Genomic DNA, 115,343 nt, shown 5'->3' with positions numbered 1-115,343 from the left:
AAAGCTACCCCGATGAACATAAGTGTTCTTAGTTCTCTACCAGCTTCTGGCTGACGAGCGATTCCTTCAACTGTTTTAGATACGATTAGACCGTTACCAATACCTGCTCCTAGTGCTCCTAAACCGATTGCAATTGCTGCTGCTATTAAATTCATTAAAAAGCTCCTCCTTTAAAATAACGTCCATTTTGGACTCTCAATTTTTTAGTGTTCGTCGCTGACTTTATGGGAGATATACACCATTGTCAGCATGGTGAAGATAAATGCCTGGATGGTTCCGACAAACAAACTGAATGCCTGCCATACAATCATCGGCACGATGGCACCTAATGTACCAACAATACCTAGTGCAATGTTTTGCGTGTAGAAATTGGTCGCAAGTCCTGCGAGCAAACCAAGAAGAATCTCTCCAGCGAAAATATTTCCGTAAAGACGCAAACCAAGTGTTAACGTGTTTGCAAATTCTTCAATGATTTTCAGCGGCACTAAATATGGGATCGGCTTGAAAAAGTCTTTTGTATATTCCTTGACTCCTTTTGCCTTGACACCATAGTAATGTGTCAATCCCATGACCATAATCGCTAGTGTCATTGTGATTGCAGGATCAGCAGTTGGTGATTTCCACCATAAGTTGTGATCGACCGTAATCGAGAATGGCAGTCCCAGCATGTTTGAAACGAATATGTACATGAGTAATGTAACGCCAAGCGCTAGAAATGGGGCTCCTGTTTTCATGTCCATCGAACTACCTATGATATTTCGAACAAAATCAACGATCCATTCCATGAAGTTCTGCGCCTTTGTCGGACGAATAGACAGAACACGAGTAGTCAGCACCGCTATGAGAAGAACGATGATACTAGCAATCGTAATCATGAGAACATTGGATAAGTTGAACGTTAACCCTAAAAATTCTGTCGTTTTTGAACTGTGACCCAAAGAGTATTCACCTCTCTTCCATAGTAGAACGTTTAAGTTGAATGAAGGAATCTATCATAATGACAGGATATATTGTCATTAATCCTATAACAACACCTGCCAGATGAACTTCATTAGGATAACGCCAAGCAATCGCTACTGCGAGAATCGCGTTGGCCCACCTGGCTGTACTTCCCATTGAACGAATGGATTTTCCTTTTTTAACTGCTCGATCAAAAGCATGCATTCTCCGTATAAGTAGAAATAAATTAAAGAAAGCAAAAATTGTGCCGATAATGAAACCAAGAAAGAGTGGTTTATAACCAGGCATGGCATAGCCAAACACAAAAATTGCCAATAGATACAACATGTATTTACTCTGTCTGCGGAAAATCGCGTTTGGATCGTTCATTCATCTGACTCCCGATGAAAAATATTGTAAAAAAGGTGATAAATGGTGATGAAAACTGCGTAGAAGACGCTTATGATCAGCCGTCCTATTCGAAAAAAATCAATCACCCATCGGTCTAATTGGACAATCAGACTTGAAATCTTTAGATCTATGGGATGTTGCTTCATTCGCTGATACAAACCCTGATTATAAAAGGGTTCACAATGAGGATTAGTAGAGTGCTATAGGCTATGAAAACCTTACCATAATACCCTCGTTTAGCATACAATAGCGTCTATGATGTGTCAATCCGTTGAAAGTTAAAAAACTTTTCTATCATGATAGAGCACACAAAATGTTCACAATTTCATCAAACTTTAGGAGAACTGTGACATTCATTCAAAAAAACTGCTAATGTTCAGTATACATTGATTTTTCTAAGAACGATATCAAACGTTTGTCATATTTTTCAAAAAAACCCACATGCACGTTGGCATGTGGGCTTTTCATGAATCATTTTATTTTGTTCCATACATACGGTCACCAGCATCACCAAGACCTGGGATGATATAACCTTTTTCATTCAACTTCTCATCTAATGCTGCAATGTAGATATCAACATCTGGATGATGTTTTTGCATTTCTTCTACACCTTCTGGAGCTGCAATCAGACACATGAAGCGGATGTTTTTCGCACCGCGTTTTTTCAGACTATTTAATGCTTCGACTGCTGATCCGCCAGTTGCAAGCATTGGGTCTACAACGATAAATTCACGCTCTTCCACATCAGATGGAAGCTTTACATAATATTCAACAGGCTTCAATGTCTTCGGATCACGGTACAAACCGACATGTCCCACTTTAGCAGCTGGAATGAGTTTCAAAATCCCGTCTACCATTCCAAGACCTGCTCTTAAGATCGGCACAACTCCGAGTTTTTTCCCTGAGATCACGTTTGATTTCGCTTTTTGTACAGGTGTTTCTACATCTACCTCTTCAAGCGGTAAGTCTCTTGTGATTTCGAATGCCATTAACGTTGCGACTTCATCCACTAGCTCTCTAAATTCTTTTGTTCCTGTATGAACGTCACGAATATATGTAAGTTTGTGCTGAATAAGCGGGTGATCAAATACATAAACCTTTGCCATTGCTTGCTACAACTCCTTTTCTTTCATCTTCCGGTGAACTTTGCACACTTCCTACAATTCTACATAAAAAGACATCATCTTTCAATATGATTCGCAAATCCTACAAAAAAAACCCACATGCCAAAAATAGGCAAATGGGTCTGCTTTTTAATAATCTAATTCTTTATATAGAGGGAAACGAGCCGTTAGATCAGATACGCGCTTTTTCGCCTCTTCTAATTTCGCTTCATCTTCATGATGTTTCAGAGCAAGCGCAATAATGGAACCGACTTCTTTCATCGCTTCTTGATCGAACCCGCGGCTTGTCACTGCTGCTGTACCTACACGTACACCACTTGTAACAAACGGCTTCTCTGGATCATAAGGAATCGCATTTTTGTTCACTGTGATACCAACTTCATCAAGAACGTTTTCTGCAATTTTCCCTGTAATCCCGAGAGAACGCAAGTCGATGAGAACAAGATGGTTATCTGTTCCACCAGATACAAGCTGAATGTCTTCAGATAAAAGTGTTTCAGCTAATTGTTTTGCGTTATCAATGACGTTTTGTGCATATGTTTTGAAATCTCCGTTCAATACTTCACCGAAAGAAACAGCTTTTGCAGAGATGACATGCATGAGTGGTCCGCCTTGAATACCAGGGAAGATCGATTTGTCGATCTTTTTGCCAAACTCTTCACGGCATAGGATCATTCCACCGCGAGGTCCACGCAGTGTTTTGTGAGTCGTTGTTGTCACAAAATCTGCATAAGGAACTGGGTTTGGATGAAGACCTGCTGCTACAAGACCCGCAATGTGAGCCATATCGACCATAAAGTACGCGCCGACTTCATCAGCAATCTCACGGAACTTTTTGAAGTCAATTTGACGTGGGTATGCACTTGCACCCGCTACGATAAGCTTTGGCTTATGCTCACGTGCTTTTTCAAGTACATCTTGATAGTCGATATGCTGCGTTTCTTTATCTACACCATATTCTACAAAGTTGTACTGCACGCCACTAAAGTTAACAGGGCTTCCATGTGTTAAATGTCCGCCATGTGATAAGTTCATGCCTAGCACCGTATCGCCATGCTCAAGAATTGTAAAGTAAACGGCCATATTCGCTTGAGCACCTGAGTGAGGCTGTACGTTCACATACTCAGCGCCAAAAATTTCTTTTGCGCGGTCACGTGCGATATCTTCTACAACGTCTACATGTTCACAGCCGCCATAGTAGCGTTTACCAGGGTAGCCTTCAGCATATTTGTTTGTTAAAACAGAGCCCTGCGCTTCCATGACTGCTTCGCTTACGAAGTTTTCTGATGCAATTAATTCGATTTTGTCCTGCTGGCGTTTCCGCTCTAGTTGAATTGCTTTGAATACTTGTGCGTCTTGCTCAGGTAAATGTTTCATCAGCGAAATCCTCTCCAATCTATTTCCATTCGATGTTTTTCACCATCTCATTGTACATGGTTTTTGAGTAAAATGTAAAAGTTTTTTTTGAAAAATCGACTTCTTTTTTATGAAAATCCGAATATTCAAGTGCTAAAGCGTCTTCATCATTCAACATTATATTAGAAATATATCTGAGCTATGATCTTGTATAAACCGCTCGTTCTCCGCCAATCAGCTTTGGACGAGTCTTCGCAAACGTCACATGCGCTTGTCCTAATTGATGACGGCTGAGACGGACAGGAACAGCTACCCGTTTTAGGTGCATGCCGATCAATGTATCGCCAATATCAATTCCCGCATGCGCTGCAATGGATTCAACCAGCACAGGGTGCTCCATTTGCTGATACGCATGCGCCGCCATAGAACCACCCGCCTTACGGACAGGTATTGCAGTGACAATCTCTAGGTTAAGCCGGTAAGCCATCTCTTCTTCAACGACGAGGGCACGATTTAGATGCTCGCAGCATTGAAAGGCCAATTCAATTCCAGTCTCGCGTCTCAGCTGATCCAGCTCGTGATAGATGGCTTCAGCGATGTGCTCACTTCCCGCTGTACCAATGTGCTCGCCAGCCACTTCCGATGTACTGCAGCCAATCACTAAGATTTGGCCGGCTCGCAGTTCAACTGTTTGATGAAATTCTTTTAACATTTCAAGCCAATCTTGACCAATGTTCATGTTAAGCGCTCCTTATCGGTGCTTTTCTTCGTAATCAGCGATTTTACCAATCCGTACAGCATGGCGTCCTGCAGTAAATTCAGTCGTCAGCCAAATGCGGGCGATTTCTCTTGCCAATCCTGGGCCAATGACACGTTCTCCCATCGCAAGAACATTTGTATCATTATGTTCTCTAGTCGCCTTTGCGCTAAATGTATCATGTGCCAGCGCACAGCGGATGCCTTTCACTTTGTTTGCTGAAATGCTCATGCCAATGCCTGTCCCGCAAATTAAAATGCCGCGATCGACTTCTCCGTTCGCCACCATATTGGCTACGGGAAAAGCATAATCTGGGTAGTCTACAGAACCTGATCCACATTCACAACCCATATCAATGTATTCAATCTTTAATTCATCCATTAGTTGTTTGATTTCTTCACGAATATTCGTTCCGCCGTGATCGGATGCAATAGCTACTTTCATCGGGCAGTTCCTCCTAAGGGTGAGTTGATCTGTCATGTCTTACATTCATTCTTTATTTACAGTTATATTTTAACCTCTGCCTAGTCATTTGCAAACAAAAGCAGAAAAACCGTTTACACAACGGTTTTACAGGTTTGTCCATTTATGAGGATGTTTGATCCTTTTTAAGCTTTTCAGCCAACTGATACAACAGCCCTTCTAGTTCATCGCGTGTTTCTTGGTAAACGGAAAGACTTCCACCAAACGGGTCGGATATGTCACCTTCTGACCCTGTCGCAAATTCCTTTAAAGTAAAGACTTTGTCTTTCGTATGCGCATATTGCTCAACAATCAACTGTTTATGCTGAATCGTCATAGTAAAGACGTAATCGGCTTCGTTCAGAAGATCCTCAGTCAACTTAGACGATGAGTGATTAAGCGGAATGCTTTTCTCAAATAATGCTTCAATGGCTTGAGGAGAAGCCTTTCCTGCATCAGAGGCGAAGATGCCTGCTGATTTTACCGTCACATGCAATCCTTTTTCATCAGCGATTGAAGCAAAAAGGGCTTGTGCCATCGGACTTCTGCATGTATTTCCCGTACAAACAAATAAGATATTCATCTTTCGCCCTCCTTTTCTTCTATTATATAGCATTTCATTCTATATGTTATGTAAAGAGACTGGCTATAGCGGAAGTAATAATTTGATACCAAAGGCTAGTAAAATAAGACCGCCAAGTGCCCCGCTGTATGAACCAACCCATGACCGAACCTGTTTACCGAGCAATAATCCGAGCCATGTGAGCAGCATACTAAAAAAGCCGAATAAAAAAATGGTCATCCATACGCGTGAACCGTAAATCCCGAGGCTTAGACCGACAGAGAAACTATCTACACTCACACTTGTGGCAAAAAGAACGAGACCAGCCCCAACAGGTGCAATAAATGGTTTATCTTCTTTTCGGATAGAGGCAATGATCATTTGCAGCCCCAGCACCAAAAGCAGCGCCCCGCCAATATAAGTTGCAAGGAGGCCAAGCCAGCCAGATAAGAGCTGACCTGTCAGCATACCAAAAAGCGGCATAAACATATGAAATAAACCAATGACTAGTCCAATATAGATGATCTGGCGGATCCTCAGCTGAATCATCCCCATGCCGAGCCCTACCGAAAAGGCATCCATCCCAAGTGCAAAAGCCATGATACTGAGTGTCAGCAATTCGCCAGCTAGTTCGTTCATGTAAATCCCCCTTGGACACGCATTCTCCTTTAACCTATGTTTGTCCAAGAGAGGTTAGAACTATTTGAGCGAAGAGAGGGTACGCCCTCCTGCCGCTTTTTGAAGACGGTTCATGATCGCAGAACCAACGCCCTGTTCTGAAAAAGTTTCTGAAATGATTAAGTCTACATCCGTTTCATCAAACTGTCTTAGCACACGATATAAGTTGGCAGCAACGGTTTCAGGCTTTTCTCTCCGTCCACAGCTAAAAACAACATCTGCCGCAAACCATTCTTTCTTTTCTTCTGTCGTCAGCACACCAACTTTTAGCCCTTCAGCCTGGTACTTCTGAATGTGACGCTGCATTTCTTCATCACTTCCATGAAACATATACATTTGTGCTTCAGGTGCATAATGTGTGTATTTCATCCCTGGCGATACAGGCGCCTCATCCTTTTTCGTCAGCCCCGGATCGACGTTGACTGTTCCTACTACCTCTTCTAACGCTTCTTTTGTAATGCCACCCGGTCTTAAGATCACGGGAATCTCGTCTATACAGGATACAACCGTTGACTCAACACCAATACCCGTTGAACCGCCATCGACAATGCCAGCAATTCTCCCATCAAGATCACTCGCTACATGATCAGCTAGTGTCGGCGACGGTTTCCCTGAGCGATTGGCACTTGGAGCAGCAATTGGCAGGCCAGCTGCCCGGATGAGTTCGAGTGCAACGGGATGATCTGGCATTCTTACACCCACTGTGGATAAACCTGCTGTCACCTGCTTTGATAAAATGCCAGGCTTACATGGAAGCACAAGCGTTAAAGCACCGGGCCAAAAGGCACCCATCAGTGTTTTTATTTTTTCGTTTTCTATTTGTGCAAATTCATGGAGCTGCTGAACCTCCGCAATGTGTACAATCAAAGGATTATCACTTGGGCGCCCTTTCGCTTCATAAATTTTCTTAACTGCCTCGGTCTCTTTCGCATTTGCCCCTAGTCCATAAACCGTTTCTGTCGGAAAAGCGACCACTTCATTTTGCTGCAACAACAGGGCTGCTTGTTTAATTTGTGGATAGTATGTGGATAAATCCTTTTTTAAATCCACAGACCACCTTTTTGTATTTAACATCATACAAACTCCTTTTAAAAAAGATAAAACTGTTGATATATCTCGATTATCCTTTTGAAAGTATAAAAGATGATGCTAAATAAAACAAGCGTTGTCCACAATTTGTGGATAACGCTTGTTTAACAGTGGATAAGTATGTGTATAAGTCCGATTTTTTGTGATTAACCTCTCGATTTTTGCAGCACGACAGCCTGTTCTTTCCCCAATGACTCTTTTGCATGCGCAGATACCCACACACATTGCGGGATTTCCTCTAAAGGTGTAAAGCCCATAAGTGCTAAAAAATCATGCGAGGACGAATGGTTTGCTATGACATAAAAGGTATCCACACCCTGTTTTTCTCCCAGCGTTTGAACACTTTGGAACAAAGAAACAATGTGCCCCTGACCGAGCTTATCCGATATAACAAGCGAACGCAGCAATCCCTCTTGTTCACTAAGCTGTTCAAGCCCTAAGCAGCCTGCAAGCTGACCGTCCGCATCTTCCATCACAACAAATGTTGTGCGTTCTGCAATCGTCACCCCGCCTTTTGCTTGTCCTTTTTCAAGAAAAGCATTGATAGCCGGAACATCTTCTTCTGTTGCTATTCTTAATTGATAAAACATGCTTTCACCTCTTTTTGATCTCTTACTTCAACTCTATGAGGCAAAAACAGATTTAGACCTTTTTTAAGAGAAAAGACTAGAGACCCATTCGAACAAAAAGAACTTCACTTCACCAGTCTCCTCTTCCTCTTCTTTCACCACTTCATTGACAGACTCATTTGATTGCTGCGCTGAAACTTGGCCTTTATCTTCTCCTTCTGGTGATGCAATGGCTTCTCCGTTTGAAAAGTCGATAAAGCAGAGAGGCGGGAATAACACACACCACCAATTGGCTCCGTCCCCTTCTCCAAGCGTAATCAAAATGGCTTCATATTTTCCAGCAGGATAGACGAAGTTTCCATAAAGCTTTGTTGGAAATGAGGCTTTTTGAAAACTGACGGATACCGATTGGTCAATGTGCTGTTCCTTTAATTTTGCTTTGGCGATCCGATTGATGTCTGGAAGCTTTGAACGAATGACACGTCTGGCTTCTTCAATGGATGTGAGGTCTTTGACCCACTCCGTTATATTGGCATTGACCTCATCTCGAATGCTTCTTTTCACATCCTGGTCCGCCGACCGGTCACTATTGGCTAAAATGCGTAAACGAATCGCTTCATCTGGGATCACAACAGGCTGATTTGCAGAAGCAGCCGCTGTCTCCTCTTTTCCAAGGTTTGCAAAAGCACCACATAATAATAGAAACATATAAAGACAAATCATCATTTTACTTTTGAACATGATGTGTTCCCCCCACTTTTTCTCTTCGCTACAAACATTGTGTCCAGGAAACGCATCTCGTAAACAGCAAAAATGATTTTTTTAATAGATTATGAGCGAGAGCCATTAAATTTGATTCGTGAGATGAGCACGTTGAAAAGCCGTTCAACCTATGAACGGCTTTGGTGTGAGGATTGGTAATCAGAGGGATACAGTCTCCCATCCCAATCTCGGCTGATTTTTAAACCTGATTCTGTTTTGATGACAGTCATTTGCCCTTTCTTCTCGATTTCCTTTTTGACATTTCCTTTTTGATCAATAAATTGAATGGTCATTTCATAGTCAAATTCAATCCTGTCGTCGCTTTCATCTGAAGGTGTAAACGTAATGTTTTTCAGCTTAATTTGACAATCTTGATCCTTTGCTGCTTCTAATACACTCGGGAACATGCTGTCTTGTGTATATTCTTGATATTCATGATCAGTTAAATAAGACTTCAACTTCTCCTTCATGTCAGATAGGTCATCTGTTCGATTCACTGTGTATTGTGCTTTTTTATAACTTTCTCCAAATGCTGCTGCTTCTTTTTTAAAGCCCGTTTTGCCACAAGCACTCACAATCAATAGTACACTGACGATGACCAACACCATCGCATACCTTCTGTTCACACCATTCGCTCCTTCAAAACAAATTTATGTAAAAAATCATGATCAGAATGTTCATTCTTCTATATATACGTTCCTCTTTTACCATAAGTTTCATCTTTACATAATAAAATAGTCCGACTTTATTCAGCCGGACTTTCGTTTTGAATATGTGCGCAAACAGCTCGATCCTTTCCGTTAATGTCCTTGACGATGCGGACAACAGCTGAAGGGAATGCCTGCACGAGAAGTGCTTTGACATCTTGTGCTTGCGTGTGTCCAATTTCAAAGACAACTACTGCTTGCTTGTTGAGTACGTTGTGGAGATCACAAGCGAGACGCTTATAAAACCACAGACCGTCACGACCATCAGTCAGCGCATTGACAGGTTCATGCTTCGTGACAACCTCTGATAAACTGTCCATTTCCTCTGCCGCAATATAAGGAGGGTTGGAAATAAATAAATCGACTTTGATGCCTTGAGCCATGACAGGTTCAAGTAAATCTCCCTGTAAAAAATGGACGTCTGCACCAAGCGCTTCTTGATTCCGCTTTGCTACCGCAAGTGCTTCATGCGAAATATCAGTCGCTGTGACAGATAATGATTTTTTTTCAAGAGCTAACGTTATAGCGATTGCTCCGCTGCCTGTGCCAACATCAAGTGCTTTAAGCGGCTGATCATCTGGAAAAACGCGATTCACCATATTCAATGCCGCCAGCACAACTTCCTCCGTTTCAGGACGAGGAATGAGAACATGTTTGTTCACCTCAAATGGACGGCCATAAAAAAATTCAACACCCGTTAAATGCTGAACAGGCACTCCAAGCTTGTGCTGCGCTACGAACTCGCTGAATTGTTGATCTTGCACCTCTGGCAGTGGATCATGAAGGCGTGCAAGAAGTTCACTTCTGTTCCATCCAAGCACATGCATCAACAATAGCTCTGCTGCGTTTTGGTCTCTGCCCGCTTCCGTTAACAAAGAAGAAGCCCATTTAAGGGCTTCAAAGATCGTTCGCTCTTTATTTTGCATTTTGAAGTTTTCTTGCTTGGTCTTCCATAATTAATGCATCAATGACCTCGTCAAGTTTTCCTTCTAAAATTTGATCAAGCTTTTGAATCGTCAATCCAATGCGGTGGTCCGTTACACGGTTTTGCGGGAAATTGTACGTACGGATACGCTCTGAACGATCCCCTGTTCCAACAGCAGATTTACGTGTTTGATCATATTCAGCCTGTGCTTCACGCTGGAATTTATCATAAATTCTCGCACGCAAAACTTTCATCGCTTTTTCTTTGTTTTTGATTTGTGATTTCTCATCCTGACAGGAAACCACTACACCGGTTGGAAGGTGAGTCAAACGAACAGCAGACATTGTGGTATTAACACTTTGTCCCCCTGGTCCGCTTGATGCAAATGTATCCACACGAATATCTTTTTCGTGGATATCAATTTCAACTTCCTCCGCCTCAGGCAATACAGCAACTGTAGCTGTTGATGTATGAATCCGGCCGCCTGATTCTGTTTCAGGAACACGCTGCACGCGGTGTGCGCCATTTTCAAACTTTAGCTTGGAGTATGCGCCTTTTCCGCTAATCATAAAGATGATCTCTTTATAACCGCCAGTGCCAGTAACACTTGCTTCCATGACTTCCGTTTTCCAGCCTTGCATTTCGGCATAACGGCTGTACATACGGTAAAGATTCCCTGCAAAAAGAGCAGCCTCTTCTCCACCCGCTGCACCACGAACCTCCACAATTACGTTCTTATCGTCATTTGGATCTTTCGGGATGAGCAAGATTTTCAGTTCGTCTTCTAAACGTTCCGTTTCCTCTGTGAGCTCTGAAATTTCTTCTTTGACCATGTCGCGCATGTCGGCATCCAGCTTATCTTCAAGCATGGCTTTCGCTTCATTCAGCTGATCGTATGCCGCACGATATTGTCTATATACCTCAACAGTTTCTTGAATATCGGATTGTTCCTTCGAATATTCACGAAGCTTCTTAGGGTCGTTCACCACTTCAGGATCACTTAAATATTCATTTAGCTTTTCATAGCGTTCTTCGATTGATTTTAAACGGTCTAACATGGTCTTCACCTCTGTTTTGTGCGTAACAGTCTAATTATAGTATAGCAGGGTATGACAGTCAAAAAAATTTCCAAAACAATTGTTTTTTGCAATTTTCCACTAGAAAACACGATCTTTGGCGATTGGTTACTTGTTTTGTCTAACGTGAAGGAACGGCTACTCCTGAAAGAGAATGGTACTTGTAACTGAAAAAGGGAGGGCATTTGATTTGAATACAAATGAGGTTGCAAAGGAAATTGGTGTATCTTCAAAAACAATTCAGCGTTGGGTGAAACAACTCAACATCCCTGTCGCTCGAAATGAACTTGGACATTACGAATTTCACGATGACATTGTGCAGCTGCTCAAAGAGGTCAAACGCCAAATGAATGAAGGTGTGATTCTTCATGACATTAGGCTGCCGATCCATGAAGAAACTGTTCAGCAGTTATCACCTGCTGTAGAAACTTCTGCCTCTGCACAGCGGATAGAAGCCTTAGAAGAACAAGTGAAGAAGCTCCTTCAGCAGCAATCACACACCAGTCATATTGAAACACGTTTTCAAGAAATTGAACGGAAACTCGCTAAAAAAGCGGATGAAGGTGTCTCCTACCAGCTCCTCCAGCACCGAAAAGAAATTGAAGAATTAACGGCTACATTAGAGCGCCTCACAGCCACATTGACACAACCATCAAAAGGAGAAGCAGAAAAGGAAAAGGGACACCCTGAGATCAAAAAGAAGCGTGTGCTCTTCCCACTGTTTCATTCATTTCGTTAAGAAAGGCTGCCTCGATAGGCAGCCTTAGATTGTTGACAAAGGGCTAAAATGATCTTTATTTTAGCCCTTTGTCTTCTTTATTATACGGTAAGTGCAATAATGATCGGTAATGTAATAAGTGACATGATCGCACTGATCACAAATGCGGATGCAGTTTCCGCTTCTTGTTTCTCAAATCGTGTTGCGATCATCGCTGCAACTGCTGAACCTGGGAAGGCAACCAGCAATACAGCTTTTGTAATTTCATCAGCTGAAAGTCCCATAAGAATGGCAATCAAGTACATAAGCAATGGTTGTACAGCTACTTTTAATAGGGCAATACTGAATGCTGGTAAGCTGAGTTTAATTTTTCGAATACCAACCGTTACACCGACTGCGAATAGCGCAACCCCTGAAGTTACACTACCAATTTCCTCTAACATTTCATGTCCGATTTCAGGAAGTTTAAATCCTAAAAGAACAAGGATGATACTTGCTAGCGGTGCAAGTGCAAGTGGTTCTGACAAACCATGCAAAATAGCTTTTGTTGTCATTTTCAAGAAGCTTTCGCCGTCTTTTGTTTTTCCTTTTGTTTTTTCACCGACGGTTGACACAATAATGGCAATTGGATCAAGCAATGCATTTACAACTATTCCGGTAATCGCAATCGGAATTGCGACTTCTTGAGCCCCAAATAAACTGCCTAAGACCGGAATCCCCATAAATGCAAAGGTCGGTTGAGCTGAGTTTAATGAGAAAACAGATGAATCTGTTAAATCGTATTTAAACGCAAATTTCGTCACAAGAAGGATAATAATATAAAAACCAACGATTCCTAAAATCAATGCAACGAAAAACGGAATTTGACTATAGAATTTATCTTTTGGTGTTGACAGAATGCTGGCGATAAAGTGCGCTGGTAAAGCATACTTTGTGACAAGTGTACTTACACCTTTTGCAGATTTAGCGTCATAGCTGCCGAAGTTCCCTGCGAACCAACCCAGCGCGATAACGAAAAAAATCGGTGCTAGGAGGATCAAAATATGTAAAAAGTCCATCTTACTATTCCTCCTTAAATCCTTAACATGTTTCTTTTTCATGCGGCATTGCTTAAATTACCCTAAACAACGCCGCATGACACATTTTATTATGCTCTTACAATTTTTTTATATTCAGGAATCCACATTGCGTCTTTCACAGCTTGTTCGATGTTGTCAGGCGTTTTTCTTGCCACTCCATCTTCAATCGCTGCTTTCGCTACTTCAATTGCCACTTGAATAGAAACTTCTTGCAATTTATCAATGCTTGGAAGTAGACCAGCGCCTGGTTTTTCATGATCAACCATTTCAGCAATCGCATTCGCTGAAGCGACGAACATGCCTTTTGTGATGATTTTTGATTCCGTTACGATAGAACCAAGACCAAGTCCTGGGAAAACGAACGCATTGTTTGATTGTCCGATTTCATGTTCGATGCCATTATACTCAACGTTATCAAATGGGCTGCCTGTTGCAACAAGTGCACGACCGTCTGTCCATTTGAATAGATCCTCTGGCACTGCCTCAGCAAGTGGCGTTGGGTTAGACATTGGCATGATCACAGGACGCTCTGTATGAGCTGCCATTTCTTTAATGATTTCTTCAGTGAATGCGCCGCCTTGACCAGATGTACCGATTAGGATCGTCGGCTTCACCCTGCGAACGGTTTCTGCAAATGAAATTTGTCCTTTTTCATCACGTGCCCATCCGCTCACTTCATCAGAAGAACGAAGGTACGGCTTTTGGAAATCAAGCACTTCATCTTCAAATTGATCTGTTAACAATCCTCTGTAGTCTAATGTCCAAAATGCATTGTTTGCTTCTTCTTCAGAAAGACCTTCAAGTACCATTGTGTCACGCATTTGATCTGCGATTCCGATACCAGCTGATCCAGCTCCGAAAATCACAACACGGTGATCTTTCAATTTAGTGCCAGTTTTCTTGACAGCTGCAAGAACTCCAGCTAAAGTAATGGCACCCGTACCTTGAATATCATCATTGAACGTTAAGATCTTGTCGTTGTATTTTTTCATGATGTTACGCGCATTTTTGTTTCCAAGGTCTTCCCAGTGAAGCAATGCTTTCGGGAAGAATTTAAGTGCTGTTTTTACATACGCATCAATGAACTCTTCGTATTTTTCACCTTGCACACGTTTGTGATGGTTACCGATGTATAATGGATCATTCAATAATTTTTCATTGTTTGTTCCTACATCTAATACCACTGGAATGACGCGGCTTGGGTCAATACCTGCTGCTGCAGTGTAAACAGCTAATTTACCGATCGCAATATTGATACCGCCAACGCCCCAGTCACCAATTCCAAGAATGCTCTCAGAGTCAGTCGCAACGATGAGGTCAATGTCGCCTGCTGTTGCATGTAAGTTTTCAAATGCTTTCTCAATGCCGTCAATGTTGTCGATTGAAAGATAAACACCATGAGGTCTTCTGTATTCATGGCTGTATTCTTGAATCGCTTCACCAACAGTTGGTGTGTAAACAACAGGAAGCATTTCACGAAGCTTGTCTGTAAGAAGCTTATAGAACAATACTTCGTTACGGTTTTGCAAATCACTTAAATATACGTTTTGACGAAGACGATCTGGCTGAGCTAGAAATTGCTTGTACGCTCTCTCCGCTTGCTGTTCTAAAGTAAGAACAGTTGGGGGAAGTAAGCCTTCTAATCCAAGCTCTTGTCTTTCCTCTTCAGAAAAAGCAACGCCTTTGTTCAACGTTGGAATCGATAATACATCTTTACCTGTCAAAGTGGTTTCGAGGTACCCTTCTTTTGTTTTCTTCACGTTGTTCATCAAAAACTACCCTCTTTCTAAAATATAAATAAAGTTAAATATTAATAAGAAGAATGATTAAGGAGAAACACCCTTAATCATAAAAATTATGACAAGAAATCGAACTTTTCGTTTAAATGCTTTACACTACAGTTAGTCATTTTATTCCTGCTTATGCCAAAACGCAAGCGTTGAAAATTAGATAATTTTTTCATAGTATTATTTAATTTATTTAAGTACAAATGATGGGTGTTCAGCCAAAATATCGAAAAACAAAACACAGCGGCATTTGCTATTTTTTTAATTGTCAAGTGTTGTACCAACGTCCAGTCTTGGTACTTCATGGTGATGTCTGCATCGTGCTTCGTATGATTCCTGCGCACCTACTAAAATAATAGGATCATCATAGGATGCGGGTTTACCGTCGATCAAGCGTTGTGTTCTACTCGCTGGGGAGCCGCATACCGAACAAACCGCTTGAAGTTTTGTTACAAGCTCTGCACATGCCATTAAATGCGGAACAACACCAAATGGCTCTCCTCTGAAGTCTTGATCAAGACCTGCAACAATGACTCGGTAGCCTTTATCAGCCAGTTGAGTGACAATATCAATGATTGTCTCATCAAAAAATTGCACCTCATCAATGCCAATGACATCGGTTCTTTCTGATATGTGCGTTATTATGTCTTTTGGTGAGGATACTGCAATCCCATCTACTGATGAACCGTTATGTGACACAACTGAGTTTGAGCTATATCGGTTATCAATTGCTGGTTTGAATATTTTTACTTCTTGTTTGGCAAAGGTGGCTCTTTTGACTCTCCGAATCAATTCTTCCGACTTTCCAGAAAACATACTACCGCAGATGACTTCAAGCCAACCGCTTTGTTTCATCACATACATAAGGTCTTCTCCCCCGTTTTAAAGTTCCATCAATCCACGTAAAAAAACAGGCAAGAACGGATTCCTGCCTGTTTATTGTATCTATTATTACTTAAGACCGTATTTTTTGTTAAAGCGGTCAACACGTCCATCAGCAGAAGCGAATTTTTGACGGCCTGTATAGAAAGGATGGCACTCAGAGCAAATCTCGATGCGTACCTCTTCTTTTACTGATCCAGTTTCAAACTCATTTCCACAAGCGCATTTGACTGTAGCTTTTTTGTAGTTAGGATGAATTCCTGTTTTCATCTACTGTCATCTCCTTCCGCCCTGAATCCAATTCGGAAACAGAGTTAATATCTCAGAATAAATTCTGAAACGCACATGATAAAATTATAACAGCGTGAGTCTATGATTGCAAATGTATTTTTTCAGGAACCTATCTTCTTGATGCAGACATATTGGCTTGTTTCCATTCTTGCGTTAAAATATCGAAAAATTCTTGGTTCGTCTTTGTTTTTCTCATTTTACGCATGAACTTCTCAGCGAAATCAGGTGTATCTGACATCGATTTTCTCATCGCCCATAGACGATCAAGATGCTCTTTTGGCACAAGCAGTTCTTCTTTTCTCGTACCAGAACGACGAATGTCGATCGCCGGGAAAATCCTTCTCTCTGCAAGAGAGCGATCCAAATGGAGCTCCATGTTTCCAGTACCTTTGAACTCCTCATAAATGACATCATCCATACGAGAACCTGTATCAACAAGCGCAGTGGCTAAAATCGTTAGGCTTCCGCCTTCTTCGATGTTACGCGCAGCACCAAAGAAACGTTTTGGACGATGGAAAGCAGCTGGATCAATCCCCCCAGAAAGCGTTCGCCCGCTTGGCGGGATGACTAGGTTGTATGCACGAGCAAGCCTTGTGATGCTGTCCATTAAGATGATGACATCTTTTTTATGTTCAACAAGACGCATGGCACGCTCTAATACAAGCTCTGCTACTTTAATGTGGTTTTCCGGTACTTCGTCAAAGGTTGAACTAACAACATCCCCTGCAACAGAACGTTCGATGTCTGTCACTTCCTCTGGACGTTCGTCAATGAGAAGGACAATCAGTTCTGCCTCTGGATGATTTTCAGAAATGCTATTGGCTATTTCTTTAAGTAAAATGGTTTTCCCTGCTTTAGGCGGTGCAACGATTAATCCACGTTGTCCAAATCCAACTGGTGCCATCATATCCATAATTCTAGTAGACAGGTGATTAGGCTGTGTTTCAAGAATCATTTGGCGATCAGGGAATAGCGGTGTGAGTGCAGGAAAGTGAACACGTTCCTTTGCTGATTCTGGGTCGTCCCCATTTACCGCTTCTACATGAAGGAGGCCATAGTAGCGTTCATTCTCTTTTGGAGGTCTTACCTTTCCAGACACCTTATCTCCATTTCGTAAATCAAAGCGTCTGATTTGTGAAGCAGAAATATAAATATCTTCAGAGCTTGGGGAGTAGTTAATGGGTCTTAAGAAACCAAATCCCTCTGACTGAATAATTTCTAGAACCCCTTCCATAAATAAGAGATCCTCTTGCTCAGCGTTTGCCTTTAAGATGGCAAAAATTAATTCTTTTTTTGTTAGTTTGCTGTAATAAGAGATTTTGTACCGTTTTGCTAACTCATACAGCTCTTTTAATTTCATATTTTCCAAAGATGAAATCGAAACATCTTTCAATATGGACACCACACTTTTCTAGTCAATGTATTTCATTACAAATGCATGACCATTGTATTTGATTAGCTTTTAATTCCGTTTTTTTGTTGGATTGACCTCGCTCTCATGGTAACGCTCCCACTCGTTTTATCGTAAAAGATAGGAACAATGTGAAATAGAGCTTTGTCAACATAGAGAAGGATAATGAATATATCGTCATGATGCGGCAGTATTTAAACTTATTGAAGCTTAAAAGAAGTAAATTCGCAGAAAATTTCGCAGCACTCTTTAGTTTTACCTCATTTGCAGAGAATATTCAACTTTAAAAAGAAAATGATATACATTTGACACCTATATGAAAAGCGGGTAATGAATACCCGCTTTCAGATTACGGACGAATGACAAGATTCGGTTTTTTCTTTAAGCTGTGTCTGCCATCGACGAATCGGACAGTACCCGATTTTGCACGCATGACAACACTATGTGTTGTTCCAACAGAGCCTTTGAATTGAACACCTTTTAATAACTCGCCGTCTGTTACACCTGTCGCTGCAAAAATGGCGTCGTCACCTTTCACGAGGTCTTCCATTCTGAGGACTTTCCCAACATCCAGCCCCATTTTCTCGCAGCGTCTCAGCTCTTCTTCACTTTGAGGAAGAAGCTTACCGTGGATTTCACCACCAAGTGCCTTTAACGCAACAGCAGAAAGAACACCTTCAGGCGCACCGCCTGAACCAAATAGAATATCAACACCTGTGTGATCAAATGCTGTATTAATGGCTCCTGCAACGTCACCATCATCAATCAGTTTAATTCTTGCGCCTGCTTCTCTCAGCTCAGCAATAATTTGTTCATGTCGATCTCTGTTTAAAATCGTCGCAACCACATCTTCAATATCTTTGTTTTTCGCTTTTGCAACAGCACGAAGATTATCAATGACAGGCGCTTCAATGTCGATGCAGCCTACCGCTTCTGGACCTACTGCGATCTTATCCATGTACATATCAGGTGCATTCAGCAAGTTGCCATGATCCGCAACAGCAATGACAGCTAAGGCATTCCAGCCGCCGCTCGCCACAATATTTGTTCCTTCCAATGGATCAACAGCGACATCCACGCGAGGTCCATATCCGTTCCCAAGCTTTTCCCCAATATAGAGCATTGGTGCTTCGTCCATTTCTCCCTCGCCGATGACCACAGTTCCCTTCATCGGAATGGTATCAAATACATCACGCATGGCACTTGTTGCAGCATCATCCGCTTCGTCTTTTAATCCTCTTCCCATCCAACGGGCAGATTTTAATGCGGCTGCTTCTGTCACCCGTACTAGTTCCATCGATAAACTTCTTTCCATTTTTGCCCAAATCTCCTCTCACAGTCAAAGCCTTATGAATTTTGAAGTTCTTCTATTTCTTGATCATTCAGCTTTTCACGCCAGATGGTTGCACCCAAGCCTTCAAGCTTCTCCTCAAGCATACTATATCCTCTGTCTATATGTTCAAGCCCTGTGATTTCGGTCACACCGTCTGCCATTAACCCTGCGACAACAAGACAAGCACCTGCACGCAGATCACTTGCTTTTACTTTTGCTCCTTGAAGCTGAGTTTGCCCCGTAATAATGGCAGACCTTCCTTCCACCTTCATGTTTGCCCCCATGCGGCGCAATTCGTCAATGTGCTTAAAGCGGGCAGAGTAAATCGTATCTGTGACAACACTCGTGCCTTTTGCTTTTGTTAACAAAGCGGTCATCGGCTGCTGAAGATCGGTCGGAAAGCCCGGATACACAAGGGTTTTGATATCGACAGGCTTGAGTCCTTCATTTCTGCCAACAATCAGCATCTGATCGTTGCTCGTTTCAATTGTGAACCCCATCTCTCTCAGTTTCGCCGTAATTGATTCTAAATGAGTTGGGATCACATTATCAAGTACAACTTCATCCCCCATCGCTGCACCTGCAATTAAAAACGTACCTGCTTCTATGCGATCAGGAATGATCGAATGCTTGCAGCCATGAAGAGATTCTACACCATCGATTCGAATCACGTCAGTACCCGCACCTTTGATGTTGGCTCCCATGCTTGCAAGCAGTGTCGCTACATCAATAATTTCGGGCTCTTTGGCGGCATTTTCAATCACCGTTTTCCCTTCGGCCAGTACAGCGGCCAGCATGATATTAATGGTTGCACCTACACTGACAACATCGAGATAAATACGGGCTCCTACTAGCTTTTCAGCACGTAAATAGATCGCTCCTTGCTCGTTTGTCACCTCGGCTCCAAGTGCCTCAAAGCCTTTGATATGCTGATCGATCGGTCTAGGTCCTAAGTGACATCCTCCTGGCAAACCGATGACAGCCTGCTTGAATCTGCCTAGCATGGCCCCCATTAAATAATAGGACGCCCGCAGTTTCTTCACTTTCCCGTTAGGAAGCGGCATGCTGATCATTGATTCAGGATGGACAACCATTTCACCTTTTTCAAAAGTGACCTTTCCGCCAATTTCTTCTAACAGATCTCGTAATGTGTCAATATCTGAAATATGCGGAAGGCCTTCAATCGTTACTGGAGAATTAGCGAGAATCGTGGCAGGAATCAGTGCTACAGCACTATTTTTCGCACCACTAATATGTACGGTCCCGCGCAATGGGTCACCGCCGGCAATGTTTAATTTTTCCATATTTATCTCCCTTCTTAAAGAAGATCACTGTTGGAGTTATACTGTTGTGGATGTCGCGCTTTAAAAGGTCTTGTCCAAAATTTAGCCAATATCAAGAGAAAGAATACAGGTTAAACGAAATTTGTCGGAAGAAAAATAATCGAAGCTTTGCGAGGCTGTGATGTTCTCTTCTTTGCACAAAACATTTCTTAGCGTTTTTAAAGGAAAACTGCGGCAAACGGAACCACATATCCCGTCTGCCACAATCACTTATTTATTCCAGTCTGCTAAAAATTGCTCAATGCCTGCATCCGTTAATGGGTGTTTTGTCAACTGCTTGATGACTTTCAGCGGCATTGTACCGATATGAGCGCCTCTAAGTGCAGCTTCTGTCACATGCTGCGGGTGACGAATGGATGCAGCAATGATTTGTGTATCTAATCCATGAACATCAAAAATGGTTTTCACTTCACTGATGAGATCAAGACCGTTGTGGCCAATGTCATCTAAACGACCAAGGAATGGAGAAACATATGTCGCACCAGCTCTAGCTGCAAGAAGTGCCTGATTTGAATTAAAAATCAGCGTGACATTTGTTTTGATACCAAGGTCTGTTAATGCTTTGACAGCTTTAAGACCATCTGTAGTCATTGGAATTTTGACAGTGATATTTGGTGCGATAGCAGCAAGCTCTTTTCCTTCTTCAATCATTTCTTCTGCTTTTAGGGAAATGACTTCCGCACTGACAGAACCTGACACTACGTCAGTGATTTCGCGAAGGCGATCGTGGAATGATACGTCCTTTTCTTTCGCTACTAAACTAGGGTTTGTTGTAACACCTGCTAAAATGCCAAGCTCGTGTGCCTCTTTAATGTCTGCGATATTCGCTGTATCTACGAAAAATAACATAACTGTGCCACTCTCCTATCAATAAATTGTCTGAAATGTAAATTTGATTGCGCTTTCTCAAGATATGGAGAAAACCGCCTGTGAGTCAGGCGGCTTTCGGTTCTCATCAAATTATGCTTGGTTAGAAGAACCAAATTCGCGCATTTTGCCGATAACAGTTGCTTTAATTGCGTCACGAGCTGGTCCAAGATATTTACGTGGATCATACTCTTCTGTTTTCGCAGCAAGTGTTTCGCGAACTGCTTTTGCAGAAGCAATTTGGTTTTCAGTGTTTACATTGATTTTTGCTGTACCAAGTGAAATCGCACGCTTGATGTCAGCAGTTGGGATACCTGTTCCGCCGTGAAGAACAAGTGGAAGACCTGTCGCTTTTCCGATCTCTTCCATTTCAGCAAAACCAAGGTTTGGTTCACCTTTGTATGGACCATGAACAGAACCTAGTGCAGGTGCAAGGCAGTCAATACCCGTACGTTCTACAAGCTCTAGGCACTCTTTTGGATCAGCATAAATAACGCCCTCAGCGATGACGTCGTCTTCTTGTCCACCAACAGTTCCAAGTTCAGCTTCTACAGATACACCGTGGAAATGTGCAAGCTCAACTACTTTTGCAGTTGTTGCTACATTCTCCTCAAATGGATGGTGAGAAGCATCAATCATAACAGAAGTAAATCCTGCATGAATCGCTTTTGCACAAGATTCAAAGCTTGAACCGTGATCTAAGTGAATCGCAACAGGAACTGTCACATTATATTCTTCGATTAACGCTTTTACCATTGCGACAACTGTTTTGAAGCCGCCCATGTAGCGTCCTGCTCCTTCAGATACTCCTAAGATAACTGGAGATTTCTCTTCTTCAGCAGCTTGTAAAATCGCTTGCGTGAATTCTAAGTTATTTAAGTTAAACTGTCCAACAGCGTAACCTTTTTCCTTTGCGTCTTTCAACATTTCTGTCATTGAAACTAAAGGCATGATGAAAAATCCTCCCTATGTAGCTAATTTGCTTACTAAAAAAAGCTCTCCACCCTAGCATGACCAGAATTTCTCGCCATATGTAAACTTTCAAAGTCAGATCGCTTTCTTCTTATCTAGAATACCAATTATTCGACAAATCGGCAACAGAATGACTCGATTCAATCATTTCCATCTAGCCGTTTGTTTCAAGCGGCAAGTATTCTTTGACTGCATCACGGATTTCATCAATATCAAATGGTTTAGCGAAGTGCGTCAAGGCACCGAGTTCTTTAGATTCTTGAATCATATCTAGCTCGCCATAGGCTGTCATAATGATGACGCGGATGTCTTCATCAATTAATTTCATCCGTTTTAAAATCTCAATTCCATCCATTCCGGGAATCTTCATATCCAGCAGGACAAGGTTGGGTCTATGATTCTTCACAATATCTAATGCCTGTAGCCCGTTGGCGGCTTGGAAGGTTTGATAGCCTTCTTTATGAAACACTTCATTCAATAAGATTCTAATACCGTACTGATCATCGACAATTAAAATTTTCTCATTCATCTGTTACACCCCATTGCTTTCATTTTTCGCCATAAAAAGAGCTGTTGTTAAATAATTCTGTTTGATTTTCACATTTCCTTTATTTATAATAGTTTACTTTACGACATTTTCTGAGCATTTTTCCTAATATTCTCTTTATATTCTATTATAAAATGATCTGACCGAAGGAGGAAATGAGTCTTGTTAAAAATTTTTACTACCCAATTATCAGGTATTTTTTCACGTATTGGAGATAAACAGGCAGAAGCGATTGAAGATGGGGCACGCCTTCTTGCTCAGGCTGTCGTTAGTGGCCATGCTGTCTATTTTCATGGAAAGAATGAATTGGCCGCTGTCGCCCTTGAGGCATCCGAAAGCAACGAGCCTTTTCCATGTGCAAAAGTGTTGCCTCTCGATCAAAAGGAACGCAGCTTACTTCACCCAAGTGACAGGGTGCTGCTTTTTTATTCAAATCCAGAAGATCAGGAGATTCAATCTCTTGTCAAAGAGCTGCATGCGCAAGGTACACCTATTGTCGGTGTCGGTCCAGCACAAAAGGAACCGTCATTGATTGAAGAACATTGTGATGTCCACATTGATTTCCAGCTCAAAAAACCACTAGTGCCTGCTGAGGATGGAACAAGATTCGGCTATCCTGCATTGATGACCTGCTTATATGTCTATCATGCTCTATCGTTTACTGTGAAAGAAATCGTAGAAGAATATGAATAAAAAAACTGCCGAGAATATCATCTTCTCGGCAGTTTTTTGTTTTATTTTGATTCAGATGCTTGCAGTGAAGCACCAACGAAATCTCTAAATAATGGCTGTGGTCTTGTCGGTCTTGAAATGAATTCTGGGTGGAACTGAGAAGCAAGGAACCAAGGGTGATCCTTCAGCTCAATGATCTCAACAAGGCGTCCGTCTGGGCTCGTACCAGAGAAGACAAAGCCTGCAGCTTCCATTTGCTGTCTGAATTCATTATTAAATTCATAGCGATGACGGTGACGTTCATAAACCACTTCGTCATTGTATGCAGCATACGCTTTCGAATCTTCATTTAATTTACATGGGTACAGGCCAAGGCGAAGTGTTCCGCCTAAGTCATCTATATCCTTTTGTTCTGGAAGAAGGTCGATGATTGGGAATGCTGTTTCCGGGTCAATTTCAGCGGAATGTGCTCCCTCAAGGCCTAGTACGTTTCGCGCATATTCGATAGATGCGACTTGCATGCCTAAGCAAATGCCGAAGAATGGCACTTTGTTTTCACGGGCATATTGTGTTGCAATGATTTTCCCTTCCACTCCGCGGTCTCCGAAGCCTCCAGGGACGATAATGCCGTCTACATCTTGAGCGAAATCAGCTATATTCTCTGCTGTGACTTCTTCTGCGTTAATCCATTTGATTTGCACATCCGCATCAAATGCATAGCCAGCATGACGAAGTGATTCGACGACAGAAATGTATGCATCTTGCAGCTCAACATATTTCCCTACAAGTCCAATTGTGACTTGCTTTGAAAGGTTTTGCACTTTGTCAACAAGCGCCTTCCATTCCGTCATGTCCGCATCTTGGCAGTCAAGCTTCATGTGTTCACATACAAGCTTGTCTAAACCTTGTTTTTGTAAATCAAGCGGAATGGAGTAAAGTGTGTCTGCATCTTGGCATTCGATCACAGCTTTTGTATCAATATCACAGAATAAAGCAATTTTGTCCTTCATATCTTGTGTCATTGGCATTTCTGTTCTGACCACAATGACGTTCGGCTGAATACCGAGGCTGCGAAGTTCTTTGACACTATGCTGTGTTGGTTTTGTTTTCAGTTCGCCTGCTGCACGGATGTAAGGAACAAGGGTACAATGAATGTACATCACGTTTTCACGGCCAATGTCACTCTTCATTTGACGAATGGCTTCAAGGAATGGAAGAGATTCTATATCTCCAACTGTTCCACCGATTTCTGTAATGACAACATCTGCACCCGTTTCTTTCCCTGCACGGTACACACGGTCTTTGATTTCATTTGTAATGTGGGGAATGACCTGTACTGTTCCGCCTAAATAGTCGCCGCGGCGCTCTTTTTTCAGGACGGTAGAGTAGATTTTACCCGTCGTTACGTTGCTGTATTTATTCAAGTTAATATCAATGAAACGCTCGTAGTGACCTAAGTCAAGGTCTGTTTCAGCACCGTCATCTGTGACAAATACCTCACCGTGCTGATATGGACTCATCGTCCCTGGGTCTACGTTGATATATGGATCAAATTTTTGAATGGTGACATCCATCCCTCTGTTTTTCAGAAGGCGGCCTAACGATGCAGCCGTGATCCCTTTTCCAAGTGAGGAAACAACTCCTCCTGTTACAAAAATATACTTTGTCATTTCGTATGCTCCTCTCTTTTTTACCCTTGCATGACTAGACATGCACAGCTTCATCCTTTTAGAGTGTATCCCTAAATCTCTTGAAAAATAAGAAAGCTCCCTTTCAAATAAATGAAAGGGAGCGTAAATGAACGTATCTTTACGTACTCTTTTTTAGAGAGCCCAAAATACATACTACATAGTTCGCTCTGGAAAGTCAAGACGGTTTTGTCCTGTTTTGAGAACCGGTTTGTGAGGGTTATTTTTCTTCCTCATCATCGGCTAAATCGCCTTCGTCAATTTCCGTTAAGCCGTCGTCATCTTCATCATCATCTTCGTCGAAGTCTTCTAGATCTTCATCAATTTCCTCATCATCTAAGTCAAGAACATCGTCGTCTTCAACAAGTTCAAGATCTTCTTCAAGATCTTCGATTTCTTCTTCTTCAATATCATCGAAGTCTTCTTCAACGACAGCTGCTTTTGTTTTTTTCTTTTTCGCTTTTGTTTTCACAACTGGCTGAACTTCTTCTTCGATTTGATCAACTGGATACCAGCTGCGAAGTCCCCATCTCTGATCACCTAACGAAATAAAGCGGCCATCTATATTTAAATCTGTATAAAATTGGGCAAGTCGATCATCCAGATCAGATTTTTGTATCCCTTGCAAACGGACAATTTCATCTATTAACTCGGAAAACGTAACCGGCTTTTTGCTGTCTCTGAAAATTTCATAAGCAAGTTCAACTAAAGACATTTGTTTGAGCTGTTCCTGTGAGTATTCTTTCAAACTCAAGGTCAGACACTCCCTTTCTATTACATGTATGTATCCATTTATCAGTGAAATAATAAGTATTTATACCTTATTTTTACGACAAACCATACCTCTCATTATAAACAAATTAGGGGAGTTTATGCCACCTTTATTGATGTTAATTTTTGATTTTTTCATATGATGAGCGTTAAAATCCAGTCATTTGCGTTAAATTGGCCTGATTCCTGATTTATGTAGTTTGAATAATATCCAGCATTTTAGAAATAAGCTAATTCCTGATATTTTCTGCAAAATTCAAAACACTCTCATTAAGTTACATATTTACTAATTGAATTAATTTGTTATATATTTCTCAAACATTGAGCTTTGCTTTCATTATGTAATGTCTGTGAGACGATTGCCTCACTTATAATTATGGTTAAAAATGAAATGATGAAAACTTTATAGCTATACACTTTTATTTATCTTAATCTAAAGTTTCTGAAATAATGAAATGACTACAGCTATGGTCAATACAATTCCTGCAAACATGAATACAATTAATTTTCTACGACTGTTTTCTTTTTGATCATTGTCCTTTTTTGAATTCTTAGAAAGTTCTGCGGAAACCAGAATCCATATAACCATGGTTACGATTCCTAAGGTGGTAGTAGTGGTCATAAGAACCTCCAAATATTTATATTTCTTCAATTTTAACACAATCCCACGATAAGATGGATCGATACTGGAAATTATCTTAAATTCAGGAAAAAACGATTATTACCTTTTGTGCAGATTTAGTTAATCCTTTATTTAGTGTCTAATGCTTCAGTAGGTTTGTTGCCAGTTCATATGAATCAATACTCTCTACATCATCGGTGACAGATCACTCTTAAGTTAAAGATACAATCCTTTTTCACCCTAAAAAACCTTTAGATTTTGCTACTGTTTTAAAATTTCAAAACTAATTGAACCGTAACAAGCAAAGACCACCTCACATCAGGTGGTCTTTGCTTGTTGTCTACATATCTAGCAGTTTCCTTGAGATGACCAGCCGCTGAATTTCTTGTGTGCCTTCATAGATTTGCGTGATTTTCGCATCACGCATGTATCGTTCAACTGGGTAATCCTTTGTATAGCCGTATCCGCCGAAGATTTGTACGGCTTCTGTCGTCACCTTCATGGCTGTATCACCGGCAAAGAGCTTGGACATGGCTGATTCTTTTCCATACGGAAGCCCTTTCGTTTCAAGCCATGCAGCCTGATAGGTGAGCAGTCTTGATGCCTCAATCGCTGTTGCCATATCGGCTAGCTTAAAAGCAATTCCTTGCTGCTGAATGATTGGTTTGCCAAATTGCTTGCGCTCTTTTGCATAATTAACTGCCGCATCTAGAGCACCTTGTGCAATTCCAACCGCCTGAGCGGCAATGCCGTTTCTGCCGCCGTCGAGCGTCATCATTGCGATTTTAAACCCTTCTCCTTCTTGACCGAGCCGATTTTTGTCGGGAATACGACAGTCTTCAAAGATCATTTCTGTCGTTGGCGATGAGCGTATGCCCAGTTTGCTTTCTTTTTTGCCTATTGAGAAGCCTGGCGTCTCTTTTTCTACAATAAAGGCGGTTGTATTGCGGGATGAAGCATCTTGGTCAGTGACAGCAAACACAATATAAACATCCGCAATGCCTCCATTTGTAATAAAAATTTTCGCTCCATTTAAGACGTATTCATTGCCCGCTTTTACTGCTGTTGTCTTCATTCCGCCGGCATCTGAGCCTGATCCATTTTCAGTTAAGGCGTAAGCCCCTATCTTTCGGCCCTCTGCAAGCGGCTTTAAATACGTCTCCTTTTGCTCATCTGTCCCAAATGTATAGATTGGCCATGAGGCGAGTGATGTGTGGGCAGACAGGGTGACGCCTGTTGAGGCGCACACTCGTGAGAGCTCCTCAACCGCTATGACATAGGCCAAATAATCACTGCCAATCCCCCCATTTTCTTCTGGCCAAGGGATTCCCGTTAAACCAAGCTCCGCCATTTGGCGAAAAATAGCGGGATCATAGATTTCTTTTTCATCTCGCTCCGCTGCTGTTGGCTCCACTTCATTTTTCGCAAAATCTCTCACCATTTTTTGTATCATTTCATGTTCGTCACTTAATTGGAACTGCATCATGAGCCACCTCATTTCATATTAGCTGTTTGCAAATAACCAGCCTTTGAATTTCACTAGTTCCTTCATAGATTTCACAAATTTTCGCGTCACGAAAGTAGCGCTCTGCGTTGTATCGATTGGTATAACCGTCCATGCCAAGTAAATGGATGGCTTCTGTACTGATCTCAACGGCCGTTTTAGAGGCAAATAATTTTGCCATCGACGCTTCCTTTGTGACAGGACGATTGACCTCTTTAAAAGAAGCCGCTTGATAGACGAGAAGTTTTGCCGCTTCAAGCTTTGTTCCCAGATCGCCTAGCCGAATGGTTGTTTCAAGGCCGGCTGGATGCTGCTTTAAATACGTCACCGCCTCAGCTAATGCGGCTTCTGCAATGCCAAGGCTTTGAGCCGCGATGCCAATTCTCCCTGCATTTAAGCTAGACATGGCAATCCGAAAGCCTTCTCCTTCTGCACCGAGCAGCTGCTTTTTTGGAATTCGCACACCGTCAAAATGAAGCGTGACTGTTTTTGATCCATGCAGGCCCATCTTCTTCTCATCTTTTCCGATCGTAAATCCTTGGGTATTTTTTTCGACAATAAACGCCGATATATTCTTTTTAGCAGATGCGGGGTCTGTCACGGCAAATACAAGATACACTTCCGCTTCCCCGCCGCTTGTGATAAAAATTTTCGTTCCATTTAACACATAGTGGTCGTCTACCCGCTCTGCTCTCAGCTGAATACTAGAGGCATCTGATCCTGCCTTCGGTTCAGTTAGACAAAAGGCGCCCAGCTTCTGCCCGGACGCAAGCAGCGGTACGTAGGATTCTTTTTGTTCAGTCGTTCCAAACGCCAAAATAGGCATCGTCACAACGGAGGTATGAACGGACACAATAACACCAATGGTGGCGCTCACTTTCGATAGTTCATGAATCGCCATGATATATGTTGTAAAATCTGCCCCTACTCCTTGATACGTAGCTGGGATTGGAATGCCTAAAAAGCCTTGCCGTCCCATCTCATTTAAAAGTGTTCTCGGGAACACGCCCTGTTCCATCGCTTCTACTTCAGGGAATACATGCTGGCGTGCAAACGCGGCTACCTGTTCTTTCCAAAGACGTTGTTTTTCTGTCAGCAACACATCCATCTTGACTCCCCCTATGAGTGGTCGTGGTAAGTGTAAAAACCTCTCTTTGTCTTTTTGCCCAGCCAGCCTGCGTTCACGTATTTTTTCAAAAGAGGACAAGGTCGATATTTGCTATCTCCAAGACCCTCGTGAAGGGTATTCATAATAAATAAACAGGTATCCAGTCCAATGAGATCGGCAAGACGAAGCGGACCCATCGGATGGTTCATCCCAAGCGTCATGATGCCGTCAATGCTTTCTGCATCTGCCACACCTTCATAAAGGGTGTAAATGGCTTCATTGATCATCGGCATCAAAATGCGATTTGACACAAACCCAGGGAAGTCTTCCACTTCAATAGGGGTTTTATCTAATGCCTTCGCTGTTTCAAAAACGACTTGATACGTGGCGTCATTCGTTTGCAGTGCACGTATGATTTCAACCAGCTTCATCACTGGAACTGGATTCATGAAATGCATCCCAATCACTTTCTCCGGTCTTTTCGTCACGGCTGCTAATTCTGTGATCGACAAGGAAGACGTATTTGTCGCAAATATCGTCTGATCTGGTGCAAATTGATCGAGGGTTTCAAAGATTTGTTTTTTGACACTCATTTGTTCAGATGCCGCTTCAATCACTAAATGTGCCTGCTGTACGTCCTTTAGATCCGTTGAGACGGCAAGCCGCTGCGTAATATCACGGACTGCCTGATGTGCCAGCTTTCCTTTTTCTGCTCGTTTCGTCAGCTGTTTGGTCATAGAGGAAATGGCTCTATGAACATGCTCTTCTGCTGTATCATGGAGTAGGACTGTGTAGCCTGACTGCGCAAATACTTGGGCAATGCCTGAACCCATTTGACCAGCCCCAACGACCATGACGGTCTCTTCTGTACTCATGACAATGAACGCCTCCTTTTTAATCCACCTTGATCATGATGGCATCTCCTTGACCGCCGCCGCTGCAAATCGCAGCAATGCCAATGCCGCCCCCTCTTTGTCTGAGTGCATGAATCAAGGTTAGTATGATACGTGTTCCGCTTGCCCCAATCGGGTGACCAAGGGCGACGGCCCCTCCGTTCACATTCATTTTCCGCCGGTCCAGCCCGAGGGTTTTTTCGCATGCCAATGCCACCGCTGAAAAGGCCTCATTGATTTCAAACAAATCGATATCCTCCACCCGTTTGCCTGTTTTCTTTAAAAGCTTTTCGATGGCAAAGGCTGGTGTTTTCGGAAAGTCCTTTGCCTCTGTTGCTACCTGCGCATGCCCAAGCACCGCCGCCAGCGGTTTTTCGCCTTGCTGCATGGCATAGGTGTCTTTCATTAATAGGAGCGCACTTGCTCCGTCATTGACACCCGGTGCGTTTCCGGCAGTGATTGTACCAGTCTGGTCGAAAACGGGCAGGAGTTTTGATAATCGTTCATATGACGTATCACGCCGCGGAGATTCATCTTCTGTGATCAGCTGTTCTCCTTTTTTCGTCTTGACGGTGACTGGAGTGATTTCATTTTGAAAAAAGCCGCTTTTTTGAGCCTCAACTGCTCGTTCATGGCTTCTTAACGCCCAGAGATCTTGCTCCTCTCGTGTAATACCGAGCTCTTTTGCCGCCATACTGCCGTATTCGCCCATATGGACTCCTGTAAATGAACAGGTAAGCCCATCTAAAATCATCGCATCTTGCACTGCGCCATCTCCCATCTTGTAGCCCCAGCGTGCTTTTTTTAGAAGATAGGGAGCTTGAGACATAGATTCCATTCCGCCAGCGATGATGACGTTGGCATCTCCTGCTCGAATCATCTGATCAGCTGTGCTGACGCTACGCATTCCTGAAGCACAGACTTTGTTAATGGTTTGCGCCGGAACCGACCATGGGAGATCAGCATATCTAGCTGCTTGCCTTGAAGGGATTTGACCTTGTCCTCCTTGAAGTACGTTTCCCATGATGACCTCATCCACTTCATGAGAGCCTAAGGCACCTTCCAGCGCAGCCTTGATTGTGATTCCACCTAATTCGGCGGCAGTCAGTTCACTTAAAAGCCCGCCCAGTTTTCCAAATGGTGTTCTCGCTCCAGAAACAATGACCGTCTTACTCATGTCTTTCCCCTCCTTTTTGTTACCGCTTACATATCTATTAGACAGCTGATGAAGCATTTCCATACTTAGGCCAATGAACAGCATATTCATCGGCCTGACATGTTTACGAGGCCTGGGTTCTGGTCTCGCCAAACACTGATTTTTCAAGAAGTTCTGCGACATCAAAAGTACCTACTTGCTCCTCTACTTCCTTCGCTTTCGTCCCATCTCCAAGCATGGTTAAACAATAAGGACATCCTGAGCTGATGATAGACGGCTGCACCTGTAGGGCCTGCTCCGTCCGCGCAACGTTAATTCGATTACCTGTCTCTTCTTCCATCCACATTAAGCCGCCGCCAGCACCGCAGCACATCCCGGATTCACGATTTCGTTCCATTTCTTTCAGTGTCACACCAGGAATGGCTTTTAAAATATCTCTTGGCGGATCATATACCTCGTTATATCTGCCTAAGTAGCAAGAATCGTGGAAGGTGATGACCTCGTTCACTTCATGAATAGGCGTTAATTTCCCTTCTTTCACTAGCTCTGCCAGCAATTCTGTATGATGGTACACCTCTGCTTCTAGCCCGAAGTCTGGGTATTCATTTTTAAATAAATTGTAAGCATGCGGATCAATCGTAACGATTTTGGTCACACCATTTTTCTGGAATTCTTCAATGTTTTTGGCAGCAAGTTCTTGGAACAAAAATTCATTCCCGAGTCTTCTAGGTGTATCGCCAGAGTTTTTCTCTTTATTGCCTAAGATGGCAAAAGATACCCCTGCTTCATTGAGCAGTTTTGCAAACGCCAGAGCAATCTTTTGGCTTCGATTGTCATATGCCCCCATTGATCCAACCCAGAATAAATACTCAAAGGACTGATCTTCCTTTTTCAGCTCTTTCACTGTCGGGACATGTACATCTTCTCTTAGGTCACGCCAGTTTTCTCTTTCCTTTCGATTCAATCCCCACGGGTTGCCCTGGCGCTCAATGCTTGTCATGGCACGCTGGGCATCTGTGTCCATTTTCCCTTCTGTCAGCACAAGGTATCTGCGCATATCAATAATTTTGTCGACGTGTTCATTCATGACAGGACATTGATCTTCACAGTTTCGGCATGTCGTACATGCCCAGATTTCTTCTTCTGTAATGACCTCACCAATGAGAGAAGGATGATACATCGAACTGGCGGCTGATTCTTCCGCTCCTGCTCCTCTCGCCTGCATCGCCAGCTGATTCCCTGTTGTCTGGCTGAAGGCAAGGTGCGGGACCCAAGGTGTTTTGGATGTAATGGCAGCCCCTTTATTTGTTAAGTGATCTCTTAATCGTAAAATCAAATCCATTGGAGACAGCATTTTCCCTGTTCCTGTCGCCGGACACATATTCGTACAGCGTCCGCACTCGACGCAGGCATAAAGGTCAATCAGCTGAGATTGACGGAAATCTTCAATTTTTCCAACACCAAATGTCTCTTGTGTCTCATCTTCAAAATCAATTTTCTGGAGCTTGCCAGGCGGGTCCAATCTGCTGACAAATACATTCACCGGGCCAGCAATTAGATGGGCGTGCTTAGACTGCGGGACATACACTAAAAACGTCAATAAAATGAGAAGGTGTACCCACCATGCGACATAAAAAACGATTGTTGCCGCAAGTGGTGAAAGCCAGCCAAGCAAGAAGGCAATACCGGAAGCAATTGGCTCTGTTGCCGATAGTGAGTGTCCATGCCAAATGATGTTCATGCCGTTTCCTAGTAATACAGTCAGCATCAAGCCGCCAATAAATAGCAGCACAAGCCCTGATTTAAAGCCCCTTTTTAAACGAACCAGCTTCTCTACGTATCGTCTATGGAATGCCCAAACAACCGCTACTAAAATGAGAAGTGTGACGATCTCTTGGAAGAATGTAAAGACGCCGTACAGTGGACCTAATGGCAGCCCGCTGTCTGGAACAAGTCCCTTCAGAATAAAGTCAAGGGCTCCGAACTGTACCAAAATAAACCCATAGAAAAACAGCACATGAATGATGCCGCTCTTCTTGTCCTTTAACAGCTTTTTTTGCCCAAATACATTCACCCAAACACGCTCTAACCGTTTCTTCATATCTTGTTGAAACGCTTCTTGTTTGCCAAGACGAATATACGCCGCTCGTGTTCGAATGAGATAAATAAACAAATACACAGCGTAAGCGGTCACTGCCGCAAATGCAATCAAGTTCACAATTAAAAGGCTATTCATCTTGTTGCTCCCCCTTTCATTCCCCAAAACCCACTTTGTACCGTTTCCATGTTGTACCTCTATCATAAATAATGAATGAGTATTCAGTCAATATTTTTTGCCCATTTGGGTACACTATTGAAATATGCAAAAAAGGAGGAACCTTCATGACCGCATGGATCATTCTACTCGTAATCATTGTCATCGTTCTGCTCGTCAGTCTAGACCTCTATATGGGCAAAAAGTATTTTTCTACCCATGCTTTCGAACGATCTTTTGACCAAACAAGCGGCGATGCAACCTTTTATCATGATGGCGAACCACTTTTCGATCAACTGCTCACAGATATACAGCAGGCCTCTTCTTCTATTCATATGATGTTCTTTATTGTAAAGAACGACAAGATTGGGCAAAGGGTTTTACAAGCACTTAAAGCGAAGGCAGAGCAAGGTGTTTCAGTTTTTTTGCTCACTGACCGATTAGGCTCCTATCCATTTGATCAAACATCTATTCAGATGCTAGAAAAAAGCGGCATTCGATTTTACTTTTTAAATAAACCACGTTTTCCTTTTTTCATTTATCGTTTAAACATGAGAAATCACCGGAAGATCACGGTGATAGATGGGAAGATCGGCTACATTGGCGGGTTTAATATTGGCGATGAATATGTAGGGAAAAACGGCAGATTTGGCATTTGGAAGGACTATCACCTGCGTATGACAGGACAGGTTGTGGCAGACCTGCAGCATGTGTTCCTTAATGATTTGTACCGTTCCTCTGGTATTCAGCAGCTGCAATACGAGGTTTTTCCCGCATTAGAACCGGGAACATTACAATGCACAACACGTGCGACGGCTGGTTTTTCTTTAGAAGCCTTATTTCTTCATGATATTCAACAGGCGAAACAGCACATCACCATCTGTACGCCTTATTTTATTCCATCAGCCCCTCTTCTCACTGCCCTGCTTGAGGCACGGAAGCGAGGCGTCACTGTCGACATCATCCTCCCAATGAAGGCGGATCATCCTCTTGTGAAGGAAGCTGGATTTCATTATTTAAAGGATCTGATCGCCGCTGGCTGTGTTGTGTATCGTTTTTATAAAGGGTTTTATCATGCGAAAGCCATTCTCATAGATCATAGCCGCTGTATGATCAGTACGGCGAATTTTGATAAACGAAGTTTGTTTTTCAACGAAGAAGTAGATGTGGCCATTGATGACCCCGCCTTCACCGCACATGTAGAGGAAAAAATCCGTGAACATATGGCAGTTTCCGAACGGCTGACAGAAGAAGAATATAAAAAGCGTCCGCTTCTCATGCGTCCAATTGAGTGGATCGGTGCCCTATTCTCGTATTTTTTATAAAGGAGATGACATATGCGTTATCGATTTGGTTATGTATCCAATGCCGTCACCTTATGGGAAGCTTCTCCTGCCAAGTCGCTGACCTTTGCAAGATACAGCAAGCTTTCAAATGAAGAAAGGAAAGAAGCTTTATGGCGAACGACGAAGGCCAATCTCGTCAATACGTTAAGAACGCTCTATTTTGCGATTGCCCATGATATTCCGCTTTACCGCTTTTCAAGCTCGATTGTCCCACTCGCCACCCATCCTGAGGTGCGTTGGGACTTTGTGACACCCTTTCGCAAAGAATTTCTTGAAATTGGCCAATTGGTGAAACGCCACGGGTTACGAGTGAGTTTTCACCCCAATCAATTTACCTTGTTCACAAGCCCAAAACCCTCGATTACAGAGAATGCGGTGATTGATATGACCTATCATTATGACATGCTTGAGGCCATGAAGCTTGAAAAGGAAGGCTATATGAATATTCATGTGGGCGGTGCTTACGGCGATAAGGAATCGGCTTTACAGCGTTTTGATGAAAATATTAAACAGCTGCCGGCACATATCAAGGCGAGGATGACGCTTGAAAATGATGACAAAACATACACGTCGTTAGAAACGCTCGGTGTATGCGAAAAGCACGGCATACCGTTTGTGTTCGATTACCATCATCACATCGCAAACAAAGATGATGATGCGGCACTTGATGACATCCTGCCAAGAATGTTTGACACGTGGGCAAACACTGGCATACCGCCTAAAATCCATTTATCCTCACCAAAATCAGAAAAAGCGATACGCAGCCATGCAGATGGTGTGGAGATGTCCTTTGTTTTACCGCTTTTTCAAGCATTAAAACCGTATGGGCGTCATGTGGATTTTATGATTGAAGCAAAGCGAAAGGATCAGGCCTTGCTCCGCCTTGTCGAAGAGCTGTCAGCAATTAGAGGCAATCAGCGGACGGGCGGAGGAACCATTGAGTGGAAATCGTAGTAACTGGTTTACCCCTGTGTCAACAGGGGTAACAAAGCTATTGTGAGAAAGTATTTAACAGGAGGATATGAGGATGTCTCAAATCTATTCAATCCGAATTGCTGCAAAAGCATTGAATTTACATAAGCTTATTTCTCTATACGAAAAGTGCCAGCACGCACATCATCGTTTATATGTATATTCTAAAAAAACAATGTGCAACATAAAGAACATCGTCGAGCTAGAAACCTTCAGGCTCACTCATTTAGAATCAGACTATTTAATTGTAGTACAGGGAAAAGAGGCACAAAACCTCCTTCAGCCATTTGAAAAAGAGAAGGTTTCGTAAAGCACCAGTGCCGCTCCCGATTGTTAACAAACGGCTAAAATGATCTTGATTTTAGCCCTTTGTCTCTTTTCAGCGTGAATTTCTTATATCCACGCTTCTGTCAGCCAAACCTCACCTGACGCTGCATTCATTTTTACTTGTGTCCCGATTGGCATGGTGAGCATCGGATGCGTATGGGCACAGTCAAAATCCGCAATGAGCGGCCTCTTTGTATCTCCCAGCACTTCAAGTAAAAGATCGTGCGGCCTTTTGCCCGTTCCTTCATCATCAAACAGCTCATGTTTCCCTAAAAGAATACCAGATACCCGTTCAAACACCCCATTTACCTTCAAAAGAGAGAAGTTTTTTTCGACAATCGAGGCGGTTTTCATACAATCTTCAATGAGAAGGATATCACCCTGTTGAACTTGAGGCATGAATTCACTTCCCCATATGCCGTACATGGCATTGAGGTTCCCGCCGATCAGTCTGCCTTCTGCCTGCCCTTCTATGACGCACAGCCAATCGTTTGGACGTTTTTCTTTGTCTCGTATTTTCTCTTCCCAGTTGATTCGTTCATCTGTCCAATAGGGCGGCTTTTTCACCTGATATGGAATGGACTGCGGATGAATGAGGATATCCTCGAAAGATTGATATGTATGATGGACAAATGGTTCAAACTCTCCAAAAGACGGAACAAGCGCCGGCCCGTAAAAAACAGGCAGTCCCGTTTTTTCATAAGCCGCTAAAAGAATGGCTGTCGCATCTGAATAGCCGATCATGATTTTCGGATGCTTATTTAGCAGCTCAAAATCAAGATAAGGCAGTAAACTATTCGAGTTCGTCCCGCCAATCATCGACATGATGCAGGACAAATCCTCTCTCGCCATCAGCGCATTCAGCTCAGCCGCTCGTTCTTGAATCGTCCCCGAACGATAGTGATCCTTTTTCCCTGTTAATGTTCCTGGTACCACAATGAATCCTTTTCGTTCAAGCCATTCCTTTGCCCGCTCATACCTAAGTGGCGAGGTAGCGGATGCTGGACTTGAGGGAGAATAAATACCGATCTTATCGCCCTTCTGTAAACGCCGAAGCCCCTTCATTCCATCAGATCCTTCCTACACGAGTTTTTACTATCCTAGCAAAAAAAGCCCTTTTTCAAAAAGACTTCGATTTAAAAATAAAGTGCACTTCAATATAACAGCTTAAACAGTCCAAATAGGATGAGAGCAAAACTGATGGCCAGCGTCGCAAATATCTTTTTTTTGCTCAGAGAACTGTCTATGACGTTTACTCCCATGTTGATGCCAAACAAAATCATTCCCACATAAAAAAAGACTGAGTTGAGTCCAGCTGGAATGATCAAAATAAATAAGCCAATGAGCGTCACATAGTGAATGCTTTTTATCGTGACTGTTTTTGCCTGTTCACTCAAACAACCCTCTCCTTTTGAATCCAATTACCTTTAAGCATATCAACATTCCATTTAAATGGAAAATGAAATGTTACCCTATCAAAATGAGCCCAGCTCGATAGCTGGACTCATTCAATGACTTTTTTCTAATGACTAAACTGCGCTTCATGCAGTCTGCTGTAGACACCGCCCATTTGGATGAGGTCTTGATGACGGCCTTGTTCTTGGATGCCTTCTTCTGTCACGACAATGATTCGGTCTGCGTGCTTAATTGTCGCAAGGCGGTGGGCAATGACAAGTGTCGTCCGGCCGACTGCCAGTTCGCTCAGTGCGTCTTGGATCGCTTTTTCTGTTTCTGTATCAAGTGCTGACGTCGCTTCATCTAAAATAAGAATGGAAGGGTTTTTCAGGAACATTCTCGCAATCGACAAGCGCTGCTTTTGACCTCCTGATAGTTTGACGCCGCGTTCGCCAATGACGGTATTTAATCCTTCTGGGAAACGCTGAACGAGTTCCTCTAAATGCGCGCGCCGAACGGCGTCCCAAATGTCTGCATCGCTCGCTTCTAAGTTGCCGTACGCAATGTTTTCACGAATGGTGCCTGAGAATAAAAAGACATCCTGCTGCACAATGCCGATCTGTTGTCTTAAGGAAGACAAGGTCATGTCTTTTGTGTTCACACCATCAATGGTGATTTCTCCAGCGTCCACATCATAAAAACGAGGCAGCAGACTGCAAATCGTCGATTTCCCCGCTCCTGAAGGCCCGACAAACGCAACGGTTTCCCCTTGTTTGATCTTCAAATTGATATCCTTTAATACATGGCTGTGCTCATCGTAGCCAAACGTCACATTTCGATATTCAATTTCACCTTTCAGTCCGTATACATCACGTGCTCCTTCTGTATCCTTTACATCCGGCTCTGTTTCAAGCAAATCAACATAACTTTTAAAACCAGCAATGCCTTTCGGATACATTTCAATCACCGTATTGATTTTATCAATCGGCCTGAACAAAACGTTTGTGATCAGAACAAAGGCGATAAATCCACCTGCCGTTAATTGGCCTTGGAGGACAAACCACGTACCTGCCAAAAGGACAAACAGCGTCACAAGACGTGTGAGAATATAGCTGATCGAACCGTTGACCGACATAATTTTATAGGAAAGAAGCTTCGCTTTCCGAAAGCGGTTGTTGTTTTCAGCAAAGCGTTTTTTCTCAAAATGTTCATTCGCAAAGGCTTGAACAAGACGAATACCGCCAATATTGTTTTCAACCCTTGCATGAAAATCTCCAATGTCATTATTCAGCTGTGTAATCGCCTGCGTCATTTTTTTATTAAAATGAAGCGCTAACCAGATGATGACAGGCATGATCAGGAAGGTTAATATGGCAAGTTGCCAGTTAATCATGAGCATGACGGCAAAGGCGCCAAGAATGGTCATAATCGCAATAAACAAGTCTTCTGGCCCATGATGCGCCACCTCCCCAATGTACATGAGGTCATTTGTCATCCGTGACATGAGTTTGCCTGTTTTGTTATTATCAAAAAATTTGAAGGACAGCCGCTGAAAATGATCAAACAGCTTTTTCCTCATATCTGTCTCAATATTAATGCCAAGCATGTGCCCCCAATACGACACGATAAATTGCATCACCGAGCTGAGTGCATAAATGACAAACAGCGCAAGGGCGGTCCAGCCAATGATCGTCCAGTTCCCTGTCGGCAGTAACGTATCAATGAAGTAATTCACGATGAGCGGAAAGCCCAGTTCCATGAGTCCAACAGCGACAGCGCAAAAGAAATCTAAAAAGAACAGACCGCGATAGGGCCTGTAATAGGCAAAAAAGCGTTTTAGCATATGTAAAAGAACCTCATTTCCTCTATAATTGATAATCATTTTCAATTATAGAGGAATCCTCATAGAAATACTAGATCAGGAAATGATTTCTTTCCCTAGAAATCCTTACAATACACCTGAGAACAATCGAGCAAACGATTCCTTCAACCGTTCCTTTAAACCTCTTTTATAAAAATGAACCGGCCCCATTTGCTCACATTCCTTCATATCTTCCTCATAGTGAGCCATCAATTGCTCGATTGGCTTCTTTGCTGCTGTAAAGACATTGACCTCAAAATTGAGCTGAAAGCTCCTCATATCCACATTTGCGGTACCGACAGAGGCAAGTTCTCCATCTGCAATCATGACCTTTTGATGCATGAAGCCTTTTTGATAGTGATACACCTTGATGCCTTCTTTCAAAAGCTCAGCAAAATAGGATCGAGTGGCGTATTGTGTGAGAAAGCCATCATTTGTCTCAGGCACCATCACACGCACATCCACCCCTCTTGTGGCAGCAATTTTTAATGCTGTGCGAATCGACTCATTTGGGACAAAATAAGGCGTCGCAATCCAGACAAATTGTGTCGCATTTGAAATGAGCGCATGATATAAATCACTCATACTTTCCTTCATATCAGGTCCAGTCGGCACAACCTGAATGACATCCTCACCTGTCACAGGATGCGGAGTATGATACTTCGGATCATCAATTAACACTTCATCTGATACATACTCCCAGTCCAGCATAAAAACGGAGTGAAGTGTCTGAACCGCTTCACCCTTTAACATCGCATGCGTGTCACGCCAGAAGCCGATGTTTTCATCCCGTCCTACATATTCTTTCCCGACATTTAATCCGCCGACAAATCCTGTTTCTCCATCAATGATCACGATTTTTCGGTGATTTCGAAAATTGAATTTTTGATTAAAGAATCCATATTTTAATGGCAGAAAAGGAGCGACCTTTACCCCCGCCTGCTTCAATCGTTTAATATCTTTTCGAGAGAAGCGAATGCTGCCAGCCGCATCATAGATGAAGCGAACCTCTACCCCTTCTTTCACCTTTTCAATAAAAATCTCCATCATCCGATGACCGAGAAAATCAGATTTGAACATGTAATATTCTATATGAATGAACGTTTTTGCCTTTTTTAGCTCTTCAAAAATACGGGGAAAGGTTTCCTCTCCATTCTTTAAAATGTCCATATCACTATTTGTATTCACATGCATCCCTGTCGCTTTTTCTGTGTAATGAAAAAAAGCACGCTGATGATCGGTTAAACGCGTCTCATCCGGCTTGCTCTCAAGCTCTGATATTCTGTGTAATTTTTCACGGTTATACATTCTCTTTGATTTAAACAAATGCCCTTTGACATAAAGCTGCCCTGAAAACAAATAAAACATATAGCCGATGATCGGGAAAAAAATCAGCACATATATCCATAACAGCGTATGCTGTGATGTCCGGTTCTCAAGCATGAGTGAGATGATACTAAATAAAATAATGGCGATATAACTAGCTGCATAAAGCTGAAAGCTCCACGCGGGCACTGGCCACCAAAACACCACATATGCCCCGAATATCATGAAATATAAAAATAAAAACTCCAGTCTCCTCTTTTTCACATTCTCCGCCCTCATTCGTTTCTGTCTTTTTCTCTTCCATACCCTTTGCACAGCTTGTCTGAAACGCACGGTCTGCTGCTTTCTTTTAGCTTTTACAGACTGGAGCGATTTAATCCGATATAATGGAGAAATATGTGAAGGAAAGGAAGAATTGCTTATGCATACACCATCTTCTTTAAAAAAGGGCAGCCACATTCGCGTGATTGCTCCAAGCCGAAGTGCCAGCATTTTATCAGAAGAAGGTATCGTTCAGGCCAAAAAACGTTTAGAGTCTTTAGGATTCACTGTTTCTTTTGGACAACACGTGTTTGAATGTGATCTGCATTCCTCTTCTTCTATTGAACACCGGTTATGTGATCTACATGAGGCATTCTCAAATGATCAAGTCGACGGCATTTTGACAGCCATTGGCGGCTTTAATTGCAATGAGCTTTTACCTTATATAGATTATGATTTGATCCGTCAGCACCCAAAAGTCCTTTGCGGCTACAGCGATATTACCGCACTTGCAAATGCCATTACCGCCAAATGTGACATGGTGACGTACTCAGGTCCTCATTTCTCCAGTTTCCAGATGGAACAGGGACAAGAGGAGCAGACAGCTATGTTTCAAGCGTGCGTAATGAGCAGCGAGCCATTTGATTTCATTCCTTCTACAAAGTGGAGTGATGATGCGTGGTATCTTAATCAAGCAAACAGGCAGTTTTATCCGACAACATGGGGAACTTATCAGGAAGGAACAGCTAAAGGCACCTTGTATGGCGGAAATCTTTGTACACTGAACTTACTGCAAGGGACACCCTTTATGCCTCGCATCAAGGATGCCATCTTATTTGTAGAAGATGATGACTTGGTCTTTCCTGAAACATTCGCCAGAGACCTTGCCTCGCTTTTGCAGCATGCCGAATCCATTAAAGGGTTAATCATCGGACGTTTTCAAAAGAAATCCAAGATGACAGAGGAACATTTGAGGTTCATTCTAGATAAGCACCCAATGCTTCAACACATTCCAGTGATTTACGATGTCGATATCGGACATACACAGCCGGTCTTCACCTTGCCGATTGGCGGGAGTGCCGAACTAACGTGTAATGGCGGTGAAGTGAAGCTGCGAATTTTTCAAAACTAAGAAGCCTACCTATTCAAAGAATAAAGCTGTTAAATGTCTATTATTAAAAAACTGAATAATAAAATAAAAAAATAACTTATCATTAGAGGTGTGTTTTTTGCAGAAAGATTTAGAAATCAAGTCATTAGAAGATGATAATTTAGGTATCTCAGATAACGTAGATAAATTCATAGAACAGTACATTAATTCTAATTTTACAGGTTCAATACTATTAAATGGAAAATGGGGAATTGGCAAAACAAGCTACTTAAATTTAATTAAGGAAAAATCCGATTCCAAGAAAACAAAATTTATCGATATCAATTTTTGGACTGATCCTTGGGTCACTAAGCCCTTTGAGTTATTTGCAAAGAAATTAACTCCTAAAATCTATTGGCTAGTTAAAACTTCACCAATTTCATTAGTATTATTATTAGGGATCATACAGCTTTTAAATAATATTTTCAGCAAATCAACAGAAAACATTTCAAAAATAGACTTTTTCATATGGTGCGCTTTAATACTTACAATAAGCTTGCTCAATTTATTAATAGATAAATTCTCAACAGAAAGTATATTTGAATGGTTAGTTAAGAAAAAATTAAAGTGTAAAAAGCACACAAAAAAAGTGATATTTATTTGTGATGATTTCGATAGATTAGAATCAGATAATAGAAAACAACTTTATGCATACTTATCAAAATTAAATTCTTTTGAAAAGAGCATTTTAATAGTTGTAGGTGAACATAATAAAATTTCACAAAATGAAGATGATTCTTTATTTATCCAAAAAATCCTTTCGAATTTTGAGAGTATGCCATTAAATAATAGAGCATCTCAAATTTGGATAAAAGTAATTGAGGAACAATTAAATAAAAGCAATTTAAATGTCATGGATCTAACAGACTCAGATAGATTATTATTTCAAGAACTTAGAAATGTTTTTGTAGATGAAAAAAGGACATTCCGAGAAGCGAAATTCTTGCTTAATATTCTTTATAAAAAATCACCAACATCAACTGATTTAAATGTTAATATTAGCGAACAACTGGCATTATGCTATTTCTATCAATTTCATTATAAAATCTACGAGTGGTTGGTTGAAAATTTAAATATTTTATACAAAGAAAAATTAATCCCACACGAAGATTTTTCTACCATTACTTCTTTGATAGAAAAAGATCACCTTAATTTAAAAGATACAATTGAAAAAGATATAGGTGAGAAGAGATCCCACAATTTATATGAACTCTTATACTATATATTTAACAAAAGTGAACATGCTAAATTCAACTATCCTAGTATAAAAAACGAAAAAAACTTCGAATATTATCAGATTGAAAATATATTAAGTATATCAACATTGAATATTGAAGTAGTTGAGGAAATATTTATTAATTTGAATAGCAAGTTAGATAAATTGATTGAAATACATTCAAAGGGTCAGATGGAGGATTTCAGCGATTTTTTAAGGAATCATTACCTTAGTTACACAAGTAATACTCCAGAAACTAAAATATTATCCTTACTGAGAAATATAATAGCTTTTAAGATGAAAAACTTGGAGCAAGACACGGCTTTTTTAAAATTATCTATATCAGATTCAATTATATATAATTGTTTGAATGCCTTAAAAAATATTTATAATAGAAGAGAAAAGGAAATTTTCAAAAATAATATTTTACCTCTAGATGAATTAGATATTTCTGAGAAATTAGAAATCCTACCTAAATTTGTGCCTGCACGTACAGATGAACAATCAAAAGAACAAATCGAACTAGTTAAGATTATTTTTGAGAATATCATCTTTGATCATATGGATAATGGTTTCAATATACTTACTGAAAAAAAACCGAGAAGTTGCTTTCTTTTCTTTAAAAAATATCAAACATATATAGATCGAAATTCAGATTACCAAGTGATTTTCGACAAAATTCTAACTTTAAATGATACTGAATTATTTAATTTCTTAAAAGATAAATTATCTTATAAAGTTACCTATCCAAACAATTCAGTAGCCAAAGCGCTGAGTTTAGATGATATAAGTTATAATCAAGCATTTAAAATAAATCTAAAAGAAAGAATAGCTAATTTACCGCAACATCAAAAGAATATTTTAGAAAAGATGATTGAGCTAAAGTTTTAAAATAGGATTCAAGAAAATTTTTCGAGAAAAAGTGATCCAATCCTCCTTCCCTTTCGTTAAGTAGTTGTAAAACAAAAAGAGAGAAGGCAACAACATGTTCTCTGATGTACTTAGCCAATTATTTGATTCTATTTCTAACATCATCAACACACTCGGATAATGTTCCACACCCGCTGTCCTGAGGAGATAGCGGGTGTTTTAATATCAAAAAGCCCCACTCATACAACAGAGCGGGGCATATCTTCATTACATCTTCTCCGGTGCTGATACACCAATGAGTTTCAATGCGTTAGCCAGTGTGATTTGTGTGGCTTTCATCAGCGATAGACGGGCTGTTGTTTTTGTTTCATTTTCAACATCAATGACTTTCTCGGCATTGTAGAAGCTGTGAAGGGCGGATGCTAGATCATAGATATAGTTTGTGACGCGGTGCGGAATACGTTTTTCTGCTGCTTCTGCTACGACTTCTGGGAAGCTGCCGATGATTTTGAGTAGATCGTATTCTTTTTCCGATTGAATATGAGAGAAATCTGCTTTCTCAAGATTCGGTTCGTAGCCTTTTTCTTCACCTTGACGAAGCATACTGCAAATTCTCGCATGTGCGTATTGTGCGTAGTACACAGGGTTTTCGTTAGACGTTGAAATCGCTAAGTCTAGGTCAAAGTCCATATGTGTCGCCGCACTTCTCATTGCAAAGAAATAACGAGTGGCATCTAAGCCTACTTCTTCGATTAGATCACGCATCGTGACTGCTTTTCCTGTACGCTTACTCATCTTCATCTTTTCACCGTTTTTGTAAAGGTGAACAAGCTGAATGATTTCGACTTCAAGCTTGTCAGCTGGATATCCAAGTGCTTGAATGGCGGCTTTCATTCGAGGAATATAGCCGTGGTGGTCTGCTCCCCAAATGTTAATCAACTGGTCAAACCCTCTGTCCAGTTTGTCCTTGTGATACGCGATGTCTGGAAGCAAGTACGTGAAGCTACCGTCTTTTTTAATGAGCACACGGTCCTTGTCATCACCAAAATCAGTTGAACGTAACCATGTTGCGCCGTCCGCTTCATAGATATAGCCTTTTTCACGAAGTGTTTCTAGTGCCGGCTCGATTTTTCCGTTTTCATATAAAGATGTTTCAGAATACCATACATCAAATGGGACACGGAAATTCTCAAGGTCCACACGTAATTTTTCTAATTCGTATTTCAATCCGTACTCACGGAAGAACTTCATGCGTTCTTCTTCTGATTCATGCACGAAGCGGTCACCAAATTCATCAGCGAGTTTCTGGCCAATGCCTTTGATGTCTTCTCCTCTATAGCCGTCCTCTGGCATTTCTTTTTCAAGACCGAGCGCCTCAAAGTAACGTACTTCTACAGATAGAGCAAGGTTATTGATCTGGTTTCCTGCATCGTTGATGTAGTATTCACGGCTCACGTCGAACCCTGCTTTATCAAGGATGTTGCAAAGGGAATCGCCTACAGCCGCACCGCGGGCATGTCCAAGGTGAAGGTCGCCAGTTGGGTTTGCTGAAACGAACTCAACCTGAACCTTTTGACCTTTGCCTGTATTTGTTTCCCCATATGCCTCTTTTGCTTCAAGAACAGCTGGAATCAGCTTGGTTAAATATTGATTGTTCATATAAAAGTTGATGAATCCCGGACCTGCGATATCCAGTTTTTCAATCGAAGCTTTTCCTTTGTCAAACGCATTCACAATATCCTCCGCAATTTGACGAGGTGCTTTTTTCGCAATGCGGGCAAGCTGCATCGCCATGTTGGTGGAATAATCACCGTGAGTTTTCTCTTTCGGTACTTCCAAAAGGACATCCGGTACCTGACTTTCATCAGCAAGTCCTGCTTTGACGACTGCCGCAATGATTTCTTCTTTTAACGCATCTTTGACCTGTTCTGCGATATTCATGAACGTAAATCCTCCTTGTAGGAAATTGATAATGTATGTAAATGCTTCTGATCTTCACCTGTCAGCATATCGTACGTAATGTGCAGTAAGCCATTGTCCACATCGAGATCAATGCCATGTGTGTGCACATCGAGCTGAAGGGTACCGAATGGCATCGTGTAATGTGTCACGGTCGTTTCACCAATGAGAAAGCGCTGCTTCATTTGAATAGCACCTGATCTCATGACAAAAATTTCTTTTTCACTTATTTTGACAACGGTTTTTACTTGACCCATTTCATGTTCTTCATGGTAAGTGAGATACGTTTTGTCATTCTTTTCTTGATACGTTCCAGTTGTTCGGAATTCGATCGTTTCAACCGGCTCCGTCTCTGGTTTCATCACTGACTTTACATGAATTGAAATTTGGTTTTGTGTCATTTTGCACTTCCTTTGCTAAGACCCGTTTAACTAAAATAGTATACCATATTCACGATCGCCTATCATCCCATCATTTCTCATCTGCATGCGGATGAAACCTCATGTTTGATCTTCAAAAAGCCCTTTAGAAAAAAAGAAAAATGAGACTAACCAATATCACGAGTGAAGCCTTTACCCATAAGCCTTGCCTGTTTATTAAACTTGCCAAAAATGCCTGAAAAAAATCAAATGGAGTGATACGTGCTTGGTTAAACACCACTTGCATCAACAGCGCAATCATAGTGAGATAGAAAAAGCCTCGATCCTGACACAGACCAACCATCTCTTCCTTTGCCTCTTTTTTCGCGGTGAAAGCAGACGGACACGCTGCCATTCAGCATGAGAGAGCCTACAGCAAGTAACAACATCAATATAGAAGAAAACACGCCTGTCTCCTTTATCATGTCACCCATGTAAAAAAAGAGCTTGTCCCTATGAGATGACAAGCTCCTCTATCAAGATGTTATTTCACAAATCCAAGCAGCATTTCACGCAAAAGCTTGCTTGCTGTATTCGCTGTTTGATCTGAATGATCATATACAGGCGCTACCTCCACAAGGTCTGCACCGACCACATGGACATCAGAGCCTGCAATCGCATGAATAGATGCCAGCAGTTCTTTTGACGTAATACCGCCAGCATCTACCGTTCCTGTACCAGGTGCATGAGCTGGGTCAAGTACATCAATATCGATCGTCACATACACTGTACGCCCTTTTAGCTTTGGCAATACTTGCTTCAACGGCTCGAGCACTTCAAATTTAGATATGTGCATGCCTGCTTCTTTTGCCCATTCAAATTCTTCCTTCATCCCAGAACGGATACCAAACGAGAATACATTTTCAGGTCCAATGAGTCCTGCTGCTTTACGAATCGGTGTCGAATGAGACAGCGGCTCGCCCTCATATTCCTCACGAAGATCCGTATGGGCATCCATATGGATAATCGCCAAATCGGGATATTTTTTGTACATCGCACGGAACACCGGCCAAGACACAAGATGCTCTCCACCCATTCCTAATGGGAACTTCCCTTTTTCTAAAATGCTGTCGACATACTCTTCAATTAAATCTAAGCTTTTCTGTGCATTTCCAAATGGAAGCGGAATGTCACCAGCATCAAAGAACGGCACCTCATGCAGCTCACGATCTAAATAAGGACTGTATTCCTCTAATCCAATGGAGACCTCACGAATGCGGTTCGGACCAAAACGTGAGCCTGGGCGGTAACTGACGGTCCAATCCATCGGCATGCCGTATAAAATGACTTTCGCATCTTCCCATGTCGGGTGACTTCCAATAAACACTTTTCCTGAGTAAGCCTCGTCGAATCTCATGCAAGATTCCTCCTTTTACGCTTCAAAAAATGCGCAAACTGTCATTTGCGCATTCCCATTTCGCTTGATTTATTTGATTAAGTCGCTGACAAATTTCGGCAGAACGAATGCCGCTTTGTGCAATTCTTTTGTGTAATATTTCGTATCAATTTCAAAGAAACGGCTGTCTTCTACAGCAAGTGGATCATATTTTTTAGAACCGATGGTGAATGTCCAAAGACCGCTTGGATACGTTGGAATATTCGCTGTGTAAAGCTTCGTAATTGGGAAAATTTCTTTTACATCACGCTGTACATTTGTAATTAACTCCGGTGTGAACCAAGGGTTGTCCGTTTGTGCAACGAAAATACCGTCTTCTTTTAATGCTTTAGAAATTCCGGCGTAGAATCCTTTAGAAAACAGGTTCACAGCTGGTCCGACTGGCTCAGTTGAGTCAACCATGATGACATCATATTCGTTGTCCGCTTCGGCAATGTGCATAAAGCCGTCTCCGACTTTGACATCCACACGTGGATCGTCTAGCTTACCAGCAATTGAAGGGAGAAATTTCTTCGAGTATTCGATGACCTTGCCATCAATATCAACCAGTGTCGCCTTTTTCACACTTGGGTGCTTCAGGATTTCACGAATAACACCGCCGTCTCCTCCGCCTACAACAAGGACATTTTCCGGGTTTGGATGAGTGAAAAGAGGAACATGTGCCACCATTTCGTGGTATACAAACTCATCTTTCTCTGATGTCATCACCATGCCGTCTAAAAACAGCATATTGCCAAACTCTTCTGTTTCCACCATTTCTAAATGCTGAAAGTCTGTTTGTTCTGTATGAAGGGTTTTCTTCACCTTCAACGTAATGCCAAAATTTTTCGTTTGCTTCTCTGTATACCAAAGTTCGCTCATTGTTCATCTTCCTCTCATCCAATAATAAACAAACATCTATTGTTAGCGCCTTTTATCGGCTATGAAGATATCGATTGTCCAAGAAAAAAGTATAGTGGATTCATATCAAATTGTAAAGAACCGCTTGATATATCTCCATGTTCAAAGCCAATCGCTTGTTTAAAACGGTTTTCTTTGTTCCATACTGATAAAAAACCGTCAAAATGGGGGCTTTGCATGGACACAATCATGAGTAATAAAAAAATCCGCATGACCGTGAAAACGATTCGAGCCTGTTTTTTTATCGGCTTGCTCGCTTTCCTATTTGCCGGCACAGTCTTTTTGACGATTCTTATCCTTGCCAAGTGGCAAGGCGCTCCTTCTGTTCAAGTTCCCCAATCCACGACCATTTATGCAGCAGATGGGTCAAAACTTGGCGAATCGAGCTTTGGAGAAAAGCGATACTGGGTTCCGCTAACAGACATGTCCCCTCATATGAGACAGGCAGTCGTAGCGGTTGAAGATAAAACGTTTTATCAGCATCATGGCTTTGATGTGAAACGAATGGCGGGTGCTGCGATAGCTGATATTCGTGCAATGGCAAAGGTGCAAGGGGCCAGCACGATCACCCAACAATATGCAAGAAATCTATATTTGGATCATGATAAAACATGGAAGCGGAAGTGGAATGAAGCCTTTTACACCATCCGCTTAGAGCAAAATTATACAAAAGATGAGATTTTAGAAGGATACTTGAACACCATTTATTATGGCCACGGCGCATACGGTGTGGAAGCGGCATCCCGTCTTTATTTTGGGAAAAAAGCGAAGAATTTAACCTTAGCCGAATCTGCTTTGCTTGCTGGTATCCCAAAGGGTCCTTCTCTCTATTCCCCTTATGTGAACGAGGAGAAAGCCGAAGCAAGAAGACATATGATTCTTAGGCAAATGCAAGAAGATGGCATGATTACGAAGAAAGCAGCTGCTGCCGCAGCCAAGGAAAAACTGACCTATCGCCCCTTACAGCAGAAGCAGCTGCAAGCAAAGCAAGCCCCGTATTTTTATGATGATGTGATTCGAGAACTGAAACAAACATTGGGCTTAACAGAGGAACAAATAGAAACCTATGGGCTTCATATCCAGACGACCTTACAACCTGAATTACAAAAAATCGCAGAAAAAACGGTAAAAAACATAATGGATTCAACATCAGACATTCAAATTGGCTTTACCGCCATCCATCCCCAAACAGGTCATGTACTTGCCTTAGTTGGGGGAAGAGATTATGAGAAAAGTCCATTCAACCGGGTCACACAAGCGAAAAGACAACCTGGTTCCACAATGAAACCTCTTCTCTATTACATGGCCTTGCAAAATGGGTTTACACCCGCAACCGTCATGCGCAGTGAGGAAACCGTTTTTGAACTGGATGGTCAAGGAAGCGGAGCAGCTTATTCGCCAAGCAACTATCACGGCTATTACGCCAATGACGGCATTACAATGCTTCAAGCTTTGGCTCTATCTGATAATATTTACGCGGTCAAAACCCACCTGTTTTTAGGAATGGAGCAGCTTGTAAGAGCTGGCAAGCTGTTTGGGATCAGCGAAAAACTAGAGCAAGTGCCTTCACTTGCGCTCGGTACGTCTCCTGTGAAACCAATCGAAATGACCAATGCGTACGCTATGCTGGTCAATGAAGGCAAACACGTCAAACCTACTTTCATTACGAAAGTGACCGACGCTAAAGGCAACGTACTCTTTGAGGAGAAACAAAAACGAGAGCAGGTACTAGATGAAAAAGCAGCATTTGTCACCACTGACATGATGTCAGGCATGTTCAATGATCAATTAAATGGCTATACAAGTGTCACTGGGCGTACGATTACAAAAGACCTCACACGAACATACGGGGGGAAATCGGGGACGACAGGTGCTGACAGCTGGATGATTGGCTTCTCTCCCCAGCTCGTCACAGGTGTGTGGACCGGCTATGATAAAGGGCGCACCATTGACTCAGTCGAAGAAACCGCCTATGCGAAAAAAATATGGGCTTCCTTTATGGAATCAGCCCTCTCGAACCAGCCCGCCTCCTCCTTCATGCCGCCAGACGGTGTAAAAGGGGTATATATCAATCCAAAAACCGGCGATCTCGCAGGCCCTGGATGTGAATCAAAGGTATTCACCTATTTTATAGAAGGAACCGAGCCAACAGGTGTCTGCTACGGTGCCGAGGAAAAAGCATCTGAAGAAGACCCGGTTCAGGATCAACAGCCAAAAAAATGGTGGGAAAAGTGGCTGAAACGTTAAAAAAGGACATGAAAAACCCCGAGATCTGCATCTCGGGATTCTCCATGTCCTAGCTTTAACACCAGTTTACTGAAAAAACGTCTAGAATTGGTATCCATTCATCATTCTTCACAAAAATTTCACAATTACTCAGGAACAGCCAATCCTTCTTTTAATTCATCTGTGGATGCTTCCCATAACGCCTCATTGTGACTTTTCAAGAAATCAGCAAGCACCTTTTTCGATCCATCATCCATATGGCTGACAACGATTTTACGCTTCATCGATTTATCCATTAAATTCACATGCTCAGGAAGTGACTTATACCCTCTGCGGATCGAGCGGTCAACGGTCATTTCACAGGCCGTCACACCTGCATAATAAGGGCCTTCTTCTCTACGGTCAATCGTTACCCATACGAGCCAATAAGGCTTTCCATTAGGTACTTCTTCTTTGGTTTTTAAAAACTTAATTCCTTTTTCGACGGCACTTCTTGCATGCATTGCACCAATATCAATGACAGCTTCCTTTTCCTCTACATCAATGATCACCGGCGAGATATTATCAAGGCTGAGGGCACCTGCCCCAAAACCTCCATGCCCATCCGTTGCATCTGTTTTTTTAATGATATTAAAACCAATTGGTTTCTTCTTTTTACCTTCCATTCATTAGACCTCCTAAAGCAGCGGTTTCAAAATAAGATTAAACCATTCAATCATTTGATCTCTCATACCGATCAATGGAACAAAAATAAACTGACCTAGCGGTGTGATGACAAATATGAGGAAAATGATGATCCCATACTGTTCAAATTGCGTCATCTTTGCACGGATGCCGGGACTGACAACATCCTCAATAATACGATATCCGTCCAGCGGTGGAATCGGTAATAAGTTAAATAGGAACAAAATCACGTTCAAGTTAATAAAGATTTGGAAGAAATAATCGACCCCCGGCTCAAAGCGCATGAGCGACTCCCCGCCAAATTTCTGAAGAAGCGCATACACACAAAAGCCCAAAAATGCCAAAACCAAATTACTTAAAGGTCCTGCGATCGACACACATATCCCTGCGAGACGTGGGTTTTTAAAATGGTACCGATTCACAGGTACAGGCCTCGCCCAGCCAAACCCAGCTACAAAGATCAAGATCGTCCCGAAAATATCAAGGTGCTTCAATGGATTGAGCGTCAGTCTCCCTTGATTTTTAGCTGTCGGATCTCCAAAACGATACGCAACATATGCATGCGCCAGCTCGTGCATCGTAAAAGCCACAACAAGCGTAATAGCGACATATGGAATCAGTTCTAATGGATAAACAAGAAATTGGTCCAAAGGCATGAATCCCTCTTTCTTTCTATACAATGATTTACTTCATTCAGTATACTATAAGAAGTCCCTTAAACTAAAGGGAAGCGTAGCACTACAGGAAAAAGGAGGTTGCCATCATGCCGATTATCACCGTTCAAATGCTTGAAGGAAGAACAGACGAACAGAAAAAAGCACTTGTAGAGAAAGTCACAGACGCCGTTATTGAAACAACAGGCGCAGAAGCAGAAAAAGTCTCTATCATTATTGAAGAAATGAAAAAAGAACATTTTGCCGTAGCAGGAAAGCGCATCAGCGATCTGTAAGCAATATAAAAGACGTCTCTTTTTCTAAAGGGACGTCTTTTATATTGCTTGCTAAATGAATTCAAACAAAATTAGAGTTGTATCCAGTTATTAGCCCTCTCTATATAAACTCAATCTGTTTTGTTTAGAATAGATCATGATTAAATTCGTTTGTATTCACGTAAAGATTGTGAGGCTAAAAATTATTTTCTTGTGCCAATTATTTTCAAAACACTTGTTGTAGCCAAAGTCGAACAAAAAATAATAATTAACTTGCCTACAACAATTTGATGACTACCTGTAGATACGACAACTATTATGACAGCGATTGATATCATTAATAATATGATAAATAATTTCTTCATTTTTATTACCCCTATTTAATCAAGTTAATAAGTCTATTATCTTGAATTAGATATACTTTATCCGCCAAATTTTCTTTCAATTGCTCAGAATGAGTGACTATAATAACAGATTTCGCATGTTCTTCTTTATATTTTTTGACAAGATCAATAATTATTCTTTGTGAATGAACATCCCAAGACATAAATGGCTCATCCAGCAAAAGAATATCTGGCTTTCTTGAAATACTTGCAATAAAAAAAAGTTTATCTTTCATTCCCTCAGAATAATGTTCGACTCTAGTATATAAATGTTGGTTCATCTCTAAATTATCAGAATAAAAACTGACATTTTCCCAGTATTGTTTTTTAGGTACACCCCACAAATTTCTAATTAATTCTAAATTTTCCTCACCTGTGAGAATATCATACAATAAATGATTACTTGGAACATATGCAATATTCTTTTTATATTCATTCCAATTTTCAACTGGAGTATCCTTAAATTTAAGCTCCCCTTGAAATTCGACAATACCTGCAATTATCTTTAATAAAGTAGATTTACCAGCTCCATTTGAACCAAGAATACAAATTATATTATGCGCATCAAGATTTAGATTTAAGTCTTCTAATATCGGTTTACCTTTATTGTAGTAAAAACTAACATCTTTTAAACTTAACAATTTAGACATTAACTAAGAACCCACCTCCAAAAGAAATAAGATTAAAGAGGAAGAGTACAATACAAAAGTTTAAGCTTGCTTTTTTAGAATAACCAACAAAATTGACTAATCCTAAAAACAAAATTCGAGAGGCCCAAACAACTGTTATAAAAGTTATAAGAAACACTATCACCATCACAATAGAATTTTCGAACATAAATATTAAATTTATACCAACAGAGTTACTAAAGAAAATCAAAGTGTTATATGTCAAAATCACAACAAAAAAACGACTTATTTTTAACGTAGGATGAAAAAAAATCATGACTAATAAATAAAGCAAAGAAATAATGAAATTGATAATCAGGTAAAAAGGGGTGAAAATAAAAGCAATAAAGGCATATAGTGCAAAGAAATTATAACTTTCACTACTAGGGAGAAGTTGCACTATAATACAAGTGACAAAAAACATATTTAATAGAATAATAATTAAATTCTGCAACAAAATTGATCTACTAGTTACTCTTTTTAAATTTAACGTTAAATACTTCTGAGGTTTAAAAACAAGTTGCATCTTTACCTCCTAAATTTATTAAAATATGAATGTTAGAAATCAATTATATTCAAACCCTACTCACAAAGTCTTCAATAATTGCTCCGAAAAATAGAGCTACGATTGCAACAACAAGAATTATTGAGCCATCTATAAGCATTGTCAAATAATTAATTTTACAAATTTCCCTTTTCAAAAATTTTAAAAATATTACTCCTGTAAAAGTTCCAAGAACTGAAAAGGATAACAAACCAAAAATCTCAATAAAGAAATGCGGCAACAATCCAGTAATTAAAGATTCTATATTTCCATTGACAATTAAACTATCTATTGTATTACCAACAATATAGCCATTCATTAACATTACAAATATAGGAATTGAACCACCTGTACAAAGTCCACCAATTAGACAAAGCAAACCAACATCTATATTATTAAGGAATATACTTGCATAAAAAACACTTTCGGGATTAGCTTGTCCTATATCGTCTTCTCGAAACAATAAACCAATAAAAACACCCACGACAAAAACTATAATGAAAAAAAATAAATATTCTTCCATCTCTTTAACACACCAATCAAACCATTCAAAATTTACCTCTTTCTAACTTATCAATACCCTTTTTAACAACTTTTTTTGATATGAATTTAAAAACAACTATAGTTAACATAAAATAAATAAAATAGTACAATTCAATATTATTAATCCATTTATATATAGGTATAAATATATTAATAAAACTGAATATTAACAATGGGACAACTATAAAATTCCTTGGTAGACTTTGAGCCTTAATATGCAATTCCTTTTCATCATAAGTACTTCCAACTTCCTGTATATCGTCAAAAGAAAATTTCGAAAAGAACGGAGCCATATACAATTGAATTAATGGTGATACTTTATAAACAGAAAACAACAATATAATGATTTGTAGAAATGATAATAAGTTCAACTCTTTTACAGAATTTATAACAATTAAAGATATGATCATATTTATAATAAAAGGTATAAATAAAATTACTTCTAATAATTTTATTTTCGCTTCAAACAACCCCATTACTCCATTTGGAGATGTTTTTAGTAAATCAATACTTTTCCCTTCAGAACCTAAAAAGAATACTTGAGGATACTCATAGGAAACTTCAAAGCAATGAATAATCATTGATAAAACATTAAAGAGAATTAGCATCGCCATTATTAATGAACTGTCATTAGTGTTTTTTACCATTCCTATTAAAATACCACAATAAAAAAAACTTTCTAACGAGTAGATTACAATAGAAAAGACTCCTGGCGATACGATCCATCGTTTTCTTTCTAAATTAATAAGTTCTTTTTTAAACAGAAATGATTTATTGGATCTGAAGACTTTGCTTATTAGATTAGTATAAATTGTAAACAAATCGAAGAATTCCTGTTTAGATTTTATTCGATCACTATTGTTATAATTAGGATATAAATTGGATGTTATAAAGATAATGCACATAGATAAAGCTAATAAAGCTAATAGTAAGAATGGTAAGTTAACAGAATATGTGATTCCACCATAAATTTCTTTGATTATCATCTTTAAATTAATAAAATCCCCACTAAATTCGTGAACAAATATGTCTTTTACACTTAACCAATATGAATCTTCTAATAATTGTTCTATGTTTTTAAATGGTTCTCTTAAGGCTAATATTATTTTTGCAAATTGATGACTTATCATGAATCCAAATGACATTAACCCGCAAGAGAAAATCATATATATGACAAATCTAAACAAACCGATTTTATTTTTAATTTTATATATTTGATACTTCCCCATTATACGATTCGAGATTATAAATAATAAGAAAATGATTAAAATGAGGTTGCAAACTAGTAATAAAAATAAACCAAAAGGTATTTTTAAAATAAAAAAAAGACATACAAATAAAGTTATTATAATATTCCAAGATTGTATGACAAACCATAACAGCTCTTCAATTAGTAGTAATACATATATTTGGCGATGATTTAGGGGTGAAGTACTTAATAAATCTTGATATATTGAAAAATGTGTTCTTCTATAAGTTAGAATTCCATTAGTTATTGCTAAAAAAAATAACAAGATAAATATACTCAATAAAAGAAATTCATTCCATCTTTCAATAAAACTATAGTATTTATGATATAAAAAAAAGGCTAAAACAGTAGATAAAATAGTGGAAATTATCATTCTAATGATTACAATATTCTTAATTCTTTTTAAAAAAGGAATCACTCTTACAAAAAATGAATAATCTTTTTCAGTACGCATAATCAAATGGATTTTTAAAATGTTTATATATCGTGTTATCACATGAATAACTCCTAAGATAATATTGCTTATTGATATTCTTCTAATAAGAGGAGAATTCCTCTTATTAGAAGGATTATACCTTACCAAGCAATAAATGCCTTTTTTCCTCTTTTTCTAAGTTCTTCTTTAAGATACAATGTAAGTGCTTGTCTACCTGCATTTGCAATGAGCCCTAATCCTCCGGTTAAAAAACCTGATAATATACCGATTATGACTGAGGCTGTTGCACCCATTCCTAGGTACCAAGTAAGTGTACTTCCCACTGCTGACGGAATGCCAAACTCTTTAGTTAGATAAGCAATAGGCAAGTTACCCATCACAAAGAAGTATGCAAATAATAGTGCAATACTAACTAAAAGTAATCCTGAGATTTTGAAAGCATTAACTCTAGCTGTCATTTCCTCACTCCTTCCTTTTATTTGTATTTTGAAACATAATAAAATTTAATCATAGTTCACTTGGAGTTTCAAGAAAAAATTAACTATTTTTATATAATTTAACTATTTTTATATGCAGTTAGTATTCACACGTTTTTGTATAACTTTTACATCGATAGAAGACATCTTTATTTTTTAATTTCTATTAACTACAAAACAAAGGGCCAGAATAAACGCTTTTCTAGCCCTTTGCAAATAATTTAAAATACAATTATTTTCTTCAATCGGTTCCTGCGAGTCACTCTTTTTATTTCTTACCTTATCTGTACCACGCTTTATTACGGTTCACTTGATTTTTATGAGCCGCATCGAAGAAATCGACAGTGTAAGAATAATCATAATTCATTAAGCAGACAATTCCGCTACCCTGAGGGTCATGCGGCAAACCAAAGTTATGGCCGTATTCATGCGTAGCCGCTTTTGCCGTATTCGCTGTTCCTTGATCAAGGTTGACACTGAATGCACTTCCGCTCGGTGCACTATTGTAAACATAAGCAATTCCGCCAGCATCAAAGTTTGGATTTGCTGTAAATCCTGTGACAAAATCGTATCCTCTGCCATCAAAGTTGCGCTGAAGGTTAGACAGAATTTGTGATGCATTTGATCCCGAAGACGTCCAAGACCCTACGGCTTGTACGACAAAGTCCACATCATGATCGCGGTTAAATGTCACGTCCGCCTGCTCAATGATACTGACAATGCGCGTCTGCCAATCACTATATTTCGCGCGATACTGTGCATCAGCTACTGCATAGACGGTCACTTTCTGACTGCCTGTACTAGCTTTTGTTGAAATCGAATCTCCTGTATTTGCTTTAAATGTTCTAGACCCTACCTGTTTACCAGACTCGTCTAAAATTTTTGTTGTTACATCTCGCTCAATTGGAGGTGCCGTCGTCAAATCTTTAAAATCATTTGCCTTTGGCAACCCTTCACTAATATGTGTTTCGAACGGTGCATGACCATGATCATGCCCATGACCTGCAATTGCAACTGGTGCTGAAGCTGAACTTACCCCCGGTAACAAACTACCTACCAATAAAAATGACAAAAAGACTGAACGCTTTTTCATTCCTATCCCTCCTTTGTTTTTCACAAGGTTATATATTCACTGAAAATTCACCATTTTCCTTCTATTCAGTCAAAAACAGGGAATTTGATATACAGGAAGAAAGTCGAATCATGTCATTTTCACTAATTTTTCGGATATTTCGACACACATTTCATCAAAAAACAGCACTTTTGGTCTGGGTCATTTACATGGTAATCATCCGCCTTTTTCTAAAATGATGTCATAGACCCAGCCACACCATATAAGGTTGAAAAAATTGATATTAGAAAAGATAAAGTCAGACTTTACTGATACCAATTATACTTCTCTGCAAATCTCCCTTATGATGAAAAACATAAAAACAATGCTACTTCAAAACAGAAGGGACGATCCGCATGTCTGGGAAAAAGCACATACAATTTGGATTAATGTTACATGGTCCAGGAGGCCACATGAATGCATGGAAGGATGAATCGGTTCCAGCAGATGCGAGTGTTAATATTGATTATTATCAAGCGATCACAAAAAAGGCAGAATCAGCGGGATTCCGTTTTGTCTTTGTCGCAGATGGCTTATATATTCATGAGCATTCCATTCCACATTTCTTGAACCGATTTGAGCCATTGACCATTTTATCTGCACTTGCCACGGTCACCACACAGATTGGACTTGTGGGCACTGTATCAACTTCCTACAGTGAGCCCTTTACCATTGCACGTCAATTTGCATCCCTAGATAAATTAAGTAAAGGCCGGGCCGGATGGAATGTTGTGACTTCTCCACTAGAAGGCTCTGCCGAAAACCACATCATCCGTTCGCATCCAAGCCATTCACTTCGATATGAAATTGCAGAAGAATACTTACAAGTAGTGAACGGTCTTTGGAGCTCATGGGAAGAAGATGCTTTTATAAGGGATCGATCCACTGGTGTTTTCTTTGATCGAGATAAACTGCACACATTAAACCATCATGGCAAGCACTTTTCTGTCAAAGGGCCTTTAAATATCGAACGATCTGATCAAGGGCAGCCCGTCATTTTCCAAGCAGGCGCGTCAGAGGCAGGAAAGGATTTAGCCGCAAAAGAAGCAGACGCCGTATTTACGAATGCAGATTCACTTGAAAAGGCAAAAGCATATTACCAGGATGTAAAAAATAGAGCCACAGCGCTGGGAAGAAAGCCATCTGATATCAAAATATTTCCTGGCATCCATCCGATTACAGGGAAAACCATCGAAGAAGCAGAAGAAAAGTATGAAGCCATTCAGCATTTGGTCTCTATTGAAGAAGCCCTTCATTACCTTGGCAGGTTCTTTGATCACTTAGACTTCAGTCAATTTCCACTTGATGAGCCATTTCCCGATATAGGTGATGCCGGTTCAAACAGCTTTCAATCCACAACAGAATCCATTAAAAAAATGGCCAAAGAACAAAAATTGACATTAAGAGAAGTCGCTTTACAAGTGACGACCCCAAAAAGTGCTTTTTTCGGAACTTACGAACAAGTGGCAGACCAGCTGATCCAATGGATTGAAGAAGACGCCGCAGATGGGTTTATTTTTGGTGCTCCTATTCTACCAAGCGGTTTATCTGAATGGACGGAGCACGTCATTCCGATATTAGTAGAAAAAGGATATTACGACCCAAATTATCCAGCTCATACCCTTCGTGAAAATTTGGGTCTGCCTATCAAGAAGAATCAGTTTCTCAAACAAACAGTGAAATAAACATGAAAGAGGGGTGAGCTCAAAGGCTCTCCCCTCTTTTTCTCATGCCTGATGCAATCGATTTTCAATGAGATCAATGAATTGAAGGACGGCTCTTCCTGGTGAATCATTTGTTTTCCTCAATAGACCAACTGGCGGAGAAACATGAATTCCCTTTATTTCTAATACCTTGGTGCCGGGAAGTGTAAAAGAATGAGCAGTTCGTGTAAAAAGAGATACTCCTAAGCCTGCCTGAACATAGTGTTTATGGGACATGCTGCTCGTAATCTCTAATTTATTGTAATTTGTCCCAATGACATTAACAATTTGTTGTTCAATTTGAATGCGGATAGGGCAATTATGGGGCGTAAATAAAATCGTCTCATCCTTTAAATCTGCTATCTCGACTACATCTTTCTCTGCCAATCGATGGGAAGAGGGAACGAGCAGAACGATATCATCTTGAAAAAGGGGCTTATAACTATTGTCCATCGAAGCTTCTGGTGCTCCGCAAATCGCAAAATCAATCTCATCATGAGAAAGTAAGGAACTCAATGTATTCGCATCCGCTACTTGCACAGAAAACTCTACATTCGGAAACCTTTCCTTGAATTCTGCAATAAGTGCAGGAAATTCTAAGCTGGCTGTAGGCTCCGAAACACCGATGCGAATGAATCCCGCAATGCCCACCTCTAAATCTTGGAGTGTTTTCGTCAATTTCTCATATTCATTGAGTAAAGAATTGGCTCTTTCATAAAAAAGCTGCCCTGATGCTGTTAACTTTAAGGTCTTCCCTCTTTCTAGAAGTTTCTCTCCAATTTCCTCTTCTAAATGCTTAATGTGCAAGGTAATGGTTGGCTGAGAATAATTCAGCGCTTCTGCTGCTTTTAAAAAATTCCCGTATTTCACAATTGTCGCAAAGGTGCGAATCGCACGAATCTCCATGAAAACCCCTCTTTTCCCTATATTTTAAATAACTAAATCGTGTATTTATGATTACTAATTATACTTTTCTATTGGTTTGCCTTATTATAATTTATATTATCAACTATTCCAAGCTGTTTAGAAGGAATTATAAGAAATGGAGGAGACGAATTGACGAAAGTAACCATTATAGCAGGCGGACATTCCGTCCAATCTCGACTAACCGGTGTCCTGCAGCATGTGAAGCATCGTTTAACGTTAAATGGGATTGATGTTCATATCATTCAAGTCCACCAGCTCCCTAGCGACGCCTTAATCGGAGCAGATTTTTCAAACGAAGACATTGTCAAAGCCATTGGTCTTGTGAATGAGAGCGACGGTGTCATTGTGTTAACACCCGTCTACAAAGCGTCTTTTTCCGGTATCTTAAAAACTTTTTTAGATTTACTTCCCCAGAAAGCATTCCAAGGGAAACCCGTCCTCCCTTGTGTTTTAGGAGGAACCTATGGTCACTTGCTCGTCATTGAATATGCACTTAAACCCATCATTCATCAACTCGGTGCAACCGCTGTTCAATCTGGCGTTTATGTGGTGGATCATCAGGTCACAAAGCAGGATTCAGACAGCTATGTGCTTGATCTAGATGCCACCAACAGATTAAACCTTGCACTATCTCAATATCAAAGTCTAATAGGAGGAACCGCCCATGTCGCTCACCCTTAGTATTCTTGATCAAAGCCTCGTCAGTGAAAATGAGAAAGCAGAGACGGGCATTCAGCATACCGTCAAACTAGCTGAAGCAGCAGATCAACTGGGTTATCACAGGTTTTGGGTATCTGAACATCACAATAATCCTCAAGTCGCTGGTTCTTCCCCTGAAGCACTTGCCGGCTATCTTTTAGCAAAAACGAACACCTTACGAATTGGCTCTGGCGGTGTCATGCTTCAGCATTACAGTCCGTTTAAGGTAGCTGAAACCTTCCACGTACTGGCATCATTAGCGCCTGGCAGAGTCGATTTAGGTGTTGGGAAAGCACCGGGAGGACTTAATCTATCGACACAAGCACTTCAGGAAAATGATCAAGCGTCACGGAAAGATTTTTCTCAAAAATTAGTGGAACTCAAAACGTATCTCACTGAACAAGCAAATGAATTAAATGCTCAGCCAATCCCCAGCGTATCACCCGATATGTTCCTTCTAGGCGGAAGTACTGAGAGCGCTGAATTGGCAGCAAAACTAGGAATCTCCTTTGTTTTTGCCTATTTTATTAACGGGGATGATGCCTTATTAAAAGAAGCAAGGGAGACCTTCAAAAAATATCAGAAAGAGGACACTCATCAGCAATTCCTTCTCGCCATCACCGTATCTGTAGCTGAAGACCATGAACAAGCTCTCTCGTACATCAAACAAAAGGAAACAGTGAAGGTCTCCTTTTCCGATGGAAGAAAGCTCAATGTGACATCACTAGAAGATGCAGAAAAGCTCGTGACAGGAACAAAGAAGGAACACTACAACATCCACATTCAAAAAGCAGGCTATACCGCTGGCACAAAAGAAACCGTTCATCATCGGCTGACTGAGCTAGCCGAGTCTTATGATATCAATGAATTCATCGTGCTATCTCCGATTGTAGACATTGATGCAAGAATAGCGTCTATCACATTATTAAAAGAAGCATTTGATCATGAACAAACAGCTAAAAAGCAAATCAATCAAGAGGTGAACGTCTAATGTCAAACAAACAAAAAATCATTTTATGGAGCAAAAATGGATGCAATTATTGTAAGGAAATTCAGTCCTACTTCAACGAACAGCACATTTCTTATGCAACGATTGATGTAACGGAACATGATCATTACAGAAATATTTTAGAAGAAAAATATGGCGTGCGTTATGTGCCTGTAGTAGAGATCAGCCGTGATCCCCATGTGTATCAAGCATTGCTGAATCCAGATATCAATGATTTACGAAAAGCGTTGATCTGACAGTACATATTTACACTTTTGAATGGAGGTTTGTCATGAGTCGAGATACTTTTCGCATCGCTACCGAAGAAGATGCGCCAGCTTTTCTAGAATTGCTGACCAGTGCATTTCAACCACTTGCTGAAATGGGCATTGATTGGCCATCCACAAGCGCCACACTTGAAATGGTCACAGAAAACATCAGACAGTCCGTTGCTGTTGTGTTAGAACGAGACGGGCGGCTCATATCAACCATCACCATACGTTTTCCTTGGGAGAGCACTCAACCGGTTTCAGGATATCCATTTGTTTGGTGGTTTGCTACAGCTCCTGATTTAGCAGGTCAAGGGATTGGAAATAAGCTGCTCGATTATGTGGAAAACACCTTGCTCCGCCAGACATATAAAGCGCCAGCATATACACTGGGCACTTCTGGCCGAAAGCATCCTTGGCTTTTAAAAATGTACGAACGAAAAGGATATACAAAATATATTGAACGTGAAGCCGATAATGGCGACTTAGGTGTATTGATGTATAAAGTGCTCATCCCTGAACGTTTCGATGCCGCCATACTAGGAGCACCGCCCGCAGAAGAAAAAGTCGAAACGACTTCTATATAGGAGGTAATTCAACATGGGTGAGTTTTTCAAATGGGAGTATGTGGTGACGCTCTTCCCTAAAGTATTGTCGGCTCTTCCGACAACCTTGCTGATTGTGTTATTTGCCACATTGATTGGCAGTTTTCTTGGATTCATTCTTGCTTATTTTCGAATCGAGCGCATCCCCGTCCTGCATCAACTCAGTGCAATCTATGTCTCATTTATTCGCGGCACACCTATCCTTGTCCAAATGTTTATTGTCTTTTATGGCCTGCCAGGTGTGCTTGCAACAATTGGACTTGATATCTCCATGTGGAACAAATTGATCTTTCTTTACATTACATATGGACTCAATACAGCAGCCTATTTTTCAGAAATATATCGGTCTGCTTTATCGAGTGTCCCATTATCTCAATATGAAGCGGCTGCCTCCATCGGGATGACGAAATGGCAGATTTATAGAAGAACGCTCATTCCTCAAGCAGGAAAAAGCGCTCTCCCGAATATTGGCGTGGCCATCGTCAACTTATTACAAAATACCTCTCTCGCCTTTACACTCGGCGTGATGGACATTATAGGAAAGGTGCAAACATTAGGGGCTCTATACTACCGCGTATTAGAAGGATACTTTATTGCTGCCGTCATTTTTATCGTGTTAAGTCTGCTGCTAGAAAAAGCGTTTGACCTATTGGAAAAGCGAGTCAGTACACCGAAAACAAGAAAACAGCGTCAGACGACATTCATTTCCTTAAAAAGAGCCGACACGGCCTTCACTACTTTAGAAAAACGTGCGAAGTAAAAAGAGGAGGATTTCACATGAAAAATCACAAACTATTCAAAAAACATTCCATCATTGGTCTGCTTGCACTTGGATCATTGCTCCTTGCTGCCTGCGGTAATGATGAACAATCTAATGAAGTCAAAGCAGAAGCAGCGAATAATCATCCCGATGCTAAAGAAATCATCATTGGAACAGGGAACGCTTACCAGCCCTTTGTTTACTTAGACGAAAATGGAAAATTAACAGGCTATGAGAAGGCTGTATTAGATGAAGTCGATCAGCTGCTTCCACAATACACATTTAAATATGAATCCTTTGAGTTTAAAAATATTTTACCTGCATTAGATGCTGGTAAAGTAGATCTCGCTGCCCATCAATATGAAATCAATGATGAGCGTCAGAAGAAATATCTATTTGGAAAAGTGGGCTACACCGATTATACAAGCTATGTGGTTGTTGATAAGGCGTCCGGTCATGACTTTCAAAGCCTGAACGACTTGGCTGGGCACAAGGTGCATGCGTCCACTGGAAGTAACTTTGCTTATCTTCTAGAGCAATATAACCAAAAGCATGACCGAAAAATTGACATTGTCTATGGGGATGGAGGAAACGAAATACTGGTCAAAAACTTGCAGAATGGCACAGTCGATGCGGCCTTGCTCACAAAGTATGATGTCAATAAGCTAAACAAACAATTCAATGCCAACCTTGTCACCTCTGGAAAGCCTGTGAACGTATCTAAAACGTATTATCTTTATCAAAAAAACAATACGACACTTCAAAAAGACATTGATCAAGCATTACAAAAGCTGATCGATAACGGAAAGCTCGCTGAACTGTCTAAGAAAATATTGGGCGGAGATTTTACTCAATCATAAGAAAGGAGCCGTCAGAATGGATTTTGATGTTGCTTTTATGTTTCAGGCCTTTCTAGCTGCACTTCATTATTTGCCAACGACTCTGCTATTAGGCTTTCTCCCGCTATTATTTGGCTCCGTCTTTGGCTTTGGCATTGCCCTTATTCGTTTTTATCAAGTGCCTGTATTGTCTCAAGTGTTCAAATGGTTTGTGGCCATATTTAAAGCCATTCCGGTTGTATTAATCTTGCTCGTTTCTTATCTGATGTTTTCCGATTCGCTTGATCACTTGGCTGCATCTCTTTCGCTGCCGATTCGTTTTAGTGATATGGATAGAAGGTGGATTGCGATTTTCTCCCTCACCTTATATGCCATCAGCGGGCTTTCAGAAATATTTCGAAGCTCTCTTGCGTCCATTCCAAAAGGTCAATTTGATGCCGCTCGATCCATTGGTTTTACAGGGAAACAGGTTTTGCGAAGGGTCATCATTCCACAGGTCTTTCCCATCTCCCTTCCTTTACTGAACAACATGCTGATCAGTTTAATCAAAGCCTCTTCTCTCGTCTCTATGGTGTCTGTGGTCGATATTTTAAACGGTGCTTTAATCAAAGCCAATGTGAACTATCGTTATCTTGAAGCATACATCGCTGTTGCCCTGATTTACTGGGCTCTGTGTGCCTCTATCGAAGCCATCACAGCCGCATATGAGACATATGTACTCAAAAGCAAAAGGAGACGATTGGCATGATTGACATTAAACAGGTGCATAAAGCGTTCGGTAAAAGCCAGATTCTGAGAGGAATTGATTTAACGGTAGAAAGGGGCGAAGTGGTCGTCATTTTAGGTCCGAGTGGTTCTGGGAAATCAACCTTTCTGCGATGCTTGAATTTTCTTGAGCGTGCGGATCAAGGAGAAATCAGCATTGATCACACGACCGTCAAGTTCAATCAAGCAAGGCCTAAAGACATTCTGGCACTTCGCAGAAAAACAGCGATGGTCTTTCAGCAATACGATTTGTTTATTCATAAGACAGCTCTTGAGAATGTCATGGAAGGCTTAGTCATTGCCCGTAAGCATCCGAAAAACCAAGCCTATGACACAGCCCTCCATTTGCTCACAAAAGTAGGGCTACTAGAAAAAAAGGATGCCTATCCGCATCAATTATCCGGCGGGCAGCAGCAGCGAGTAGGCATTGCAAGAGCACTTGCATTGAATCCGGAAGTCATTTTGTTTGATGAGCCGACCTCCGCCTTAGATCCCGAGCTTGTAGGTGAAACACTTGAAGTCATTAAACAAGTAGCACAAACTGGGGTCACGATGATCATCGTCACGCACGAGATGAGCTTTGCCTATGACATTGCCGACAGAGTGATTTTTATGGAGGATGGCGTGATCGTTGAATCAGGCACACCAGAAGAAGTCTTTGAACATACTAAAGAAGAACGCACAAAACAATTTTTAGCAAGATTTTCTTATAACCATTCATAAAAAAAACAAGTCGTTCCAAGGAGATCGACTTGTTTTTTCTGTTTCTTATATGCCCGTCTGTTCTAGCAAATAGCCAGCACATAATGGTTTTTCTAGTGCAGTTCCTTCAACTGATCAATATAAGCAAGGGCTGCCTCAAATTCTTCGTCCGTATAGCGCTGCTTGCTTTTAATGGTGAATACCTTTTCCTTTACCTCATCTTTTGGCAGATCATCAAAGTATAAAATCGTTGAGACAAGCTCTAGAAAACGAGACGATTGCTCATTCATCTGCTGCGTCAGCACTTTGAGGTCAGGCATGTCCACTTCACACTGATCGAGAAACTCTTTCCCATTGTCCGTCAGCGAATAACGATATTGATAGTATCCGCCCTTTTTTTCCTTCATTTCGTCCAAGAATCCAAGGTTGCACAGCTCTTCAATTCTGAGCGTCAACTCCTCTGAATAGGGGCCATAAAAATGAAAATCGTATTTCTCATAAAAAGGCAAATCTAGCTTTTTTGCTATGTAAATCATTTTTTGCAGCTTCTTCCGTCCCACGATTTCCCCAGATTCAGAGAACACCTTCATCAACTTTGCATGCTCTTTCAACAAATTCCCGACATCTCCTTTTTCAGTACTTCCTTATCCCAATCCAAGCAGCTTCATGATCGCCTTCTTTGCTTCAGCGTTTTCCGACATATCTACAATTAAGTCCATCGGGAAATAAAGTTTATGATCGGTTCTTCGTTTACCGGAAATGGCATCAACTATATCTGACTGTCTCGACAGTTCTTTAATATGACCACTTTGCGTCAAGAGGTGGATTGGCAGCCGTTCTTCTTCTTCGCCCGGTCTATAGAAGTCATAAGGCAAATCAGAGGAAGAGTCGACCACTAAATAATAGTCAGGATCAATTCCTGCCTCTTTGAACAAGGCGGTCAGCTTGAAATATTTCGTCATTTCTTCGTTTGGATTAAACTCTGTATATTGGAATAATCGGCGGTTCATAAAACGGCGGCACAAATCAGCCAGCACGTGATCTTCTTCGTCTTCCCACGCCTGAAAATAAAATAAGACAATGGATTCATCCAGCTTAATATAGTCCTCTGTGGTGACATTCCCTTCAAAAATCGAATAAAAATGAACAGGGGCATGTGTAAATATATAGCCCGTTTCATGCAGCTCTTTTGCACGATGGAGGATTTTTGTTAAAATGACTTCCGCACTGCGTGTCACTGGGTGGAAATAGACTTGCCAGTACATTTGATAGCGGCTCATAATATAATCCTCAACAGCATGCATCCCGCTCTGCTTCATCACAATTTGATCTTCTCTTGGACGCATCACACGCAAAATACGTTCCATATCAAAGTGGCCATAGCTGACGCCTGTATAGTAGGCATCACGCTGCAAGTAGTCCATTCGGTCGGCATCAATTTGACTTGAGATCAAACTGACCACCTGTTTGTTTTGATAGGTTTTGGCAATGACTTCTGCTACATGCTTCGGAAAATCATCACTGACCCGGCGAAGCACTTCATTTACTTCTGTTTGCCCTAAAATGATATCTCTTGTAAACGATTCATGATCTAGATGGAAGACCTTTTCAAAGGAATGAGAAAACGGACCATGTCCAAGGTCATGAAGCAAGGCGGCACTGAGTACAAGTTCGCGCTCCCCTTCATCCCATTCTGGTCTTCCTTTAAACACATCATCCACAATCCGTCTCACAATCTCGTATACACCAAGCGAATGGTTAAAACGGCTGTGTTCTGCCCCATGAAACGTCAAGTAAGTGGTTCCTAGCTGTTTAATTCGTCGCAGGCGCTGAAACTCTCTTGTTCCGATTAAATCCCATATTAATGCGTCCCGTACGTGAACATAGCGGTGTACAGGATCTTTAAATACCTTTTCTTCAGATAATTTCCCTTTTGGATACGCCATCGTTTCGTCCCTCTTTTTTAAGACGTATTTCTATTATATCGGGTAACTTTTCCCGAAAACATCCTTGAATTTGCTGGTGAATGTGTTCTCGAAGATTGAGTGGACGTAAAAAGCCCGACCTGACAGGGACGGACCTCTTTTTAGGTCGACTGAACACATTCAGTGACATTTATTTGACTTTTTTTTGAACCTTTTCGAGTAACTCATCTTCTGTTGGTGCAGATAATGGGCGATTGTTCACAAACGCAAAGGCCTTTTTTCTGCCTGGACCGCAATATGATTGACAGCCGATCTCAATTTTTGCATCAGGGTCAACCGATTTGAGTCGAGGCAATAACGTCTTTAGGTTCGTCGCATCACAATCGTCACATACGCGAAACTCATTAGCCATGGTCTTACGCTTCCTTTCAATGATGATACTTTATTCTATATGAAACAGTTGGACAACCAAGAGTGAATAATATACCACCCAACATTGTACATCGAAGCGTCTGGACTTGCAAGACGCATTGTCAGCGCAAAGACTCATTCACATAAAAGCTAGTATTTCCCACTATCCTTTTAGCAAACTTGTATAAACCTTCTGGAACTTGGCTAATCTAATACCATCAAATCATATGGGGGTTTAAACACATGTCAAAACAAAGACAAGATGCTTGGTCAGAGGAAAATGATCTCCTCTTGGCAGAAACCGTCTTACGTCACGTCAGAGAGGGCAGTACACAGCTGAATGCGTTTGAAGAAGTTGGAGACAAGCTGAACCGCACTTCAGCGGCATGCGGATTTAGATGGAATGCTGTCGTCAGGCATCAATATGAAAAAGCGTTGGCACTTGCCAAAAAACAGCGAAAACAACGCATGCGCGCACTCGGCAATGGACAGCCTGCGAAAAAACGCTTACTCTATCAGCCACAAGTAGAAGAAACAGTCCCGCAGGAGGAATTCTCTCAGGAGCTGGAACCAGCGCAGGAAGAAACGTTCGCACCTGCTGCCGAAACAGCAGAACAGCTTCAGTTTGTGGATCAAAGCTACAATGAAGAGTTAGCTAGTTTATCACACCTATTATCCCAGGCTTCTCACGTTGTAGAGAAGAAGCCAGAAACCAATCCATTTCAGCAGCGTCAGGAGTTAACAATGGAGGATATCATTGATTTCTTACGCCGCTATGAAGGGAATGGACAGCAATCCTCTGCCTTACGGATGGAAAACAGCCGGTTAAAACGAGAAAACAATGAACTGACACATAAAATCTCGCAGCTAGAAGCTGAAGTGAAAAAGCTTGAAAAGGACCAGCTCACGATTCAAGAAGATTATGAAACACTCGTCAAAATCATGAACCGTGCAAGAAAACTAGTTTTGTTTGAAGAAGACGACAATGCCGCACCAACCTTTAAAATGGACCGTAACGGCAACCTTGAAAAAATGGCAGAATAACAAAAAGTGCTCCCCACCTGCGGGAAGCACTTTTTTAAATATCCAAAAATAGCATCACACTAAAAAGAACATTGATTAAAAACACGAACATAAAAATAAACCTGACTTGCCTCACCTGAAAACCACCAAAGATAAACATATAAAGCCCTGCGACACCAAGCGTCAGTACAGGCTGAAGAAACGGCACGAAAAGCGAAATGCCGTAGCCGGCTCCTATGATGACAGGAAGCCATAGTAAATAGAGGTAACTGCCGTTTTGGGATTTCACCCGAATCCTTCCTTTCTATTAGGCTGATCACATAAACCAATTTATTTCCACAATGTATCTAACTGATTTGAATAAAATTCAATCGCCTTTCGATAACTTAAAATATCAGGATCGTTTGTCGTCTCAGTTAAACAGTTCAGCAAAATCTCCATCGCTTTGTGATGTTCATTCAAATTATACAAAGTCATGGCATAAAACGTGTGAATGGCTTTGTTTTTCGGATAAGCTTCCATCGCGTTTAGGAATATCTGTTTTGACTTTTCATATTCTCCTAAGGTTCTGTATGTACTTCCTAACCCTAGAAAAGCATCTTCTCGTTCTTCTGAAGACAACCCTAGCTCGATAGCCTTTTCATAAAAAAAGACAGCTTGTTTTTCCTTTCCTAATACATCATAACTCCATGCACATTGATAGTGAATGGAGGCATGGTCTGGATACTCTTCCACAAGACGGGTGAGCATGTCATTGGATTCTTGAAGGTGTCCACTTTCTCGAAGTTCAATGGCTTTCAAAAGTTTTGTTTCCATTACTTCACCCCTATGTTTTTCAAGACGGAAGGAATGATGTGCTTACGAAAACACCTTCTTATTCCGCTCAATCATCCGCGTCATGTTTTTCTCAAACTCCAGCTGCTCCTCGTTGGTGAGTCCTGAAGCTGTTAATTGTTCGCTCAGTTTTTGAAGTTCTTCCAGTAAAAGCCTCATGAGAAGCGGACAGTCAATTGGTTGTCCTATTAATTCTGATAGAGATGCCATTGTATCAGGCTGTATATCAGGAAATACCGCCTTGACCTCTTGTCGTTTATCCTTTAACGCCGCCTCATAAAAACGGCGAATCACATCCGCACGATCACGACCACTTCCATCTGCACACAAATAAATTTGCACAGCGACCCCTCCGCGTAATCTGCGCTGAGAAATGCCTGCAAATTTCTTTCCATTGATGCTTAAATCGTAACTGCCCGGACAGTAAGAGCCGACAATTTCATAGGCTTCGATCTCCACTTCATACATCGACAGCATTCGGCGGATCAATTCCACCATTGCATCATATCCTCGGTCAATATCAATACCCTTCTTTTGTTCCGCGAAGATTAAAGACACATTCAGTACACCTTCATCCAGCACCACAGCAAGACCGCCTGAATTGCGCACAATGACGCGATACCCCTCTTCCTCAAGCAGTTGCACACCATCTTCAAGAAATGGAAGTCTTGTATCCTGAATCCCAAGAACAATCGTATTGTGATGCACCCAAGAACGGGCAGTCGCTGGTGAAAGCCCTTTTCCGACCGACGCACAAAGCGTATCATCCATTGCAAAAGATTGCTTCGGGTCTACATAAAGACCCAGGCTCGACTGATCTATGATTCGCCATGTCGGCTGTGTCAGTAACTCAATAGGTTCATTTTTCATCTCCTGCATATCCTCTCGTTCATAAACTGTTTTTATTATAACATGGAAGGAACATGGGATGAATGGAGGGGTGCATGCAAAAAAGCTCTATGAACCTAGACGTCACAGAGCTTTTCAGCAAGATGTTTTCTTGCCTTTCACGAAGACATTCACAGTGACGAACAACATGACAGGACGTACCACAACGACGGGACCGACAGCGGTTTTATGGATGGATTACACTTCTAAGATACAGCCGTCACTTACCCAGCTTAACAAGTCTTCAGTCACCAATTCCGCATGCTGAGGGTCCATCACACCAGCATCGACGATCCACACTGTTTTCTCACCTTCTCCCTGCCGCATGAGAAGTACTCGCCCGCCGCCATCGTCGCCAATGGCTACAAAGCCGCTGGCATATTGCTGAACCTCCCACGTTGCATTGCGTTCCACCATGTCCTTAGTTCCGTATAGAAGCAGGTCGCCTCCAATGGAACATCCATTTGATTGTTTTAGTAAGACCTTATACGCATGGGGCAGCAGCATGTTTAGCTGGGATTCTGCCTCTTTGATATGTTTGTCACTTGCTGGTTTGTTCACATGCAGATTTGGAATTTGAGAAAAATTCATCATGTTGGAAAGCCTCCTAAAGGGTTGAACTAGCGTTTATTCAGCTGATTTTGTCATGATCCTTTTATACACTCGCAGGAGCACTTTTAATAGAAAATAGAAAATGATGACATCAATTATAAAACCAAAAAATAGAAATTCAACACCATAATTTGAATGCAGGACGAGCCAATCAATGGGAAAACCTCGATAAATCGAACCGGCATGTGGGACATAAACCCCTCTCATAAAAGCTGTCCCAATGACGAGAAGAACACTGATGCTTAATAGCCAATTGACTGTTTTTTTGTTGACGTGTTTTTTCTGATTCATACGAATTCCTTTCTGTGTTTTGTATCGCTTTCTAATACAAAGACTTCTACATATCACTATATAATCAATACAACAATCCTTTTAGTAGACTCTCCGCTTTATGTAATTCATCTAAGAATGGATTTAGATAGTCATTATGACTATCTAAATAAGCCCTGACTCCGCCAATGATAAAGATCTTTTGGAGATCATCATTGGTCTGCATGATTCTTTGAGCATTCTTGTATCTTCTATATATTAATTCGAGTATACCTTGATTGATCTCTTGCGAATATTCTTTTTCTAGGATGTTGATGACCGTTTGGATTTGTTTCGTTAGTTCTTGTTTTTTATGCATTTAACGCTCCTAAAGACTTCATCTCATATTAATAAATATCTAACCGTTGACAATTAAAACTTATAAAATCACCTTCATTTATATCTCCCGGTATATTGTAATCCAATTCTAATAAAAATCCGCCTACCCTCACTTTTTCATCACGCTTATCAATTAATTGTCCTAAGAATCTATAACTGAAATTATCATCTAATTTTTCAATTCTATACTCTGACATTTCAGCTTTCACTAGGTCTGACACATCTAAACAATATATAGGTTCTAATAGTTCATTTTCTTCAAGGTAATTTAATGGTTGAGCAAAACACATTATTTCCAGTTCACCATCTGTTACAATCACTTCAGCTTCTGAAGCTTCTTGTGAAATCCAGTTTATTTTTTTATTTTCAATACGGTCACCTTTTCTATCACTTATTCTCATTTTTTTCGAAAAGTACCTGGTCTTTCCCACTCCTATTAGAGGTTCAGTTAACGATACATTCAGGTGAAAATTTCACAAAAACAGAGTTTGTACCATCATCCATCATTCTTTTTAATTCCTTACCTAATGAATAATTAGAATCTGGTTCTGTTTGCAATACACAAACAATATTTCCACCCTCACCTTGAGTAAGACAGGTTAATTGTAAATATTCATTGTTATCATAAATAAAAGAAACGATGTAATCATAGAAATTACCTTCTAGATTATCCTTATTTAATTCCTCCGTAAAAACTCTAACTACGGTTCCGGCCCAAATTTGAGTATCATCTTCAACTTCCTGAACAGTTATCCAATCATTATTCATCATTCTATTACATCCCTACTTTAATCCTACTTTCACTTCACCATCATGAAATATTTCAATAACATAACCAGAAGATGGTGAAAAAATCCATGTATCAAAACTGACTGCAGTAACATCATCTATAGCTTCAAAAACTTTATCTAAAGTAGATTGAATAATTGGTAACGTCCCTTCATCCCAAATGATATAAACAACATCATTATACTCATCCATTTTTTGATTTAAAAAGGATTGTATCTCATCAAACGTATTCACTTCAGCATAAGAAGATAAATTTTCCCATTCAATTTGCCCCCAATCAGAAAATGGAAATGAACTTTCAAAATGGCTTAATATTTTCTCCCTACTATTATCATATAAAACGTGTACATTCTCACCAAGTGCCTCAATACATTCTTCAAATAAACTCATATAAAATCTCCTTATCTATTCAGATGTTTTAATAAAGATTTAAAAGTACCTTCGTTACCTTCAAATGGTATAGCGATTTTCTTTGCATTAGCTCCTTTACCATTACGAAAATCTTCAATATTTATATGTGGTCCCTTATTAGGATCATAATCTAATCTCCATCTTACTTTTCCGTCAGCAGACTGCCTACCAACAACTTTACCATACCCAGCACTCGACTTAAGCGTACCTGTATATGGTTGTGCATTGGGTCCTAGATCTCCAACTAAGTCTACTGTCTTATTTCTGGCTTGTTCATAGGTTTTAACTTTATCTAATATTTGTTCTCCTCTTCCAATACCCTTTGCACTCTTCTCAACCCTCTTAGCTACCTTCTCCCCTTTAATAATCTTAAAAACATATTTCCCCACTTTAACAATGTTAGCGCTTGGAACCATGTACACCCCTGATACCAAACGATCCATACCTGCGACTTTATCACCTGTTATTGGATCTCTTCCTGTAATAACCCGAATCGCGTCGTTTATTCCTGTAAATTCAACTGCTGTATTTAAAATATTTTGGGGTTGATCGCCTGTTTTCACATCAGAAATCGGTTTAACGCTCTCAATCGTTACTTTGTTTTTTTCTGATATCCGTAACCGATACAGCATTCCATCTCTCATGACTTCAACCGTCTTTGCATTTTCGAAGTTAATCTTTTTGTACTCATTTATATTGTATACTTTTCCATTTAAGGTTACGGTGGTTTGATTAATTTTACTAGACGACGTTTCTCGAACAACCGTCTCCACATTCGCCTGTTCTTTCTCACTCAATTTCTTCAGCATGATCATCATCGGATGGTCCTTCTGGTTGTCTATTTTGTTATTCAATCCATTGATCGTGCTGCTTACTTTTTCTTCTTTTGTGTCTTTGAAAATAGATCCCTTTTGATAGCTGGTGATCTCGATTTTTGGGCCGGTGAACATGATGCTTAAGGTGTCTATGTATTGCTTCATTGTTTGTAGTGCACTTGTTGTTTCATTCATAGCACTTGTTTGTTCTCTGTCAAAGGCATGGAGCAGTCCAATGGTTCTGGAGGTCTCAAGCCATGCTTTTTGATAGCTCTGTTGAAAAGCAGACTCATCTACATGAGGCAAATGAACGATATGACTGACCCTGCCGATCGCCTGGTTTACATCTGTTACGATGTCAGAAATCGCTCGCTCCGCTTTTTTTAAACCTGAATCAAGTTCGTGTTCGATGAATGTTTGTGAAATAAAACCATGTTGATTTGATTCAAGGGCATGAAGTGCCTGCTTTGTTTTTTTGAGCGCAGAGCTGTATTCCTCAATGACAACCTGAAAGAATTGCAAGAAAGGAATATGGCATTCTGTATAAAATGCTCGGATGGCCTTACCTGCCTCTCCCTTTAGTGCGTCATCAAGGGAGATGATGTGGTCGATTTGTTTTTCTAGTGCGCTGATATTATGTGACTGCTGCTTTAACGAATTCAGTGTTTGGTCAATTCCATTGATTAGCGCAAAGGCGTCAAGGGTTTTCATTCCGTTCTCCTTTATTTTCTTTTATGACTAGAAGCAAGCGCTTTGTCCGTTTCAACCATGGTGCTCACGGCTTGTTCTGTTTGTACAAGCTGTTTCTGAAGTATTTCTATATAGGATGTAGTTAGTTTATTCAATTGCTGGTTGATCTTTTCTATCTGTTCTGTGGTGGAAAGCTCATTTGTCCCTTTGATGGTTTTTGGAAGTGTTGAATGGACATGAGCGCCTGCTTGTTTTGCATGTTTTAATGCTTTTTTCGCCTCACTGGCATCTATTTTGATTTCTTTGCTCATTTTATTTTCCTCGTTTTTCTTCCAGTTGTTTTTGCTTCTCTTTTTCTATTTTTCTTTCAACTGTATGAATATCACGTTCTAATGAATGGATATCTGCTGTCAGGTCATTAATTTTTTCATCAATTCGATTCAATAGATTGGTGAGCTGTGCATCCTTTATTTCTTGACTGGCCGATTCCATCTCTTCCCTAAGGCGATCAAACGTATCAGCCAAATGGCCAAACCATGTATGTGACGTAAGGTTCGGACGCATGATGTTCTTGCTCGCATCTGACATGGCCGTTTTTGCCTCTTTCACTTCTTTTCGGCATATGCTCAGTTCTGTGATTTGTTCTTTTTTTATGGATATATCTGCCTTTAACGAATACAAGGCCGTTTTATATCCGATCATGGTTCCAGATATCGTCAACACCCCTATTCCTCAAATAGTCCTCCGTTATGTTACCATTTACTAGCACAAGAGGCATATGATTGAAAACGAATTCACTTAAAAATGAATCGTATGTATTGGGTTTTTATACCTAATCCACATAAAAAAAAGCTAGCTTCGTTTTGACACGAAGCTAGCTTCTTGGATGATTATCTTATAGTGCTTGAGCTGCTGTGATAAGCGCAAGGTTGTAAACGTCTTCGGCATTACAGCCTCTTGAAAGATCGTTTACTGGTTGGTTTAGACCTTGCAGGATTGGACCTACTGCTTCAAAGTTACCTAAGCGCTGTGCAATTTTGTAGCCGATGTTTCCTGCTTCGAGGCTAGGGAAAACAAATACGCTGGCATCGCCCTTGATGACGGAATCTGGTGCTTTTTTCGCTGCTACTGAAGGAACGAAAGCTGCATCGAATTGGAACTCTCCATCAAGTACAAGCTCAGGTGCTTTTTCTTTTGCAATGCGAACCGCTTCAGACACTTTTTCCGTTTCGTCTGATTTTGCTGAGCCTTTTGTTGAGAAGCTAAGCATTGCCACACGTGGTTCAATGTCAAACATTTTTGCTGTGTTTGCACTTTCGATCGCAATTTCAGCTAAATCTTGGCTGTCTGGTGCAATGTTGATCGCACAATCAGCAAACACATATTGCTCGTCTCCGCGAGCCATAATGAAGACGCCAGATGTTTTCTTTACGCCTTCTTTTGTTTTAATGATTTGAAGTGCTGGGCGCACTGTATCAGCCGTTGAGTGTGCTGCACCACTCACAAGTCCGTCTGCAAGACCTTTATACACAAGCATCGTACCGAAATAGTTTTCATCCAGTAATGCTTTTCTTGCTTGTTCTTCTGTTGCTTTACCTTTACGTCTTTCAACGAAAGCCTGTACAAGCTCTTCAAAACCTTCATATGTATGAGGATCATACACGTCAACACCATCAAGTGTAAGACCTAATTCTTTTGCTTTTGCTTCGACTTCTTGCTGCTTGCCTACAACAATCGGCTGCAATACTTTGCCATCTGCTAGTTTTTGAACGGCCGTTAGAATGCGTTCGTCCATTCCCTCAGGAAAAACGATCTTAACGCCTTTACCTGCAACCTTTTCCTGAACTGTTGAAAAAATATCTGCCACTTCAATACCCTCCTTGATTTTACAAAAAAAGCGTTCTCTTTTAAGCATACTCTTCTTCTACATAAATTCAAACTACCAACTTACATTATAGCGCTTACAAATTAAATTCTTATTTTTCAAACTAATTTAATCAATTTCCATAAAAGCTGTTTCCCTCGTTCAAGTTTTGATCACATCTCCATTGGGACAAACTATGTTATAGTTGGAACAGATGGAAAACTGTACATAGGAGTGAAAGAAATGAGCGAACAACATACAACAAATGAAGCAGCTCAAACACTAGACGGCTGGTATGCGCTGCATGATTTTAGAACGATCGACTGGACAGCTTGGAAGCTGTTAACAAGTGATGAGCGTCAAGCGATTCTTCATGAGTTCACAGGTCTATTAGAAAAATGGAAAACAGCGGAGCACAATCAGGCTGGAAGCCAAACAATCTATAGTATTGTCGGCCAAAAAGCAGATATTATGCTCATGATTTTACGTCCAACAATGGAAGAACTGGGTGAAATCGAGCTTGAATTCAACAAGTCACGACTAGCAGAATTTACGATTCCAGCCTATTCGTACGTGTCAGTTGTTGAACTGAGCAACTACTTAGCAGGAGGCGGAGATGGCGGAGACCCTTACGAGAACCCGCATGTACGTGCGCGTCTATATCCTGAGCTTCCTTCTTCTCAATATGTCTGCTTCTATCCAATGGATAAAAGACGTTCTGGCAATGATAACTGGTACATGCTTTCAATGGATGAGCGTAAATCCCTAATGAGAAGCCACGGCTTAATTGGCAGAAGCTATGCTGGGAAAGTAAAACAGATCATTACAGGATCTGTTGGCTTTGATGATTATGAGTGGGGCGTCACCCTTTTCTCAGACGATGTTCTTCAATTTAAAAAATTGGTTTACGAAATGCGCTTCGATGAAGTGAGTGCACGCTACGGCGAATTTGGTTCCTTCTTTGTTGGAAACCGATTAGCAAACGAGCAGCTGGCGTCTTATTTCCATGTATGATAAACTCTTAAGGCTTCGGATCTCTCCGAAGCTTTTTTATGTATGTATTTGTTTAGAAAGGTGATCTCATCATGAAAAACTTCCCCATTGCTATTTTTGCGTTAACGCTCGGTGCGTTTTCGATTGGCATGACTGAATTTGTCATCATGGGACTTTTGCCAAACGTTGCAAATGATCTCCATGTATCCATCTCTGTTTCAGGTCAGCTGATTACTGGATATGCACTCGGTGTCGCAGTTGGCGGACCTATTTTAACGTTATCAACTGGAAAAATGTCGAGGAAACGTCTTCTTATCCTATTAATGATTCTTTTCGTGACAGGAAATGCTGTCGCCGCTGTATCGACTTCTTATGGTCTGTTGATGGCTGCACGTATTTTAACGTCTTTTGCTCATGGTACCTTCTTTGGTGTTGGAGCCATTATGGCTGCACGGCTTGTTCCTAAGGAGAGAAGCGCAAGTGCGATCAGCTTCATGTTTACAGGACTTACGGTAGCCAATGTACTTGGTGTGCCATTTGGTACGTTTATCGGAAACCAATTAAGGCCACGACTTCTAATTGATTTCTTCTTTCTTCTTCACGTTTCGATAACATGTCCATCCCCCACAGAATCGTATTATTACCCTTATTATACAAAAAAGCTTGCAGACTTTGTCTACAAGCTGAAAGGACCTGAGGGCAGGTCCTTTTTCTATTTCACCACGGTCATTTCTGGCTCTTCTATTTGTTTCACACGTTCCTGGACTGGATGAGTGAAGGAATGTTCTGATAAGACAATATGGGAGACCGTTTTTGTAAAGCCAGACACTTCTTGAATAAAGGCTTCAATTTCTTCAAGAGAAGAAACAGACAGCTTAATGAAAAAGCAAGACTGTCCTGCCACCCGATAAGCAAAGAAGACGCGTGGATGCTCATTCATAAATGTCACAAAACGCTGATACTCCCCGTTTAACACGGTGACTTCCATTAAACAGTCGATCATCAGCCCCAGCTTCTTATAATTGACCTGTACAGAGTAACCTTCAATAATCCCTGCATCTTCTAATTTCCGCACTCTTTCTGCTACCGCAGGCGGTGATAAATTCACTCGTTTGGACAATTCCCTCATTGATAAGCGGGCATCTTCTCTCAATTCGTTTAAAATATGCACATCCACATCGGTGATTTTCATTCGTTACGCTCCTATCCCAAAATCGTTCCATTTGAAAAGTATTTTATGATGATACTTATGATACGAAATGTTAAATAAAACTAAATAATGGTAGAATTTATTTTAACGTAATGGAATGAAAAAGCAAGTATGGAGGGATCACTTGATGAAAGAATCTTTAGACAGCCAGGCTTCTAAAACATTTCCCATCACACTTGCCATTGCACTCGCACTTGGCGTTTTTGCGGCGGGATCGGAAGAACTGGTGATTTCACCACTTTTGCCTGATTTATCAAACTCTTTTCAGCAATCTCTTGATATTCTCGCTCTTTCCATCAGCATTTACGGATTAGCCGTATTGGCCGGAGCACCGTTACTCGTTCCTTTAGGGGATCGTTATTCAAGAGAACTGTGTTTGATCATCGGACTTTCCTTTTTCTTCATTGGAACCGTCATGTGTGCTGCTGCTCCGAATTTGGCGGTGTTTTTTGCCGGACGTGCCGCCTCTGGACTGGCGGCCGGTGTATTTGTCCCAACAGCCTATGCGCTTGTGGGCGACCGAGTCCCTTATGAATATCGAGGCAAAGTGATGGGCCTTATTGTATCAAGCTGGTCTCTTTCCCTTGTTCTTGGTGTACCAATTGGCGCCTTTATCGCCCAAAGTGTAAACTGGCGCTGGACATTTTGGCTCTTCGCTATAATGAGCCTTATTGTGCTGCTGCTCGTCATGGTTGAATTAAGAAAACAAGTGGCAGCAGCTGATCTGGAGACACGACAAGCTAGAGAGAAAACAGGCTCTTTATGGGGTGCTTTGAAAATTGATCGTGTGCCGGTCTATTTGACTGTGACCTTTTGTAATATGCTTGGATTTTACGGCATGTACTCGTTTTTAGGTGCTTACCTGCAGAGCCTGTTTGATGGCAGACAATCAGCGGCTGGGCTTCTCATCATGGCTTATGGGATTGGCTTTTCTATGAGTATGTTTACTGGAAAATTAGCAGACGGGTTTGGGAAAATGCGCTCCCTTTTTTGGGTGCTGGGTGGCATCACGCTCGTTCTAGCCTTACTTCCTTATGCGCCATTCTCATGGATCGTGCTGATTGTGGCTTTGTTTATTTGGGGGGCATTGCAAAGTTTATCGGTCACGCTTTTGAGCACCGTTCTGAGCGGCTGCACCCAAACCCATCGAGGCAACGTGATGGCTTTTTACAGTCTTGCGTCTAATTTTGCTGTTATGCTCGGTTCAGCACTTATGGGCCCTATTTATGTCCAATTCGGATATCATACTGTAGGGCTGGTATGTGCACTGATGACACTTGTTGGTTTTATCATCAGCTTCAGCAGCTATAAACGTGAACGTTCTATTCAGAAATGTAAAGCTGTCTAGTTTATTCCCCCTGAATGAAAACAAAAAAGACCTTTCTCCTGCGAAAGGCCTCTTTTCTTTATTTAAATGTCGTTTCCCAATGAAATCCGATCGCTTCATCATTCCACGCGATTCTCTTTTCATCCGGGTTTTTCGGATCATAGGATTCTGTTGTAAAATAAACAATTTGCAGCGGTGTCTCGCCTAATACACGGTAACCATGGGCGACTCCCTTTGGAATGAGAAGGAGCATTGGATTGTCTTCTCCCATATAATATACATCGGTTTGACCCTTTGTCGGAGAATCCTCTCTCAAATCGTATAAAACGACCTGTGCATGACCTGCTGGGAAAAACCAAACATCGTCTTGTTTTTCATGATAATGAAAGGCTTTGATCACTCCTGGAAAACTTTTCGACCACGACGCCTGCCCAAAGCGCTTCAGCATCGGTTCGTCATCTCGAATAAGCTCTGCAAAAAAGCCGCGGTCATCACAATGTTTCATGAGTTTTTTCGTTTGTACACCATCAATCATGCTGATGCCATCTCCCTTCTTTCTGCAAATATTCGTGAAGTGCATCCTTCCAATGTCTTGGCTGCCAGCCTGTCGCTTCAATCGCTTGCAGGTCTAAAACCGAATAGGCTGGACGAGGTGTTTGAAAGCCGTACTCTTCTGTTGAAATGGGCTCAATCGTTGTAGACAGGCCACTTGCTGCCACAATTTCTGACGCAAATTCAAACCAGGAACAGCTCGCTCGGTTACTGACGTGATAAATGCCTGCTTTCTGGTCAAACAAGTGAATCAAAGCTTGTGCGACATCCTTTGTATAAGTGGGAGACCCTATTTGATCATTTACGATGCGCAAATGATCCTTCGTTTCAGCCAGCCGAAGAATGGTATTCACAAAATTATGCCCTTCATGTCCATAGAGCCACGATGTCCGAATGATTTTCACTTCATCTGACACGAGATGAATCAATTCTTCCCCAAGTTTTTTACTCTTTCCATAAATCGTCTGGGGATCTGCTTGTGCATCGACTTGATAAGGGACATCCGCTTGCCCGTCAAACACATAATCTGTACTGACATGTAACACATCCGCCCCTACGTTTTTTGCTTCCAATGCCGTATAGTAGGCGCCAATTCCATTCACAAGATAGGCTTTTTCCGTTTCTGTTTCACATTGATCAACAGATGTATATGCCGCTGCACTGACAACAATATCAGGCCGAAAATGTCTCATTGCATGTCTGACTGCCTGTTGATCTGCGATATTCAGCATGCTCCTTGTTAAAGCAATGACGGTCATGTCTTTTTCTTTGAGCTGTTTCGTCAATTCTTTTCCTAATTGGCCGCCTGCACCGGTGATTAAAACTTTCATCCGTCACCCTTCTTCGCTCTGATCGTATTTGGCTCGATACCAATTGATCGTTTTTTCGATACCTTCTTCGAATGAAGTTGCCTGCACCCATCCAAGCTCTTCTTTTAGCTTACTGGCATCAATGGCATACCGTCTGTCATGCCCTTTTCGGTCTTGGATAAACGCAATTTGGTCATGACTGATGCCGAGATGTGTGAGAATGGTTTTGGTTAATTCAAGATTTGTTTTCTCGTTGCAGCCGCCAATATTGTACACCTGCCCGGCTGTTCCGTTTTCTAATACCTGCTTTACAGCTCTCGCATGATCCTCTACATACAGCCAATCACGAATCTGCTGGCCGTCCCCATAAATCGGAATCTTTTCTCCATGAACCGCTTTTCTAATAATGGTTGGGATTAATTTTTCCTCATGCTGATAGGGTCCGTAGTTGTTGCTGCATCTGGTGATCATTGCGGGTAATTGGTGGGTGTGGATATAGGATTTCACAAGCAGGTCTGAACTTGCCTTGCTTGCTGAATAAGGATTATTCGGTGAAAGTGGTGTTTGTTCTGTGAAAGCAGGATCATCCAGCTCTAAATCCCCATATACTTCATCTGTTGAAATATGAATGAATTTTTTTGCCTTTCCCTTTAAGACCGCTTCCAGCATTCGATAGGTACCGAGGACGTTTGTTTGAATAAAGGGCTCTGCCGACTCAATACTGCGATCGACATGCGATTCTGCTGCGAAATGAATAATGGCATCATAAGCTTCATCAAATACTTGATCCAGTTCGTCTTGCAGCGTGATATCCCCTTGAATAAAACGGAAATGAGACAGCTTTGACAATTGATCCATTACCTCTGGATGACTGGCATACGTTAATTTATCAAATACGGTGATTCGGACATCCGATTCCTGAAGCAGCAGCTTCACAAAATTTAGTCCAATAAATCCCGCTCCACCTGTTATTAAATAAGACTTCGTCATTCGTATCCCTCTTTTTTCTTCATCGTTTCAAACATTTTCGCAGATGCTTGGTGGAGAGATTCATGTGTTCCCGCATCAATCCACCACCCTTTTAACATATCATAGGTCAGCTGACTATTTGAGATATAGAGATTATTGACGTCTGTAATCTCCAATTCGCCTCGTTCTGACGGTGAGATTTTCTCAATATATTGAAAGACTTCTTGATCATAAAAATAAATGCCCGTGACGCAGTAGGATGAACGCGGGTGCTCCGGCTTTTCTTCTATTGATAAAATCCGGTGATGTGCGGTATCAATTTCTGCAATGCCAAATCGCTTTGGATCTGCCACCTCTTTCAATAAAACCTTGGCGCCGCCTTCTTGCTGCTGAAAGGCATCGACAAAAGGGCTTAACGAATCCTCAAATACATTATCACCTAGCATGAGCACAAACTTCTCCTCTTTTACAAAGGGCTTTGCGTAGGACAAACCATCTGAAATACCAGACGCCTCTGGCTGGACTTGATAGACTATGTTCATCCCAAGTTCGTGATCATCTTCAAGCACTTTTTGAAACAATGGGATCTGTTTTTCCTGTGAAATCAGCATAACATCTAAGATGCCTGCTTCTTTTAGTTTGAACAGTGACCAATAAATCATCGGGTATGGACCAACCGGCAATAAATGTTTATTGAAAATTTTCGTTAAAGGCGCCAGCCGTGATCCCTTTCCTCCTGCTAAAATAACTCCCTTCACATCTACACATCCTTATGTTCTTTTTGGTGGGGATTCATGAGGTGTATAAGAATGTTTTTCACTCGCTCTAGTCCTTTCCCGTCAATGAGTGTACGTCCATTGAGATGGATGCTCCTGCGGAGAAAATAGCTGTCAGACAGCCTTTGAACAGCACGCAATACATCTATTTCTTCCACAAGATCACCTAATCCAAGGTGAAGACAAGCTCCCTTTTGCGCAAATCTGCTCGCTGTCACTGCTTGGTGGTCTACTTGCGAAAGGACAATGCTCGGCACACCAATACAAACTGCCTCGTATAGTGTCATGCCGCCTGCAACGATGGCCAAATCAGCTTCTGATAAAAGGACTGGTAGTTGATTTGTATGGTGAATCAATTGAATATGCTCCGCCTCTCTTTGCTCTTTGAGGTGAGAGGCTTTTCCTGCTACCGCTAGAATGTGTAAATGCTTTGCTTCAAGAAGTGCTGATACAGCCTTTGAAAACAATCCGCGCGGATCACTTCCTCCGAGGCTGATGACCACCTTTTTGCATTCTTTTCGAACCTCATATGTGTCTTTTAATCGACCAATCTCGTGATCTAACAATAAATAAGGTGTTCCATCAAAATAGGCCGTTCCATTTACTAGCTTGTGCTGCCCGTCCAGACCTCCATAAATGCCATTCACTACAACATCCGCAAGCTGACAGGCTTCCTCTCTTTTCTCCTCGAATAAGACCACCCTTGCATTGCCGCAGGCATTCTTGAGCGTTCGAAGAAATTGAAGATCACCATCAAGGACATCTATCAGCAGAAGATCAGGCTTCAGCTCTTTTAACTCTTGCTGCATTTGAAAAGGTGCATTCGACTCCTGCACCAAGTGTACGTCCCACGCTGGATGCGCTAGCATTTCTACACAAATCTGCTCATTTGTATAGAAAAACAAGTCGAATCCTTCTTGGAGCAGTTCTTTTGCCAACCGTTTCATTCTGACCACATGCCCCATGCCTCTAAAAAAACCACCATAAACAACAATCATGACTTTATGATTCATTCAGCATCCTTCTGTCTCACAGACTGATTTAAACGAACAATGTCTGGCTCTTGTTCACAGATAGATATGAGCTCAGCCGTTGGCACAGCAATAGAACCACCAGCTTTCTCTAGTAAACGGGTGGCAAACACATAATCTTCTTCTGTATCAATCGTGAATCGATAAGCAGGATATGCAAGTTCTTTGGGCGGTGTGAATAATTGAAGGTAAAACTGCTCTGGATTCTTTCTGATATACAGCGTGACATGCTCACGCTCTGACTGGGTGAGGGGAAATTTGTCGATTCGACTTAAAATAGCGGCTTCAATCATTTCCCCGGAAATACCGAGTGGTGTTCCGTTCGTGTACGTGTAATCAGCCTTCTCCTGTCTATGTTTTTCAAGCATTTTCGACAAAAGGGAAGGGTCGATAAATGGATTATCTCCTGTTAAACGTACAACAGTTTGTGGTTCGAACTGGCGGACAATTTGTGCAAACCGCTGTAGCACATCCGTCTCACTGCCCCGAAACACTTTATAGCCCTTTGATAAGCAATACTGAGCCAAATAGTCATCTTCTGCCTCGACCGTTGTGGCGATCATGAGGTTTTGCGTTTTGTGATGATAAGCCTCTGATTGCTTCACCCGCTCCACAATCAAATCGATCAGCGCCATGCCGCCGATCGGTTTCATCACCTTTTTTGGCAGTCTTGTTGAACCCATCCTCGCTTGAATGACAAAGAGCACATCATTGATCATCTTGAGACTCCTGCATGAGCACGTCTTTCCACGAAACGCCTGTATGAGCCGGGATGTCTTTCGCAGCCTTCGTGCCAAGTAAAACCGTCATATATCGGGGATGCAGGCCCTGACTTTTTTGTCCTGGGCGCAGGACAGCTATATTTTCTGAAGTGAGGGTCTCTCCCTTTGCAATGCCTGTTGTCGTAAAAATCCCTCGATACGCAAACTCTCGAATCTGACCTTCGATGGCTGTTGTCGTTTTATAAGAACTGCCAAGAAGCTCCTCTGGCAAAGAATGAACGTCTGCTCCTGCTTGATTACGCTGTTTTTCTGCTGCTCGAATGTGCTGAACCATTTCCTTCAATTCTTCAGGATCAAGTGCAAAGGAATGATCGGCTCCAGGTAACGTTTTATCCACTGTGAAATGCTTCTCAATCATCGCTGCTCCGAGCTTCACAGCGGCAACTGGCGCCTCAGTTGGGTGCTCACTATGATCTGAAAAGCCAATGACTGCCTCTGGAAAAGCTGAAGTTAAGGTTTGTATCACTCGCAGGTTCGTGTACGCTCTAGGTGCTGGATATTTTGCCACACAATGCATGATAGCCACTTGTTTATTTTGCTGGCTCGTAATTGTTTCGTATGCTTCATGAACATCTGCAATGGTTGCCCCAGCTGTTGAAAAAATGATCGGCTTTTGAAATGAAGCTGTGTGACGCAAAAGAGGCAGATGATTGATTTCATAAGAAGCCAGTTTAAAGGCAGGTGGATCTGTTTGATTCAAAAGATCCGCAGATTCTTCGTCACACACCGTGCTTAAGAACATCAGTCCTTTTTCCTCACAACGCGTCAATAAAACAGGCAACCATTCTGGCGGCAACTCCATTTGTTCCACTAAAGAAAAAATAGACACTTCTTCTCCTTTAGCCGTTTTGTACAGCCCCGGTTCCTTTTGATACATCCGATCAGCCTGAAACATTTGAAACTTCACCGCATCAGCCCCTGCTTCTTTTGCCACATCAATTAAAGCAAGTGCCTGATCCAGCTTCCCATCATGGTTAATGCCTGCCTCTGCAATGATAAAGACAGGCGCACCATCGCCCACTTTGCGATCTCCGATATAGAAATGCGCCATCTTACCTCTCTCCTTTTTTCGGCCACACATGGTAATACAAAAAGGCATTTGTTGTCCTACACCCCATCTTTTCATACAGCTGGATGGCTGTCGTGTTATGAAGCTGTGTCCCGGCAGAAATGAACTGATGCCCTCTGTCATGAGAAACCTTCATCATCTCAATAAACAGCTTTTTTCCGATCCCTTTTCCTTGCACATCCGGTCTAATTACAAAAAGCTCAAGCGCCATCTCATTGCCCTTTGTCATCCCTTGAATCAGGCCAGCCACTTCACCGTTCAGCTTTGCCACAAGGTTGACATCTGCGCGTCCGAATAAGTTATTCCTCATCCATTCCTGATAGAAATGCTGAACAACACGCTGGTCTAAAAATGGATCAAGTGCATAACGACTTTTCACAAAAGCCTGATCACAAAGTGAGACCGCCTCATCATATTCCTTCTCATCTGGCAGCCCAATCACCACATCTTGACCTGATAATGGTGTCTCCATTTGAGCAGACGGCACCTCAAGCCTAGTGAGACCGCCGACATAGTACACATGTGACAGCTTTTGGACAATGCGGTTTTTTTCAACATCAGCTGCTTCAAGACGTAAAAAGAAGAAATCACATTTTTCTGTTCTCATCCAATTGATAAACCGCTCCATCAATTCTTTGAAGAGCTGCGGTGATTCAGCTTCCACAAACTTCACATGAAATATATGTTGATCAAAAATACCGCTCTCCCACTTGGACCAGTCGTATAACAGCACCGCTTTGAGCTGGGCCCCGCTGACAAGAGCAAACTGCTTGAAGCCTGCCATGTGCTTTACTTCATGATCATATGTTTTCAGCCAAGCTGCCAGCACCTGATCATCTATTGCATGAACGACCTTCATGAAGATGCCTTCTTGTCTTTTAAAATAGACACGACCGCAGTGATGACATCCTGCACATCTTCATCTGTCATACTTGGATAAAGCGGGAGTGAGAGCGTCCGTTTGTAATAAGTAATGGATTCAGGGAAATCCTCTGGCGAATAGTTGTAGGTTTGCTGATAATATGGATGCAAGTGGACAGGGATAAAGTGAACACTCGTGCCGATCTTGTATTCCTTTTGCAGCTGATCAATCATGTCATCACGTGTGATGAATGCTTCTTTTGGATCAACTTGCAGCACATACAAATGCCACGCATGTCGTCCATCCTCGTGAACGGGCGGTAAGATCAGCCCCGCTTCTTTTTGAAACGCCTCGTTGTATGCCTTCGCAATCTGTTCTCTACGGGTCTGCATGTCATTCAGCCTGCTTAGCTGAACAAGCCCTAACGATGCTTGCACATCAAACATGTTCATTTTATAGCCAGGTTCCTCGACCTCGTAATACCACGTTCCCTTTTCTCCATAACGATTCCACGCTCCCTTGCTCATGCCGTGGAGCGCTAACCTTCTGATTCGAGCTGCAAGTGCATCATCATTTGTCGTCAGCATACCGCCTTCACCAGTTGATATATTTTTTGTTGCATAAAAACTAAAGGCAGCCGCATCACCAATTGATCCGATAGGCTGATCATGATAAGTCGTATAGAGGGCATGTGCGGCATCTTCCAGCACAAACAAATCATACTTTTTGGCAATGGCTAAAATCCGGTCCATATCGCACGACTGACCAGCAAAATGGACAGGGACAATCGCTTTTGTATGTGGTGTGATCGCCTCTTCTACTTTCTCTGCATCCAGATTGAGTGTCTTCGGATCAATATCCACGAAAACAGGGGCTGCCCCCGTATGAATGATCGTATTGGCTGTCGCGCAGAACGTTAGAGGTGTTGTGATGACTTCATCACCAGTCCCAATCCCTCTTGCCTTTAACGCTAAAAATAAAGCAGCTGTACATGAATTGACGGCTATCGCGTGTTTTGCACCGGTCAGTTGCCTAAATTCTTCTTCAAACTGCCTCACTTTTGGTCCGGTGGACAGCCATCCGGACTTTAATGTTCCAATGACTTCATCAATTTCTTCCTGTTCAATCAAAGGCAGTGCATAAGGAAGAAATTGTGCTCTCTTTTGTTCCATATCGCTTGCACACCCCTATCGTCATCTTTGAAAATCCACACCTGTTTTTGTTTTAAGCAGAGAAAGCAGAGCATCAGTCGATCGCGCATGCGGATAATGTTCTTGAATGAAACGGGCTCCTTGCTGCTTCGCCAGCTTCATCTCTTGTTCATCCGACAAAATACGGATCGCTTTCTCAGCCAGTTCAACAGGGTTTTCCATGTGGCAGCTGCCAAGCGACTCGTAATAAGGGTATCTTCTGCCTTCTTTCATTTTGCCAATCAGCACACTCTTTTCAAAAAGCATCGCTTCTAGACCAACTGTTGATGTGAGCGTAATAACTATATCCACATAAGGCAGGAGGTCATACAATTCGATCTCTTTTTTAATTAATCTCACATGGTTCCCCGCACGCTCAATCACTGTATAGTCACTTAAACGATTTCGAGCGATTTCCCACGGATGCGGCTTCATAATCAGCTGAATGTATTTCCGTTTTGCAATCGTTTTAAGAACATCACCATAAAAGGCTTCTGAAAATGGCTGCGTAGCCACAAGCACAGTCTTTTTGGCTGGACTGAAGTTCAATTTACGAAATACCATGTCCTTTTGAAGCGGCGTTCGATCCTGCACCAAGTCAAATCTCGGGTGACCTGTGATCTCCACCTGTTCAGGCTGACAGCCTTTGTCTACATACCAATCCTTTTCATACTTTCCAAACACCCCGTGATAGGTGGTGAAGATCGGCAAAAAGGCTTCGTCTCCCATGAGTGCGCCGTGCTGGAGACAGATACTGGTGAGGTGGCGTTTCACTGTTTGCAGCGCAAGTACACGGCTGTAAACATCCTCCGTCGTACCGACAATGACAGCTGCAATAGGCTGCATGTCAAATAGTGTTTCTATCTGGTCAATCACATCAATAAATTGCACAATGTCCTTCTGAATTTTTTCTCTAAAAAAGGCATTGCCAAAGACAGGGTGCTGTGCGTAAGGCTTGAGTAGAGCATTTGCTTTTTCAATATATTCAGCATGGGCCTCTTTATTAACCTCTCCTGCTAAATCCGGCTTGCTGATGACTGGTAATCCAAAATAATCAGCCTTTTTCCAGCGCGCAAGCACCACCGTTTGGTTCGGATGGAACCGCAGATAATTTTGTTCAGTAAAACGCAGGTGTTCAAAGTGAAGCAGCACCTTTCCATTGTTCGGACGATAAGCTATGCGCTTCATCTGCTGTTTATGCTGATCAAAAAATGGCTGGATGTCTTGCGGCAATGGACAAGTGGTTGTCAGCTCCTGACCAAATGCTTCATCTTCCATACGTTCTCTCACTTCAGGGCTGATATATTGATAAAAATTACTGATTAACCCAAGAGGAATTTGGCGATAAGATAAGTCTTTCATCAAATTCACATACTCAAAATATACCTGCCAATAATGATGAATATAATGTGACACTTAAGGTCACCTCCCATGTCTTTGTTTTAATATATGACGGAGCTCCCGGCAGGTAGACTGAGGAGGAAGTGCTTGAATAAATTCACTTTTCTCTTCTTCTGCCAGCTGATAATGAATCGACTGTTCTGTGATGTAATTTGTATCTAATACTTCATCAAAAGGATAGAACGGATAGAAGTGATTTAATCTAAAAAAGAACCGGGCATCCCCTATTCGATAAAAGTGAGGACTCTCATCCCAGTAGGACCCAAATTCAGCATGAATTCTTGTTAAAATGGACGCACGATGAACGACTGAGCAGTGATCAATGGCACAGGGTGCATTCCATTGAACCGTTTGTGCAGGTCGTGTCGTTTCCTTTACTGGTTCTTTTTCGCTATTTAAATAGATAACTTTTGAACCAGAATAGACAATATCTTCATTCGGGCGGGCATCTAAATAATTCGTGAGCTTCTCTAAACGATCAGGTGCATAAACATTGTCATCTGTGGCATAGGAAATATACTCACCCTTCGCCTGTTCTAATGCTTGATTAATGAGTACGGCATAGCGTGTTTTCGCCGTTCTTTCCTCCAGCGTTTTGACCCCGCTTTGGATAAAATGAACGCGCGGATCTTTGCGAAAAGGCTCAATAGCAGCAAGTGTCTTTTCATTTGATCCATCATCCATGATAAACAGTTCAAGGTTTGATAAAGTCTGCTGTAGGACCGCTTCAATCGATCTGCCAACGTAAGCCGCCTTGTTGTAGCTCGTCATAATGACAGTTACTTTTGTCAATTTTTTCACCTCGGTCTCTTTCAAACTATGGTTATCATATGTGTCTCCTCTTAAAGAGACTGTAGAATGACCTATTTTTAATAAAATTGTATTTTTTTATTGATCTATCTTTGAAAAACGTAAAATTTTTGGTAATATAAGTAATCATTTGTGTGTATTAAAGGAGTAAAGAATATTGGAAGCTATGAAGAGTGATCTCTCCCCAGAAGAAGAAGCAAAAGGTTTTTTTCGGTTCTTTAAAATTTTTGTTGCGACAAAGACGATTATTCGCTCATATCAACATTCCTCTATTCCCATTTGGCTCATGCTGCTTCTGGCAAGTATCGCTGGGACGAGCTGGATTTACGAGGGGTATTTTAGTGAGTATATGGGCAATCATATTCCATATCCTTTTATTCTGTTACATGGGACGGGTTTTGGTATTTTAGCAGGCAATCTGATTCTATTTTGCGGTTCATTCATTTTACAATGGTTAGGACGGCTGTTTTTTGGCATAAAAACGGCGTATCGAGATGTGCTCAAAGCTTGCACGCTGACGGTCATTTTTCCTTCCGCATTATTTGCACTCACTTGGATTTTCACTGTGGGATTGCTCGGTCCATATACATTTGTGAAGATCTCACCCTATTTAGATCAACATTATGAAATATGGTATTATCTCGATCTATGGACACTGACTGAAACATATGCAAAAACATGGATTTTCGGTATGGCTGTTTTAGGCATTGTCGCTGTGATGAAGCTAAGAGTATGGCAAGCCTTTATCATTGTCATCACACCGCTAGCCGCATCTTTTCTAATCATGACCCTTCTATTTGATGTCCAACGTGCGATGAACTGGATAATGTAAAGGAACTTCGGTAAGAAGTTTCTTTTTTTCGTTCAATGTACATATTCTTCCCTCCTGTTTCATAGTGTGAAAGAGAAAAAGAATGCTATGGAAACAACAGGCGCTGATACGTCTTCTGTTTAGAACACCATGAGAAAAGAGGAGGAACGTTATGAAATTGAAAAATCAATTTGGGCAGGGGTCGGGTTTCGAAGGTCAAGATTTTCGCCAGCAACAATATGGAGCAAATCCGTATCCTGCGCAGCAGATGGGTTATTCAGTCCCTCCCCAAACGCAGGGTCAAATGCAGCAAGGGTATTCCCCAATGCCGTCTACTGGCACTTCACAAGGAGGCCAAGGCACACAGAGCGGCGGACAGCCATATCAAATTCCTTCTGGACCCATTTATCAGCAAAATGTCACCGGCCAGCTGCCGATTGAGCAGTCCTATATTGAGAATATTTTACGATTGAACCGCGGCAAGGTAGCCACGATCTATATGACGTTTGAGGCGAGTAAAGAATGGAATTCGAAGATTTTTAGAGGGGTCATTGAAGCCGCAGGACGTGACCACATTATCATCAGTGATAACAAAACAGGGACACGATACTTACTGTTAACGATCTACCTTGATTACATTACGTTTGATGGGGAAATTCAATATGACTATCCATACTCGATGTCAACGTATTCTCCAAGATAACTTCAAGACATGACAGCAGCAAGGTGCAGACGCCCTTGCTTTTTTCCTTTTGACTAGGTTTTTGACACACCTTACGGGCACTGTTCATAAGATGCCTAGTAGTTTTTATCAAAAGCCTAGAGGTGACATCTATGACTGTTGAGCTGGATTATACATCGCCGAATGTCAAATATTCATTTGATCTGAACCAAAGCCCCCTTGTGAAATATGATGAGTACAATCGCATTAATGTTTTAGGAAAAAAGCAATTAAATTCGCTCGATCAAGTATCTCTGCTGGATATTTATTTGAGTAAAAGCAAAGTAGTAGAGCCTCATTATCATCAAAATGCTGCAGAGCTTGTTTATTGTATAGCCGGTTCTGCTGCTGTATCAATGCTGAACCCATTTACAAAAAAACTGCACACCTATACCATTACCCCCGGGCAGGTCGCAAATGTGCCTCAAGGCTGGTGGCACTATGAAGTTGCCTTGCAAGACAAAACTCATTTGTTAGCCATCTTTAACGCATCGACGCCAGAAGTCATCCTTGGCTCAGACCTACTCACCCTCACCCCTTCTCACATTATGGCACATACTTATTGCATGAACGAAACGCAGTGGAAGCAGGCAACGCAGCCTGTAAAGCCAGGTATGTTTATCGGACCTTTCTGCCACCGAGACGAAGAAGCCCAAACGCACCCTGTCCCTCCATCTCACTATGTCCCTTATTATCAAGCACCACCCAACTATTCCCCTTATTGGAGTTAAGAAAAAACCGATGCCCCCTATCAGAGCATCGGTTTTTTGGCTTATAAATTTTTTGCTGCTGCCACCACTAGCATGATCCAAGAAGCAATAAAGGCGACTCCGCCAATTGGTGTAATAGCACCAAGAATCTTCACCTGAGTCAAGGCAAGCACATAAAGGCTTCCCGAGAAGAAAAGGATGCCTGCAAGCATCACCCAGCCAGCGGTCGGCACTAGCGAAACACCTGACAGCTTATCTGCAAGAAAGGCGACAATAAATAGGCCAATCGCATGGAACATCTGATATTGAACCCCTTTATTCCATATCTCAATATACTTTTCAGGGATTTTCCCTTCCAATCCATGTGCACCGAAGGCTCCAAGTCCAACAGCAAGCATGGCGTTAATGGCACCTAATATGAAAAATAGTTTCATTCGTCATTCTCCTTATCTCGTCAATTATGTTTATCATAGCGCGGGTCACATCCGACATTCAACTTTCCTTTTACACTGACACGAGATTGTCGGATTTCTTCTTCTTTCGCAGCAGCACTTGATCGACCACAATCGCAATGAGCGTGCCTAGAACAAGACCATTGCTTAATAAAGAAATCAGCACAGGATGCATGCCTTTCAATGCTCCCTGAGGCACAAACATAGCCCCTACGCCTGCTAAAACAGCAACGCCCAGCACAAAGCGAATGCGCGGGATGTCTTCTTTTTCATACTGATCAAATTCAGACATGGCAATCCCAATCATAGAAGAGAACACCACAAAGTTCACAGCAAGCCCCACAGGCGACGGCAATGCAGAGAAAAAGCTCATCAATAACGGAAATAAACTAATGAGGACAATGAGCAGACTTCCGAGAAAAAACGGCTTTCTCGAAGGAATTTTTGTTGTTTGTATAAAACCCGCTGCCCCCGAAATCGGTACAGGCGCAATCGCTCCAATCAGTCCGCTCATCAAATGACCAAAGGCTGCGACAAAACCAGCAGGCCTGGCTCTTTTCCGCTCACGCAGATCACCAAATGCCTTCACTGAGCTTTCCACAATGCGAATACTTGCCAGCATATTCACAATAAGTAAGATCGTAATAAAAAAGGACGTGACCAGCAATCCACTGTCAAAGACCGGCATACCAAATGGGAACAGCTTCGGAAACTCGATGATATGCTCAGGAATTCGAACGGGCTTGGCCAATCCGAGTAAAGCGAATAACAGCCAGCCGCCTGCAAGTGCGAATAACACAGAAAACTGTTTTAAGTAATGCCACCTTGAACGGCTGATCATGAAGGTGATGACAATAATCAAGATTGATAGACAAAAGACAAGCCCGTCCACCTGATTTCCCCGATAGCCGATGCCCATCAGACCTTTCATGATCGGCTGACTTAACTGCACAACAAGCAGCAGCAGGTAAATGCCTGTGACGACTGGCGTAAATAAAGACGCGAGCCAATTAATGATTTTAAATAGACTAAAAATAAAAAAGAACGCAGCACTAAAGATTAAAGCCCCTTGTAATGCTTGCAAGGTTTCAGGATATGTAGCAAAAATCGTCCCTGTCATGCCTGAATAAAGGGTATATACACCCCACCACAGCCCTGCTGGACTTTCATTGATCGGCAGCATATGGCCGCATAAACACTGCACCATTGCCACAAGTCCAAGTGAAAAGAATGTACTCTGAATCAGCTCTGCCGACTGCACTTCATTCAATTCAAATGCTTGTGCAATCGCAATCGGTACTGCAATAGAAGCTGCGATAAAAAATGCCATCCACTGAATGGCGCCCAAAAATAGTTTCAACCCGATCACCTTCCCTTTGTCGTGACACGACCATTAAAAATCAAAGATAGAGTCGCCGTTTCCGTCCTTCTCTTTTTGACCCTCTTCTTGATGCTGGAATTTTTTTGCACCGCTAGTGCCCATCAGCTTCTCTAGCATGGCTTGATCCGTAGACACAGATGGTGCAGACGGTGTCTGTAGCGACGGAGGTGGTGAAATGACCGAAGCCGGCGGCATTTGCTGCTGTGATGGTGCATCGAGAATGACATCACATAGTGACGAAATCACTGCCACTTGACGTTTCACCTCTTCATCATTTCCACTTTGTTTAGCTTTTTGAATGGCTTCCTCCATTTTTTGAAGCAGACTTGATATATGAATATTCAAGGGTAGACCCTCCAATCTAAAAAATTCGTTTGCCAACATTATTTTATCAAATGAACAAACCGAATGGGCTCATTTTTTCAAAGCCGTGTGCTTCTGAACATCTTATTTGACCAGTTCCAGTGATTCACACATAATAAAAGAAATAACATTGACTCTGAAAGGACTGACACATGAGCAAATTCACTGAACTCCTTCACAAACAAAAAAACGTTCAAAAGCCAGCGGTCCAAGAACGAATCCGCCTTCTTCACGATTTGAAAACAGCCATTAAACATCATGAAAAAGACATTTTACAAGCCTTAGCCCATGATTTACATAAATCCGAACAGGAAGCATACACAACAGAGATTGGAATGGTATATGAAGAAATCAATCATACCGTCAAACATCTGCACAAGTGGGCCAAGCCATCCCGAGCGAAAACACCTCTGACCCATATTGGATCGAAAAGCATGATCATCAAGGAACCGTACGGAAGTGTTCTCATTATTGCCCCTTGGAACTATCCTTTCCAATTGGCCCTTTCTCCATTAGTTGGAGCCATTTCTGCGGGTAATGCCGTCACATTAAAACCATCAGAATTAACGCCGCAAGTTTCCAAAGTGATTGGTACAATTGTGGAACGTGTGTTTAAAGAAGATCTTGCAGCGGTTGTTGAAGGCGGTGTAGATGTCAGTACAGAGCTGCTGAAGCTGCCCTTTGATTATATTTTCTTCACCGGCAGTGTGGCGGTCGGCAAAGTCGTCATGGAAGCCGCCGCAAAGCATCTAACACCTGTGACACTTGAGCTTGGCGGAAAAAGTCCTTGCATTGTCATGCCTGATGCAGACATCAAGCTCGCTGCCAAGCGAATCACGTTTGGCAAATTCACCAATGCTGGTCAAACATGCATTGCACCAGACTATTTACTTGTTCATGAATCCATCAAAGAGGACCTTCTGCGGGAGATGGTCACCTGTATCCGTGACTTTTACGGTGAACAACCCGAAACAAATCCGCACTTTGGAAAAAATGTCACCCAGCGTCATTTTGACAGGCTCTCACAATTTCTTTCAAATGGTACGATTGTGACGGGTGGACAGCGCAATGAACAAGAGCTTAAAATCGCACCGACCATTTTAGATCACATCACATGGGAAGACCCCGTGATGCAGGAGGAAATTTTCGGACCTATTTTGCCTGTCATGACATTTGATTCCCTGCATGAGGCCACTGACATGGTCAAGGCTAGACCAAAGCCGCTCGCCCTTTACTTATTTACAACAAGTAAAGAAACAGAAGCATATGTCCTAGACAACCTCTCGTTTGGCGGAGGCTGCATCAATGACACGCTGATGCATGTGGCCACCCCTTACTTGCCATTTGGAGGCGTCGGTGAAAGCGGCATGGGACGATATCATGGAAAGGAAAGCTTTTTCACCTTTACGCATGAAAAAAGTGTCCTGCGCCAGACCAATCGCTTCGATTTTTCCTTCCGTTATCCAAATGCGAAAAACGGACTCGAGATTGTCCGCAAATTTTTAAAATAAACAGGACGAAGGGGCTCTCCCCTCGTCCTATTTTCATTCGATATCCTTGATACACCAGTTGATCTCATCAAGCCCTATTTGCTTTAAATACGCATTTGCTTGTGAAAAAGGCCGGCTGCCAAAAAATCCGTTTCTCGCAGAAAAAGGACTTGGATGAGGTGATTCAATGATGTAATGCTTGCCTTGATCAATGCGTTCTTTTTTATTTTGAGCATGTCTGCCCCATAAGACAAAGACGACTGGCTGATCTCGCTCATTCAGCACATCAATGACACGGTCTGTCACACGTTCCCAGCCCTTGCCTTTATGCGAATTCGCTTCACCTTTTCTGACAGTTAACACAGTGTTTAACAGCAGTACACCCTGCTCTGCCCAGCTGACAAGTGAGCCATGATTTGGAACAGGACAGCCGAGATCATCCTTTAGCTCCTGAAAAATATTTCTCAAAGATGGCGGGTGTTTGACTCCAGGCTGAACAGAAAAGCTTAATCCATGGGCCTGTCCTGGGCCATGATAAGGGTCTTGTCCCAAAATCACCACCTTCACGTCTTCATATGGCGTCAAATGAAGGGCACGATAAATGTCATCTGGCTTTGGAAAGACCGTCTGTGTGCGATATTCATGCTTCACCCACTCACGTAATTGCTGATAGTACGGCTGTTCAAACTCACTCTTCATCAAAGTCCACCAGCTATCATTTAAAAAAGGCTTCATTGCAGTTCTCCTCCTTCTGTCTGAAGCTGTGCCAGTCTTGAGATCATCGGTTTTCCATCCCATACTATGTCACTCTCTGATTCTCTTTTTTTCATCGCTGGTTCTTCTAATAGGACAGCAAAGTTCGCTGTCGGCAGATCACCCAACTGGTGCTTTTCACTCAAGTCATCTAAGTAGTTCTTTCTTGTTTCACCGAGATCACTAGACTGATTGCCACCCCCATCAAAGAACGCATAGATTACACTCGCTACAGGCACCCGTTTGACTCGTGCATGCTGCGTGACCCGCAAGAAAAAGTCCCAATCCCAGTAATGATGCATGGCTGGATCAAAATAACCGATTTCATCATGGATGCGGCGTTTATACATACTGCCAGAAGGGACATATGTAGAAAAGACACGCATATCCTCAATATCCGCTGTATAAGCAAACAAACGTCTTGATACCGGAAAACGGGTCGCCCCTCTTTCTTCAAACGAAACAATTTCTGCATCAGAAAAAACAAAATCGGCGTCTTCCAGCGCCTTGCTCATACGTTCAATATGACAAGGTGTAAAATAATCATCGTCGTCACTCAGCATAATGACGTCACCTGTCAGCTCCCGCACTCCAACATTTCTTGCGTTCACATGCTGGACATTCTCATCTAAATGAATCAAGCGGATTGGCAGCTCTGGATAGAGTTCTTGAATGACATCCACCCGCTCTCCTGCATCATTTACAACGACAATTTCAAAAGGCTGTACGCTTTGTCTCGAGATGGATTCAAGCAGCTCACACAATGCGCCCAGCCGGTTATGTGTCACAATTAATAAAGAAATCTTCATATCGGCCTAACTCCTTTAATAGATTCGTCTTTTTCATTAAAACATAAATCGGCTTTCTTCTCATGATATAAAAGGCGGTTTGATTTGACGAGAAAATGGGAATTTTTGATGAAAAGGAGTGATGACGATGGAATATTTCACGGTTGAGAATAGTCAAGAAGCAAAACAGATCATCGAACATATACAGTCAGCAAAGGACGATGTCTTTGTCTTTGCGTACGATCCAGAACGCTCTGATACCGTAACAGAATATACAGATGCCAAAAGCATGACAGCTGTCGATCAAGGGATTTTAGATCAAATCGCCAATGTCATTCGCACCCGGGATGATGAGCTCATGGCCAAAATGATGTCGACCGGCGCCGATCAGGAGTTAGCCTTAACACTTTTAGAGGAGCTGAAAAAAGGGAAATTGGTGATTTGTAAAAGATAAGTTCCTCGAAGAGTGGATCGCTTTTTTATGCCGTTTCATTGTGATAAATGGAAAAGCTGATTATAATAAGGGTTAGTACAGTAACTGTTACACATCACATTGGAGGTTCAGCAACTATGTCTATGAATAAAGCTCTCACCATCGCAGGTTCGGATTCAAGCGGCGGTGCAGGTATCCAAGCAGATTTAAAAACGTTTCAAGAAAAAAACGTCTACGGGATGACAGCTTTAACCGTTGTCGTTGCCATGGATCCTCATCACAATTGGGATCATCAGGTGTTTCCAATCGATACGGCAACCATTCGTGCGCAGCTTTCTACCATTGTAGAAGGCATTGGTGTAGATGCGCTGAAAACAGGCATGCTGCCAACGGTTGACGTCATTGAACTTGCAGCTGAAACGATCAAAAAATATGATTTAAAAAATGTCGTCATTGATCCTGTCATGGTTTGTAAGGGTGCGAACGAAGTCCTGTACCCTGAGCACGCTGAAGCACTGCGCGAAATGCTCGCCCCACTGGCAACCGTCATCACACCGAACCTTTTCGAAGCAGGTCAATTAAGTGGAATCGGTGAAATCAAAACGATTGAACAAATGGAAGAAGCAGCAAAACGAATCCATGAACTTGGTGCAAAGTATGTGGTCATCACTGGCGGCGGTAAGCTAAGCCAAGATAAAGCGATTGATTTGCTTTATGATGGACAAACCTTCGAACGCCTTGAATCTGATAAGATCGACACAGAGTACACACACGGCGCAGGCTGCACATTCTCAGCAGCAGTCACAGCTGAACTAGCGAACGGTTCAGACGTGAAAGAAGCCATTTATGCAGCAAAAGAATTCATCACAGCTGCCATCAAGGGCTCTTTCCAACTAAACGAATACATCGGACCGACGAAACATTCCGCACATCGTTTTGACAAATAAAACAGCAAAAACCGATTCGCCTTGTTGGGTGAATCGGTTTTTTTTGTTTATCGAAAGCTTAGTCGCTGTGCAAATAACCAATCTGTTAAGCCTGGCGTTTCATATGCAGGCGTCCATGATGCATGATCATATCCATACTTGCTGGCATACTCCGTGTAAAGCGGATGACCACCAGCTTTTTGAATGGCTTGGATTGTGTTTCTTGCATAACTGACAGGTATAATGGAATCATCTTCTGCATGAAATGCCCATATTGGCTTGTGCGCTAGAATTCCAGCCTTGCTTGGATCTGCACCTCCAGCAATCGGAATCATCGCTGCAAACAAACGAGGATATGTGATGTTCAACTGATACGAGCCAAATCCGCCCTGTGATAAACCAGTCGAATAAATCCTTTTTTGATCAATCCGATAAGAAGCTATCACGTGCTGAAGAACTTCATAAGCTTTGCGTAAATCTGGTGAGAATTGAAACACATTTGTCAGATCGATTTCATTTTGTGAATTTCTTGTTAATGCAAATCCTCCATCGACAGCATTTCGCGCCTGGGGTGCTAGTACGTACGAAGGATGTTTCCTTTGGACTTCAGGAGAAGCCCATAAAACTGCACCATCATTTGCAAGTAACTGCTTTTGATTATCTGTTCCTCTCTCCCCGCCTCCATGTAAGAACAGAACGAGAGGATAGGATTTACCCTGCTTACGGTCTTTCGGAATATACAGTCGATAAGGCATTCCTTCATATTCAAAAGATAAAAAAGATGAGGCAATGTCCTCTCGTGTGACAAAACGATAATTGTACGTAGACGTGGCAAGGTGTTTTTTATTTTTATAAACGCTTACCTTCAAAGTCGTATCGCTATCTATATGAATAGGCTTATTATATAACTGACTTTGGGCTGTCGGCTGGCTACCATCTGTTGTGTAATAAAGAGAAGCCTTTCGCACTGGAGAATGCAGAGTCACCTCTTGTGACCGATAATATTCACCAGACGGTACTGAGGCAGTAGGTTTAAAAAATGACGTGTGTTGAGTTCGGGCAGATGAAACGGAAGGATAGAGAAAACTCATTGAAAATAGGAAAATAATAAAGGTGATCAGATATTTCTTCGTTGTATGATTCATTTTATGGTCCTCCTGTATGTGCTCATACGAATTTTTATTTATTTTGTACGATATCAAAAGAAATGTCAACGCTTTCATTTATTTTCCTGAATCCTCGGACTAAAATAAAAAAGCATACTCGCTTACGAGTACACTCTTTTACGATACATCAATCCCTACTTTTGCTGATCGGATTCTTTCGCCATTTTTCGAATAAAGGCTTCAATGGATTCAACAAATAAGGCATATTCTTTCATTTGTTTATACGTATCTGACAGCTTCTCTTTTAATTCTTCCTGCTCTAGAGAAGGTTCACCGAGAATAGATTGGACTTGAATCAGCAATTCTTTATATTCTTCACGTTTATCTTCAACATGATCTGCCATTGTCTCCAAGCGTTTTCTAGTCGTCGGCTGCTGTTTTGAATTCAAGTAAACAACCCCTTTTTTGTCCTACCGCATTTGGATAAACGTCAGCCTCAGCTGTATATATTTTAAAATGATATCATAATTCAACCTGTTATCATATATGTAAAACGTCATCAAACCGCTCCCCGTCACCTGAGTGAGCCCTTGATTTAACACTCTATAGGTTCTAAGATTCAGGCTGATCTCACTAGAAAAAAGCAGATCAATGACCTGCTTTTGTTTGTAAATGCCACGTCTTCAGTTTAAGCTTCGTTTCATTTCTGCCACTTATCGAGATTGATTTATTTCCCGGGGAAGGAAAGTAACGTGAGGTAAATACTTCCCGGCCTCCGTTTACAAAAATCTCAATGGATGATGCATCAATAAAGATATGCAGATCCCGTAATTCCTTCATTTCTACTTCACGAACTTCCTTTGTTCGATCTTCAAATCGATCTCTCTCTAACGTCAGTTTCCCCTCATCTTTATCATAAATGATACGGGCAGCTGCACGAATACAGCATTCAAATCCTTTTTGTGTTTCAATCTGATCAATCAATATCTCGGCTCTCGTAATATCTTGTACAGGAATGGAATGAACGGAGCGCTTAATGTGAAAAACATGTTCTTGTTCATTTGTCCGCATGGATTGCAGTTCACTTACTGGCTTTTGAATTAGACGTCCCTCATCATCTAAACGAAGCTCTCTTGGAATCGTCAAACAATGGATCCATTGATAAGAGATTGTCGGATGATGCTCTTCTCCTTGATCGGGCACACCCATCCATCCCATTAAAATACGCCTGCCTGATTCATCTTGAAAGGTCTGCTGCGCATAAAAGTCAAAGCCGCGATCCAGCTCCTCAAACGCTCCATGTGTATATTGGTAGGAGCTATCATCTAATGTACCAACAAAATAACCAGATTGATGTGTATTGTGGTATTTTAATCCGTCAGGCTCCAGTCCCTGTGGTGACACGATCAATACATCCCGGCCGTCTAATTCAAACAAATCTGGGCATTCCCACATATATCCGAAATTGCCTAATCCGTTCTTTCCACTGCCTGCAATAATGCCCTGAAACGTCCAATTGTCTAATGTATCAGCTGTGAATAATACAAGATGTCCTTTAAGGTCTTCGCTTTGTGCACCCAGGACCATATACCACTGACCATTTCTCTTCCACACCTTCGGGTCACGAAAATGTGCGGTAAATCCTTCTGGCAAAGTCGCCACGACACCCTTTTTGTGAAAATGAATCCCATCCTCTGAAACAGCTAAACATTGATAGGTCTCACGATTCCCTTGCTCATCACGCACATTTCCGGTATACATCACATACATACGTCCATCATCAATGACTGCACTTCCAGAATAACAGCCATTTTGATCAAACCAATCACTTGGCGTGAGAGCAGCTTCTTCATGCTTCCAATTCACTAGATCGGTAGATGTGTAGTGACCCCAAAATTTTGCACCGTGACCTGTTTTAAATGGCTGCCACTGATAAAACACATGGTAGACTCCCTTCCACTGAATCAATCCATTCGGGTCATTTAAAAGACCGACTGGCGGCATCAAATGAAAATGCTGGCGGTACACGTCTTTTTTCACCAAATGCTCATAGTTTCGAATACGGTCTGCTACCTTTTGACGAAGTGCTGCGTCAGTAGTTGTCATGACTGTGACCACTCCTTGATCATTTTTCGACTTCTTTTACTTTAAAGATGATGGTAAGAATAAATGAAACAGCAACAGCTATTAACATACCAATAACATAATTTACCACATTTTGTAAACCTAATGGAGCTGCAATCGCAATCATCGGAATACCCGTTAAGCCATAAGCGTTGGCTGCGACTTTCGTAAAGACGACAAACGCTCCACCTAATGCGCCTCCAATCATTGCCGCAATAAACGGCTTACGATAACGAAGGTTCACACCGAATATGACTGGCTCCGTAATACCTAAGAAAGCAGAAAATGCCGCTGGGAGAGCAATTTCTTTCGTTTTCGCACGCTTTGCTAAGAAAAAGACAGCTAATCCTGCCCCGCCTTGAGCAACGTTGGACATTGCCCAAATCGGTAGCAAATAGTTACGTCCGATATCATTCAGCAGTCCTGCCTCAATGGCATGGAAGCTGTGGTGAACCCCTGTCAGTACAATTAACGAGTAGGTTCCTCCGAAAATGAGTCCTGCTAAAAATCCTGCATGATCATAAACATATGTGAGGGCATTCGAGATTCCAGTACCGAGTATTCTTCCTAGCGGTCCCACAGCAATAAACGTCACAAATCCAGTCACAATCACCGTCACAAACGGAGTCACCAGTAAATCAATACTGTTTGGCACTACTTTTCTCAAATTCTTTTCAATCAGACACATGATATACACAGTCAACAACACTGGAATGACTGTTCCTTGATAACCAAGAAGCGCAATATCAAAATTGAATAAATGCATATATTCTGGTTTCGCCTCTGTCAGTCCCCATGGGTTCAGCAGGTTCGGGTGAATCATGATTCCCCCAATGACAGCCCCTAAATATGGGTTTCCACCAAACTCTTTCGCTGCACTGACCCCAATTAAAATCGGTAATATGATAAAGGCAGCACTTGAAAACATATCAAGCATTTGGAAGATCGCAGAGCTTGGATCAGCCCAGTTGAAGGCTTTCATCATGCCTAAAAGACCCATTAATAGACCGCTTGCAACAATTGCCGGAATGATCGGCACAAAAATATTCGATAGCGTCTTAGCAAAACGTGCAAGTGGATTCATTTTTTGTTTCACTGCTTCATCATGGCTGACAGGCTTTTGATTCTCGTCGTCTGTCTCAAGACCGGTCTCACGAGCAAATGGCTCATATACCTTGTTGACAGATCCAGTTCCAAATATAATCTGGAATTGACCCGAGCTTGAGAAGGCACCCTTCACACCATCAAGCTCTTCAATGGCCTCTTTGTCGATCAAATCCTCATCTTTCATCACCAATCTGAGTCGTGTGGCACAATGCGTTGCACTGATGATATTTTCTTTCCCACCTAATAATGTTGTTAATTCTTTGGCTGTTTTTTGATAATCCATGTTGTCTCCCCCTTTTTAAAATCAAAAAAGACCTAAAATTCACCAACGATCAAAGGACATACACGTCCCCTCGTTACGCAAATTTTAGGTCTTGCCTGCCTGACAGTCACAATCCCACGATATTGAATTTTGATTACGCTTTCATCATAGTATAAGAGTACGACCTTCGTCAACCTATTTTTCCGAATCAAATGACCCATATACACTAAGAAGAGTAGTGTGCATAAAAAAAAGCCTGCGGACAGGCACAACCATTAAACCAATTCGGCATCCTGCAGACGCTGGACATGCAGCGTGATGTAGCCGATCTCCGATTCAGGGAGATGAAGTCCATATTCATTTTTCAGAAAATCAGCAAGTCCAAGCGCACACTGGTAAGCTGAATCATACTTTGTTTGGATAAACATCAGCATATCATCGTCCATGATTTGAAATGCTTCATTCGATTCCAACCTGCCTAACGCATACCTCAAATGTGTCACAAGCCGCTGATAAGAAATACTGTCTTCAGCAATCGAGCGCTCAAAATCGCGCTCAATATACTCGATCATTTCTTTGATCATCGTTGTGTATTTAACCGTCTTCTTCATGGACTCCGTATTCATTTTGGCCGTATGAATATGAAGAGCCACATATCCTGCCTCATCGTCCGGCAGGTCAACCCCAAGCCGCTCCTTTACATAACGAATCGCATACTTTCCAATCTCATATTCCTGCTTATATAAGACTTTGATCTCACCAAGCAATTTATTATATAAGACAATGCCTTTTTGAACGCGTTCAATGGCAAAGGATAAATGATCTGTCAGTGATATGTGGATATGATCACTGAGCGGCATCATGAGTTCACCCTCTGCATAACTGATAATATGCTCTGCCACCTCAATATGCGCTTCTGGCAATGTCGCAAGAATTTGCTTAAATTTCTCATTTTCTTCACGCACAACAAAAATTTTCTCTATTTTTTGAACGGGAACGACGTCATTTTTCCCCTTCTGAAATGCAATTCCGGGTCCCATCACAATTTTCTCCTGATCACCCTCCTTTACAACCACTGCATTATTATTCAAGATTTTATATATCTTCAAGGGGTATCCTCTCCCACCAGATAACGTTTCTTATGTGGGATTTTACCCTGTTTCAACTTTTCTGTAAAGGTAAGAGCGGACCAGCACGCGCCTCTCTCGTTGTCTTTTCATAAAGCATCATCAGACTTTCCTGAAACTTCCGCTCGATCCTGCGCTTCTTCTTGTTTTCCTCTGCCAGTTTCTCTTGCTGTCTCCCTCTAACCGTTTGAAAGAATCCCACATCCACAGCGGCTACTTTACATCCTTGCTGCTTCATCATGACACCAGGATTCACAAGCACATTCATCATGAAACCAAACCATACACTGAACCAGTTCTTCCATTTCTTCACTGAACATTCCCTCCACTTTTCTTAGAATCTAGCAGCTCTAGCAAAATAACTGCTCCTATCATATCCCGAGAAAAGAGAGAGGTTTGTCACAATCTGGGTGAAAAAACGAACTAGTTTTCAGAAGTTTTGTTGAAAAGTGCAGAAGATCATCATGTTCCAATGAAAATATTATACACACACTATCCCAAAGATAAACACATCTTATCAACAGGGTTTATCCACATATCAACACCCTCTCACTAGATTTTGTGTATGTGATTTTTTTATATTCCATATATATATCCGAATAATCAAGTTATCAACAGATCATTGTGTATAAGTGAGACTTTATAAACAAAATAGTTCTTTATGACTATGTAAAATAAGACCATTTTAGTAAAGGGATTGGGTTCATCATATTGAATACTTAATAACGGGCAGTGAATCTTTCCTATTTATCCACAAAAAGAAAGGCTATCTCCCTAAATACACAGCTAGAAAGGGGAAAATTAATTGAAAAAAGTAATCTCTCGTTCTTCTGTTCTATTGTTCTCCACTATTTTTACCTTATCCACATTCTTTTCAGGTCAACAGGCTGCTGCCGCTCCATCAAACAAACAGGTGGAACTGGAAAAAGCAGAAATCTTCGGCGAAATCAATGTCAACTCTAGAAAACAAACCACTGTCATTGTTGAATTAAAAGAAAAATCCTTAGTTGAAGCCAAACAAGAAGGCGAAGCACAAACGAAAGCCTCTCTTAAAAAATCTCGAACAAAAGTTAAGAATGCAGCACTCAAAAAGCTAGATAAAGCGAGTGTTCGTCAAGAATATGAAAAAGTCTTCTCTGGTTTTTCGATGAAACTTCCTGCAAACGAAATTCCGAAGCTGCTCGCAGTGGATGGAGTGAAAGCCGTTTACCCGGATGTTACATATAAAACAGATGAAGTGAAAAAGGAAAGCGTCCAGCTTCCAAATGAAGATGTCTCTCCACTGATGGATAAAAGCGCTCCATTTATCGGTGCACCAAAAGCTTGGGATGCCGGTTACTCTGGAAAAGGGGTAAAAGTCGCTGTCATTGATACTGGAGTAGACTATAACCACCCTGATTTAAAAGGAAACTTCGGTTTATACAAAGGCTATGACTTTGTCGATCATGATTATTCTCCACAAGAAACACCTAAAGGAGATCCTAGAGGCGAATCTACAGATCACGGCACACACGTTGCAGGAACGATTGCAGCAAACGGGAAAATGAAAGGTGTCGCAAAAGATGCCACCCTCCTTGCATACCGTGTACTTGGACCAGGCGGATCAGGAACAACTGAAAACGTCCTTGCAGGCATCGACCGGGCTGTCACTGACGGAGCAGATGTCATGAACCTGTCTCTTGGAAACAGTGTGAATAACCCTGATTATGCAACAAGCATTGCACTTGATTGGGCTATGTCTGAAGGCGTTGTCGCTGTTACATCAAATGGAAACAGCGGGCCGAACAGCTGGACGGTTGGCTCTCCTGGAACATCAAGAGATGCTATTTCTGTCGGAGCAACTCAGCTTCCGTACAGTCTATACAATGTAAAATTCCCGAACTATTCAACGGCAAAAATCATGGGCTACTATCAAGAAAGTGATTTAAAGGCACTTGATCAAAAGCAAGTCACACTTGTCCCAGCAGGAATCGGTGACGAAAAAGCATTTGAAAACATCGATGTCAAAGGAAAGGTTGCGGTGATTGAACGTGGAGCCATCGCCTTTGTGGATAAAGTGGACAATGCAAAAGCCGCTGGTGCGATCGGCGTTGTGATGTATAACAATGTAGATGGAGAAATTCCTGTGGATGTACCAGGTCTTGCTCTACCTACGATTAAGCTTTCAAAAGCGGAAGGAACAGCGCTTGTTAAAGCCATTGAGGCTGGAAACAATACAACGACGTTCTCCATTCAATTTGTGAAAGAACTAAGTGAGCAGGTAGCCGACTTCTCATCCCGTGGACCTGTTGTGGATACTTGGATGATCAAACCAGATCTCTCAGCACCTGGCGTGAGTATTGTCAGTACAATTCCGACACACGATCCTTCTCAGCCATACGGATATGGTTCTAAGCAAGGAACAAGCATGGCATCTCCACATGTGGCAGGAGTGGCAGCGATTATCAAACAAGCAAAACCATCGTATTCTACGGAACAAATCAAAGCATTGATGATGAATACAGCGGAAAAACTGTTTGACCCAAATGGCAGCCCGTTCCCTCATAACACTCAGGGAACAGGCAGTGTTCGAATCATCGAATCACTCCAAGCGTCTTCTATCGTTTCTGATGCCAGCTATTCGTACGGCACTTTCTTAAAAGAAAAAGGCGTTCAAATCAAAACGAAGACATTCAAGGTACAAAACCTTTCAAAAGCACCGAAAACCTATACCATTGATTACACATTCGATGGCACCGGCATCAGCACAAACGGAACGAAAAAAATCACAGTCAAAGGCAATTCCACTGGCTCCTTTACTTCCGCGGTACAAGTGAATTATGGAAAAACGAAAAAAGGAACGTATCAAGGCAGTATCACAATTCGAGAAAATGGCAGAAAGGTCACTGAAATCCCAACATTATTGATTGTAAAAGAACCGGATTATCCGCGCGTTACTTCTGTTTCAGTAGAGCCGGATAATCGTGCTGGAAGCTATGTGATTAGCAGCTATCTTCCAGGCGGTGCTGAAAACCTTGCATTCCTCGTCTACTCGACAGATGGAGAATATTTAGGTGAAGCAGGTGTTTATCAACATGTTGATAAAGGAGAGCAGCGCTTGAAATGGAATGGCACGATCAATCAAGGTCAAAAGCTAGCAGCTGGTGAGTATACAATGCTTGCGTATGCGAGCCTGAAAGGCAAATCAGATACGGTTCAAACGAGAGAACCGTTTGACATTTATCCTGAATAAACAAGAATCACATAAAAAGCCTTGTATGAGCACATCAGCTCAACAAGGCTTTTCTATCATATATGGAGGAAAGAGTTATTCATGTTGATATTGCTATGGACCGTTTCTTTTTTGACTGCTTTTTTTCTGACGATCACCTTGGTTTACTTTTTTACCTTTTTACTCGCAAAACAGCCTCGTCCTTTTCAAAAAGCATGTGAGCTGACTGTCTATGTCACCTGTATATATCCGCTTAGCTTGGCGGTGACAGCTGCCTTTATTCTCATCATGATACTCCTCTACCCCTTTTACTGGCTGCGCGGACGGTAAATATACATACGTTACGCTTGAAAAGCTTCCTTTAATAAACGATACGAAGTCAAACGGTCTTCTATATCATGTGTGATGGTCACAGCGATCACTTCATCTGTACGATAAGCCTTTGCAAGTGCTGTCAGCTGCTGTTTCACAGAGGATGGGGTTCCAACGACCATCCTCTTTCGATTGGCTGCTACTCGTTTTTGTTCATATGGACTGTAGGGATATGCCTGCGCTTCTTCATATGAAGGGAATCCGCCAAGATTCTGACCTTGCTCATTGGCTAATAATGATAAATCTAAGCTGATAGCCAGTTTTTCTGCATGCTCCTCAGTTTCTGCACATAAAACGAAGACCGCAAGACTGACGCGCGGCTGATCACCAAATACTGAAGGTTCAAATCGGTTGATATACTGCCTCACAGAGTCTTCTCCGCCTTCACCATTAATAAACAGAGCAAACGTATAGCCTGCACCTGCTTTTGCGGCAAGCCGAGCACTTCCTCCAGAGGAACCAAGCATCCATACCTCTGGTGCGGTTTCTACCTTCGGAGAAGCGGTCAGATGAGGCAACGGATAAAATTCATCGGCTAAATCATGTAAATAAACTTTCAATTCTTCTACCTGCTCAGGATATTGATCACCAAGGCGCTTGCGTTCACCATGATGAAGGGCAATGGAGGAGATTGGCATGCCTCCAGGGGCACGTCCAATACCAAGATCAATTCTGCCCGGAGCCAATGCTTCGAGCACTCTGAAGTTCTCTGCTACTTTATAGGCACTGTAGTGGGGAAGCATGACGCCGCCAGAGCCAATACGTATATGTGACGTAACGGCTGATAAATGGCCGAGAAGCACCTCTGGACTCGATCCTGCGAGCCGGTTTGAAAAATGATGCTCAGATACCCAAAATCGGTGATAGCCCCATGTTTCCGCCTGCTTCGCCAGCTCAACTGTCTGCCTCAGCGCCTCTGCAGGCGTCGCATCTCCAATCAAAGGAGATTGATCCAGTATACTTAATTTCATGATGTTGCACCTCTTACAGAAATCCCCCTCTCTCATCGAAAGGGGGAAGTTCTATTTATTTTCGATTAAAACCCTTCTCTTTCACAAAATCTCCGAGGTAGGTACGTTTTGGCTGGCTGAAGCCTCGCAGCATCTGCTCAGACCAAGTATCTTTTCTTTCGCCGTTTGTTCGTTCTTCATAATATGCTGAAATGCGTTCATCATACTCTTTTAAATAACGATCCATATGTGCTTCATCTTGCTGATATGAGTTTTCATGATAAATCAGCTCAGCTGGCAGTCGTTCCTTTTGTGACGATGGATTGGCAGGATGCCCGACAGCCAAACCAAATAACGGCAGTACGTAGGCAGGTGTTTCAAGTAATTCAGACACTTCCTTCAGCTGATTACGCAGTCCGCCAATATAGCAGATACCAAGTCCCATTGATTCTGCGGCAACACTGAGATTTTGCGCAGCCAACGCCGCATCAATCACACTGATGAGGAAGGCTTCCGTATTCTCAAATGCTTCCTGATGGTTCTTCCCTGCTTTTTGCGCAAGATAATCGTGGCGTTTCAAATCTGCACAGAAGACAAAGAAATGCCCATTCTTCTCAACGTATGGCTGATTTCCGGCAAGTTTAGCAAGCTTGGCCTTCTTCTCCTGATCTGTTACACCAATGATGCTATACGCCTGCACATAGCTGGATGTGGATGCCGCTTGTGCACTTTTGACAAGTGTCAGCACCTCGTCCTTTGTCAGACGCTCGTCTGTAAACGAACGGATGGACCGATGATTTAATATGGTTTCTATCGTTTGATTCACTTCGAAGACCTCCTTCACTCCTACTATCATAAGACAAAGTGATATTGCTTTTCAAAAGTTAGACACGCACAAAAAAGAGCAGTCTCTGCTTAGACTGCCCTTTACCCGCTTTACTTAAATAAATAACTTTGATATTTCGTTAATTGAACACTTGCGTTATATACGATACCAAACCCAATTAAAACAGATACGACAGAGCTTCCTCCAAAACTGATAAACAGGAGCGGAATCCCTGTTACAGGCATGACGCCGATGTTCATCCCAATGTTCTGGAACGTATGAATCACAATCAGTGCTGTATATCCTACACAGAAGAATGACGCAAATCGGCTATAAGGATGGATACGATCAATCAGCACGACAAGCCGGTAAATCAGGAAGAAGAACATGATCACAACAAACGCACAGCCGACAAAGCCAAAGGCTTCTCCTATAATAGAGAAAATCATATCTGTCTGTGCCTCTGGGACATATACTTTCAAGTTTTTAATGCCGTTCCCAAAGATTTGTCCAGACCCAATAGCCATAATGGCTCTATCAACCTGAAACTTGTCACTACTTGTAGCATCTTGTGTCTGCGCTTGGTTATCTGAAGTAGAACTATCAGGCAGCCAAGCGGTAATCCGGTTGATCTGATACTGCTGAATCCCCATTTTTTGTGCGAAATCAGGAAATAGGATGATGACGGCTAACACAGCAGCCACTAAGAGTACAACCACTGAACCGAGGAGAGAGATCAATTTCCAATTGACCCCTGATAAAAATACCATGACGATGACAATAAACATACATACCGCAGCCGTCCCTGCATCCTGCAAAAAGATGAGCCCAACTGGTACAGCAGACACCCCAGCGATTTTTAAAAGAAGAAAAATATCATCTTCTAATGTCCGTTTACCTCTTGGGGTTGCCTTCCCAATGACAGATGCGAGCATCATAATCAATCCAATTTTCATGAACTCTGAAGGCTGAAGTGTTCCAATACCCGGTAACACAAACCAGCTTTTTGCACCATTTTTAATTGGTGCAAAATCATGACCTGCAATTTGTGCAGGAGCGATTTTCAGAAAGATTAATAGCATAATGCCGCCTATAAAAATATATAAGCTCAGCTTTTCTAATTGTTCAAGGTCAAAGTAATTAATAGCCACAATACATATGACCCCGACCATGTAGTAAATGATCTGTCTGGTCCATGCGTTAGAACCATACTGTCCAAACTGACCCGCAGCATATATGGCAATAACACTGATGGCAAAGAAGGCTAAAAATATAAAAATCAAATCTCCCTGATAGTAAGGAGATGTATTCTGCTTGTTCATGAACTAACCACCCTTATTACAAAACATAAAAGCCCTTATTTATATTAGATTGAAATTTTCACAAAAGCAACTCACCTTAAATATGACGGAAGATACATCCTAAAGGTTCCATTCAATTTTCAAAAAGTGAAATACTTTTCATTCTAACAATAGGAAAAAATTCCTTTTCACTCTATTAATTCAGCCGATCACAAGTCCTTTAAAAAGATTATTTTACAGATTTTAAGGGGAAAATTCAATGACTTATGTGGCGATATGAAAAGCTAACATCATACCAGCATAAGTTTTACTGAGGTATAAGAAAAAACCATTTTCTACGGAATAAGGCCCATTTTCCAATTATTGAGTTTACAACAATGTCAATTGTGGTATAATAATTGTAACAAAATGTTCACAATATCTCCTAAAAACAGACACAATTGCATCCTGACCTCTCATTTGACTTGAACATCAACTTACAAAGGAGTTGGATACGATGGATATGTTCTTTGCGTACCTATGTATTGCAACGGCTACACCCCTGTTTTTATGGTTAGAAAACAGAAAGATTGCATTAGCTTCTATTCCACCAATTATGATTATGTGGATTTTCTTCGGTCTTTATATGACAAGCAGCTTATCTCCAACAGGACATACCTTCATGATCGCATTCTTTGCCATTAACGTCATTTTGGCTCACATTGCAGCGTTCCTCATCTATGGACTTCCATTCATTCGCAAAAGATTCAGCAGCAGATAGTTATCACACCACCAATTGGAAGCGTTATCACAACCATCATAAAAACCACTCATCTTTGATGATGAGTGGTTTTTTATTAATGACCTGAATGCTCAGACTGCTTTGGCGCAGACGGTGAATATCCGTCTTTGCTGTTTTCCCCGTGGCTGTAGTGAGCCGCGAAGATCCAAACAGATCCGATGACGAAAATAATCGCACAGAATAGGCCAAACAATGTATTTCCGACTTGAACAGTCCCGTTCTCGCTCTCTGTCATGTGCATGAACATGAACAGCTGCAAGAATGCTTGAATGAATGCAAAACCAAAGATGATCCATAGCTTTGCGGTACTGCCAATTTCAGCTCCAATGGCAATCCAAAATGCTAAGATCGTTAGCACAATAGATAGAACGAAGCCGACTACATGTTTCCAAGGGAAGTGTTCGTGCTCTGCTGAGGAATGTGTTTTTCCAGCCATATCACAAAAGCCCCCCTAATCCGATCAAGTAAACAGCTGTGAAGATGAAAATCCATACAACATCAAGGAAATGCCAGTATAGACTTGAGATAAAGATCTTCGCTGCTGTTTGTGGTGTTAAACCACGTTTCTTAATTTGGAACAAGATCCCAGTAATCCAGAAGATACCGATGGATACGTGTAGTCCGTGTGTTCCTAAAAGAACAAAGAATGCAGACCAATACGCACTTGTATGGATGCTGGCACCCTCATGTACATAATGGAAGAATTCGAAAATCTCAAAACCAACAAAGCCTGCACCTAGAAGCAGTGTCAGAATCGTCCAGATGACAACCCCTTTTGTACTTCCGCGGCGCATTTCATGAACCGCAATCCCGCACGTAAATGAACTAACTAATAGCAGGAATGTCATGATCAATACTAGCTTCATATCAAACAGCTCAGCTGGTAAAACGCCGCCAGCTGTTCTGCCATGAAGAACAAAGTAGGTCGCAAAAAGTGTTGAGAATAACACGATTTCCGCGCCAAGGAATATCCAGAAACCAAGGATATTTAAACGTCCGGTTTCAGACTGATATTCAAGCGGTGCATTTGCATAGCTGCTATCATTATGTCCCATTACTTCTGCGCCTCCTTATTCTTTTTCTCTGTTTCAATCACTTCTTCAACAGGAATATAGTAGCCATCGTCATATTCGAATGAACGTAAAATCATTGTTGCGAATACACCAATTAAGCCAATTACGCCAATCCAGTACCATTCAAATACAAGACCGAATGCACCAAGTCCGAAGAATGCAGACATGATAAGTGGTCTGCCTGAATTGTGCGGCATGTGAATTTTCTTGAATTCTTTTTCAGGATGAACGTCTACATTGTTCTTCTTCCAATGATGGAATGCATCTGGTGCTGTCACTTCTGGAAGTGCTGCAAAGTTGTAATGCGGCGGAATTGCAGAAGATGTCGCCCAGTCAAGTGTACGTCCTTCTCCCCAGCTGTCTCCAGACACTTCACGTTTCGCGTGTCTCCAGCTGTAGTAAATGTTGTAGCAAAGAATGATGAATCCGATACCCATCATGAATGCACCAATTGTTGAAATAAAGTTTAGTGCCGTCCAGCCATCTTCTGGTCCATACGTATAAATACGTCTTGGCATTCCTTGCAGTCCTAAGAAGTACTGCGGGAAGAAACAGATGTTGAAACCAATCATGAATACCCAGAAGAACCATTTGCCGATGCGTTCGTTTAACTTGTAACCAAACATTTTCGGATACCAGAAAACAAGACCAGCAAAACAAGCAAATACCGTACCTGCGATTAATACATAGTGGAAGTGGGATACTAGGAAGTACGTGTTATGGTACTGGTAATCCGCAGCTGCCATCGCAAGCATAACCCCAGTCACACCACCGATCACAAAGTTCGGGATGAAACCAAGTGCCCAAAGCATTGGGGATGTAAAGCTGATACGGCCTCGATACATCGTAAAGAGCCAGTTAAAGATTTTTACACCTGTTGGTACAGAAATCGCCATTGTTGTAATCGAGAAGAATGAGTTAACCGCTGCACTGTTCCCCATTGTAAAGAAGTGGTGAACCCACACAATGAAGCTAAGAACAGAGATTGCCACAATCGATACAACCATCGCTTTGTAACCAAACAACTGCTTTCTTGAGAACGTCGCAAAGATTTCCGAGAAAATACCGAAAGCCGGCAGGATCACGATATATACCTCAGGATGTCCCCAAATCCAGAAAAGGTTCGCCCAAAGCATTGGCATACCGCCTGCTTCGAGTGTAAAGAATGCAGAACCGAATAAACGATCGAATGTCATAAGTGCTAAAGCAACTGTTAATACAGGGAATGCGAAAACGATGATGACAGACGTAATCAATGTAGTCCATGTAAACATCGGCATACGCATAAGCGTCATACCTTTTGTACGCATTTTTAAGATGGTCACCATGAAGTTAATACCTGTCATAAGTGTACCAATACCTGCAA

General features: G+C 41.6%; 123 protein-coding genes and 1 pseudogene (2 of these 124 only partly in view). 31 read left to right on the top strand and 93 right to left on the bottom strand.

What is annotated here, in order from left to right; genetic code table 11:
• The 15 genes from atpE to prfA form a co-directional block, all read right to left on the bottom strand.
• Positions 1 to 155, bottom strand: partial view of a F0F1 ATP synthase subunit C gene (gene atpE, locus BK049_RS10235; protein ID WP_003214968.1) — the 5' portion only. 58 nt of this gene lie to the left of the window's left edge; only the first 155 of its 213 coding nucleotides appear in the window; the start codon lies at positions 153 to 155; the stop codon falls past the left edge of the window.
• Between the two features lie 48 nt (positions 156 to 203).
• Positions 204 to 938 carry a F0F1 ATP synthase subunit A gene (atpB, locus tag BK049_RS10230; RefSeq protein ID WP_008354937.1) on the bottom strand — a complete coding sequence of 245 codons (735 nt, stop codon included), beginning with the start codon at positions 936 to 938 and terminating at the stop codon, positions 204 to 206.
• Positions 939 to 945: 7 nt separating this feature from the next.
• The gene (locus BK049_RS10225) at positions 946 to 1,329 is read right to left on the bottom strand and encodes an ATP synthase subunit I (RefSeq protein ID WP_071168439.1); all 384 of its coding nucleotides are present in this window, start codon (positions 1,327 to 1,329) and stop codon (positions 946 to 948) included.
• Positions 1,330 to 1,826: 497 nt separating this feature from the next.
• Complete coding sequence (gene upp, locus BK049_RS10220; protein ID WP_008354940.1) at positions 1,827 to 2,456, bottom strand: uracil phosphoribosyltransferase; 630 nt, start codon at positions 2,454 to 2,456, stop codon at positions 1,827 to 1,829.
• 147 nt (positions 2,457 to 2,603) lie between these two features.
• Entirely contained in the window at positions 2,604 to 3,851 is a 1,248-nt protein-coding gene (gene glyA, locus BK049_RS10215; RefSeq protein WP_008354942.1) for a serine hydroxymethyltransferase, read from the bottom strand.
• Between the two features lie 178 nt (positions 3,852 to 4,029).
• A complete protein-coding gene (locus tag BK049_RS10210) occupies positions 4,030 to 4,569 on the bottom strand; it encodes a TIGR01440 family protein (RefSeq protein ID WP_008354944.1) in 540 nt (179 codons plus the stop codon).
• A 12-nt stretch (positions 4,570 to 4,581) separates the two neighbouring features.
• Complete coding sequence (gene rpiB, locus BK049_RS10205; RefSeq protein WP_008354947.1) at positions 4,582 to 5,031, bottom strand: ribose 5-phosphate isomerase B; 450 nt, start codon at positions 5,029 to 5,031, stop codon at positions 4,582 to 4,584.
• A gap of 142 nt (positions 5,032 to 5,173) precedes the next feature.
• The gene (locus BK049_RS10200; RefSeq protein WP_071168438.1) at positions 5,174 to 5,632 is read right to left on the bottom strand and encodes a low molecular weight protein arginine phosphatase; all 459 of its coding nucleotides are present in this window, start codon (positions 5,630 to 5,632) and stop codon (positions 5,174 to 5,176) included.
• A gap of 63 nt (positions 5,633 to 5,695) precedes the next feature.
• The gene (locus BK049_RS10195; RefSeq protein ID WP_008354952.1) at positions 5,696 to 6,250 is read right to left on the bottom strand and encodes a manganese efflux pump MntP; all 555 of its coding nucleotides are present in this window, start codon (positions 6,248 to 6,250) and stop codon (positions 5,696 to 5,698) included.
• A 60-nt stretch (positions 6,251 to 6,310) separates the two neighbouring features.
• The gene (locus BK049_RS10190; RefSeq protein WP_083381112.1) at positions 6,311 to 7,363 is read right to left on the bottom strand and encodes an L-threonylcarbamoyladenylate synthase; all 1,053 of its coding nucleotides are present in this window, start codon (positions 7,361 to 7,363) and stop codon (positions 6,311 to 6,313) included.
• 161 nt (positions 7,364 to 7,524) lie between these two features.
• Complete coding sequence (locus BK049_RS10185; protein ID WP_071168436.1) at positions 7,525 to 7,968, bottom strand: GNAT family N-acetyltransferase; 444 nt, start codon at positions 7,966 to 7,968, stop codon at positions 7,525 to 7,527.
• A gap of 63 nt (positions 7,969 to 8,031) precedes the next feature.
• The gene (gene spoIIR, locus BK049_RS10180) at positions 8,032 to 8,688 is read right to left on the bottom strand and encodes a stage II sporulation protein R (RefSeq protein ID WP_008354958.1); all 657 of its coding nucleotides are present in this window, start codon (positions 8,686 to 8,688) and stop codon (positions 8,032 to 8,034) included.
• A 149-nt stretch (positions 8,689 to 8,837) separates the two neighbouring features.
• Positions 8,838 to 9,317, bottom strand: a complete 480-nt coding sequence (locus BK049_RS10175; RefSeq protein ID WP_008354961.1) for a hypothetical protein — start codon at positions 9,315 to 9,317, stop codon at positions 8,838 to 8,840.
• Between the two features lie 137 nt (positions 9,318 to 9,454).
• Entirely contained in the window at positions 9,455 to 10,342 is an 888-nt protein-coding gene (gene prmC / locus BK049_RS10170; protein WP_071168435.1) for a peptide chain release factor N(5)-glutamine methyltransferase, read from the bottom strand.
• Positions 10,332 to 11,399 (bottom strand): peptide chain release factor 1, encoded by a 1,068-nt coding sequence (gene prfA / locus BK049_RS10165; protein WP_008354965.1) that lies wholly within the window; start codon positions 11,397 to 11,399, stop codon positions 10,332 to 10,334. Before prfA ends, prmC begins: the two co-directional genes overlap by 11 nt.
• 208 nt (positions 11,400 to 11,607) lie before the next feature.
• Between prfA and racA the strand changes: the two genes are divergently transcribed.
• Positions 11,608 to 12,156, top strand: coding sequence for a chromosome-anchoring protein RacA (racA, locus tag BK049_RS10160; RefSeq protein ID WP_071168434.1), 549 nt, complete (start codon positions 11,608 to 11,610; stop codon positions 12,154 to 12,156).
• An 80-nt stretch (positions 12,157 to 12,236) separates the two neighbouring features.
• On the opposite strand, the gene BK049_RS10155 is transcribed toward racA, so the two are convergent.
• The 10 genes from BK049_RS10155 to BK049_RS10110 all read right to left on the bottom strand — a co-directional run bounded on the left by BK049_RS10155 (position 12,237) and on the right by BK049_RS10110 (position 22,629).
• Entirely contained in the window at positions 12,237 to 13,193 is a 957-nt protein-coding gene (locus BK049_RS10155) for an AEC family transporter (protein WP_008354969.1), read from the bottom strand.
• Positions 13,194 to 13,282: 89 nt separating this feature from the next.
• Positions 13,283 to 14,983 (bottom strand): oxaloacetate-decarboxylating malate dehydrogenase, encoded by a 1,701-nt coding sequence (gene malS / locus BK049_RS10150; protein ID WP_071168433.1) that lies wholly within the window; start codon positions 14,981 to 14,983, stop codon positions 13,283 to 13,285.
• Positions 14,984 to 15,262: 279 nt separating this feature from the next.
• On the bottom strand, positions 15,263 to 15,865 hold the full coding sequence (locus tag BK049_RS10145; protein ID WP_008354973.1) for a thymidine kinase: 603 nt from the start codon (positions 15,863 to 15,865) through the stop codon (positions 15,263 to 15,265).
• Positions 15,866 to 15,952: 87 nt separating this feature from the next.
• Positions 15,953 to 16,153, bottom strand: a complete 201-nt coding sequence (gene rpmE, locus BK049_RS10140; RefSeq protein WP_003215407.1) for a 50S ribosomal protein L31 — start codon at positions 16,151 to 16,153, stop codon at positions 15,953 to 15,955.
• A 130-nt stretch (positions 16,154 to 16,283) separates the two neighbouring features.
• Positions 16,284 to 17,567, bottom strand: a complete 1,284-nt coding sequence (gene rho, locus BK049_RS10135; protein ID WP_008354975.1) for a transcription termination factor Rho — start codon at positions 17,565 to 17,567, stop codon at positions 16,284 to 16,286.
• Between the two features lie 367 nt (positions 17,568 to 17,934).
• Positions 17,935 to 18,900 (bottom strand): class II fructose-bisphosphatase, encoded by a 966-nt coding sequence (gene glpX / locus BK049_RS10130; RefSeq protein ID WP_008354977.1) that lies wholly within the window; start codon positions 18,898 to 18,900, stop codon positions 17,935 to 17,937.
• Between the two features lie 32 nt (positions 18,901 to 18,932).
• Positions 18,933 to 20,222 carry a UDP-N-acetylglucosamine 1-carboxyvinyltransferase gene (locus BK049_RS10125; protein ID WP_071168432.1) on the bottom strand — a complete coding sequence of 430 codons (1,290 nt, stop codon included), beginning with the start codon at positions 20,220 to 20,222 and terminating at the stop codon, positions 18,933 to 18,935.
• Positions 20,223 to 20,471: 249 nt separating this feature from the next.
• Positions 20,472 to 21,110, bottom strand: coding sequence for a fructose-6-phosphate aldolase (fsa, locus tag BK049_RS10120; protein WP_071168431.1), 639 nt, complete (start codon positions 21,108 to 21,110; stop codon positions 20,472 to 20,474).
• A 111-nt stretch (positions 21,111 to 21,221) separates the two neighbouring features.
• Complete coding sequence (locus tag BK049_RS10115) at positions 21,222 to 22,079, bottom strand: class II fructose-bisphosphate aldolase (RefSeq protein WP_008354982.1); 858 nt, start codon at positions 22,077 to 22,079, stop codon at positions 21,222 to 21,224.
• Between the two features lie 175 nt (positions 22,080 to 22,254).
• Complete coding sequence (locus BK049_RS10110) at positions 22,255 to 22,629, bottom strand: response regulator (protein WP_003214681.1); 375 nt, start codon at positions 22,627 to 22,629, stop codon at positions 22,255 to 22,257.
• A gap of 180 nt (positions 22,630 to 22,809) precedes the next feature.
• Between BK049_RS10110 and BK049_RS10105 the strand changes: the two genes are divergently transcribed.
• Positions 22,810 to 23,340, top strand: a complete 531-nt coding sequence (locus tag BK049_RS10105; protein ID WP_008354985.1) for a DUF2529 domain-containing protein — start codon at positions 22,810 to 22,812, stop codon at positions 23,338 to 23,340.
• 41 nt (positions 23,341 to 23,381) lie between these two features.
• On the opposite strand, the gene pyrG is transcribed toward BK049_RS10105, so the two are convergent.
• The 7 genes from pyrG to BK049_RS10065 all read right to left on the bottom strand — a co-directional run bounded on the left by pyrG (position 23,382) and on the right by BK049_RS10065 (position 33,297).
• Positions 23,382 to 24,989 carry a glutamine hydrolyzing CTP synthase gene (pyrG, locus tag BK049_RS10100; protein WP_008354987.1) on the bottom strand — a complete coding sequence of 536 codons (1,608 nt, stop codon included), beginning with the start codon at positions 24,987 to 24,989 and terminating at the stop codon, positions 23,382 to 23,384.
• A 238-nt stretch (positions 24,990 to 25,227) separates the two neighbouring features.
• A complete protein-coding gene (rpoE, locus tag BK049_RS10095) occupies positions 25,228 to 25,761 on the bottom strand; it encodes a DNA-directed RNA polymerase subunit delta (RefSeq protein ID WP_008354989.1) in 534 nt (177 codons plus the stop codon).
• Between the two features lie 979 nt (positions 25,762 to 26,740).
• Positions 26,741 to 27,883 (bottom strand): acyl-CoA dehydrogenase, encoded by a 1,143-nt coding sequence (locus BK049_RS10085; protein ID WP_008355002.1) that lies wholly within the window; start codon positions 27,881 to 27,883, stop codon positions 26,741 to 26,743.
• A gap of 16 nt (positions 27,884 to 27,899) precedes the next feature.
• Positions 27,900 to 29,012 (bottom strand): acyl-CoA dehydrogenase family protein, encoded by a 1,113-nt coding sequence (locus BK049_RS10080; protein ID WP_071168429.1) that lies wholly within the window; start codon positions 29,010 to 29,012, stop codon positions 27,900 to 27,902.
• 11 nt (positions 29,013 to 29,023) lie between these two features.
• The gene (locus BK049_RS10075) at positions 29,024 to 29,887 is read right to left on the bottom strand and encodes a 3-hydroxybutyryl-CoA dehydrogenase (protein WP_071168428.1); all 864 of its coding nucleotides are present in this window, start codon (positions 29,885 to 29,887) and stop codon (positions 29,024 to 29,026) included.
• A gap of 19 nt (positions 29,888 to 29,906) precedes the next feature.
• Positions 29,907 to 31,082 carry an acetyl-CoA C-acetyltransferase gene (locus tag BK049_RS10070; protein ID WP_071168427.1) on the bottom strand — a complete coding sequence of 392 codons (1,176 nt, stop codon included), beginning with the start codon at positions 31,080 to 31,082 and terminating at the stop codon, positions 29,907 to 29,909.
• A gap of 103 nt (positions 31,083 to 31,185) precedes the next feature.
• Positions 31,186 to 33,297 (bottom strand): (Fe-S)-binding protein, encoded by a 2,112-nt coding sequence (locus BK049_RS10065; protein ID WP_071168426.1) that lies wholly within the window; start codon positions 33,295 to 33,297, stop codon positions 31,186 to 31,188.
• Between the two features lie 146 nt (positions 33,298 to 33,443).
• Here BK049_RS10065 and cls (BK049_RS10060) point away from each other — a divergent pair, with 146 nt between their 5' ends.
• The 3 genes from cls (BK049_RS10060) to BK049_RS10050 all read left to right on the top strand — a co-directional run bounded on the left by cls (BK049_RS10060) (position 33,444) and on the right by BK049_RS10050 (position 35,943).
• Positions 33,444 to 34,640: a cardiolipin synthase gene (cls, locus tag BK049_RS10060; RefSeq protein WP_071168425.1), complete on the top strand. Its 1,197-nt coding sequence runs from the start codon at positions 33,444 to 33,446 to the stop codon at positions 34,638 to 34,640.
• A 12-nt stretch (positions 34,641 to 34,652) separates the two neighbouring features.
• Entirely contained in the window at positions 34,653 to 35,615 is a 963-nt protein-coding gene (gene uvsE / locus BK049_RS10055) for a UV DNA damage repair endonuclease UvsE (protein ID WP_008355016.1), read from the top strand.
• A 73-nt stretch (positions 35,616 to 35,688) separates the two neighbouring features.
• Positions 35,689 to 35,943: a hypothetical protein gene (locus BK049_RS10050; protein ID WP_008355018.1), complete on the top strand. Its 255-nt coding sequence runs from the start codon at positions 35,689 to 35,691 to the stop codon at positions 35,941 to 35,943.
• An 83-nt stretch (positions 35,944 to 36,026) separates the two neighbouring features.
• Here the strand turns inward: BK049_RS10050 and BK049_RS10045 are convergent, their stop codons facing one another.
• The 4 genes from BK049_RS10045 to cls (BK049_RS10030) form a co-directional block, all read right to left on the bottom strand.
• Complete coding sequence (locus BK049_RS10045) at positions 36,027 to 37,025, bottom strand: S66 family peptidase (protein WP_071168424.1); 999 nt, start codon at positions 37,023 to 37,025, stop codon at positions 36,027 to 36,029.
• An 89-nt stretch (positions 37,026 to 37,114) separates the two neighbouring features.
• A complete protein-coding gene (locus tag BK049_RS10040; RefSeq protein WP_008355022.1) occupies positions 37,115 to 37,357 on the bottom strand; it encodes a hypothetical protein in 243 nt (80 codons plus the stop codon).
• 125 nt (positions 37,358 to 37,482) lie between these two features.
• Positions 37,483 to 39,198 carry an ABC transporter ATP-binding protein gene (locus BK049_RS10035; protein WP_008355024.1) on the bottom strand — a complete coding sequence of 572 codons (1,716 nt, stop codon included), beginning with the start codon at positions 39,196 to 39,198 and terminating at the stop codon, positions 37,483 to 37,485.
• Between the two features lie 105 nt (positions 39,199 to 39,303).
• Positions 39,304 to 40,806 (bottom strand): cardiolipin synthase, encoded by a 1,503-nt coding sequence (cls, locus tag BK049_RS10030; protein WP_071169216.1) that lies wholly within the window; start codon positions 40,804 to 40,806, stop codon positions 39,304 to 39,306.
• Positions 40,807 to 40,963: 157 nt separating this feature from the next.
• Here cls (BK049_RS10030) and BK049_RS10025 point away from each other — a divergent pair, with 157 nt between their 5' ends.
• Positions 40,964 to 41,935, top strand: a complete 972-nt coding sequence (locus tag BK049_RS10025) for a S66 family peptidase (protein WP_008355027.1) — start codon at positions 40,964 to 40,966, stop codon at positions 41,933 to 41,935.
• A 97-nt stretch (positions 41,936 to 42,032) separates the two neighbouring features.
• Complete coding sequence (locus BK049_RS10020; protein ID WP_071168423.1) at positions 42,033 to 44,060, top strand: P-loop NTPase fold protein; 2,028 nt, start codon at positions 42,033 to 42,035, stop codon at positions 44,058 to 44,060.
• Between the two features lie 246 nt (positions 44,061 to 44,306).
• On the opposite strand, the gene argS is transcribed toward BK049_RS10020, so the two are convergent.
• The 4 genes from argS to speE all read right to left on the bottom strand — a co-directional run bounded on the left by argS (position 44,307) and on the right by speE (position 48,674).
• Positions 44,307 to 45,980, bottom strand: coding sequence for an arginine--tRNA ligase (argS, locus tag BK049_RS10015; RefSeq protein ID WP_008355032.1), 1,674 nt, complete (start codon positions 45,978 to 45,980; stop codon positions 44,307 to 44,309).
• Positions 45,977 to 46,399, bottom strand: a complete 423-nt coding sequence (locus BK049_RS10010; RefSeq protein WP_008355035.1) for a YwiB family protein — start codon at positions 46,397 to 46,399, stop codon at positions 45,977 to 45,979. The genes argS and BK049_RS10010 overlap by 4 nt, the downstream gene beginning before the upstream one ends.
• Before the next feature lie 502 nt (positions 46,400 to 46,901).
• Complete coding sequence (speB, locus tag BK049_RS10000) at positions 46,902 to 47,774, bottom strand: agmatinase (RefSeq protein WP_071168422.1); 873 nt, start codon at positions 47,772 to 47,774, stop codon at positions 46,902 to 46,904.
• Between the two features lie 69 nt (positions 47,775 to 47,843).
• The gene (speE, locus tag BK049_RS09995) at positions 47,844 to 48,674 is read right to left on the bottom strand and encodes a spermidine synthase (RefSeq protein ID WP_071168421.1); all 831 of its coding nucleotides are present in this window, start codon (positions 48,672 to 48,674) and stop codon (positions 47,844 to 47,846) included.
• 216 nt (positions 48,675 to 48,890) lie between these two features.
• Between speE and BK049_RS09990 the strand changes: the two genes are divergently transcribed.
• Entirely contained in the window at positions 48,891 to 50,960 is a 2,070-nt protein-coding gene (locus tag BK049_RS09990) for a transglycosylase domain-containing protein (protein ID WP_071168420.1), read from the top strand.
• Between the two features lie 125 nt (positions 50,961 to 51,085).
• On the opposite strand, the gene BK049_RS09985 is transcribed toward BK049_RS09990, so the two are convergent.
• Together BK049_RS09985 and BK049_RS09980 are read right to left on the bottom strand one after the other, a co-directional pair.
• On the bottom strand, positions 51,086 to 51,604 hold the full coding sequence (locus tag BK049_RS09985; RefSeq protein WP_007497712.1) for a YwhD family protein: 519 nt from the start codon (positions 51,602 to 51,604) through the stop codon (positions 51,086 to 51,088).
• A gap of 12 nt (positions 51,605 to 51,616) precedes the next feature.
• Complete coding sequence (locus BK049_RS09980; RefSeq protein WP_071168419.1) at positions 51,617 to 52,279, bottom strand: site-2 protease family protein; 663 nt, start codon at positions 52,277 to 52,279, stop codon at positions 51,617 to 51,619.
• Between the two features lie 107 nt (positions 52,280 to 52,386).
• On the opposite strand from BK049_RS09980, the gene BK049_RS09975 reads away from it, so the two are divergent.
• Positions 52,387 to 52,572, top strand: a complete 186-nt coding sequence (locus tag BK049_RS09975; protein WP_008355048.1) for a 2-hydroxymuconate tautomerase — start codon at positions 52,387 to 52,389, stop codon at positions 52,570 to 52,572.
• Positions 52,573 to 52,927: 355 nt separating this feature from the next.
• On the opposite strand, the gene BK049_RS09970 is transcribed toward BK049_RS09975, so the two are convergent.
• The 5 genes from BK049_RS09970 to BK049_RS09945 form a co-directional block, all read right to left on the bottom strand.
• Positions 52,928 to 53,584, bottom strand: a complete 657-nt coding sequence (locus BK049_RS09970) for an ATP-binding cassette domain-containing protein (protein ID WP_008355051.1) — start codon at positions 53,582 to 53,584, stop codon at positions 52,928 to 52,930.
• 593 nt (positions 53,585 to 54,177) lie between these two features.
• Entirely contained in the window at positions 54,178 to 54,669 is a 492-nt protein-coding gene (locus BK049_RS09960; RefSeq protein ID WP_071168418.1) for a stage II sporulation protein M, read from the bottom strand.
• A 25-nt stretch (positions 54,670 to 54,694) separates the two neighbouring features.
• The gene (locus BK049_RS09955; protein ID WP_008355057.1) at positions 54,695 to 56,434 is read right to left on the bottom strand and encodes a hypothetical protein; all 1,740 of its coding nucleotides are present in this window, start codon (positions 56,432 to 56,434) and stop codon (positions 54,695 to 54,697) included.
• 80 nt (positions 56,435 to 56,514) lie between these two features.
• Positions 56,515 to 56,832 (bottom strand): uberolysin/carnocyclin family circular bacteriocin, encoded by a 318-nt coding sequence (locus BK049_RS09950; protein ID WP_008355058.1) that lies wholly within the window; start codon positions 56,830 to 56,832, stop codon positions 56,515 to 56,517.
• 298 nt (positions 56,833 to 57,130) lie between these two features.
• Positions 57,131 to 57,943: a zinc-dependent metalloprotease gene (locus tag BK049_RS09945; protein ID WP_008355060.1), complete on the bottom strand. Its 813-nt coding sequence runs from the start codon at positions 57,941 to 57,943 to the stop codon at positions 57,131 to 57,133.
• A 374-nt stretch (positions 57,944 to 58,317) separates the two neighbouring features.
• Between BK049_RS09945 and BK049_RS09940 the strand changes: the two genes are divergently transcribed.
• Positions 58,318 to 59,646, top strand: coding sequence for an LLM class flavin-dependent oxidoreductase (locus tag BK049_RS09940; protein ID WP_008355062.1), 1,329 nt, complete (start codon positions 58,318 to 58,320; stop codon positions 59,644 to 59,646).
• Positions 59,647 to 59,688: 42 nt separating this feature from the next.
• Here BK049_RS09940 and BK049_RS09935 read toward each other — a convergent pair whose 3' ends face one another.
• The gene (locus tag BK049_RS09935) at positions 59,689 to 60,570 is read right to left on the bottom strand and encodes a LysR family transcriptional regulator (protein WP_008355065.1); all 882 of its coding nucleotides are present in this window, start codon (positions 60,568 to 60,570) and stop codon (positions 59,689 to 59,691) included.
• 150 nt (positions 60,571 to 60,720) lie between these two features.
• On the opposite strand from BK049_RS09935, the gene ssuE reads away from it, so the two are divergent.
• The 8 genes from ssuE to BK049_RS09895 are packed head-to-tail and all read left to right on the top strand — an operon-like array spanning position 60,721 to position 66,239.
• Positions 60,721 to 61,272: an NADPH-dependent FMN reductase gene (gene ssuE / locus BK049_RS09930; protein ID WP_008355067.1), complete on the top strand. Its 552-nt coding sequence runs from the start codon at positions 60,721 to 60,723 to the stop codon at positions 61,270 to 61,272.
• Positions 61,256 to 62,281 (top strand): LLM class flavin-dependent oxidoreductase, encoded by a 1,026-nt coding sequence (locus tag BK049_RS09925; protein ID WP_008355070.1) that lies wholly within the window; start codon positions 61,256 to 61,258, stop codon positions 62,279 to 62,281. Before ssuE ends, BK049_RS09925 begins: the two co-directional genes overlap by 17 nt.
• Entirely contained in the window at positions 62,281 to 62,535 is a 255-nt protein-coding gene (locus BK049_RS09920) for a glutaredoxin family protein (protein ID WP_008355073.1), read from the top strand. Before BK049_RS09925 ends, BK049_RS09920 begins: the two co-directional genes overlap by 1 nt.
• A gap of 35 nt (positions 62,536 to 62,570) precedes the next feature.
• Entirely contained in the window at positions 62,571 to 63,134 is a 564-nt protein-coding gene (locus BK049_RS09915) for a GNAT family N-acetyltransferase (protein WP_008355075.1), read from the top strand.
• Between the two features lie 13 nt (positions 63,135 to 63,147).
• A complete protein-coding gene (locus BK049_RS09910) occupies positions 63,148 to 63,912 on the top strand; it encodes an amino acid ABC transporter permease (protein WP_071168417.1) in 765 nt (254 codons plus the stop codon).
• Between the two features lie 17 nt (positions 63,913 to 63,929).
• Positions 63,930 to 64,772 carry a transporter substrate-binding domain-containing protein gene (locus BK049_RS09905; RefSeq protein ID WP_071168416.1) on the top strand — a complete coding sequence of 281 codons (843 nt, stop codon included), beginning with the start codon at positions 63,930 to 63,932 and terminating at the stop codon, positions 64,770 to 64,772.
• A 16-nt stretch (positions 64,773 to 64,788) separates the two neighbouring features.
• Positions 64,789 to 65,499 carry an ABC transporter permease subunit gene (locus BK049_RS09900; RefSeq protein WP_071168415.1) on the top strand — a complete coding sequence of 237 codons (711 nt, stop codon included), beginning with the start codon at positions 64,789 to 64,791 and terminating at the stop codon, positions 65,497 to 65,499.
• Positions 65,496 to 66,239, top strand: a complete 744-nt coding sequence (locus BK049_RS09895) for an amino acid ABC transporter ATP-binding protein (RefSeq protein ID WP_071168414.1) — start codon at positions 65,496 to 65,498, stop codon at positions 66,237 to 66,239. Before BK049_RS09900 ends, BK049_RS09895 begins: the two co-directional genes overlap by 4 nt.
• Before the next feature lie 92 nt (positions 66,240 to 66,331).
• Here the strand turns inward: BK049_RS09895 and BK049_RS09890 are convergent, their stop codons facing one another.
• From BK049_RS09890 to BK049_RS09880, 3 genes are all read right to left on the bottom strand, one after another.
• Positions 66,332 to 66,832 carry a YwgA family protein gene (locus BK049_RS09890; protein ID WP_008355083.1) on the bottom strand — a complete coding sequence of 167 codons (501 nt, stop codon included), beginning with the start codon at positions 66,830 to 66,832 and terminating at the stop codon, positions 66,332 to 66,334.
• 30 nt (positions 66,833 to 66,862) lie between these two features.
• Positions 66,863 to 68,164, bottom strand: a complete 1,302-nt coding sequence (locus tag BK049_RS09885) for an HD domain-containing protein (RefSeq protein ID WP_008355085.1) — start codon at positions 68,162 to 68,164, stop codon at positions 66,863 to 66,865.
• 169 nt (positions 68,165 to 68,333) lie between these two features.
• On the bottom strand, positions 68,334 to 68,555 hold the full coding sequence (locus tag BK049_RS09880; RefSeq protein ID WP_003215259.1) for a YuzB family protein: 222 nt from the start codon (positions 68,553 to 68,555) through the stop codon (positions 68,334 to 68,336).
• Positions 68,556 to 68,797: 242 nt separating this feature from the next.
• Here BK049_RS09880 and BK049_RS09875 point away from each other — a divergent pair, with 242 nt between their 5' ends.
• Complete coding sequence (locus BK049_RS09875) at positions 68,798 to 69,598, top strand: RsfA family transcriptional regulator (protein WP_071168413.1); 801 nt, start codon at positions 68,798 to 68,800, stop codon at positions 69,596 to 69,598.
• Positions 69,599 to 69,632: 34 nt separating this feature from the next.
• Here the strand turns inward: BK049_RS09875 and BK049_RS09870 are convergent, their stop codons facing one another.
• The 13 genes from BK049_RS09870 to pta all read right to left on the bottom strand — a co-directional run bounded on the left by BK049_RS09870 (position 69,633) and on the right by pta (position 77,131).
• Positions 69,633 to 69,866 carry a DUF5970 family protein gene (locus tag BK049_RS09870; RefSeq protein WP_008355090.1) on the bottom strand — a complete coding sequence of 78 codons (234 nt, stop codon included), beginning with the start codon at positions 69,864 to 69,866 and terminating at the stop codon, positions 69,633 to 69,635.
• A gap of 41 nt (positions 69,867 to 69,907) precedes the next feature.
• Positions 69,908 to 70,393, bottom strand: coding sequence for a tetratricopeptide repeat protein (locus BK049_RS09865; RefSeq protein WP_071168412.1), 486 nt, complete (start codon positions 70,391 to 70,393; stop codon positions 69,908 to 69,910).
• 42 nt (positions 70,394 to 70,435) lie between these two features.
• On the bottom strand, positions 70,436 to 71,281 hold the full coding sequence (gene lipL, locus BK049_RS09860; RefSeq protein WP_071168411.1) for an octanoyl-[GcvH]:protein N-octanoyltransferase: 846 nt from the start codon (positions 71,279 to 71,281) through the stop codon (positions 70,436 to 70,438).
• Between the two features lie 216 nt (positions 71,282 to 71,497).
• A complete protein-coding gene (locus tag BK049_RS09855) occupies positions 71,498 to 71,893 on the bottom strand; it encodes an SMI1/KNR4 family protein (RefSeq protein ID WP_083381110.1) in 396 nt (131 codons plus the stop codon).
• 33 nt (positions 71,894 to 71,926) lie between these two features.
• A complete protein-coding gene (locus BK049_RS09850; protein WP_071168410.1) occupies positions 71,927 to 72,202 on the bottom strand; it encodes a hypothetical protein in 276 nt (91 codons plus the stop codon).
• Between the two features lie 64 nt (positions 72,203 to 72,266).
• Positions 72,267 to 72,539: a hypothetical protein gene (locus BK049_RS09845; protein ID WP_071168409.1), complete on the bottom strand. Its 273-nt coding sequence runs from the start codon at positions 72,537 to 72,539 to the stop codon at positions 72,267 to 72,269.
• A 28-nt stretch (positions 72,540 to 72,567) separates the two neighbouring features.
• On the bottom strand, positions 72,568 to 72,930 hold the full coding sequence (locus BK049_RS09840; protein ID WP_071169214.1) for a hypothetical protein: 363 nt from the start codon (positions 72,928 to 72,930) through the stop codon (positions 72,568 to 72,570).
• Between the two features lie 73 nt (positions 72,931 to 73,003).
• Positions 73,004 to 73,330, bottom strand: a complete 327-nt coding sequence (locus BK049_RS09835) for a hypothetical protein (RefSeq protein ID WP_048002985.1) — start codon at positions 73,328 to 73,330, stop codon at positions 73,004 to 73,006.
• Positions 73,331 to 73,342: 12 nt separating this feature from the next.
• Positions 73,343 to 73,738, bottom strand: coding sequence for a CDI toxin immunity protein (locus BK049_RS09830; RefSeq protein ID WP_071168408.1), 396 nt, complete (start codon positions 73,736 to 73,738; stop codon positions 73,343 to 73,345).
• A gap of 11 nt (positions 73,739 to 73,749) precedes the next feature.
• Complete coding sequence (locus BK049_RS09825; protein ID WP_083381109.1) at positions 73,750 to 75,285, bottom strand: T7SS effector LXG polymorphic toxin; 1,536 nt, start codon at positions 75,283 to 75,285, stop codon at positions 73,750 to 73,752.
• Between the two features lie 11 nt (positions 75,286 to 75,296).
• Positions 75,297 to 75,575: a YwqI/YxiC family protein gene (locus BK049_RS09820; RefSeq protein WP_071168407.1), complete on the bottom strand. Its 279-nt coding sequence runs from the start codon at positions 75,573 to 75,575 to the stop codon at positions 75,297 to 75,299.
• A 1-nt stretch (position 75,576) separates the two neighbouring features.
• Positions 75,577 to 75,987: a YwqH-like family protein gene (locus BK049_RS09815; RefSeq protein WP_406566798.1), complete on the bottom strand. Its 411-nt coding sequence runs from the start codon at positions 75,985 to 75,987 to the stop codon at positions 75,577 to 75,579.
• A gap of 172 nt (positions 75,988 to 76,159) precedes the next feature.
• Complete coding sequence (gene pta / locus BK049_RS09810; protein ID WP_008362084.1) at positions 76,160 to 77,131, bottom strand: phosphate acetyltransferase; 972 nt, start codon at positions 77,129 to 77,131, stop codon at positions 76,160 to 76,162.
• Between the two features lie 240 nt (positions 77,132 to 77,371).
• Between pta and hemQ the strand changes: the two genes are divergently transcribed.
• Both hemQ and BK049_RS09800 read left to right on the top strand, forming a co-directional pair.
• Complete coding sequence (hemQ, locus tag BK049_RS09805; protein WP_008362086.1) at positions 77,372 to 78,142, top strand: hydrogen peroxide-dependent heme synthase; 771 nt, start codon at positions 77,372 to 77,374, stop codon at positions 78,140 to 78,142.
• A 71-nt stretch (positions 78,143 to 78,213) separates the two neighbouring features.
• Positions 78,214 to 78,696, top strand: a pseudogene (locus tag BK049_RS09800) (MFS transporter); the annotation flags it as partial.
• A gap of 137 nt (positions 78,697 to 78,833) precedes the next feature.
• Here the strand turns inward: BK049_RS09800 and BK049_RS09795 are convergent.
• Positions 78,834 to 79,313, bottom strand: a complete 480-nt coding sequence (locus BK049_RS09795; protein ID WP_071168406.1) for an Lrp/AsnC family transcriptional regulator — start codon at positions 79,311 to 79,313, stop codon at positions 78,834 to 78,836.
• 145 nt (positions 79,314 to 79,458) lie between these two features.
• Here BK049_RS09795 and BK049_RS09790 point away from each other — a divergent pair, with 145 nt between their 5' ends.
• Positions 79,459 to 80,679 carry an MFS transporter gene (locus BK049_RS09790; RefSeq protein WP_071168405.1) on the top strand — a complete coding sequence of 407 codons (1,221 nt, stop codon included), beginning with the start codon at positions 79,459 to 79,461 and terminating at the stop codon, positions 80,677 to 80,679.
• 58 nt (positions 80,680 to 80,737) lie between these two features.
• Here the strand turns inward: BK049_RS09790 and BK049_RS09785 are convergent, their stop codons facing one another.
• The 11 genes from BK049_RS09785 to BK049_RS09735 are packed head-to-tail and all read right to left on the bottom strand — an operon-like array spanning position 80,738 to position 90,891.
• Complete coding sequence (locus BK049_RS09785; protein ID WP_008360938.1) at positions 80,738 to 81,193, bottom strand: dTDP-4-dehydrorhamnose 3,5-epimerase family protein; 456 nt, start codon at positions 81,191 to 81,193, stop codon at positions 80,738 to 80,740.
• Positions 81,186 to 82,040, bottom strand: coding sequence for a dTDP-4-dehydrorhamnose reductase (gene rfbD, locus BK049_RS09780; RefSeq protein ID WP_071168404.1), 855 nt, complete (start codon positions 82,038 to 82,040; stop codon positions 81,186 to 81,188). Before rfbD ends, BK049_RS09785 begins: the two co-directional genes overlap by 8 nt.
• 3 nt (positions 82,041 to 82,043) lie before the next feature.
• Positions 82,044 to 83,009, bottom strand: a complete 966-nt coding sequence (gene rfbB, locus BK049_RS09775; RefSeq protein WP_071168403.1) for a dTDP-glucose 4,6-dehydratase — start codon at positions 83,007 to 83,009, stop codon at positions 82,044 to 82,046.
• Entirely contained in the window at positions 83,006 to 83,746 is a 741-nt protein-coding gene (locus tag BK049_RS09770) for a sugar phosphate nucleotidyltransferase (RefSeq protein ID WP_071168402.1), read from the bottom strand. The genes rfbB and BK049_RS09770 overlap by 4 nt, the downstream gene beginning before the upstream one ends.
• 2 nt (positions 83,747 to 83,748) lie before the next feature.
• Positions 83,749 to 84,777: a PseG/SpsG family protein gene (locus BK049_RS09765; RefSeq protein WP_071168401.1), complete on the bottom strand. Its 1,029-nt coding sequence runs from the start codon at positions 84,775 to 84,777 to the stop codon at positions 83,749 to 83,751.
• Positions 84,774 to 85,514, bottom strand: a complete 741-nt coding sequence (locus tag BK049_RS09760) for a cytidylyltransferase domain-containing protein (protein ID WP_071168400.1) — start codon at positions 85,512 to 85,514, stop codon at positions 84,774 to 84,776. The genes BK049_RS09765 and BK049_RS09760 overlap by 4 nt, the downstream gene beginning before the upstream one ends.
• Positions 85,504 to 86,628, bottom strand: a complete 1,125-nt coding sequence (locus BK049_RS09755; RefSeq protein WP_071168399.1) for an N-acetylneuraminate synthase family protein — start codon at positions 86,626 to 86,628, stop codon at positions 85,504 to 85,506. Before BK049_RS09755 ends, BK049_RS09760 begins: the two co-directional genes overlap by 11 nt.
• Before the next feature lies 1 nt (position 86,629).
• A complete protein-coding gene (locus tag BK049_RS09750; RefSeq protein ID WP_071168398.1) occupies positions 86,630 to 87,505 on the bottom strand; it encodes a GNAT family N-acetyltransferase in 876 nt (291 codons plus the stop codon).
• Entirely contained in the window at positions 87,502 to 88,680 is a 1,179-nt protein-coding gene (locus tag BK049_RS09745) for a DegT/DnrJ/EryC1/StrS family aminotransferase (RefSeq protein ID WP_008360957.1), read from the bottom strand. Before BK049_RS09745 ends, BK049_RS09750 begins: the two co-directional genes overlap by 4 nt.
• A gap of 21 nt (positions 88,681 to 88,701) precedes the next feature.
• Positions 88,702 to 90,114, bottom strand: coding sequence for a capsular polysaccharide export protein, LipB/KpsS family (locus BK049_RS09740; RefSeq protein WP_071168397.1), 1,413 nt, complete (start codon positions 90,112 to 90,114; stop codon positions 88,702 to 88,704).
• 6 nt (positions 90,115 to 90,120) lie between these two features.
• Positions 90,121 to 90,891 carry a glycosyltransferase family 2 protein gene (locus BK049_RS09735; RefSeq protein ID WP_071169213.1) on the bottom strand — a complete coding sequence of 257 codons (771 nt, stop codon included), beginning with the start codon at positions 90,889 to 90,891 and terminating at the stop codon, positions 90,121 to 90,123.
• Between the two features lie 175 nt (positions 90,892 to 91,066).
• On the opposite strand from BK049_RS09735, the gene BK049_RS09730 reads away from it, so the two are divergent.
• The 3 genes from BK049_RS09730 to BK049_RS09720 all read left to right on the top strand — a co-directional run bounded on the left by BK049_RS09730 (position 91,067) and on the right by BK049_RS09720 (position 93,172).
• Positions 91,067 to 91,741: a hypothetical protein gene (locus BK049_RS09730; RefSeq protein WP_008360962.1), complete on the top strand. Its 675-nt coding sequence runs from the start codon at positions 91,067 to 91,069 to the stop codon at positions 91,739 to 91,741.
• A 151-nt stretch (positions 91,742 to 91,892) separates the two neighbouring features.
• Positions 91,893 to 92,423 (top strand): spore coat protein GerQ, encoded by a 531-nt coding sequence (gene gerQ / locus BK049_RS09725; RefSeq protein ID WP_008360964.1) that lies wholly within the window; start codon positions 91,893 to 91,895, stop codon positions 92,421 to 92,423.
• Positions 92,424 to 92,554: 131 nt separating this feature from the next.
• Positions 92,555 to 93,172, top strand: a complete 618-nt coding sequence (locus tag BK049_RS09720) for a cupin domain-containing protein (RefSeq protein ID WP_071168396.1) — start codon at positions 92,555 to 92,557, stop codon at positions 93,170 to 93,172.
• A 41-nt stretch (positions 93,173 to 93,213) separates the two neighbouring features.
• On the opposite strand, the gene BK049_RS09715 is transcribed toward BK049_RS09720, so the two are convergent.
• The 3 genes from BK049_RS09715 to BK049_RS09705 all read right to left on the bottom strand — a co-directional run bounded on the left by BK049_RS09715 (position 93,214) and on the right by BK049_RS09705 (position 95,329).
• The gene (locus tag BK049_RS09715) at positions 93,214 to 93,585 is read right to left on the bottom strand and encodes a DUF423 domain-containing protein (protein WP_008360968.1); all 372 of its coding nucleotides are present in this window, start codon (positions 93,583 to 93,585) and stop codon (positions 93,214 to 93,216) included.
• A gap of 70 nt (positions 93,586 to 93,655) precedes the next feature.
• The gene (locus BK049_RS09710) at positions 93,656 to 94,963 is read right to left on the bottom strand and encodes a purine/pyrimidine permease (RefSeq protein WP_071168395.1); all 1,308 of its coding nucleotides are present in this window, start codon (positions 94,961 to 94,963) and stop codon (positions 93,656 to 93,658) included.
• A gap of 33 nt (positions 94,964 to 94,996) precedes the next feature.
• The gene (locus BK049_RS09705) at positions 94,997 to 95,329 is read right to left on the bottom strand and encodes a YwdI family protein (RefSeq protein ID WP_071168394.1); all 333 of its coding nucleotides are present in this window, start codon (positions 95,327 to 95,329) and stop codon (positions 94,997 to 94,999) included.
• A gap of 170 nt (positions 95,330 to 95,499) precedes the next feature.
• Here BK049_RS09705 and BK049_RS09700 point away from each other — a divergent pair, with 170 nt between their 5' ends.
• The gene (locus BK049_RS09700; RefSeq protein WP_071168393.1) at positions 95,500 to 96,858 is read left to right on the top strand and encodes an aldehyde dehydrogenase; all 1,359 of its coding nucleotides are present in this window, start codon (positions 95,500 to 95,502) and stop codon (positions 96,856 to 96,858) included.
• Between the two features lie 33 nt (positions 96,859 to 96,891).
• Here the strand turns inward: BK049_RS09700 and BK049_RS09695 are convergent, their stop codons facing one another.
• Complete coding sequence (locus tag BK049_RS09695) at positions 96,892 to 97,572, bottom strand: uracil-DNA glycosylase (RefSeq protein WP_008360976.1); 681 nt, start codon at positions 97,570 to 97,572, stop codon at positions 96,892 to 96,894.
• Positions 97,569 to 98,399 (bottom strand): glycosyltransferase family 2 protein, encoded by an 831-nt coding sequence (locus tag BK049_RS09690; protein ID WP_008360978.1) that lies wholly within the window; start codon positions 98,397 to 98,399, stop codon positions 97,569 to 97,571. Before BK049_RS09690 ends, BK049_RS09695 begins: the two co-directional genes overlap by 4 nt.
• 127 nt (positions 98,400 to 98,526) lie before the next feature.
• On the opposite strand from BK049_RS09690, the gene BK049_RS09685 reads away from it, so the two are divergent.
• Positions 98,527 to 98,832 carry a general stress protein gene (locus BK049_RS09685; protein WP_008360980.1) on the top strand — a complete coding sequence of 102 codons (306 nt, stop codon included), beginning with the start codon at positions 98,527 to 98,529 and terminating at the stop codon, positions 98,830 to 98,832.
• Between the two features lie 116 nt (positions 98,833 to 98,948).
• Positions 98,949 to 99,758: a bifunctional hydroxymethylpyrimidine kinase/phosphomethylpyrimidine kinase gene (locus tag BK049_RS09680; RefSeq protein WP_008359592.1), complete on the top strand. Its 810-nt coding sequence runs from the start codon at positions 98,949 to 98,951 to the stop codon at positions 99,756 to 99,758.
• Positions 99,759 to 99,805: 47 nt separating this feature from the next.
• On the opposite strand, the gene BK049_RS09675 is transcribed toward BK049_RS09680, so the two are convergent.
• The 6 genes from BK049_RS09675 to BK049_RS09650 form a co-directional block, all read right to left on the bottom strand.
• Positions 99,806 to 100,882, bottom strand: coding sequence for a chitobiase/beta-hexosaminidase C-terminal domain-containing protein (locus BK049_RS09675; protein WP_071168392.1), 1,077 nt, complete (start codon positions 100,880 to 100,882; stop codon positions 99,806 to 99,808).
• Between the two features lie 155 nt (positions 100,883 to 101,037).
• Positions 101,038 to 101,292, bottom strand: coding sequence for a hypothetical protein (locus BK049_RS09670; RefSeq protein WP_008359596.1), 255 nt, complete (start codon positions 101,290 to 101,292; stop codon positions 101,038 to 101,040).
• A 199-nt stretch (positions 101,293 to 101,491) separates the two neighbouring features.
• Complete coding sequence (locus BK049_RS09665) at positions 101,492 to 102,949, bottom strand: glycoside hydrolase family 32 protein (RefSeq protein WP_071168391.1); 1,458 nt, start codon at positions 102,947 to 102,949, stop codon at positions 101,492 to 101,494.
• A 19-nt stretch (positions 102,950 to 102,968) separates the two neighbouring features.
• The gene (locus tag BK049_RS09660; RefSeq protein WP_008359600.1) at positions 102,969 to 104,357 is read right to left on the bottom strand and encodes a sucrose-specific PTS transporter subunit IIBC; all 1,389 of its coding nucleotides are present in this window, start codon (positions 104,355 to 104,357) and stop codon (positions 102,969 to 102,971) included.
• Between the two features lie 254 nt (positions 104,358 to 104,611).
• Entirely contained in the window at positions 104,612 to 105,445 is an 834-nt protein-coding gene (locus tag BK049_RS09655) for a PRD domain-containing protein (protein WP_008359601.1), read from the bottom strand.
• 52 nt (positions 105,446 to 105,497) lie between these two features.
• On the bottom strand, positions 105,498 to 105,776 hold the full coding sequence (locus tag BK049_RS09650; protein WP_008359603.1) for a hypothetical protein: 279 nt from the start codon (positions 105,774 to 105,776) through the stop codon (positions 105,498 to 105,500).
• Positions 105,777 to 106,268: 492 nt separating this feature from the next.
• Between BK049_RS09650 and BK049_RS09645 the strand changes: the two genes are divergently transcribed.
• Positions 106,269 to 108,695 (top strand): S8 family peptidase, encoded by a 2,427-nt coding sequence (locus BK049_RS09645; protein WP_071168390.1) that lies wholly within the window; start codon positions 106,269 to 106,271, stop codon positions 108,693 to 108,695.
• A gap of 81 nt (positions 108,696 to 108,776) precedes the next feature.
• A complete protein-coding gene (locus BK049_RS09640; protein ID WP_071168389.1) occupies positions 108,777 to 109,004 on the top strand; it encodes a hypothetical protein in 228 nt (75 codons plus the stop codon).
• Between the two features lie 11 nt (positions 109,005 to 109,015).
• On the opposite strand, the gene BK049_RS09635 is transcribed toward BK049_RS09640, so the two are convergent.
• The 3 genes from BK049_RS09635 to BK049_RS09625 form a co-directional block, all read right to left on the bottom strand.
• Complete coding sequence (locus tag BK049_RS09635) at positions 109,016 to 110,017, bottom strand: LLM class flavin-dependent oxidoreductase (RefSeq protein ID WP_083381108.1); 1,002 nt, start codon at positions 110,015 to 110,017, stop codon at positions 109,016 to 109,018.
• 55 nt (positions 110,018 to 110,072) lie between these two features.
• Positions 110,073 to 110,822: an oxygen-insensitive NADPH nitroreductase gene (gene nfsA, locus BK049_RS09630; protein WP_071168388.1), complete on the bottom strand. Its 750-nt coding sequence runs from the start codon at positions 110,820 to 110,822 to the stop codon at positions 110,073 to 110,075.
• A gap of 110 nt (positions 110,823 to 110,932) precedes the next feature.
• Positions 110,933 to 112,144, bottom strand: coding sequence for an FtsW/RodA/SpoVE family cell cycle protein (locus BK049_RS09625; RefSeq protein WP_008359611.1), 1,212 nt, complete (start codon positions 112,142 to 112,144; stop codon positions 110,933 to 110,935).
• A 475-nt stretch (positions 112,145 to 112,619) separates the two neighbouring features.
• Here BK049_RS09625 and BK049_RS09620 point away from each other — a divergent pair, with 475 nt between their 5' ends.
• Positions 112,620 to 112,883 carry a spore morphogenesis/germination protein YwcE gene (locus BK049_RS09620; RefSeq protein ID WP_008359613.1) on the top strand — a complete coding sequence of 88 codons (264 nt, stop codon included), beginning with the start codon at positions 112,620 to 112,622 and terminating at the stop codon, positions 112,881 to 112,883.
• 76 nt (positions 112,884 to 112,959) lie between these two features.
• Here the strand turns inward: BK049_RS09620 and qoxD are convergent, their stop codons facing one another.
• The 3 genes in view from qoxD to qoxB are tightly spaced (at most 1 nt apart) and all read right to left on the bottom strand, a layout consistent with a single transcriptional unit that may run on beyond the window.
• Positions 112,960 to 113,340, bottom strand: coding sequence for a cytochrome aa3 quinol oxidase subunit IV (qoxD, locus tag BK049_RS09615; protein ID WP_008359615.1), 381 nt, complete (start codon positions 113,338 to 113,340; stop codon positions 112,960 to 112,962).
• Position 113,341: 1 nt separating this feature from the next.
• A complete protein-coding gene (qoxC, locus tag BK049_RS09610; protein ID WP_008359616.1) occupies positions 113,342 to 113,959 on the bottom strand; it encodes a cytochrome aa3 quinol oxidase subunit III in 618 nt (205 codons plus the stop codon).
• Positions 113,959 to 115,343, bottom strand: partial view of a cytochrome aa3 quinol oxidase subunit I gene (gene qoxB / locus BK049_RS09605; protein ID WP_008359617.1) — the 3' portion only. It continues 574 nt past the right edge of the window; the window shows 1,385 of its 1,959 coding nt (coding positions 575–1,959); the start codon falls outside the window, past its right edge; its stop codon occupies positions 113,959 to 113,961. Before qoxB ends, qoxC begins: the two co-directional genes overlap by 1 nt.

This window comes from Bacillus xiamenensis (assembly GCF_001857925.1).
Classification (GTDB): domain Bacteria; phylum Bacillota; class Bacilli; order Bacillales; family Bacillaceae; genus Bacillus; species Bacillus xiamenensis.
Note: the sequence above shows the minus strand (reverse complement) of the source record. Positions and strands in the feature narration are given on the sequence as shown.

Coding starts and splice junctions, on each gene's coding strand:
- BK049_RS09880 (WP_003215259.1), bottom strand. CDS start 68,555: ATGGCTAATGAGTTTCGCGTATGTGACGATTGTGATGCGACGAACCTA.
- BK049_RS09975 (WP_008355048.1), top strand. CDS start 52,387: ATGCCGATTATCACCGTTCAAATGCTTGAAGGAAGAACAGACGAACAG.
- BK049_RS09970 (WP_008355051.1), bottom strand. CDS start 53,584: ATGTCTAAATTGTTAAGTTTAAAAGATGTTAGTTTTTACTACAATAAA.
- BK049_RS10035 (WP_008355024.1), bottom strand. CDS start 39,198: ATGCTAAAACGCTTTTTTGCCTATTACAGGCCCTATCGCGGTCTGTTC.
- BK049_RS10010 (WP_008355035.1), bottom strand. CDS start 46,399: ATGACACAAAACCAAATTTCAATTCATGTAAAGTCAGTGATGAAACCA.
- speE (WP_071168421.1), bottom strand. CDS start 48,674: ATGAGCGAACTTTGGTATACAGAGAAGCAAACGAAAAATTTTGGCATT.
- BK049_RS10115 (WP_008354982.1), bottom strand. CDS start 22,079: ATGCCTTTAGTTTCAATGACAGAAATGTTGAAAGACGCAAAGGAAAAA.
- BK049_RS10080 (WP_071168429.1), bottom strand. CDS start 29,012: ATGGATGTGTTGCTGACAGAAAAACAACGTCTTTGGAAAGAACAGGTA.
- BK049_RS09660 (WP_008359600.1), bottom strand. CDS start 104,357: ATGGATTATCAAAAAACAGCCAAAGAATTAACAACATTATTAGGTGGG.
- BK049_RS09720 (WP_071168396.1), top strand. CDS start 92,555: ATGACTGTTGAGCTGGATTATACATCGCCGAATGTCAAATATTCATTT.
- BK049_RS10070 (WP_071168427.1), bottom strand. CDS start 31,082: ATGAGTAAGACGGTCATTGTTTCTGGAGCGAGAACACCATTTGGAAAA.
- BK049_RS09745 (WP_008360957.1), bottom strand. CDS start 88,680: ATGGAACAAAAGAGAGCACAATTTCTTCCTTATGCACTGCCTTTGATT.
- BK049_RS09980 (WP_071168419.1), bottom strand. CDS start 52,279: ATGCCTTTGGACCAATTTCTTGTTTATCCATTAGAACTGATTCCATAT.
- BK049_RS10025 (WP_008355027.1), top strand. CDS start 40,964: ATGCATACACCATCTTCTTTAAAAAAGGGCAGCCACATTCGCGTGATT.
- BK049_RS09875 (WP_071168413.1), top strand. CDS start 68,798: ATGTCAAAACAAAGACAAGATGCTTGGTCAGAGGAAAATGATCTCCTC.
- BK049_RS09760 (WP_071168400.1), bottom strand. CDS start 85,514: ATGATCAATGATGTGCTCTTTGTCATTCAAGCGAGGATGGGTTCAACA.
- rpiB (WP_008354947.1), bottom strand. CDS start 5,031: ATGAAAGTAGCTATTGCATCCGATCACGGCGGAACGAATATTCGTGAA.
- hemQ (WP_008362086.1), top strand. CDS start 77,372: ATGAGCGAACAACATACAACAAATGAAGCAGCTCAAACACTAGACGGC.
- BK049_RS09685 (WP_008360980.1), top strand. CDS start 98,527: ATGGAATATTTCACGGTTGAGAATAGTCAAGAAGCAAAACAGATCATC.
- BK049_RS10200 (WP_071168438.1), bottom strand. CDS start 5,632: ATGAATATCTTATTTGTTTGTACGGGAAATACATGCAGAAGTCCGATG.
- BK049_RS09755 (WP_071168399.1), bottom strand. CDS start 86,628: ATGGCGCATTTCTATATCGGAGATCGCAAAGTGGGCGATGGTGCGCCT.
- glyA (WP_008354942.1), bottom strand. CDS start 3,851: ATGAAACATTTACCTGAGCAAGACGCACAAGTATTCAAAGCAATTCAA.
- argS (WP_008355032.1), bottom strand. CDS start 45,980: ATGAATATCGCAGAACAGGTCAAAGATGCGTTAAAAGAAGAAATCATT.
- BK049_RS10075 (WP_071168428.1), bottom strand. CDS start 29,887: ATGAGTACAGAAGAGACCGTCATGGTCGTTGGGGCTGGTCAAATGGGT.
- BK049_RS09785 (WP_008360938.1), bottom strand. CDS start 81,193: ATGATTGATGGTGTACAAACGAAAAAACTCATGAAACATTGTGATGAC.
- BK049_RS10065 (WP_071168426.1), bottom strand. CDS start 33,297: ATGAATAGCCTTTTAATTGTGAACTTGATTGCATTTGCGGCAGTGACC.
- BK049_RS09635 (WP_083381108.1), bottom strand. CDS start 110,017: ATGAAATTAAGTATACTGGATCAATCTCCTTTGATTGGAGATGCGACG.
- rpmE (WP_003215407.1), bottom strand. CDS start 16,153: ATGAAAACAGGAATTCATCCTAACTACAAAAAAGCTACAGTCAAATGC.
- rfbD (WP_071168404.1), bottom strand. CDS start 82,040: ATGAAAGTTTTAATCACCGGTGCAGGCGGCCAATTAGGAAAAGAATTG.
- BK049_RS10210 (WP_008354944.1), bottom strand. CDS start 4,569: ATGAACATTGGTCAAGATTGGCTTGAAATGTTAAAAGAATTTCATCAA.
- speB (WP_071168422.1), bottom strand. CDS start 47,774: ATGAGATTCGACGAGGCTTACTCAGGAAAAGTGTTTATTGGAAGTCAC.
- BK049_RS10050 (WP_008355018.1), top strand. CDS start 35,689: ATGTCTCAAATCTATTCAATCCGAATTGCTGCAAAAGCATTGAATTTA.
- BK049_RS09715 (WP_008360968.1), bottom strand. CDS start 93,585: ATGAAACTATTTTTCATATTAGGTGCCATTAACGCCATGCTTGCTGTT.
- BK049_RS09845 (WP_071168409.1), bottom strand. CDS start 72,539: ATGCATAAAAAACAAGAACTAACGAAACAAATCCAAACGGTCATCAAC.
- BK049_RS10110 (WP_003214681.1), bottom strand. CDS start 22,629: ATGAATGAGAAAATTTTAATTGTCGATGATCAGTACGGTATTAGAATC.
- BK049_RS09920 (WP_008355073.1), top strand. CDS start 62,281: ATGTCAAACAAACAAAAAATCATTTTATGGAGCAAAAATGGATGCAAT.
- lipL (WP_071168411.1), bottom strand. CDS start 71,281: ATGAAAAATGAACCTATTGAGTTACTGACACAGCCGACATGGCGAATC.
- BK049_RS09945 (WP_008355060.1), bottom strand. CDS start 57,943: ATGAAAAAGCGTTCAGTCTTTTTGTCATTTTTATTGGTAGGTAGTTTG.
- BK049_RS09820 (WP_071168407.1), bottom strand. CDS start 75,575: ATGAGCAAAGAAATCAAAATAGATGCCAGTGAGGCGAAAAAAGCATTA.
- BK049_RS10145 (WP_008354973.1), bottom strand. CDS start 15,865: ATGTATGTGATGAAACAAAGCGGTTGGCTTGAAGTCATCTGCGGTAGT.
- BK049_RS10225 (WP_071168439.1), bottom strand. CDS start 1,329: ATGAACGATCCAAACGCGATTTTCCGCAGACAGAGTAAATACATGTTG.
- BK049_RS09915 (WP_008355075.1), top strand. CDS start 62,571: ATGAGTCGAGATACTTTTCGCATCGCTACCGAAGAAGATGCGCCAGCT.
- BK049_RS09985 (WP_007497712.1), bottom strand. CDS start 51,604: ATGGAAGGTAAAAAGAAGAAACCAATTGGTTTTAATATCATTAAAAAA.
- BK049_RS10085 (WP_008355002.1), bottom strand. CDS start 27,883: ATGCAGTTCCAATTAAGTGACGAACATGAAATGATACAAAAAATGGTG.
- BK049_RS09695 (WP_008360976.1), bottom strand. CDS start 97,572: ATGAAGCCTTTTTTAAATGATAGCTGGTGGACTTTGATGAAGAGTGAG.
- BK049_RS09700 (WP_071168393.1), top strand. CDS start 95,500: ATGAGCAAATTCACTGAACTCCTTCACAAACAAAAAAACGTTCAAAAG.
- BK049_RS09620 (WP_008359613.1), top strand. CDS start 112,620: ATGGATATGTTCTTTGCGTACCTATGTATTGCAACGGCTACACCCCTG.
- BK049_RS09990 (WP_071168420.1), top strand. CDS start 48,891: ATGGACACAATCATGAGTAATAAAAAAATCCGCATGACCGTGAAAACG.
- BK049_RS09825 (WP_083381109.1), bottom strand. CDS start 75,285: ATGAAAACCCTTGACGCCTTTGCGCTAATCAATGGAATTGACCAAACA.
- qoxC (WP_008359616.1), bottom strand. CDS start 113,959: ATGGGACATAATGATAGCAGCTATGCAAATGCACCGCTTGAATATCAG.
- spoIIR (WP_008354958.1), bottom strand. CDS start 8,688: ATGTTCAAAAGTAAAATGATGATTTGTCTTTATATGTTTCTATTATTA.
- uvsE (WP_008355016.1), top strand. CDS start 34,653: ATGCGTTATCGATTTGGTTATGTATCCAATGCCGTCACCTTATGGGAA.
- BK049_RS10175 (WP_008354961.1), bottom strand. CDS start 9,317: ATGGTGTTGGTCATCGTCAGTGTACTATTGATTGTGAGTGCTTGTGGC.
- glpX (WP_008354977.1), bottom strand. CDS start 18,900: ATGGAAAGAAGTTTATCGATGGAACTAGTACGGGTGACAGAAGCAGCC.
- BK049_RS09625 (WP_008359611.1), bottom strand. CDS start 112,144: ATGAACAAGCAGAATACATCTCCTTACTATCAGGGAGATTTGATTTTT.
- BK049_RS09865 (WP_071168412.1), bottom strand. CDS start 70,393: ATGGAAACAAAACTTTTGAAAGCCATTGAACTTCGAGAAAGTGGACAC.
- prmC (WP_071168435.1), bottom strand. CDS start 10,342: ATGCAAAATAAAGAGCGAACGATCTTTGAAGCCCTTAAATGGGCTTCT.
- BK049_RS09835 (WP_048002985.1), bottom strand. CDS start 73,330: ATGATGAATAATGATTGGATAACTGTTCAGGAAGTTGAAGATGATACT.
- BK049_RS09750 (WP_071168398.1), bottom strand. CDS start 87,505: ATGAAGGTCGTTCATGCAATAGATGATCAGGTGCTGGCAGCTTGGCTG.
- BK049_RS09675 (WP_071168392.1), bottom strand. CDS start 100,882: ATGAATCATACAACGAAGAAATATCTGATCACCTTTATTATTTTCCTA.
- BK049_RS09790 (WP_071168405.1), top strand. CDS start 79,459: ATGAAAGAATCTTTAGACAGCCAGGCTTCTAAAACATTTCCCATCACA.
- BK049_RS09855 (WP_083381110.1), bottom strand. CDS start 71,893: ATGATGAATTTTTCTCAAATTCCAAATCTGCATGTGAACAAACCAGCA.
- BK049_RS10125 (WP_071168432.1), bottom strand. CDS start 20,222: ATGGAAAAATTAAACATTGCCGGCGGTGACCCATTGCGCGGGACCGTA.
- gerQ (WP_008360964.1), top strand. CDS start 91,893: ATGAAATTGAAAAATCAATTTGGGCAGGGGTCGGGTTTCGAAGGTCAA.
- BK049_RS09960 (WP_071168418.1), bottom strand. CDS start 54,669: ATGGAAGAATATTTATTTTTTTTCATTATAGTTTTTGTCGTGGGTGTT.
- BK049_RS09765 (WP_071168401.1), bottom strand. CDS start 84,777: ATGAATCATAAAGTCATGATTGTTGTTTATGGTGGTTTTTTTAGAGGC.
- BK049_RS09905 (WP_071168416.1), top strand. CDS start 63,930: ATGAAAAATCACAAACTATTCAAAAAACATTCCATCATTGGTCTGCTT.
- BK049_RS10190 (WP_083381112.1), bottom strand. CDS start 7,363: ATGTTAAATACAAAAAGGTGGTCTGTGGATTTAAAAAAGGATTTATCC.
- BK049_RS09900 (WP_071168415.1), top strand. CDS start 64,789: ATGGATTTTGATGTTGCTTTTATGTTTCAGGCCTTTCTAGCTGCACTT.
- malS (WP_071168433.1), bottom strand. CDS start 14,983: ATGAACAACGTGAAGAAAACAAAAGAAGGGTACCTCGAAACCACTTTG.
- rfbB (WP_071168403.1), bottom strand. CDS start 83,009: ATGACGAAGTCTTATTTAATAACAGGTGGAGCGGGATTTATTGGACTA.
- BK049_RS09895 (WP_071168414.1), top strand. CDS start 65,496: ATGATTGACATTAAACAGGTGCATAAAGCGTTCGGTAAAAGCCAGATT.
- BK049_RS09885 (WP_008355085.1), bottom strand. CDS start 68,164: ATGGCGTATCCAAAAGGGAAATTATCTGAAGAAAAGGTATTTAAAGAT.
- BK049_RS09690 (WP_008360978.1), bottom strand. CDS start 98,399: ATGAAGATTTCTTTATTAATTGTGACACATAACCGGCTGGGCGCATTG.
- BK049_RS10185 (WP_071168436.1), bottom strand. CDS start 7,968: ATGTTTTATCAATTAAGAATAGCAACAGAAGAAGATGTTCCGGCTATC.
- qoxD (WP_008359615.1), bottom strand. CDS start 113,340: ATGGCTGGAAAAACACATTCCTCAGCAGAGCACGAACACTTCCCTTGG.
- BK049_RS09830 (WP_071168408.1), bottom strand. CDS start 73,738: ATGAGTTTATTTGAAGAATGTATTGAGGCACTTGGTGAGAATGTACAC.
- BK049_RS09795 (WP_071168406.1), bottom strand. CDS start 79,313: ATGAAAATCACCGATGTGGATGTGCATATTTTAAACGAATTGAGAGAA.
- BK049_RS09680 (WP_008359592.1), top strand. CDS start 98,949: ATGTCTATGAATAAAGCTCTCACCATCGCAGGTTCGGATTCAAGCGGC.
- BK049_RS09640 (WP_071168389.1), top strand. CDS start 108,777: ATGTTGATATTGCTATGGACCGTTTCTTTTTTGACTGCTTTTTTTCTG.
- prfA (WP_008354965.1), bottom strand. CDS start 11,399: ATGTTAGACCGTTTAAAATCAATCGAAGAACGCTATGAAAAGCTAAAT.
- cls (WP_071168425.1), top strand. CDS start 33,444: ATGACCGCATGGATCATTCTACTCGTAATCATTGTCATCGTTCTGCTC.
- BK049_RS09950 (WP_008355058.1), bottom strand. CDS start 56,832: ATGACAGCTAGAGTTAATGCTTTCAAAATCTCAGGATTACTTTTAGTT.
- fsa (WP_071168431.1), bottom strand. CDS start 21,110: ATGTTATTTTTCGTAGATACAGCGAATATCGCAGACATTAAAGAGGCA.
- pyrG (WP_008354987.1), bottom strand. CDS start 24,989: ATGACAAAGTATATTTTTGTAACAGGAGGAGTTGTTTCCTCACTTGGA.
- upp (WP_008354940.1), bottom strand. CDS start 2,456: ATGGCAAAGGTTTATGTATTTGATCACCCGCTTATTCAGCACAAACTT.
- BK049_RS10195 (WP_008354952.1), bottom strand. CDS start 6,250: ATGAACGAACTAGCTGGCGAATTGCTGACACTCAGTATCATGGCTTTT.
- BK049_RS09935 (WP_008355065.1), bottom strand. CDS start 60,570: ATGGAGATTCGTGCGATTCGCACCTTTGCGACAATTGTGAAATACGGG.
- BK049_RS09940 (WP_008355062.1), top strand. CDS start 58,318: ATGTCTGGGAAAAAGCACATACAATTTGGATTAATGTTACATGGTCCA.
- BK049_RS09925 (WP_008355070.1), top strand. CDS start 61,256: ATGTCGCTCACCCTTAGTATTCTTGATCAAAGCCTCGTCAGTGAAAAT.
- BK049_RS10045 (WP_071168424.1), bottom strand. CDS start 37,025: ATGAAGGGGCTTCGGCGTTTACAGAAGGGCGATAAGATCGGTATTTAT.
- BK049_RS09850 (WP_071168410.1), bottom strand. CDS start 72,202: ATGAATCAGAAAAAACACGTCAACAAAAAAACAGTCAATTGGCTATTA.
- BK049_RS09910 (WP_071168417.1), top strand. CDS start 63,148: ATGGGTGAGTTTTTCAAATGGGAGTATGTGGTGACGCTCTTCCCTAAA.
- BK049_RS09665 (WP_071168391.1), bottom strand. CDS start 102,949: ATGACAACTACTGACGCAGCACTTCGTCAAAAGGTAGCAGACCGTATT.
- BK049_RS10155 (WP_008354969.1), bottom strand. CDS start 13,193: ATGGACTTTTTACATATTTTGATCCTCCTAGCACCGATTTTTTTCGTT.